At 65.3% G+C, this 112,668-nt stretch carries 107 protein-coding genes, 1 tRNA gene and 2 pseudogenes (1 of these 110 cut by a window edge); 56 read left to right on the forward strand and 54 right to left on the reverse strand.

Going from position 1 to position 112,668, the window contains the following annotated elements:
- Positions 1-58 precede the first annotated feature (58 nt).
- From E8L99_RS21715 to E8L99_RS21725, 3 genes are all read left to right on the forward strand, one after another.
- Entirely contained in the window at positions 59-1,210 is a 1,152-nt protein-coding gene (locus tag E8L99_RS21715) for a DegT/DnrJ/EryC1/StrS family aminotransferase (protein ID WP_137101515.1), read from the forward strand.
- Positions 1,211-1,287: 77 nt separating this feature from the next.
- Positions 1,288-2,310, forward strand: a complete 1,023-nt coding sequence (locus E8L99_RS21720; protein WP_137101516.1) for an MraY family glycosyltransferase — start codon at positions 1,288-1,290, stop codon at positions 2,308-2,310.
- The gene (locus E8L99_RS21725) at positions 2,307-3,242 is read left to right on the forward strand and encodes an NAD-dependent epimerase/dehydratase family protein (protein WP_168201785.1); all 936 of its coding nucleotides are present in this window, start codon (positions 2,307-2,309) and stop codon (positions 3,240-3,242) included. The genes E8L99_RS21720 and E8L99_RS21725 overlap by 4 nt, the downstream gene beginning before the upstream one ends.
- On the opposite strand, the gene E8L99_RS21730 is transcribed toward E8L99_RS21725, so the two are convergent.
- The 7 genes from E8L99_RS21730 to E8L99_RS21760 form a co-directional block, all read right to left on the reverse strand.
- Positions 3,227-4,663, reverse strand: coding sequence for a mannose-1-phosphate guanylyltransferase/mannose-6-phosphate isomerase (locus E8L99_RS21730; RefSeq protein WP_137101518.1), 1,437 nt, complete (start codon positions 4,661-4,663; stop codon positions 3,227-3,229). The genes E8L99_RS21725 and E8L99_RS21730 overlap by 16 nt on opposite strands.
- Before the next feature lie 118 nt (positions 4,664-4,781).
- Positions 4,782-6,089, reverse strand: coding sequence for an O-antigen ligase family protein (locus E8L99_RS21735; RefSeq protein WP_168201786.1), 1,308 nt, complete (start codon positions 6,087-6,089; stop codon positions 4,782-4,784).
- Positions 6,090-6,113: 24 nt separating this feature from the next.
- On the reverse strand, positions 6,114-6,863 hold the full coding sequence (locus E8L99_RS21740) for an SDR family NAD(P)-dependent oxidoreductase (RefSeq protein WP_137101520.1): 750 nt from the start codon (positions 6,861-6,863) through the stop codon (positions 6,114-6,116).
- Positions 6,863-8,140 carry a beta-ketoacyl-ACP synthase gene (locus E8L99_RS21745; RefSeq protein WP_137101521.1) on the reverse strand — a complete coding sequence of 426 codons (1,278 nt, stop codon included), beginning with the start codon at positions 8,138-8,140 and terminating at the stop codon, positions 6,863-6,865. Before E8L99_RS21745 ends, E8L99_RS21740 begins: the two co-directional genes overlap by 1 nt.
- An 11-nt stretch (positions 8,141-8,151) precedes the next feature.
- Complete coding sequence (locus E8L99_RS21750) at positions 8,152-9,354, reverse strand: beta-ketoacyl-ACP synthase (RefSeq protein ID WP_137101522.1); 1,203 nt, start codon at positions 9,352-9,354, stop codon at positions 8,152-8,154.
- Positions 9,355-9,364: 10 nt separating this feature from the next.
- Positions 9,365-9,838, reverse strand: a complete 474-nt coding sequence (locus E8L99_RS21755) for a 3-hydroxyacyl-ACP dehydratase FabZ family protein (RefSeq protein ID WP_137101523.1) — start codon at positions 9,836-9,838, stop codon at positions 9,365-9,367.
- A 70-nt stretch (positions 9,839-9,908) separates the two neighbouring features.
- Positions 9,909-10,190, reverse strand: coding sequence for an acyl carrier protein (locus E8L99_RS21760; RefSeq protein ID WP_137101524.1), 282 nt, complete (start codon positions 10,188-10,190; stop codon positions 9,909-9,911).
- Between the two features lie 401 nt (positions 10,191-10,591).
- On the opposite strand from E8L99_RS21760, the gene E8L99_RS21765 reads away from it, so the two are divergent.
- From E8L99_RS21765 to E8L99_RS21785, 5 genes are all read left to right on the forward strand, one after another.
- On the forward strand, positions 10,592-11,614 hold the full coding sequence (locus E8L99_RS21765) for a zinc-binding dehydrogenase (RefSeq protein ID WP_137101525.1): 1,023 nt from the start codon (positions 10,592-10,594) through the stop codon (positions 11,612-11,614).
- Positions 11,615-11,624: 10 nt separating this feature from the next.
- Positions 11,625-12,539, forward strand: coding sequence for a lipid A biosynthesis lauroyl acyltransferase (locus tag E8L99_RS21770; RefSeq protein WP_252511184.1), 915 nt, complete (start codon positions 11,625-11,627; stop codon positions 12,537-12,539).
- Positions 12,540-12,734: 195 nt separating this feature from the next.
- Entirely contained in the window at positions 12,735-13,376 is a 642-nt protein-coding gene (locus E8L99_RS21775) for a DNA-binding transcriptional response regulator (RefSeq protein WP_137101526.1), read from the forward strand.
- Positions 13,377-13,991, forward strand: a complete 615-nt coding sequence (locus tag E8L99_RS21780; protein ID WP_137101527.1) for a hypothetical protein — start codon at positions 13,377-13,379, stop codon at positions 13,989-13,991. It abuts the gene before it with no gap.
- Complete coding sequence (locus tag E8L99_RS21785) at positions 13,991-14,878, forward strand: hypothetical protein (protein WP_137101528.1); 888 nt, start codon at positions 13,991-13,993, stop codon at positions 14,876-14,878. The genes E8L99_RS21780 and E8L99_RS21785 overlap by 1 nt, the downstream gene beginning before the upstream one ends.
- 180 nt (positions 14,879-15,058) lie before the next feature.
- Here the strand turns inward: E8L99_RS21785 and E8L99_RS23880 are convergent, their stop codons facing one another.
- The 7 genes from E8L99_RS23880 to E8L99_RS21815 form a co-directional block, all read right to left on the reverse strand.
- Entirely contained in the window at positions 15,059-15,226 is a 168-nt protein-coding gene (locus E8L99_RS23880) for a hypothetical protein (RefSeq protein WP_168201787.1), read from the reverse strand.
- Positions 15,227-15,335: 109 nt separating this feature from the next.
- Positions 15,336-15,791 carry a hypothetical protein gene (locus E8L99_RS21790; RefSeq protein ID WP_137101529.1) on the reverse strand — a complete coding sequence of 152 codons (456 nt, stop codon included), beginning with the start codon at positions 15,789-15,791 and terminating at the stop codon, positions 15,336-15,338.
- Between the two features lie 129 nt (positions 15,792-15,920).
- A complete protein-coding gene (locus E8L99_RS21795) occupies positions 15,921-16,715 on the reverse strand; it encodes an enoyl-CoA hydratase/isomerase family protein (protein ID WP_168201788.1) in 795 nt (264 codons plus the stop codon).
- A 76-nt stretch (positions 16,716-16,791) separates the two neighbouring features.
- Entirely contained in the window at positions 16,792-18,117 is a 1,326-nt protein-coding gene (locus tag E8L99_RS21800; protein WP_137101531.1) for a glycosyltransferase family 61 protein, read from the reverse strand.
- Positions 18,118-18,223: 106 nt separating this feature from the next.
- On the reverse strand, positions 18,224-19,039 hold the full coding sequence (locus tag E8L99_RS21805) for an alpha/beta fold hydrolase (RefSeq protein WP_137101532.1): 816 nt from the start codon (positions 19,037-19,039) through the stop codon (positions 18,224-18,226).
- On the reverse strand, positions 19,039-19,827 hold the full coding sequence (locus E8L99_RS21810) for an SDR family oxidoreductase (RefSeq protein WP_137101533.1): 789 nt from the start codon (positions 19,825-19,827) through the stop codon (positions 19,039-19,041). Before E8L99_RS21810 ends, E8L99_RS21805 begins: the two co-directional genes overlap by 1 nt.
- 45 nt (positions 19,828-19,872) lie before the next feature.
- Positions 19,873-20,844 (reverse strand): Bug family tripartite tricarboxylate transporter substrate binding protein, encoded by a 972-nt coding sequence (locus E8L99_RS21815; protein WP_137101534.1) that lies wholly within the window; start codon positions 20,842-20,844, stop codon positions 19,873-19,875.
- Positions 20,845-21,238: 394 nt separating this feature from the next.
- On the opposite strand from E8L99_RS21815, the gene E8L99_RS21820 reads away from it, so the two are divergent.
- Together E8L99_RS21820 and E8L99_RS24195 are read left to right on the forward strand one after the other, a co-directional pair.
- Positions 21,239-22,444 (forward strand): MFS transporter, encoded by a 1,206-nt coding sequence (locus E8L99_RS21820; protein WP_137101535.1) that lies wholly within the window; start codon positions 21,239-21,241, stop codon positions 22,442-22,444.
- A gap of 215 nt (positions 22,445-22,659) precedes the next feature.
- Positions 22,660-23,907 (forward strand): TadE/TadG family type IV pilus assembly protein, encoded by a 1,248-nt coding sequence (locus E8L99_RS24195; RefSeq protein ID WP_137101536.1) that lies wholly within the window; start codon positions 22,660-22,662, stop codon positions 23,905-23,907.
- A 3-nt stretch (positions 23,908-23,910) separates the two neighbouring features.
- Here the strand turns inward: E8L99_RS24195 and E8L99_RS21830 are convergent, their stop codons facing one another.
- From E8L99_RS21830 to gcvA, 3 genes are all read right to left on the reverse strand, one after another.
- Positions 23,911-25,533, reverse strand: a complete 1,623-nt coding sequence (locus E8L99_RS21830; protein WP_137101537.1) for an ABC-F family ATP-binding cassette domain-containing protein — start codon at positions 25,531-25,533, stop codon at positions 23,911-23,913.
- A gap of 70 nt (positions 25,534-25,603) precedes the next feature.
- A complete protein-coding gene (locus tag E8L99_RS24015; RefSeq protein WP_252511185.1) occupies positions 25,604-27,748 on the reverse strand; it encodes a carbohydrate-binding domain-containing protein in 2,145 nt (714 codons plus the stop codon).
- Positions 27,749-27,957: 209 nt separating this feature from the next.
- Positions 27,958-28,911, reverse strand: a complete 954-nt coding sequence (gene gcvA, locus E8L99_RS21845; protein ID WP_137101538.1) for a transcriptional regulator GcvA — start codon at positions 28,909-28,911, stop codon at positions 27,958-27,960.
- A 150-nt stretch (positions 28,912-29,061) separates the two neighbouring features.
- On the opposite strand from gcvA, the gene E8L99_RS21850 reads away from it, so the two are divergent.
- The 17 genes from E8L99_RS21850 to E8L99_RS21925 all read left to right on the forward strand — a co-directional run bounded on the left by E8L99_RS21850 (position 29,062) and on the right by E8L99_RS21925 (position 44,081).
- Entirely contained in the window at positions 29,062-29,361 is a 300-nt protein-coding gene (locus E8L99_RS21850) for a DUF2917 domain-containing protein (RefSeq protein WP_168201789.1), read from the forward strand.
- A 3-nt stretch (positions 29,362-29,364) separates the two neighbouring features.
- Complete coding sequence (locus E8L99_RS21855; protein WP_137101540.1) at positions 29,365-29,934, forward strand: GNAT family N-acetyltransferase; 570 nt, start codon at positions 29,365-29,367, stop codon at positions 29,932-29,934.
- A gap of 123 nt (positions 29,935-30,057) precedes the next feature.
- Positions 30,058-31,131 (forward strand): TadE/TadG family type IV pilus assembly protein, encoded by a 1,074-nt coding sequence (locus E8L99_RS21860; RefSeq protein ID WP_137101541.1) that lies wholly within the window; start codon positions 30,058-30,060, stop codon positions 31,129-31,131.
- A gap of 134 nt (positions 31,132-31,265) precedes the next feature.
- Entirely contained in the window at positions 31,266-32,399 is a 1,134-nt protein-coding gene (locus E8L99_RS21865; protein ID WP_137101542.1) for an NAD(P)/FAD-dependent oxidoreductase, read from the forward strand.
- On the forward strand, positions 32,396-33,790 hold the full coding sequence (locus E8L99_RS21870) for an amidase (RefSeq protein ID WP_137101543.1): 1,395 nt from the start codon (positions 32,396-32,398) through the stop codon (positions 33,788-33,790). Before E8L99_RS21865 ends, E8L99_RS21870 begins: the two co-directional genes overlap by 4 nt.
- A 230-nt stretch (positions 33,791-34,020) precedes the next feature.
- Positions 34,021-35,685 (forward strand): ABC transporter substrate-binding protein, encoded by a 1,665-nt coding sequence (locus tag E8L99_RS21875; protein ID WP_137101544.1) that lies wholly within the window; start codon positions 34,021-34,023, stop codon positions 35,683-35,685.
- A gap of 65 nt (positions 35,686-35,750) precedes the next feature.
- The gene (locus E8L99_RS21880) at positions 35,751-37,376 is read left to right on the forward strand and encodes an ABC transporter substrate-binding protein (protein ID WP_137101545.1); all 1,626 of its coding nucleotides are present in this window, start codon (positions 35,751-35,753) and stop codon (positions 37,374-37,376) included.
- Between the two features lie 19 nt (positions 37,377-37,395).
- Positions 37,396-38,349, forward strand: a complete 954-nt coding sequence (locus E8L99_RS21885; protein WP_137101546.1) for an ABC transporter permease — start codon at positions 37,396-37,398, stop codon at positions 38,347-38,349.
- Positions 38,350-38,353: 4 nt separating this feature from the next.
- Positions 38,354-39,256 (forward strand): ABC transporter permease, encoded by a 903-nt coding sequence (locus E8L99_RS21890; RefSeq protein WP_137101547.1) that lies wholly within the window; start codon positions 38,354-38,356, stop codon positions 39,254-39,256.
- On the forward strand, positions 39,253-40,263 hold the full coding sequence (locus E8L99_RS21895; protein WP_137101548.1) for an ABC transporter ATP-binding protein: 1,011 nt from the start codon (positions 39,253-39,255) through the stop codon (positions 40,261-40,263). Before E8L99_RS21890 ends, E8L99_RS21895 begins: the two co-directional genes overlap by 4 nt.
- A gap of 10 nt (positions 40,264-40,273) precedes the next feature.
- Complete coding sequence (locus E8L99_RS21900; protein WP_137101549.1) at positions 40,274-41,263, forward strand: ABC transporter ATP-binding protein; 990 nt, start codon at positions 40,274-40,276, stop codon at positions 41,261-41,263.
- Between the two features lie 92 nt (positions 41,264-41,355).
- Positions 41,356-41,832 (forward strand): DUF2867 domain-containing protein, encoded by a 477-nt coding sequence (locus tag E8L99_RS21905; protein WP_137101550.1) that lies wholly within the window; start codon positions 41,356-41,358, stop codon positions 41,830-41,832.
- A 33-nt stretch (positions 41,833-41,865) separates the two neighbouring features.
- Positions 41,866-42,030: a hypothetical protein gene (locus tag E8L99_RS23885; RefSeq protein ID WP_168201790.1), complete on the forward strand. Its 165-nt coding sequence runs from the start codon at positions 41,866-41,868 to the stop codon at positions 42,028-42,030.
- 11 nt (positions 42,031-42,041) lie between these two features.
- The gene (locus tag E8L99_RS21910) at positions 42,042-42,767 is read left to right on the forward strand and encodes an aspartate/glutamate racemase family protein (protein ID WP_137101551.1); all 726 of its coding nucleotides are present in this window, start codon (positions 42,042-42,044) and stop codon (positions 42,765-42,767) included.
- 79 nt (positions 42,768-42,846) lie between these two features.
- Entirely contained in the window at positions 42,847-43,203 is a 357-nt protein-coding gene (locus E8L99_RS21915) for a PilZ domain-containing protein (protein ID WP_168201791.1), read from the forward strand.
- Positions 43,204-43,284: 81 nt separating this feature from the next.
- Positions 43,285-43,521 (forward strand): DUF2798 domain-containing protein, encoded by a 237-nt coding sequence (locus tag E8L99_RS21920; RefSeq protein ID WP_137101553.1) that lies wholly within the window; start codon positions 43,285-43,287, stop codon positions 43,519-43,521.
- Entirely contained in the window at positions 43,518-44,081 is a 564-nt protein-coding gene (locus E8L99_RS21925) for a hypothetical protein (protein WP_137101554.1), read from the forward strand. Before E8L99_RS21920 ends, E8L99_RS21925 begins: the two co-directional genes overlap by 4 nt.
- Positions 44,082-44,097: 16 nt before the next feature.
- Here E8L99_RS21925 and E8L99_RS21930 read toward each other — a convergent pair whose 3' ends face one another.
- Positions 44,098-44,544: a DUF2852 domain-containing protein gene (locus E8L99_RS21930; protein WP_137101555.1), complete on the reverse strand. Its 447-nt coding sequence runs from the start codon at positions 44,542-44,544 to the stop codon at positions 44,098-44,100.
- A gap of 98 nt (positions 44,545-44,642) precedes the next feature.
- A complete protein-coding gene (locus E8L99_RS21935; protein ID WP_137101556.1) occupies positions 44,643-45,275 on the reverse strand; it encodes a TetR/AcrR family transcriptional regulator in 633 nt (210 codons plus the stop codon).
- 123 nt (positions 45,276-45,398) lie between these two features.
- Here E8L99_RS21935 and E8L99_RS21940 point away from each other — a divergent pair, with 123 nt between their 5' ends.
- The 4 genes from E8L99_RS21940 (at position 45,399) to E8L99_RS21955 (ending at position 51,257) form a co-directional block, all read left to right on the forward strand.
- Positions 45,399-46,100 (forward strand): SDR family oxidoreductase, encoded by a 702-nt coding sequence (locus E8L99_RS21940; protein WP_137101557.1) that lies wholly within the window; start codon positions 45,399-45,401, stop codon positions 46,098-46,100.
- A gap of 552 nt (positions 46,101-46,652) precedes the next feature.
- Positions 46,653-47,609: a DUF2865 domain-containing protein gene (locus tag E8L99_RS21945; RefSeq protein ID WP_168201792.1), complete on the forward strand. Its 957-nt coding sequence runs from the start codon at positions 46,653-46,655 to the stop codon at positions 47,607-47,609.
- Between the two features lie 275 nt (positions 47,610-47,884).
- Positions 47,885-49,795, forward strand: a complete 1,911-nt coding sequence (locus E8L99_RS21950; protein ID WP_252511391.1) for a potassium transporter Kup — start codon at positions 47,885-47,887, stop codon at positions 49,793-49,795.
- Between the two features lie 7 nt (positions 49,796-49,802).
- Positions 49,803-51,257 (forward strand): hypothetical protein, encoded by a 1,455-nt coding sequence (locus E8L99_RS21955; RefSeq protein ID WP_137101560.1) that lies wholly within the window; start codon positions 49,803-49,805, stop codon positions 51,255-51,257.
- Positions 51,258-51,261: 4 nt separating this feature from the next.
- Here E8L99_RS21955 and E8L99_RS21960 read toward each other — a convergent pair whose 3' ends face one another.
- The 6 genes and pseudogenes from E8L99_RS21960 to E8L99_RS21985 all read right to left on the reverse strand — a co-directional run bounded on the left by E8L99_RS21960 (position 51,262) and on the right by E8L99_RS21985 (position 59,386).
- Complete coding sequence (locus E8L99_RS21960; RefSeq protein ID WP_168201793.1) at positions 51,262-52,800, reverse strand: glycosyltransferase family protein; 1,539 nt, start codon at positions 52,798-52,800, stop codon at positions 51,262-51,264.
- Between the two features lie 88 nt (positions 52,801-52,888).
- Positions 52,889-55,564 (reverse strand): annotated as a pseudogene (gene metH / locus E8L99_RS21965) (methionine synthase); the annotation flags it as partial.
- A 34-nt stretch (positions 55,565-55,598) separates the two neighbouring features.
- Positions 55,599-56,285, reverse strand: a complete 687-nt coding sequence (locus tag E8L99_RS21970; protein WP_137101563.1) for a class I SAM-dependent methyltransferase — start codon at positions 56,283-56,285, stop codon at positions 55,599-55,601.
- Positions 56,286-56,293: 8 nt separating this feature from the next.
- Positions 56,294-57,367: pseudogene (locus E8L99_RS21975) on the reverse strand (homocysteine S-methyltransferase family protein); the annotation flags it as partial.
- Positions 57,368-57,437: 70 nt separating this feature from the next.
- Entirely contained in the window at positions 57,438-58,355 is a 918-nt protein-coding gene (gene metF, locus E8L99_RS21980) for a methylenetetrahydrofolate reductase [NAD(P)H] (RefSeq protein ID WP_137101565.1), read from the reverse strand.
- The gene (locus E8L99_RS21985; RefSeq protein ID WP_137102236.1) at positions 58,355-59,386 is read right to left on the reverse strand and encodes an ArsR/SmtB family transcription factor; all 1,032 of its coding nucleotides are present in this window, start codon (positions 59,384-59,386) and stop codon (positions 58,355-58,357) included. The genes metF and E8L99_RS21985 overlap by 1 nt, the downstream gene beginning before the upstream one ends.
- A 136-nt stretch (positions 59,387-59,522) precedes the next feature.
- On the opposite strand from E8L99_RS21985, the gene E8L99_RS21990 reads away from it, so the two are divergent.
- The 3 genes from E8L99_RS21990 (at position 59,523) to E8L99_RS22000 (ending at position 62,017) form a co-directional block, all read left to right on the forward strand.
- On the forward strand, positions 59,523-60,731 hold the full coding sequence (locus E8L99_RS21990; protein ID WP_137101566.1) for a PA0069 family radical SAM protein: 1,209 nt from the start codon (positions 59,523-59,525) through the stop codon (positions 60,729-60,731).
- A gap of 34 nt (positions 60,732-60,765) precedes the next feature.
- Complete coding sequence (locus E8L99_RS21995) at positions 60,766-61,209, forward strand: VOC family protein (RefSeq protein WP_137101567.1); 444 nt, start codon at positions 60,766-60,768, stop codon at positions 61,207-61,209.
- 190 nt (positions 61,210-61,399) lie between these two features.
- Complete coding sequence (locus tag E8L99_RS22000; protein WP_137101568.1) at positions 61,400-62,017, forward strand: ribonuclease HII; 618 nt, start codon at positions 61,400-61,402, stop codon at positions 62,015-62,017.
- A 4-nt stretch (positions 62,018-62,021) separates the two neighbouring features.
- On the opposite strand, the gene E8L99_RS22005 is transcribed toward E8L99_RS22000, so the two are convergent.
- On the reverse strand, positions 62,022-62,870 hold the full coding sequence (locus E8L99_RS22005; protein WP_137101569.1) for a uracil-DNA glycosylase: 849 nt from the start codon (positions 62,868-62,870) through the stop codon (positions 62,022-62,024).
- A 91-nt stretch (positions 62,871-62,961) separates the two neighbouring features.
- Complete coding sequence (locus E8L99_RS22010; protein ID WP_137101570.1) at positions 62,962-63,591, reverse strand: transglutaminase-like cysteine peptidase; 630 nt, start codon at positions 63,589-63,591, stop codon at positions 62,962-62,964.
- 253 nt (positions 63,592-63,844) lie between these two features.
- Here E8L99_RS22010 and E8L99_RS22015 point away from each other — a divergent pair, with 253 nt between their 5' ends.
- Positions 63,845-65,521 carry an electron transfer flavoprotein-ubiquinone oxidoreductase gene (locus E8L99_RS22015; protein ID WP_137101571.1) on the forward strand — a complete coding sequence of 559 codons (1,677 nt, stop codon included), beginning with the start codon at positions 63,845-63,847 and terminating at the stop codon, positions 65,519-65,521.
- Between the two features lie 52 nt (positions 65,522-65,573).
- On the opposite strand, the gene E8L99_RS22020 is transcribed toward E8L99_RS22015, so the two are convergent.
- Both E8L99_RS22020 and E8L99_RS22025 read right to left on the reverse strand, forming a co-directional pair.
- Positions 65,574-65,984, reverse strand: a complete 411-nt coding sequence (locus E8L99_RS22020; protein ID WP_137101572.1) for a GFA family protein — start codon at positions 65,982-65,984, stop codon at positions 65,574-65,576.
- A 109-nt stretch (positions 65,985-66,093) separates the two neighbouring features.
- On the reverse strand, positions 66,094-66,477 hold the full coding sequence (locus E8L99_RS22025) for a hypothetical protein (RefSeq protein ID WP_137101573.1): 384 nt from the start codon (positions 66,475-66,477) through the stop codon (positions 66,094-66,096).
- A gap of 189 nt (positions 66,478-66,666) precedes the next feature.
- Here E8L99_RS22025 and E8L99_RS22030 point away from each other — a divergent pair, with 189 nt between their 5' ends.
- From E8L99_RS22030 to glyS, 6 genes are all read left to right on the forward strand, one after another.
- Positions 66,667-67,089, forward strand: coding sequence for an OsmC family protein (locus E8L99_RS22030; protein WP_137101574.1), 423 nt, complete (start codon positions 66,667-66,669; stop codon positions 67,087-67,089).
- A 133-nt stretch (positions 67,090-67,222) separates the two neighbouring features.
- Positions 67,223-67,966: a hypothetical protein gene (locus tag E8L99_RS22035; protein ID WP_137101575.1), complete on the forward strand. Its 744-nt coding sequence runs from the start codon at positions 67,223-67,225 to the stop codon at positions 67,964-67,966.
- Between the two features lie 34 nt (positions 67,967-68,000).
- The gene (locus E8L99_RS22040; RefSeq protein ID WP_137101576.1) at positions 68,001-68,201 is read left to right on the forward strand and encodes a hypothetical protein; all 201 of its coding nucleotides are present in this window, start codon (positions 68,001-68,003) and stop codon (positions 68,199-68,201) included.
- A gap of 85 nt (positions 68,202-68,286) precedes the next feature.
- Entirely contained in the window at positions 68,287-69,228 is a 942-nt protein-coding gene (locus tag E8L99_RS22045; RefSeq protein ID WP_215907029.1) for a glycine--tRNA ligase subunit alpha, read from the forward strand.
- Positions 69,225-69,701, forward strand: coding sequence for a DUF3828 domain-containing protein (locus tag E8L99_RS22050; RefSeq protein WP_137101577.1), 477 nt, complete (start codon positions 69,225-69,227; stop codon positions 69,699-69,701). The genes E8L99_RS22045 and E8L99_RS22050 overlap by 4 nt, the downstream gene beginning before the upstream one ends.
- 94 nt (positions 69,702-69,795) lie before the next feature.
- Positions 69,796-71,946 (forward strand): glycine--tRNA ligase subunit beta, encoded by a 2,151-nt coding sequence (gene glyS / locus E8L99_RS22055; RefSeq protein WP_137101578.1) that lies wholly within the window; start codon positions 69,796-69,798, stop codon positions 71,944-71,946.
- A 179-nt stretch (positions 71,947-72,125) separates the two neighbouring features.
- Here glyS and E8L99_RS22060 read toward each other — a convergent pair whose 3' ends face one another.
- Both E8L99_RS22060 and E8L99_RS22065 read right to left on the reverse strand, forming a co-directional pair.
- Positions 72,126-72,893 carry a tRNA1(Val) (adenine(37)-N6)-methyltransferase gene (locus tag E8L99_RS22060; RefSeq protein ID WP_137101579.1) on the reverse strand — a complete coding sequence of 256 codons (768 nt, stop codon included), beginning with the start codon at positions 72,891-72,893 and terminating at the stop codon, positions 72,126-72,128.
- Between the two features lie 77 nt (positions 72,894-72,970).
- Positions 72,971-73,198, reverse strand: a complete 228-nt coding sequence (locus E8L99_RS22065) for a putative signal transducing protein (protein ID WP_137101580.1) — start codon at positions 73,196-73,198, stop codon at positions 72,971-72,973.
- Between the two features lie 111 nt (positions 73,199-73,309).
- On the opposite strand from E8L99_RS22065, the gene E8L99_RS22070 reads away from it, so the two are divergent.
- Both E8L99_RS22070 and queC read left to right on the forward strand, forming a co-directional pair.
- Positions 73,310-74,317 carry a polyprenyl synthetase family protein gene (locus tag E8L99_RS22070; protein WP_137101581.1) on the forward strand — a complete coding sequence of 336 codons (1,008 nt, stop codon included), beginning with the start codon at positions 73,310-73,312 and terminating at the stop codon, positions 74,315-74,317.
- A gap of 2 nt (positions 74,318-74,319) precedes the next feature.
- Complete coding sequence (queC, locus tag E8L99_RS22075) at positions 74,320-75,030, forward strand: 7-cyano-7-deazaguanine synthase QueC (RefSeq protein ID WP_137101582.1); 711 nt, start codon at positions 74,320-74,322, stop codon at positions 75,028-75,030.
- On the opposite strand, the gene E8L99_RS22080 is transcribed toward queC, so the two are convergent.
- Both E8L99_RS22080 and E8L99_RS22085 read right to left on the reverse strand, forming a co-directional pair.
- Positions 75,027-75,923 carry a 4-(cytidine 5'-diphospho)-2-C-methyl-D-erythritol kinase gene (locus E8L99_RS22080; RefSeq protein ID WP_137101583.1) on the reverse strand — a complete coding sequence of 299 codons (897 nt, stop codon included), beginning with the start codon at positions 75,921-75,923 and terminating at the stop codon, positions 75,027-75,029. The two genes, queC and E8L99_RS22080, sit on opposite strands and share 4 nt — an antisense overlap.
- Before the next feature lie 9 nt (positions 75,924-75,932).
- Positions 75,933-77,720 (reverse strand): tetratricopeptide repeat protein, encoded by a 1,788-nt coding sequence (locus E8L99_RS22085; RefSeq protein WP_252511187.1) that lies wholly within the window; start codon positions 77,718-77,720, stop codon positions 75,933-75,935.
- Positions 77,721-77,971: 251 nt separating this feature from the next.
- Here E8L99_RS22085 and prmB point away from each other — a divergent pair, with 251 nt between their 5' ends.
- Entirely contained in the window at positions 77,972-78,898 is a 927-nt protein-coding gene (gene prmB / locus E8L99_RS22090) for a 50S ribosomal protein L3 N(5)-glutamine methyltransferase (protein ID WP_137101584.1), read from the forward strand.
- 423 nt (positions 78,899-79,321) lie between these two features.
- Here prmB and E8L99_RS22100 read toward each other — a convergent pair whose 3' ends face one another.
- Both E8L99_RS22100 and ettA read right to left on the reverse strand, forming a co-directional pair.
- The gene (locus E8L99_RS22100) at positions 79,322-79,822 is read right to left on the reverse strand and encodes a GNAT family N-acetyltransferase (RefSeq protein ID WP_137101586.1); all 501 of its coding nucleotides are present in this window, start codon (positions 79,820-79,822) and stop codon (positions 79,322-79,324) included.
- A gap of 136 nt (positions 79,823-79,958) precedes the next feature.
- The gene (gene ettA / locus E8L99_RS22105) at positions 79,959-81,611 is read right to left on the reverse strand and encodes an energy-dependent translational throttle protein EttA (RefSeq protein ID WP_137101587.1); all 1,653 of its coding nucleotides are present in this window, start codon (positions 81,609-81,611) and stop codon (positions 79,959-79,961) included.
- A 196-nt stretch (positions 81,612-81,807) separates the two neighbouring features.
- Between ettA and E8L99_RS22110 the strand changes: the two genes are divergently transcribed.
- A complete protein-coding gene (locus E8L99_RS22110) occupies positions 81,808-82,173 on the forward strand; it encodes a hypothetical protein (protein WP_137101588.1) in 366 nt (121 codons plus the stop codon).
- Here the strand turns inward: E8L99_RS22110 and E8L99_RS22115 are convergent, their stop codons facing one another.
- On the reverse strand, positions 82,174-83,142 hold the full coding sequence (locus tag E8L99_RS22115) for an alpha/beta fold hydrolase (protein ID WP_137101589.1): 969 nt from the start codon (positions 83,140-83,142) through the stop codon (positions 82,174-82,176).
- Between the two features lie 109 nt (positions 83,143-83,251).
- Positions 83,252-84,820: an MDR family MFS transporter gene (locus tag E8L99_RS22120; protein ID WP_137101590.1), complete on the reverse strand. Its 1,569-nt coding sequence runs from the start codon at positions 84,818-84,820 to the stop codon at positions 83,252-83,254.
- Positions 84,821-85,150: 330 nt separating this feature from the next.
- Here E8L99_RS22120 and E8L99_RS22125 point away from each other — a divergent pair, with 330 nt between their 5' ends.
- Positions 85,151-85,495 carry a hypothetical protein gene (locus E8L99_RS22125; protein WP_137100300.1) on the forward strand — a complete coding sequence of 115 codons (345 nt, stop codon included), beginning with the start codon at positions 85,151-85,153 and terminating at the stop codon, positions 85,493-85,495.
- Between the two features lie 132 nt (positions 85,496-85,627).
- Here E8L99_RS22125 and E8L99_RS22130 read toward each other — a convergent pair.
- Positions 85,628-85,703: transfer RNA gene (locus tag E8L99_RS22130), tRNA-Ile, on the reverse strand.
- Positions 85,704-85,834: 131 nt separating this feature from the next.
- Here E8L99_RS22130 and E8L99_RS22135 point away from each other — a divergent pair.
- Positions 85,835-86,584 carry an SIMPL domain-containing protein gene (locus E8L99_RS22135; RefSeq protein WP_137101591.1) on the forward strand — a complete coding sequence of 250 codons (750 nt, stop codon included), beginning with the start codon at positions 85,835-85,837 and terminating at the stop codon, positions 86,582-86,584.
- Here E8L99_RS22135 and E8L99_RS22140 read toward each other — a convergent pair whose 3' ends face one another.
- Positions 86,585-88,369: an ABC transporter ATP-binding protein gene (locus E8L99_RS22140; RefSeq protein ID WP_137101592.1), complete on the reverse strand. Its 1,785-nt coding sequence runs from the start codon at positions 88,367-88,369 to the stop codon at positions 86,585-86,587. It abuts the gene before it with no gap.
- 225 nt (positions 88,370-88,594) lie between these two features.
- On the opposite strand from E8L99_RS22140, the gene E8L99_RS22145 reads away from it, so the two are divergent.
- On the forward strand, positions 88,595-89,206 hold the full coding sequence (locus E8L99_RS22145; protein ID WP_137101593.1) for a TIGR02466 family protein: 612 nt from the start codon (positions 88,595-88,597) through the stop codon (positions 89,204-89,206).
- A 3-nt stretch (positions 89,207-89,209) separates the two neighbouring features.
- Here the strand turns inward: E8L99_RS22145 and E8L99_RS22150 are convergent, their stop codons facing one another.
- The 10 genes from E8L99_RS22150 to E8L99_RS22195 form a co-directional block, all read right to left on the reverse strand.
- Complete coding sequence (locus E8L99_RS22150) at positions 89,210-89,581, reverse strand: hypothetical protein (RefSeq protein WP_137101594.1); 372 nt, start codon at positions 89,579-89,581, stop codon at positions 89,210-89,212.
- Complete coding sequence (locus E8L99_RS22155; RefSeq protein ID WP_137101595.1) at positions 89,578-89,985, reverse strand: acyl-CoA thioesterase; 408 nt, start codon at positions 89,983-89,985, stop codon at positions 89,578-89,580. Before E8L99_RS22155 ends, E8L99_RS22150 begins: the two co-directional genes overlap by 4 nt.
- Before the next feature lie 131 nt (positions 89,986-90,116).
- Positions 90,117-90,398 carry an HlyU family transcriptional regulator gene (locus E8L99_RS22160; protein WP_137101596.1) on the reverse strand — a complete coding sequence of 94 codons (282 nt, stop codon included), beginning with the start codon at positions 90,396-90,398 and terminating at the stop codon, positions 90,117-90,119.
- A gap of 309 nt (positions 90,399-90,707) precedes the next feature.
- On the reverse strand, positions 90,708-91,094 hold the full coding sequence (locus tag E8L99_RS22165; RefSeq protein ID WP_137101597.1) for a ribosomal maturation YjgA family protein: 387 nt from the start codon (positions 91,092-91,094) through the stop codon (positions 90,708-90,710).
- 13 nt (positions 91,095-91,107) lie between these two features.
- Positions 91,108-91,719 (reverse strand): LysE family translocator, encoded by a 612-nt coding sequence (locus tag E8L99_RS22170; RefSeq protein WP_137101598.1) that lies wholly within the window; start codon positions 91,717-91,719, stop codon positions 91,108-91,110.
- A 106-nt stretch (positions 91,720-91,825) separates the two neighbouring features.
- Positions 91,826-92,269, reverse strand: a complete 444-nt coding sequence (locus tag E8L99_RS22175) for an SRPBCC family protein (RefSeq protein WP_137101599.1) — start codon at positions 92,267-92,269, stop codon at positions 91,826-91,828.
- 274 nt (positions 92,270-92,543) lie between these two features.
- Complete coding sequence (gene rpoD, locus E8L99_RS22180; protein WP_137101600.1) at positions 92,544-94,538, reverse strand: RNA polymerase sigma factor RpoD; 1,995 nt, start codon at positions 94,536-94,538, stop codon at positions 92,544-92,546.
- A 224-nt stretch (positions 94,539-94,762) separates the two neighbouring features.
- On the reverse strand, positions 94,763-96,685 hold the full coding sequence (gene dnaG, locus E8L99_RS22185; protein WP_137101601.1) for a DNA primase: 1,923 nt from the start codon (positions 96,683-96,685) through the stop codon (positions 94,763-94,765).
- A gap of 52 nt (positions 96,686-96,737) precedes the next feature.
- Positions 96,738-98,324, reverse strand: a complete 1,587-nt coding sequence (locus E8L99_RS22190; protein WP_252511188.1) for an ABC transporter substrate-binding protein — start codon at positions 98,322-98,324, stop codon at positions 96,738-96,740.
- 107 nt (positions 98,325-98,431) lie between these two features.
- A complete protein-coding gene (locus E8L99_RS22195) occupies positions 98,432-98,887 on the reverse strand; it encodes a molybdenum cofactor biosynthesis protein MoaE (RefSeq protein ID WP_137101603.1) in 456 nt (151 codons plus the stop codon).
- Positions 98,888-99,010: 123 nt separating this feature from the next.
- Between E8L99_RS22195 and E8L99_RS22200 the strand changes: the two genes are divergently transcribed.
- Both E8L99_RS22200 and E8L99_RS22205 read left to right on the forward strand, forming a co-directional pair.
- Entirely contained in the window at positions 99,011-100,417 is a 1,407-nt protein-coding gene (locus E8L99_RS22200) for a DUF1800 domain-containing protein (RefSeq protein WP_137101604.1), read from the forward strand.
- A gap of 5 nt (positions 100,418-100,422) precedes the next feature.
- The gene (locus E8L99_RS22205) at positions 100,423-101,646 is read left to right on the forward strand and encodes a DUF1501 domain-containing protein (RefSeq protein WP_137101605.1); all 1,224 of its coding nucleotides are present in this window, start codon (positions 100,423-100,425) and stop codon (positions 101,644-101,646) included.
- A 304-nt stretch (positions 101,647-101,950) separates the two neighbouring features.
- Here the strand turns inward: E8L99_RS22205 and E8L99_RS22210 are convergent, their stop codons facing one another.
- The 4 genes from E8L99_RS22210 to E8L99_RS22225 all read right to left on the reverse strand — a co-directional run bounded on the left by E8L99_RS22210 (position 101,951) and on the right by E8L99_RS22225 (position 107,279).
- The gene (locus E8L99_RS22210) at positions 101,951-102,565 is read right to left on the reverse strand and encodes a glutathione S-transferase family protein (RefSeq protein WP_137101606.1); all 615 of its coding nucleotides are present in this window, start codon (positions 102,563-102,565) and stop codon (positions 101,951-101,953) included.
- A gap of 69 nt (positions 102,566-102,634) precedes the next feature.
- Complete coding sequence (locus E8L99_RS22215; protein WP_168201794.1) at positions 102,635-104,722, reverse strand: O-linked N-acetylglucosamine transferase, SPINDLY family protein; 2,088 nt, start codon at positions 104,720-104,722, stop codon at positions 102,635-102,637.
- Positions 104,723-104,813: 91 nt separating this feature from the next.
- The gene (locus tag E8L99_RS22220; RefSeq protein WP_137101608.1) at positions 104,814-106,031 is read right to left on the reverse strand and encodes a glycosyltransferase family 87 protein; all 1,218 of its coding nucleotides are present in this window, start codon (positions 106,029-106,031) and stop codon (positions 104,814-104,816) included.
- A gap of 267 nt (positions 106,032-106,298) precedes the next feature.
- Complete coding sequence (locus tag E8L99_RS22225) at positions 106,299-107,279, reverse strand: Bug family tripartite tricarboxylate transporter substrate binding protein (RefSeq protein WP_168201795.1); 981 nt, start codon at positions 107,277-107,279, stop codon at positions 106,299-106,301.
- A gap of 130 nt (positions 107,280-107,409) precedes the next feature.
- Between E8L99_RS22225 and E8L99_RS22230 the strand changes: the two genes are divergently transcribed.
- The 6 genes from E8L99_RS22230 (at position 107,410) to E8L99_RS22255 (ending at position 112,495) form a co-directional block, all read left to right on the forward strand.
- A complete protein-coding gene (locus E8L99_RS22230) occupies positions 107,410-108,693 on the forward strand; it encodes a hypothetical protein (protein WP_137101610.1) in 1,284 nt (427 codons plus the stop codon).
- Between the two features lie 201 nt (positions 108,694-108,894).
- On the forward strand, positions 108,895-110,097 hold the full coding sequence (locus tag E8L99_RS22235) for a pyridoxal phosphate-dependent aminotransferase (protein WP_137101611.1): 1,203 nt from the start codon (positions 108,895-108,897) through the stop codon (positions 110,095-110,097).
- 177 nt (positions 110,098-110,274) lie between these two features.
- Positions 110,275-110,820, forward strand: a complete 546-nt coding sequence (locus tag E8L99_RS22240; RefSeq protein ID WP_168201796.1) for a PRC-barrel domain-containing protein — start codon at positions 110,275-110,277, stop codon at positions 110,818-110,820.
- Between the two features lie 308 nt (positions 110,821-111,128).
- A complete protein-coding gene (locus E8L99_RS22245) occupies positions 111,129-111,398 on the forward strand; it encodes a hypothetical protein (RefSeq protein WP_137101613.1) in 270 nt (89 codons plus the stop codon).
- A 425-nt stretch (positions 111,399-111,823) separates the two neighbouring features.
- Positions 111,824-112,096, forward strand: coding sequence for a hypothetical protein (locus E8L99_RS23890; RefSeq protein ID WP_168201797.1), 273 nt, complete (start codon positions 111,824-111,826; stop codon positions 112,094-112,096).
- Between the two features lie 90 nt (positions 112,097-112,186).
- Entirely contained in the window at positions 112,187-112,495 is a 309-nt protein-coding gene (locus E8L99_RS22255) for an ArsR/SmtB family transcription factor (protein WP_168201798.1), read from the forward strand.
- 81 nt (positions 112,496-112,576) lie between these two features.
- Here the strand turns inward: E8L99_RS22255 and E8L99_RS22260 are convergent, their stop codons facing one another.
- A protein-coding gene (locus E8L99_RS22260) for an outer membrane protein (protein WP_168201799.1) crosses the window boundary here: on the reverse strand, positions 112,577-112,668 show its end. It continues 658 nt past the right edge of the window; only the last 92 of its 750 coding nucleotides appear in the window; its start codon lies off the right edge, out of view — the gene reads right to left on this strand; its stop codon occupies positions 112,577-112,579.

Below are 112,668 nucleotides of genomic sequence, written 5' to 3' on the forward strand. Positions count from 1 at the left end.
GCCTATCAGCGGCCCGGAAATGGCCGAAGAGGCCGAATCGAACCCGGATAGTTTCTCCATGAACCAGGCCGCCCCGCTTAGCCCCATCCCGTTCATCGATCTCGGCGCCCAGCGCCGCCGCATCGGCGCACAGATGGATGAAGCCATCCTGAGGGTCGTCAATCATGGTGCCTATGTGATGGGGCCTGAGGTCCCCGCCCTAGAGAAGGCGCTCGGTGAGTTCTGTGGCGCCAAGGAGGTTGTCTCCTGCGCCAGCGGCGATGACGCGCTTCTCCTCATTCTGATGGCCAAGCAGCTGAAACCCGGCGACGCGGTCCTCTGCCCGGCCTTCACCTTTGCGTCCACCGCGTCAGTCATCGTGCGCGCTGGCGGCACGCCGGTCTTCATCGATGTCCATGCCGAAACCTTCAATGCCGATTCCCGGTCCCTGCTCCAGGGCATCAAGTCGGCCAAGGAGCTCGGCCTCAATCCTGTCGGCGTCATTCCAGTCGACCTGTTCGGCCAGGCTGCCGACTATGACGCGATCGAACCGATCTGCGCCGAGCACGGCTTGTGGATGCTGTCGGATGCAGCCCAGTCCTTTGGCGGCACCTACAAGCAGCGCAAGATCGGCACGATCGGCTTTGCCACCGCGACATCCTTCTTCCCGGCCAAGCCGCTCGGTGCCTATGGCGATGGCGGCGCGATCTTCACCGACGACGCGGACCTCGCCGTCGTCCTCCGCTCGCTGCGCATCCACGGTCAGAATGTCGAGGACAAATACAACAACCTGCGTGTCGGCATGACCGGGCGGCTGGATACGATCCAGGCGGCGGTCCTGCTACAGAAGCTCGCCATCTTCCAGGATGAGATCGAGGCCCGCAACCGCATCGCCGCCCGCTACAATGCCGGCCTGGCCGATATCGTCGACGTCCCCGTGATCCCGGATGGTCTGGTCTCAACCTGGGCGCAGTATACGATCCGCCTGCGCGGCGCCGATCGCACCGAAATTGCCGCCAAGCTGAAGGCCCAGGGCATTCCAACCGCCATCTATTATCCGAAGCCACTTCACCAGCAGACCGCCTACAAGCCCTATCCGATCGCCGGCAATGGCCTGCCGGTTTCCGATCGTCTGGCGAATGAGGTCTTGAGCCTGCCGATGCATCCCTATCTGGAGGATGCGGTCCAGGATCGCATCATCGACAGCCTGCGTTCGAGCCTTGCTGGCTGAGGCCCGCGGCTGACATGCTTGCCCAATCGGCGCGCTCTGTCTAAGCCGGAGTGAAGTCACGTAAACCGGGGTGCGCCATGTCTCCGCTCGTCCTGGCGGGGCTGTTCGCGGCTCTCGCAGCAAGCGCCGGGCTAGCCTGCTGGCTGATGACCCTGCGGCTGAGACCGTTTCTAGCCGACATAGCCGCGGCCAAGCCCGACGCACGATCCACGCATAGGGTTCCAACCCCGCAGGGCGCCGGGCTTGCCGTGATGGCAGCGGCTCTTGCAAGCGCGTTGGCCGGCACCCTGGCCTTTGGCGGACCGGATGCTGCATTTGGCTGGCTGGCAGGCGGACTGGTGATCCTGACAGCCCTCGGCCTCGTGGACGACATGATCGGCATGGCCTGGCTGCCCAAATTGGCCATCCAGGCCCTTGCCTGTGTTCTGGCCTTGCTTGGCCTGCCGGAAGCGTTCCAGATATTCGGCATCAGCGGCCTGTTCTGGGTAGAGCGGGCCGGCTTGCTGCTCTCCCTGCTGGCCATCGTGAACTTCGTCAACTTCATCGACGGCATTGACGAGATTACCGCCGCCCACGCCACACCGGGGATTGCCGCCTGCATGCTTGCGGCCTTGGCCGCTGAAATTGATGGACGGACCGGATTGTTCGCAGCCAGCCTGTTCGGCGCGCTGATCGGCTTCTGGCTTTGGAACCGGCATCCCGCCCGCATCTTTCTGGGCGATGCCGGCAGCCTGCCACTGGGCTTGGCGCTTGGCTGGCTGGGCTTGGTGCTCGCCCAGCGGTCACCCGTCGCCGGCATCCTGATCCTCGTCTATCCGCTGACCGATGCGACGTGGACGCTGGCCCGGCGCCTGTTCCGTGGCGACAGGATCACCACGCCCCATCGCGAGCACGCCTATCAGGCCGCGACCGACACTGGGCTCACCCATCGCCGGATCATTGTCACGGTCGCGGTGATCTCGAGCCTTGGCGCCGTGCTGGCTCTCGCATGCCTCACCCTGCCTGCCGTTTGGGTTCAGGCAGGCTCACTGGCCGTCGCGGCGCTCGCCACCTGGGTGCCGCTTCAGACCTGGCTAAAGCGCAGGGCAAATGCGTCATGACCATCCTGGTCACTGGTGCAACAGGCTTCGTTGGCGCGGCGATTGTCCGGGCACTGGCCTATCGGCGCCGGGCCGTCCGGGCTGCTGCCCGCAACCCGGCCCTCGTGGAGCGCCTGCCAGGGGTGGAAGTCGTCGCCTTGCCCGACCTCGCCGGCTCGCCCGATTGGCAGCCATTGCTGTCGAACGTCACGGCGGTCGTGCACGCGGCTGGCCTGGCACATCAGCCACCCACCATCTCGCTCTCGACCCTGATGCGGGTCAATGCCGAGGCCAGCGGCACGCTAGCCGATGCCGCCGTGGCAGCCGGCGTTTCGCGCTTCATCCTGATGTCATCGATCCGGGCCGTGACCGGAGCCAGCGCGACCCATCTGGTTCAACCCACTGACGAGCCTGCCCCCACCGATGACTATGGTCGCTCCAAGCTTGCCGCGGAATTCGCGGTTTGCCGTGCCTTTCCGGGAGCGATCGTCCTGCGCCCCCCGGTCGTCCATGGGGCTGGCGCCAAAGGCAATATGGCACGGCTCGCACGCCTCGCGCTCTCGCCTCTGCCGCTGCCTATCGGCGGGCTCACCGGACGACGGTCGCTGGTGTCGGAGTTCAACCTCGCATCCGCCGTGGCCCATCTTCTGGATCTGGCTGATGCCCCCTGCCCGATCATTCACGTCCAGGACGGACCGCCGCTCACCGTGCCCGACATGATCCGCGCTATGCGCCAGGCCTTCGGCCGATGGCCCATGGTGATGACCCCGCCAGCGGGCATCGACGCCGCGGCAATTCGCATGCTGGCGCCCGGGCTCGCCTCACAGCTCGTCGATGATCTCGTCATTTCCGACGACGGCCTTCGCGCCACGGGCTGGCAGCCCATCGAGCCGAGCAGCGACGGACTTGCCCGCATGGCCCGGACAGCCTTGTTCGGTCAGACGCGCTTGTAGTCGTCTTCCGAGCGGACGATGTCGTCCTCACCGAGATAGCTGCCGGACTGAACCTCGATCAACTCAAGGTCGATCTTGCCTTCGTTGGACAGGCGATGCCAGGCGCCCAGCGGGATATAGGCATTCTCGTTCTCGCGCACGATCCGGGACGCGCCATCGACCTCCACCGTCGCGGTGCCCTGGACGACAATCCAATGTTCCGAGCGGTGGAAGTGCTTCTGAAGCGACAGCCGCGCACCTGGCTTCACGACGATCCGCTTCACCTGGAAGCGCGTGCCGCGATCGACGCTCTCGTAGGACCCCCAGGGTCGCAGGACACGACGATGCTCGTCGGCCAGACGCGCCGTCTCCGGAGCGGCCCTCAGCGTGCTGACCAGAAGCTTCAACTCATTGCCGACGTCACGGCGCGCGACCAGAACGGCATCCTTGGTGGTGATGACGGCGATGTCGTCGAGACCGACAACCGCGGTATGGATGTCCTCGCTGGCAACGTAGGAGTTGCGGGTGTCGGCCAGCGAGACATTGCCGCGAACGGCATTCCCCGCCTCGTCCTTTGGCGACATGTCCCAGAGCGCGTTCCATGAGCCGAGGTCCGACCATGCATAGTCTGCCTCGATGACGGCCGCGCGGTCGGTACGCTCCATCACAGCATAGTCGACCGACTTGGCCGGCGATGCCGCGAACGCCTCGCGATCGAGCCGCTCGAAGGTGATCGTACCCGCGCGATCGACCACCACCTTGCTGGCAACAGCTTCGGCCGCCGCGGCAATCTCGGGCTCGAAGGTGCGAAGCTCGCCAAGGAATACGTCGGCGCGAAACAGGAAGTTGCCGGAGTTCCAGAGATAGCCCTCAGCGAGGAACCGTTCTGCCGTTTCGAGATCCGGCTTCTCGACGAAGGCTCCGACCATGCGGACGCGGCCATCCATGTTGGCGCCGGGCCGGATATAGCCATAGCCCGTTGCCGCATAGGCCGGCTTGATGCCGAAGGTCACGATGGCACCGGCCTCCGCTGCATCGAGGCCAGCCTTGGCGGTGGCGGCGAAAGCTGCAGCGTCGGTCACCAGGTGATCTGCCGCCAAAACCAGCATCACGCCATTGGGGTCGGAGGCACGCACAAGCTCGGCCGCGACCGCAATGGCGGGGCCTGAATCCCGGCGCATCGGCTCCAGCACGATCCGGCCGGTCATGCCGGCGCGCGTCAGCTGGTCGGCGACCAGAAACCGGAAGTCCTCGCCGGTGACGATGACGGGATCTGTGAAGATCGCCTTGTCCGATACCCGCGCCAGCGTTTCCTCGAAGGTCGACTTGGCGCCAAGCAATGGCAGGAACTGCTTCGGATAGGTCTCGCGCGACGCCGGCCAGAGCCTGGTCCCAGCGCCGCCTGACAGGATCACCGGCACGATCCGCGTTGGGTTCGACATTGTCCCTAAACCCTTCATCCTTCACTCATCATAGGTTTGAGGAGGTAGCGGGATTGAGGTTGTCGCGCCACAAGGATCGCTCGAAATGGTCAACGAGCGCGTGCTGGGCGCTGCCCGGTCAGCCAAAGGGCCGGCGGACATCCGGTGTCGCGAAGTCGGTTTCCATCACGGCGGCCTGGTAGGCTGCGGCCACCAGGACCAGGTAACAGGAGGCAAAGAACGTCGCCATCTGGTCGTGGCCGAAGATCAGGTTGGTCAGCCCGAAGGTCGCGTAACCGCCGCTGAGAAGGACAGCGAAGGCGACCCTCTCACCATATCGGTCATCGCGGGATGACTGGATGGCGGTGATCACCGGCGCGGCCAGCAGCAGGATCAGGGCCGCAAGGCCGACCAGGCCGCGGGCGACCGCCGTGTTCACGAACTCATTGTGCAGATGGGTATGCAGCGGCACCGGCATGCGCGCCTCGCGCGCGCGCCGCCGAACTTCCGCAACGGTGTGCTGCTGGCCATAGCCAAGAGCAGGCCGGTCGGCGAACGCGTCGAGGCCGTAGGTCCACAGGATGATCCGGTGGGCCGTGCTGGCGTCGCGCGTCAAGGCGGCTTCACGCGTCTCGACCGAGACCAGGAACTGGTCGACACGCTCGGGGATCTTGATCAGGGCCGCGAGTGCTCCGATCGACAGGATGAAGCCAAGGCCAACCCCCGCGGACAGGCCCGGCCGGCGGCGCACATAGGGCCACAGATTGTAGGCCGAGACGATGAGGAACAGTGGCAACGCCAGCAATGCGCCCCGTGTCTGGGTCAGCAGAGACGTGGCGATCCCTGCTCCTGAAGCCACCAGTGCGAAGGCCTTCATGCCAGCGCCAAGGCGGCTGAAGCCGACGAGTGAAAGGGCCGCCGCAAGAATGGCGATGTCTCCAGCCAGGATGGCATTGACCATCCCGGCCGTGGCGCGGGGCAGACGCCAGATGAACACCTGGCACGCAGCGATCAGCGCGGCGACGATGATGCCGGCCCGAAGGCCGTTGAGGAACAGCGACCAGACATCCACCATTCGCGCCTGGATGACGGCGCCGACCAGCGGCACCAGGAACAGGAACTGCAGGTTCGTTCCGGCATCCATCAAGCCGGCCAGCCGATCCTCGAAGAAGACTGCCGATATGAGGGTCGAGGCGAAGTAGCCGAGCGCCACCAGGCAGGCAAAGGCGGTGCTCTCGGGCCAGACCCAGCCGACCCGTCCGGTGAGCCAGATGAGGCCGACATAGACAACGCCCAGGAAGTACCAGCCGGTTGCGAAGCTGCCAGCGGTCAGCGGCAGGAACCCCAGCAAGGGCGCGAAGAAGAACACCGCGCGCCGCGGGTCGTCGAAGGTCAGGCGCCACCAGCCGAGCGTCCGGGAGAGAAGCGATGCCGGCATTCGGGTCATGCGCATCCCCTGATGGCGCGGGCCTTAGCGCTGAAGGCCCATCGACGCAGTCAGCCCACCGTCCATGGTCAGCGTCGCACCAGTCATATAGCCAGCTAAGGGTGACAGGAGATAGCTGACCAGCGCACCGATTTCCTCAGGCTTGGCAAAGCGCCCCGCCGGGATCTGGCTTTCCATCTTCTCCCGGTAATCGGCATATTTCGTCATCATATCGGTGTCGACGAAGCCGGGCGCCACCACATTGACACTGACACCGCGCTTGGCGCTCTCGATCGCCAGCGTCCGGCAATAGGCCGCCAGCGCCGCCTTCGACGCCCCATAGGCCGCATTGCCCTGGTTCGACCGCTCCGCCGTGACCGAGCCGATCGCCACGATCCGCCCCGATCGCGCCCGCATCATCGGCCGCACGAGCGCGCCCACCAGGCGGGTGAAGGCAAAGAAGTTGATCTGCATGACGGCTTCGGCCTTGGCCTGGTCCATCACGGCCGCCAGCTGATCATAGGGCTGGCCGGCATTGTGGACGAGGCCATAGAAGGGCTCGGCCTTTTCCAGTTCGCCGCAGAAGGCATCGACCGCGGCCTTGTCGGCGAGATCGAGGGTTGCGATCGCAACATCGCGGTCGGGATGGGCGGCTTTCAGATCAGCCACCAATGCCTCGGCCGCCTCGCCCGACGAGCGCACGGTGAACGTCACGTCGTGACCGCTCGCAACCAGCGCCCGAACGATCGCGGCGCCCATGCCCTTGGCACCGCCGGTAACGAGAACGCGACCCATCAGGCCTGCTCCCGCGCCAGCACCAGGCAGACATTCTGCCCACCAAAGCCGAAGGAACTGGAGATGGCCCGATCGACCTTCGCCTTGCGGGCGACATTCGGTACGACATCCATGCCAATCGCCGGGTCGGCCTCGGAATGGTTGATCGTTGGCGGGATGACGCCACGATCGATGGTCATCAGCGTGAACACTGCCTCGATGGCACCGGCAGCCGACAGGGTGTGTCCGATCATCGACTTGTTCGACGAGACCGCGATCTTCGACAGATGGTCGCCAAACACGGCGGCAAGACCGACATATTCCATCTTGTCGTTTTCAGGCGTCGAGGTGCCGTGCGCATTGACATACTGGACGTCGGCCGGCGTCACGCCGGCATCTTCCAGGGCATTGCGGATGCAGCCGATGACCGGCGCACCATCCGGGCTTGAGCGGGTGCGGTGGAACGAATCCGCCATCTCTCCGCAGCCCTCGACGACACCGAGAATCTTGGCACCGCGTGCCTTGGCATGGTCATAGGATTCCAGCACCAGCGCGCCTGCGCCCTCGGCCATGATGAAGCCGTCGCGGTCCTTGGCGAAGGGCCGCGCAGCCGCTTCCGGCTTCTCGTTGCGGGTCGACAGGGCCGACAGAAGCGAGAAGCGAACGAGCGATTCCTGATTGGCCGAGCCATCGGCACCGATCACCAGGGCCGCACCGGTCTCGCCCCGGCGGATTGCCTCGACAGCGAGCTGAATGGCGGTCGCACCCGTCGCGCAGGCGGTCGAGATCGAGATCGGAGCCCCGGTCGTACCGAAGCGATCGGCCAATTCGTCGCCGACCGATCCGAACAGGAATCGGGTCTGCATCGACGAGAAGTCCTGGGAATGCGCACCCTTGATCAGGTCCGCATAGGTGATGCCCTCGGTCTTGCCGGAAGCCTTCGCCAATTGCTGGCGCTGCGGCCATTCCATTTCAACCGGCGGCATGCCGAGGAACAGCGGGCCGGGGAACGAACCCTCCGAGCCGATCCCCGCTTCGGTGACCGCCTCGGCGCCAGCCAGTTCCGCCATCTTGGTGGTGAGGTCGGGCGCATTGTCGTGCGGCACGAAATCGACCGTTCCGGCAATGGTCGTGCGCAGCCCTTCGATCGGAAAGCGGGTGATCGTATGGATGCCCGACTGGCCGCCGGTGAGCTTCGTCCAGTTCTCTTCCTTGCCCTGCCCGAGCGAGGTGACGACGCCCATGCCGGTGACGACCACGATGGGCCGGCCGTGCCTGTCCTTCATCGACTTGGTCATGACAGCCCCCTTCAGATCGCTTCGACGAGGCCCATGCCCTCGCCGCGCCAATGGCCGACCGAGGTCACGACCGCCTGCTTGACCTTGCGGGTCATGCCAGCTTCGTTGGCCGAACCGCCGACCGGCGGGATCGCCTGCCCCTTGGAGACCATCATGGCGGCAAGCGCCACATTGGCCGGGAAGGCCGCTTCCACGCCGTGGCCGATGACCGATCCGGTCGCCCGCGTCGGCACGCGCCGCTGGTCGAGCAGATCGCGCTCAATGGCAACCGGCTCGGCAATGCCGGTCGCGCCGGAGACGACGACAGTGGCGCCAGGGATCAGGCCGGGCGAAATCAGGTTCCACTGGACGGCGAGCGAGTGCTCGGCCTGGCCAGGCTTGCGGGCAGTACGGTCGGACGTCACGGACGCGAGCCGCGCAATGGGCTTGGCGCCCCGCTTCTCGGCATGTTCGCGCGCCTCGATCACGAGGAAGGCGCCGATCGATCCCAGAATCGTGCCGCCGCCCTCGGCCGGCCGCTCCCAGACCGGGGCCCATGGCTTGGCCCAGTTCATGTGTCCGAGTTCGAAATGCATGATCCCGTCGGGACGCTCGGCGGAATAGGCGCCGCCGGCCAAAAAAAGATCGCCCTGGCCGGCATGGCAGCGGGCCAAAGCAACCCGCACCGCATCGACGCCCGCCATCTCCTCACCCATGAAGGTGCGCGAGGAACCGACCACACCGTGGACGATCGAGATATTACCGGCCAACAGGTTGGACAATTGCGCCAGGAACAGCGTCGGGCGGAGATCGTTCATCAGCCGCTCGTTGAGGAACGGCCCCGGCGTGTTGGTCGTCTCGAGCCCGCTCAGAATCTGCCCATCCACCGCATAATCGCGCTCGCCGCCGCCGGCCGCCACGATCATGTGCATGCGCTTGAGGAGATCGTCCTGGCCCTTCACGCCGGCATCGTCGAGGGCAAGGCCCGCAGCATAAGTGCCGAGCCGCTGCCAGGCTTCCATCTGCCGCCGGTCGCCGCGATCGGGGATCTGCTTGACCACGTCGAAGGCCGCCGCCGGATGCACCTGATAGGGCGCATAGGTCTGGCTATCGAGCTTCAGCCACTCGTCCTTGCCGCCATTCAGCGCCGCCCAATGGGCATCCAGCCCCTCGCCAAGAGCCGTGACCAGTCCGATTCCCGTGATCCAGGCTTCGCGTTCCGGTGCAACGGACATCAGGCACTCCTCAGGCAGTCTCGAGCTGGTCGAAGGGAAATTGCAGGCGGCCGCCCCATTCGCGGATCATCTGGGCGAATTTCGGGTCGGGGAAGGCCTTCACCGCGAAGCGGATCTCGGCCTCCGCGATCTTCTTGCCGTCCCGCGTGATGTGGGCCTTGGTCACCGCATAGCCGGAGCCATCGCCGATCAGGGTCGCATGCACCTCAAGCGGCGTCGAGGGCGGCACGAAATCGCGCATCTTGGCGTTGTTGGCGCCGACCAGGAACGGCATGGCGGTGATGCCGTTCATGCCGAGGATCAGCCAGCCCGACGTCTGGGCCATGGCTTCGATCATCAGGACGCCGGGAAGCAGCGGAAATCCCGGGAAATGACCCTCGAAGACCGGGCTTTCGGCGGGAACATCGGCCGCCGCCGACAGGGTCTTCGCCTGCGCGTCGAAGGCGATGACGCGCGTGATCATCTGGAACGTCTCGAGCCGCATGGGAGGCGGATCTCCTGCAGGCTCAGCCGAACGATTCGGACCGGCCGAAAAGAAACAAATCGCTGAGGAATCAGGCCGATTTGGCGGCGACGAGCTCGTCGATCTTGCCGCAGAGAGCGCCGAGAACGAAGTAGTCTTCGGTCTTCGCCTTGCCTTCGTTGACCTCCTGGGTCCACTTCTCGAGCGGCAGCTTGATGCCGAAGGCCTTGTCGATGGCGAAGGCGATGTCGAGGAAATCCAGCGAATCGATGCCGAGATCGTCGATTGCGTGGCTTTCCGGCGTGATCTTCTCCAGCGGGATGTCGCAGGTTTCAGAGATGATCTTCGAGACGGCATCGAAGGTTGACGACATTCTGTGTGATCTCCGTGGGTGCGGGCATCGGCCCCTGGAACAGGAGCATAAGCCAGCGTTCGCCGCCGAGGGCGCCATATGCATTCGCGCCTGCTATAGAGGACGAGGGCTGCGTCATCAACCCTTTGAGGTGCGCAGCCACAACGGCCCTGTGCGTGGGGGGAGATGGTCCGGGACAGGCTCCGGGACAAGGCACCGCCTCTCCAGCAAATCCGCCAGGATGGACCCGAGACGTCGTGGAACAGGAGCGAGGCGTCGCTCCGGCAATCCTGCCGCCCCATTGGCCGCAGCGCAAAACGTTGACGGGGACAAGCCGGGCCTTTAGGCAACCCCCCTCCTGGGGTCGCGGCGCGCCTGCGCGGCGCCCCTGCCCTTTTCCAGTCTCTTGCAAGGAGATGACCATGCGTGCGCTCCGCCTCCATGGCGACCGCGACCTCCGCATCGAGGAGATCGACGACGCGCCGGCCCCTGCCGCCGGCGAGGTCCGCATCAAGGTCGCGGCTGTCGCGCTCAACCATATCGACCTCTGGGGCTTCCGCGGCATGGCGTTTGCCAAGCGCAAGATGCCGCTGGTGGTTGGCGCCGAGGCCTCCGGCACGATCTCCGAGGTTGGCGCGGGCGTCACCCGCTTCAAGGTCGGCGATCCCGTGGTCATGTACGGCGCCAAGACCTGCGGCACCTGCCGCTTCTGTCAGCGCGGCCAGGACAACCTCTGCACCGACGTCGCCGGTGTCATGGGCTTCCATATCGACGGCTTCGCCTGCGAATATGTCACGATGGAAGACCGCCTGGTCATCCCGGTCCCGGCCGGTGTGTCGCTCCGCGATGCGGCCACCGCCCCCATCACCTATTCGACCGTCGAGCACATGCTGATCGACAATTGCAAGCTGGAGCCCGGCGAGACCGTGCTGGTCCAGGCCGGCGGCTCAGGCATCGGCACCATCGCCATCAAGCTCGCGAAATCGATGGGCTGCACCGTCATCACCACGGTCGGCGATGACGAGAAGGCTGCCAAGGCGCTGGCGATCGGCGCCGATCATGCCATCAACTACCGCACCGAGCGCTTCGAGGGCGTGGTCCGCAAGATCACCAAGAAGAAGGGCGTCGACGTCGCCTTCGAACATACCGGCGCCGATACGTTCAACCAGTCGCTGTTCTGCTTGCGGCGCGGCGGCCGTCTCGCCACCTGCGGCGCCACCTCGGGCGCCACGATCACCTTCAACCTGATGCAGCTGTTCCAGCAGCAGTACAAGATCCACGGCTCGTTCGGTGCGCCGATGCGCGCCATTGCCGATGGCCTGAAGCGCATCGAGGCCGGCGTCCTGCCGGTGATCGACACCGAACTGCCGCTGGCCGATTTCGCCCAGGCGCTGGACCGGCTGGAAGGCCGCAAGGTCTTCGGCAAGATCCTGGTCCATATCTGAGGACCGGCGCGTGGTCCGCTGGCTCCGCCACAACTACCCCTGGGCCATGCTCCCGGCCGACTGGATCGTCGGCCAGATCGTGCTGGTGGCGCTGTGGCTGGTGCGCTCGCTCGGACCTGATCGCGCCAGCAATCTCGGCGCGGCGGTCACCCCGGTCATCGGGCGGCTCCTGAAGCAGAACCGCATCGGCTACGACAATCTGAAGGCCGCCTTCCCCGAGAAATCGGAGGAGGAATTGCGCGCCATCCTGCGCGGCGTCTGGGAGAATTTGGGCCGCACCGCCTGCGAATATGCCTGCATGGACGCGCTCTGGGACTATGACGATGCCCGCCCCAACGAGGGCCGGATCGAGACCCATGACGTGCCGCTCTACGAGCGCCTGCGCGACGACGGCAAGCCCGCCATCTTCTTTGCCGCTCATCTCGCCAATTGGGAGATCCCGGCGGTCGCCGCCGCCGCCCACGGCCTCGACATGACGGCGCTGTTCCGCATGCCCAACAACCGCTTCGTCGCCCGCGCCATCCAGAAGATCCGCGGCCGCACCATGGGCAAGATGGTGCCCTCCGGCGGCGCCGGCGTGCTGCAACTGGTCCGCGAGCTGGAGCGCAACGCCCATATCGGCATGCTGGTCGACCAGCACCTTCACCGGGGCGTCGACGTCACCTTCTTCGGCCGCACGGTGAAGGCAAACCCCACCGCCGCCAAACTCGCCCGCGAGTTCGACTGCCCGGTCCACGGCGCCCGCGCGATCCGGTTGGCCAACAACCGCTTCCGGCTGGAGGCAACCGAGGCGCTCGACCTGCCCCGCGACGCCGAGGGCCGCATCGACGTCCAGGGCGCCATGCAGATGATGACGTCAGTGGTGGAGGGTTGGGTGCGCGAGCATCCCGAGCAATGGCTGTGGCTGCATAGACGGTGGCGGTGAGCGATAGTTTGCGAGCGTACCATTCTGCTCGCGCCAGCTTACGAACGCCACCAGGATCGCACCAATTGCCCGCTGCCAGCTATGACAATGCTCGCATTCGAGATGTGCGATGATGCTCTACTTTCCGAAATGCGTCGGGAGTGTTGCACAACGCTGTCTTCTTAAATACGCTGAGATAGGATAGGGTGTGCTGGCATGGAAATTAAGATCACCCAGATTTTGCCGCCGAAGGGATTTCCCTGGGAAGGCTTACTTGCGCTTGCCCCACACCTATTGTGGGTTTCTGTTGCCATTGGCCTAGTTGCGGTGATTGGTCCCGCACGAATTCGATACGCTTTTTCTCAAGCCAAGAAATTATCCTTTGGAGGGTTCGAACTTCAACTAAAGTCGGAGCTAGAACAGGCAGCGGCATCGAAAAATATCGCAATGGACAATTTTAATTTGGGGACTTTAGAGCGGCGCCTCGACCGACTTCGCGAGCTATTCGTAACCGCGCACATACTATGGATAGACGACAACCCGGCAGGCAACCTATCTGAAATGCGAATACTAAGATCCTTTGGCGCGACCATAGAGATAGCACGCTCAGATGAATCTGCTAGAACTTCCCTGCAACGATCTATATTCGATTTGGTTCTATCAGATATGAGCAGAGATGGAAATCCGCGGGCTGGCGCGCTCTTTTTGCCCGAGGTCAAAAATTCGCTCTTTTCTCCTCCGATTATTTTTTACGTAGGGAATCGCTCCTGTAGTCCAGACGGAGCGTTCGGCATGACAACTCGGCCTGACGAACTGCTTCATCTGATTTTGGATGCACTGGAGCGTAAGGTAAAATAGATGTATATTCAACATTGCGCAAAAGGAATTGCGGGATCACACAATGGTGTGGGTGGCATAACATGGAATTCCGCAAAAAGCATACTAACTAGCGGCGATGGAATACTATCAAACTGGTGGATAAAAATGGGAAGCATAACGCCAAAAATGATTGAAAACGTTCTTACCGAATCAAATCTTGATTCACATTTGCATGACTACAACAACTTTGGAAATGACACCCCATTCATTTCACTTGCCTGCGGCGCAGTTGAACGAGATACATTGCTGCAAAGCAATTTCGCATATTCTGCGATTGACACCGCACTCATGTTCGCAACCGATAATTGGAACAGGCCAGGCGCAGTATTTTACTGCTGGGTGCCAACAAGCCACTACAAAGCAGTACCTATTTCTGCAGTTGCCGAACCTGTACGGGACTTGAATATTTATCAAAGATGGTCCCCTTACCAACTGGAGGGAGAAATAACTGCGAAAATAAATATTCCGTCCAATCAAATTGAACGAGTCGAATGGTGGGACGCCTCAATCAGCACCACGGATCCGCATCATACGTTTCATAATACAAAATATATTGAGCCGAAAATATTGAGCAATTTAAGAGATATGTTCTAATGCAAAACCTGCTTCAAGATATTGAATCGCGGCAGCTCGAACATCGCATTCGATTTCTGAAAACAAGAGCATTGGCACATGAAGAAAGAGCCGAACACGAAAAGCTGATATATGGTGATTATAGGCACAGCGCTTGCGCCGCAACTTTACTTCGAGATGCAGGATGCCTTTGTTTGCTTATTGGAAACATTAAGGAAGGTCGGCAGTTAATTTTTGAATCTGGAGTGAAATTCTTAAATATTGGACTTCCATACGGCATGTTATTATTAACAATTTCGAATATAAAAGCGCCAGCCAAATCTATCGAGAAATATATTTACCTCAGTAGAATAATCATGCATCAACACAAATTTGACCGGCACACAGAGACAGCAGATGAGCGCTTACCTCTTGGCGAGGCCTCGATCAACTCACCACGTCAAATATTGTCTTTAATTCAAACGAACTGGCTAACCAAAGGGCGGACAACCAAGGATTCCGAAATCGATGAAGAAGCCTTGTATTCAACCTTACAGCATAGACAAGGTTACCAAATTGGTACCACCGGCCTATCCTATTGGACATATAAGAACATTGCCCTAAGTCTTACCAATAATGTCTCAAAATATTCTTTTCCCCAAACCGAACTTCCGACCGCGGCTAAGAACGGATTCCAGACGCTGATAGCGATACGCTCTGAAAATATTCGACGAGCGCGACAAAATTCATATCAATGGAATCTAGTCGCACGGCCCAGCGAGATTCTTGATGTCGATGCCATCGTAATCGCATTGCTGGCGATATTTGGTGAAATGAGCAAAGAGTTGTTGGGTTCCTTTGGACAGAATGATGACCCACTTGTGACTGCACCAATTGCCATCGCCTTAAGCCTTTCGACAAACCGATAGCTGGAGTGGGCATAGCGCGCGGGCTTGGGCCATAGGCGGCGTTCTCAGCGAACCTGCACGTTGGTCGGCGCGAACAGCACATTGATCATCGCCACGCCCAGGAGTCCCGCCACATTGGTCGCCCACCTGAAGTCATTGTTGACAGGCATGATGTAGCGCGGCCTCGGAAGGACGTAGACTTCACTCTCCCTGGTACCTTGGCGCCCGCTTCTCCCGGAACGAGGCCACGCCCTCGGCATAATCGGCTGACGCTTGCGCGAGCAGGGACTGGTCGCGGTCAAGCTCCGCCGCCACGGGGGCGAGCGCATTGGCATAGGCATTAATGCCGGCCTTGCACATGCGCAGCAACACTAGTCAGAGCGCCATCGCCCTGCCCACTCACGCCGTCAGACCCACGCCAGTCCCGTCGCCGCCAATGAGGCGGGCATGACGCCCGCCTCGAACGGCTGCCTGTCCGTCAGTTGTTGGACGCCCGGCAGGTGACGGCGTTGAGGCAGGTGCCATAGGCGGCGCCGCCGCCGCTTGCCGCGGTGCAGGCGTTGACCGCGCCCATCTTCGCGATGGCGGCGTCGGAGCCGCTCTGCCGGAACCGGCCGGACGCGTCCGAGCAGACGTACCAGCTCGGAGCCGCGGGCTGCGAGCAGGTGAACTGCGGGCCGGAGCACATGGCCGCGACCTGATTGGTCGGCTGGTAGGTGCGGGCGCAGTTCGACCGCACGGAGCGGAACGCCTGGTCCTGGGTATTGCCGGTTCCCGCCGGGACGCGGTTGTCGCCGTTGCGCTTGCAGGTCCATGCGGCCTGCTGGGCAACGACCTCGCCGGGTTGCATCAGGGTACCGATGGCGCCGAGCGCCAGGAGAACGAGAAGGGCCCGCGAGGGGCGCGAAAGAACAGTCTGGAGGGAGGATGCCATAGTGTGAAGGTCCGTTGCGGGAGAGTCTGGCCCGAAATCCCTATGCCGGCCCGAACGGGTCCTCGCATCCGCGCAAACCCGCATTCACATTGTCTTTTTTGAAGGGTGTGACGCGCCCGCTGGCCGGCCTCACTCCCCCCGATATTGCGGCTCCCGCTTCTCCCGGAACGAGGCCACGCCCTCGGCATAATCGGCTGACGCTTGCGCGAGCAGATACTGGTCGCGGTCGAGCGCTGCCGCCACGGGGGCGAGCGCGTTCGCATAGGCATTGATGCCGGCCTTGCACATGCGCAGCTGCACCGGCGGCATGGTGGCGGCGCGCGCGGCAAACTCCAGCGCGCGGTCGAGCGCCCCGCCGGCGGGAGCCAGCTCATCCACCAGGCCCCACTCAGCCGCTTTCGCCGCGTCGAGCTTCTCGGCCAGCATGACCAGGCGCTTGGTGCGCGCCGGCCCCATCAGGTTGACCAGGCGCGGCAGCGAGCCCCAGCTCATGTTCATGCCGCGCTCGATCTCCGGCACGTAGAACCGGGCGCCTGCGCCCGCCACCCTCAGATCGAAGCCGCCGGCGATCGCCACGCCGCCGCCGACGCACCAACCCTCAACCGCCATGATGGTGAGAGGCTCCAGCGCCTCGAAGGCGGCGCAGAGCCTCGGCCCAACGCTCAGCGCCTCGCGCCGCTCGGCCAGCGGCAGCGCGCCCATCCGGTCGCCATCGGCGAGGTTGAAGCCGAGCGTGAACAGGTCGGCCCGGCCGGTCAGCACCACGGCCGCGAGATAGGGATCGGTCGAGAGGCCGCGGGCGGCCTCCAGGAGCGCGGTCATCGCGGCTTGAGACAGCAGATTGCCGGGCGTCGGCCCGTCCAGCCTAATGATGGCGATGCGGTCGCGCCGCTCGATGCTCACCCCGTGATCCGACGCAGCCATGCCCGCCTCCCCTGCCCTCTTGTGCGTTGTCGCAACCATCGCAGGAAGGCACCGGCAGAACCATCAGCCGCGCGGCCTATCCCGCCCGTCCGTGGGTCGCCTCCAGCCAGCCGGCGAGCGCCGCCTTGTCCACCGCGAATGAGCGCAGGTGGTCGGGCCCGTGATCGGCCTCGGGCGTGCCATAGAGCGCCGCATAGGGCAGGCCGCGCATGGAGGCGAGGTCCCAGTAGAACGGCTCGTACCAGCCGCCAGGCGCGAGGTGCAGCACCCGCACGTCGGGGCCTGCGAACAGCACATTGCTCATCGCAGCCCCCATGATGCCCACCACATGGGTCGCCCGGCTGAACGTCGCCCATTGCCGGCGCAGCGTCATGGTCTCCGGCAGCACCTCGCGATAGCCGAAGGCCTGGAGCAGCGGCCGGATCTCGTCCGCATTGGTCAGCTGGCGGCGATAGCCCGCGCCGCGATTGACGAAGAGCCTTGGGGAGCGCGCGGGATCATCGGGCTCCAGCAGCCGGTATCCCAGCGCATGGGCAGCCAGCGCGATCTGCCGCAGCTTCCGGCGGAGCGTGCGGTCGATGGCCCCCTCGTCGAAGGCCTGCCGGCAGAGCGCGACGCCCGCCGCCAGCCAGTCCGGGTGCTTCAGCACGGGATGATAGGTGATCGGCGTGATGTAGCGGAGCTTGGGGAAGAGATGCGCCGCGCCCGAATGGAGGAACAAGGGTTCGAGCGGCGCCTTGCGGCCGCTCGCGGCATCCAGCCCCTCGCGGCGGATAGTGTCGATGGCCGGGGTCGTCGCCGTCATCACGACGCGCGCCGGTCCCTCGCCGCGCTCCACCTCCTGAAGCGCCGCCAGCGCGCAGAAATCGTCGATCAGCCAATGGCCGTAATTGAACGAGCCGATGGAGCCGGAGAAGAGATGGTTGCCCGCGCCGTGGACGATCATCGGGGGGAGCGCAGTGTCGCGGACCGACTGGCTATCGGCGGTGCGATAGTAGCGTTCGTTGGGACGGTTGATCTCGTAGATCGGCACGAGCGCGCCATCGCGCAAAGCCATGATCTGGTTGCGGAAGATGACGGCATTGTCGATCTCGACCAGCAGGGTTGGCGCCAGCTGGCGATGGGACCGGTTGAGATCGGCGTAATGCGCCGTCAGATTATCAAGGAAGCCGGCATCCGGGCCGCCGAGAAAGGTCGGCATCGGCCGCTCGGCCTGAAGGGCGGGGGCAAGCCGCGCGATGGTCCGGATCGACTGGCCATGGCGTTGGTGCGTGGCGCGCAACAGCGCCAGCGGCACCTCGCTGTCATAGTATCCGCCGCCCTCGTAGAGCCCATCGGGCGCGCACGACAGGAACTCTTCGGCATGCCGCAACGGGGGATGGGCAAGCGCTGCTGAACTCACACAGATACACCGGGTCACAGCCGGCCCGGAGACTGGGCCAATGCTGTCTTGTACGTGGAAACACCCGCGACGCAAAGGTACCCGGATGGGTCATCCGGCCAAGGGTTCAGCCCACCTTGTCGAAATAGGCTCGGACGATGCGGGCACAGACATCCGGATCGGTCGCGGCCACATGGTAGGAATCGCCCGGCAGCACCTCCAGCGTCGAGCCCTTGATCGTCTCCTGCCACGCCTTGACCGAGTCGACGCTGCCAAGCCCCGATCCCGTCGTGGTGATGACAACCGTAGGGCTTGTGATGCGCGGCAGGTCCGGCGTCACGTCGACCGTCGGCACCATCTGCAGGAAGGCCTCCAGTGTCGAGGCCTTGGTCTTCGACATCAAGGCGATCCACCAGTCGAGCGCCGGCTGCGGCAGCGAGGTGCCGAGGCGTCCCTGCGTCGTCTCGCGCACCCAGGGTTCCACGCCGCCTGCCGCGATCTGCTTGCGCCAGCCCGGCGCACGCTGGTCGAATGAGGTGAGGGAAGCCGGCGTGCCGACGGCCGCCACCGCGATCACCCGGTCGGGATAATGGGCTGCCAGATGCAGCGCCAGCGTGCCGCCGATCTTGCCGCCGACCAGGAAGACACGCTCGAGCTTGAGCGCGTCCAGCATGCGGATGATGTCCTCGCCGAGGCCCGCGAAGCGGTAGGTGAAATCGCCGCGCATCGGCGTCGAATCGCCATAGCCGCGGAGATCCGGCCGGACCACGAGGTGCCGGTCGGCGAAATGCGGCACCCAGCGCTTGAAGGCTTCGCCGCTTTCGGCCAGGCCATGCAGCATGACGACGGGCGGGCGGGCGTCCCAGGCATGGGTGTAGTCGTCGAGGCGCACCGCCAGCTCGCAATCGTCGCTGACGCGGATCTTCGTGAAATCTTGGCTCATCAGATGCACCTCGTGCCGCCGCCGTCGATGTTGATACAGGTTCCGGTGATGAAGGAGGCGCGATCCGAGCAAAGGAAGGCCACCATGCCGGAAACCTCGTCGGGTAGCCCCACCCGCCCCAGCGGCACGGAGGCGATCGCCGCCTTGTTGGTCTGGTCGGCGCCCTGGCCGGCAATCGCCGCGCCTTGCGCGATCAGCGTGTTCCAGCGGTCGGTCTGAACCGGGCCGGGATTGACGCCGGTGACCAGCACATTGTCCGGCGCGCATTCTTCCGCCAGCGCCAGCGTGAAATTGAGCAGCGCCGCATTCACAGCGCCGCCGGTCATATAGGCCGCGCGGGGCTGATGGCCGGATCGGCCGATGACGTTGATGATCCGGCCCCAGCGCCGCGCCCGCATGGCCGGCAGCACGTCGCGGGCCGAGCGCACATAGCCCATCAGCTTGAGATTGATCGACTTTTCCCACACCGCATCGGCCGTATCGGCGATCCGCCCCATGGGAGAGGCGCCGGCATTGTTGACCAGGATATCGATCGGCCCGAAGGCTTGGCGCGCCGCCTCCATCACGCGGGCGATGTCGGCAGGATTGGTCATGTCGCCGGCGGCCGCCACCACGCGCCGGCCGGTCTCGGCCGAGATTTCGGCGGCCACGGCTTCCAGGCGAGCGGCATCGCGGGCGGCGATGACGACATCGACGCCTTCGGCGGCGAGTTCGGCGGCAATGGCGCGGCCGATCCCCAGGCTGCCGCCGGTCACGACAGCCACTTTGCCGGTCAGTTTCAGATCCATCGGACTATCAGTTCTGCAAGAGGGTCAGGGTGCGAGAGGCCGCCGTTACATCCGCGCGCCGGAGGCCTGGATCAGCTTCGCCCATTTGGCGGTCTCTTCGGCGAGGAAGGCGCCATAGGCCGCGCCGGTGACGCTGCCAGGCTCGGCGCCAAGGTCGGTCAGCCGCTTCTGCATGTCCGGCAGCTTGAGGATGGCGGTGACCTCGGTCTCAAGGCGGGCCAGCACCTCCGGCGGCGTGCGCGCCGGCGCGACCAGCCCGAACCAGGCGGAGGCGTCGAAGCCCGGCACGCCGGATTCGTTCAGGGTCGGCACATTGGGCAGCGCGGTTGCCCGCTTGAGGCCGGCAACGCCGATCGCATTGATCCGACGGCCCTCCACCTGCGGGAGGATGGCCGGAATATTGTCGAACATCATCGGGATCGAGCCGGCGATCAGGTCGTTCATCGCAGGCCCCGCCCCGGTATAGGGGATATGGACGATGTCGATGCCGGTCATGCTCTTCAGCAATTCGCCGGAGAGGTGGTTGGTCGAGCCGTTGCCCGACGAGCCGAAATTGATCGTGCCGGGCTTCGCCTTGGCGAGCGCCACCAGCTCGGCGACATTGCGCGCCGGCACCGAGGGGTGGACCGCCAGCACGATCGGCACCGAGGCGACCAGCGCAATGGGCGCGAACGCCGTTGTCGGGTTATAGGCCAGGCTCCGATAGAGCGTGCCGTTGATGGTCAGCGGCGGCGGTGCCGTCAGCAGCAGCGTGTAACCATCGGGATCGGCAGTTGCCACCGCATTGGCGCCGATATTGCCGCCGGCGCCGCCCCGGTTCTCGATGAAGAACTGCTGGCCGGTCCGCTCGGCCAGGTACTGCGCCAGAATGCGCGCGATGATGTCGTTGGAACCGCCGGCCGGGAACGGCACGATGATCCGCACGGGGCGCGCGGGATAGGCCTGCGCCCGGGCGCCACTGCCGATCAGCGTGGCGGAGCCGGCAAGCAGAAGGGTTCGGCGATCGATGGGCGTCATGGTGCGTTTCCTCGCAAGCTTGGGGCTGGCCTGTTGTTCAGTCACGCGGACCGGCGTCCGGAGGACGCCATCGCGACGCTGAAGGCCTTATTGGCAGATTGGGTGGTCGTCCGAGGACGATGGCACCAGGTCGGGGGCGACCGGCGGTCGGCCCGTCCCATGTCCAGAAGATGATAGGGGTAGGACGCCGCGGCGCAGAAGTACATAAATCCACGCATGTGATGAATTGGATTCATCACGCAGGGCGTGCAGGGCTGAGGCAGAGCCATGGCCCGGAATTGCTGGAATGCCGGGGATCTGCCGGTCCTTCTGCGCTTCGCCCGCATGCCCGCCCCGCACCCAGCGCATCGGCACCGGATTGACCCCGCGCCTCTCCAGGCCCAAGCCTCAGTCCATGTCGTCGATCACCCTCAGCCCCGCCGCCAGCCGCCCCCTCATGCCCGTCCTGGCGGCGCTGAGCCTCGCGCACATGCTGAACGACCTGATCCAGTCGATGATCCCGGCGATCTATCCGCTGATCAAGGAAACCTATCGCCTGGATTTCGCCGAGATCGGCCTGATCACGCTGGCCTTCCAGGTGACCTCCTCGCTGCTCCAGCCCGTGCTCGGCTATGTCACCGACCGCAGGCCCTGGCCCTATGCCATGGTCGCCGGCATGGTCTCGACGCTGTGCGGCCTGATCGGGCTCGCCTTCTCGGTCAGCTACCCGATGGTGCTGGTCTCGGCGGCGCTGGTGGGCCTGGGCTCGGCGGTGTTCCACCCGGAAGCCACCCGCATGGCGCGCCACGCCTCCGCCGGCCGGCAGGGGCTGGCCCAGGGTGTGTTCCAGATCGGCGGTCATGCCGGCTATGCGGCGGGACCTCTCATTGCCGCGGCCCTTGTCGTGCCGCGCGGCCAGCAGAGCCTCGCCTGGCTGTCGATCGTCGCGCTGGCCGCCATGGTGCTGATGACCTGGACTGCAGGGCGCTATGTGGCGCTCCGCCGTGAGCAGGCAGCCGCGGAAAGCGATGAGACGCAGACCGTTCAAGGGGCTGCCTTGCCGACCCGCCACGTGCTTTTCGCGATGGCCATCCTGATCGTTCTGCTGTTCTCGAAGAACGCCTATTCGGCGGTGTTCCAGTCCTATTACACCTTCTACCTGATCGAACGCTTCGGCGTGACCCTGCAGGCGTCCCAGGTCATGCTGTTCGCCTATCTGGTGGTCGGCGCGCTGGGCGTCATCATCGGCGGCATGATCGGCGACCGGATCGGCCGCGACCGGGTGATCTGGCTGTCGATTGTCGGCGCCCTGCCCTTCGCGCTGGCGCTGCCCTATGCCGACCTGTTCTGGACCGGCGTGATCGCGGTCATGATCAGCCTGATCATGGCCAGCGCCTTTTCCGCCATCCTGATCTTCGCGATCGACCTCGTGCCGCACCGCGTGGGACTGGTCGGCGGCCTGTTCTACGGGCTCGCCTTCGGCCTTGGCGGCATCGCCGCCGCAGGTCTTGGCGCCATCGCCGACCGGGTCGGCATCATCCAGGTCTTCTCGATCTGTGCCTGGCTGCCGGCGATGGGATTGCTCACCTTCCTGCTGCCGCGGGCCAATCGCCCCGCGTGACCAAGCTCCGGTCACGCCCCCTCGCCGAGGCAACGTCCCGGCGCTGACGCCGGACGGATCCAGCGCGCAGTCAAGCAGCGTATCTCAGCATTTTGCGTCAATTTGTAATAAATTAAGGCTCCTGGCAGAAATCGCGCCGCGCCCCGCTTGCAGAAACGTTTCGCAATCAAACTTGCGTAAAGTTATCGCCAAGCAACAAACGGGGGAAATTCCTCATGCCGCTGTCCTTATCAGCCCGGCTGAGGTCGCTGTGGGTCGACCGGAAAGCCAATGTCACCGTCGTGTTCGGGCTCATGCTGACCCCGATCATGGCCATGACCGGTGCCGCCGTCGACTATTCCCAGGCCTCCCGTGTTCAGGCGAAACTGCAAAAGGCGCTTGATGCCGCAACCATCGCGGCAGGCAGCAAGGCGGCCGGCAAGACCACGACGCAGGTCGTGGCTGAAGGCCAGGTGTTCTTCCGCCAGCAGTTCACCGTCAATGGGGTCACCACACCGACGCCGACCGGCACGGCCACCGCCAATTCGCTGACCATGACGGCGACCGCCGTCGTGCCGACCGCCTTCACCGGCATGTTCGGCGTCCCCTCGATCAGCGTCAGCGCGACCGCAGCGACCACCTGGAACTTCACCCGCCTGCGCGTCGCGCTGGCCCTCGACAATACCGGCTCGATGGCCTCTGACGGCAAGATGGACGCGCTCAGGACCGCGACACAGAACCTGCTCAACCGCTTCCAGGCGTCGACCACCAGCTCCGCCGACACCTATGTCTCGATCATTCCCTTCTCCAAGGTGGTCAATGTCGGCACGGGCAATGTCAACGCCTCCTGGCTGGACATCTCCAGCGCCCAGCAATGCAATCGCTGGTACTGCTGGAACGCCTGGGATGGCTCCGTCATGGATCGCGACGAGCCCTATGACACCCGCAACACCGCGCCGACCAACAACAACACGCGCTTCCCGGCGACCACCAGCCCAGCGAACGACCCCGCACCCACGCAGCTGATCGCCCCCACCAACAATTGGACGGCATTGCAGGCGACCGTGGCGGCGATGATACCTGCCGGTGGCACCAACCAGCAGATCGGCCTTGCCTGGGCCTGGCAGTCGCTCACGCAAGGAGCCCCGCTCCATCCGCCGGCCGAGGACCCGAACTACACCTACAAGAAGGTGATCATCATCCTGTCGGATGGTCTCAACACCGAGAACCGGTTCTACGGCAACGGCTATCAGCACTCACCGGAAGTCGATGCCCGCCAGCGCATCCTGTGCGACAACATCAAGGCCACCGGCATCGAGATCTACGCGATCCAGGTCAATACCGCCAACGACCCGACCTCGACCGTGCTGCAATATTGCGCCAGCAAGCCGGACAACTTCGTCATGATGACCAATGCGTCCCAGATGGACAGCGCGCTGCAGGACATCGGCACCAAGCTGACGCGGCTGCGCCTGACCAACTGAACCTCAGCCTCTCAGACCCGGCGCCTCCTGGCCGGTGCGCGCGACATATTCGGTATAGCCGCCGCCATAGGTGTGGATGCCATCGGGGGTCAGTTCCAGCACGCGGTTGGAGAGCGCGGCCAGGAAATGCCGGTCATGGGAGACGAACAGCATCGTCCCCTCATAGCCGGCCAGCGCCTGGATCAGCATGTCCTTGGTCGCCATGTCCAGATGGTTGGTCGGCTCGTCCAGAACCAGGAAATTCGGCGGATCGAACAGCATCTTGGCCATGACGAGGCGGGCCTTCTCGCCACCTGACAGCACGCGGCAGCGCTTTTCCACGTCATCGCCCGAGAATCCGAAACAGCCGGCAAGCGCGCGCAGTGACCCCTGCCCCGCCTGCGGGAACTGGTTTTCCAGCGACTGGAACACCGTCTCCTCGCCATCGAGCAATTCCATCGCGTGCTGGGCGAAATAGCCCATCTTGACGCTGCCGCCGACGGCAACGGTGCCGGCATCGGGTTCGGCTGTGCCGGCGATCAGCTTCAGCAGCGTCGACTTGCCGGCGCCGTTCACCCCCATGACGCACCAGCGCTCGCGCCGGCGGATCTGGAAGTCGAGCCCGTCATAGATGGTGCGGCTGCCATAGGCTTTCTGGACCGCCTTGATGCTGACCACGTCCTCGCCCGAGCGGGGCGCGGGCTGGAACTCGAACATCACGGTCTGGCGGCGCTTCGGCGGTTCGACCCGGTCGATCTTCTCCAGCTTCTTCACCCGGCTCTGCACCTGCGCCGCATGGGACGCGCGCGCCTTGAACCGCTCGATGAAATTGATCTCCTTGGCGAGCATGGCCTGCTGGCGCTCGAACTGGGCCTGCTGCTGCTTGTCGGCCAGCGCGCGCTGCTGCTCGTAGAAATCGTAGTCGCCGGAATAGGTTGTCAGCGACCCGCCATCGATCTCGATGATCTTGTTGACGATCCGGTTCATGAAGGCCCGGTCATGCGAGGTCATCATCAAGGCGCCCTCATAGCCCTTGAGGAAGGCCTCGAGCCAGATCAGGCTCTCGATGTCGAGATGGTTCGACGGCTCGTCGAGCAGCATAGCATCGGGGCGCATCAGCAGGATGCGGGCAAGCGCCACGCGCATCTTCCAGCCGCCCGAGAGCTTGCCGACATCGCCGTCCATCATCTCTTCCGAGAAACCGAGGCCTGCCAGCACTTCGCGGGCCTTGCCCTCCAGCGCATAGCCGCCGAGCTCCTCGAACCGGCCCTGTACCTCGCCATAGCGCTGGATGAGATCATCCATGGCATCGGCCTGATCGGGATCGGCGAAAGCCGCTTCCAGAGCCTTCAGTTCGGCGGCAACCGCGCTCACCGGCCCTGCCCCGTCCATGACGGTTGCGGCAGCACTCTGGCCTGCCATGTCGCCGACATCCTGGCTGAAATAGCCGATCGTCACGCCGCGATCGACCGCGACCTGGCCCTCGTCCGGCTGCTCCTCGCCGGTGACCATCCGGAACAGCGTGGTCTTGCCCGCCCCATTCGGCCCGACAAGGCCGATCTTCTCGCCCTTCTGCAGCGCGGCCGAAGCCTCGATGAAGATGATCTGCCGGCCGTTCTGCTTGCCGATATTCTCAAGTCGAATCATGGATCTGCCGGCCCTTCGTGGAATGCCGCCGACTTAAAGGACGCAAGCCGCAGGCGGAAGGGCTGAACGGTCAGATGTCGATGAAGTGGAACGACTGACCGATGAGATTGCCGAGGCTGGAGCCAGAAACACTGGCGCCGTTATAGGTCGCGTTCTCCAGGTAGAGATTGCGGTCGGTATCCGGCGTGCCGTCCCACCGGTCGTTCAACATGCGGATCAGCACCGTATGGTCGCCGGCGCTCCAGTTTCCGAGCACCGTGACCAATTCGGCCTCCCCCGCCCTGTGGGACGCATGGGCGGTCAGCGTGCCGCCGATCTGCACACCATCGACATAGACCGCGAATTGGGCGTCGCCGAGATAGGCGTCCTCGCTGAGCCGCAGGACAAGGCTGTCGGTCCCGCTGCCGATCGTCGTGGTGCTCGGATCGGTTGGTGTCGGATCGGTCGGTGTCGGATCCGTGGGTGTCGGATCCGTGGGTGTCGGATCCGTGGGCGTCGGATCTGTCGGCGTCGGATCGGTCGGTGTCGGATCGGTCGGTGTCGGATCGGTCGGTGTCGGATCGGTCGGCGTGCCGGCGGTGTCGATGAAATGGAAGCTCTGGCCCACCAGATTGCCGAGCACGCCCTCGGCATCGACCACGCCGTTATAGGTGACGCCCTCCAGGTAGAGGTTTCGATCAGTATCCGGCGTGCCGTCCCACCGGTCGTTGATCATGTGGATGAACACGGTGTGCTCCCCCACGCCCCAGTCGCCGAGCACCGTGAAGAGCTCATAGGCGCCGGCCTTGTGGGACGCATGCGACGTCAGCGTGCCGCCGATCCGCACGCCATCGACATAGATGTTGAATTGCGCATCACCGAGATAGGCATCCTCGCTCATCTTCAGCAGGAGCGTGTCGGGGCCGCTGCCGATCGTCGTCGCGTTCGGCTCGGTTGGCGTCGGGTCGGGCGGCGTCGGGTCGGTTGGCGTCGGATCGGTCGGCGTCGGGTCAGTGGGGGGCGGATTGGTCGTCGTGCTGTCCACGAACTGGAACGACTGTCCGACCAGATTGCCGAGCGTGCCGGCCGGGACCACGACATCGTTATAGGTCGCGCCCTCGAGATAGAGGTTGCGATCGGTATCCGGCGTACCGTCCCAGCGGTCGTTCAGCATCCGCACGAACACCGTGTGCGGCCCCGGCCCCCAATCGCCGAGAACCGTCACCAGCTCAGATTGCCCGGTCCGGTGGGAGGCATGGGCCGTCAGCGTACCGCCGATCTGCACGCCATCGACATAGACGATGAACTGCGCGTCGCCGAGATAGGCATCCTCGCTGAGCTTCAGGACGAGCTTGTCGGCGCCAGACCCGATCGTCGTACCCGATGGCTGAGGCGTGGGCGTCGTATCACCGGCGGCCGTTGCACCATAGAGGCCTGGATCATAGCCATCGGGCGAGGACGCGGTGTCATGCGCGACCGCAACCGCATTCGGATCGGCAGAATAGACCCGGACATAGTCGATCATCGAGGAGATCGGCACGCCGGGACCATCGGCGGGCTCCTGGGTCGCAAGGTCGAGCAGAAGGTACATGGGCCCATGCATGTCGCTCGGCGTCGCCTTTGACCCGATCAGCACGCCGTCGATATAGAAACTGATCCGGTCGGCCTGCCAGTTCATCCCGTAGGTGTGATAGCCGGTCGGGTTCGCCATCTCGCTGTGGACCTGCAGATATTGCTGCCAGTCGTCGTTGGGCACGAGATCGGTGGTGTGGATGTGGCTGTAGACGGCCTGTTCCAGGACGCCATAATTCTCGACGATGTCGAGCTCCTGCCACTGCCCGCGATTGTTGGGATCGGGAATGTTCTGGTCCGGCAGCAGCCAGAAAGCGTTCCAGGCGCCCGGTGCATTCGAGAAATCGGCCCGGATCTCGAAATAGCCGTAGGTCTGCGAGAAACCTCCCTGCGTGGTCAGAAGGCCGGATTCCCAGGCCCCTGGAACGCCTGAAGTCGTGCGGTCGGGAACCGCCGTGATGGTCAGCACACCACCGCCGACCGCGAACGGGTCATAGCCGGACGAAGCGTCGACGAAGGACGAGCGGCCAAAACCGATATCGGCGGCCCCGACCCGCCATTCGCTGCGCGTGTCCGCCCATGTCGTGCCCGATCCCGTCAGCGAGATGGAACGGCTGTTGAATTCCTCGCCGAAGGTCAGTCGATAGCCGGTCAGGTCGATCATCGGGGCGCCTCACGTCGACAATACGGAACGCGGATGGGGGCGGGCTACACGGGTTCGCGCTGGCACCTTGCGTCTCGCCAGCGATCGGTCGCAGGACGGACCTGGGCAGGGCAGCAACCCAGCCCTCCGGTGACGCACGATATGGGTATGGGGTCCGCCGTCGATATGCGGCGGTGACTGCCGGCCGATGCCGACGTTACGTCAGTGTCTCACAATCCGGCGCTTGCGATCAACGGTTCCGCCACCGCATCTTCTGCAGCTTCTTCGTGCAACCAGGCACAAAAATCGGCAACCTGAGGCTTGGCAGCCCCGGTTTCCGAGCGGATCAGGTAATAGCCGTGCGGACCTGCGGCCTGCCGGTCGAACGGCGCGACAAGTGTTCCTGACCGGATCGCCTCGTTGATCAGCGGCGAGACGCCGAGCGCCACGCCCTGCCCGCTCATCGCCGCCTGGATCATCTGCTCGTAGCGCGAGACATAGAGCGCGCCTGCCGGCTTCAGGTCCTCGACCCCCAGGATGGTCAGCCAGGTGCCCCAGTCGAACAGGGTCTTGCGGGCGCCGTGATAGTCGAGATGCAGCAGCGTGTGGTGCTTCAGGTCCTCCGGACGGCGCAGCGGCGTTTCGTTGCTCTCCATCAGCGATGGATGGCAGACCGGCTGGATATCCTCGTCGAACAGCCGCTCGGCGCCGGCCGGCGCCTTGTCGGTTTTCGTGTAGCGGATAGCCAGATCGATCGAGCCACGCTCCAGGTCGAGGATCCGGTCATTGGCGATGATGTGGACATCGATCGAGGGATGGAGCCGGGTGAACCGCTTCAGCCGCGGGATCAGCCACAGCGAGGCAAACCCGGTCACCGTGGTCACAGAAAGCTGGTTCGACGCGCGCCTCGCCCGCATCTGGTTGATCGAGGATTGCAGCCGGTCGAGCACGTCGACCGCGATCTTCTGGAAGGCGCGGCCGTCATCGGTCAGCGCGAGCGCCCGGTGGCGGCGCTCGAACAGCGTGACGCCCAGATGATCCTCCAGCGTCTTGATCTGCCGGCTCACCGCCGACTGGGTGAGATTGAGCTCTGCCGCGGCGGTCGTGAACGACAGCGTGCGGGCAGCAGCCTCGAAACCCTGGATGAACCCAAGCGGCGGCAGGTCGTAGCGACGCTTTGCCATTCTCTCACCTCATGCAGCGCGTGAGAATTGATCGTTTGAATGCACCGCAGCATGCGCGCATCCTCGCCTTCTGTCGAGAGAGGTCGATCCGGACCTCTGGACAGAACCGCAAGTTCACATGCGTTTCACTCATTCCAAGAGGAGGCCGCCATGGTCTGTCTCGAAGCGTCTGCATGCCTTCTTCTCCAGCCCGGCGGCCTGATCCGCCTGACCGATGCGATCGGCACGACGGTCACCACCCTGTCCGGCGCGGTCTGGATCACCCAGCATCAGGACCGCCGCGACATCGTGATCGAGGCCGGCGAGAGCTTCACCCTCGACCGCAATGGGCTCAGCCTCATCCATGCGCTGGTGACATCGGCCGAAGTGGCGATCACCGAGCCGGCAACCGGCGAACAGGAGCCCGCTGCCAAGGCGACGGAGACTGCGCCCGGTCAGCAGGCGGCCTGAGCCATGACCATCGCCTTTCTGCCACCGATGTCGCCGCCGGCCCGCGCCTCCGGCCTCCTCGGCGCGCTGGCCGGCCTGACACTCGCCATCCGTCCCCTCGGTCCGCAGGATGCCGACCGCTACCAGACCCATGTCCGCCAGCTGTCGCCCGCATCGCGGCGCAACCGGTTTCTCGGCGGCATGAACGAACTGCCCGCGGCCGAGGTCCGCCGCCTCATGAACGCATCCCGCGGACTGGTCTTCGCCTTTGCCGCGGAGATGATCATCGGCTGTCGGCGCACCATGGTGGGGGAGACGGTCTATGCGCCGGTTCCGGCCACCGGCAGCGCCGAATTCGCGCTGTCGGTCGCCGATCCTTGGCAAGGGCTCGGGATTGGCACCCGGCTGCTCACCTTCCTCGGCGCCCGCGCGGCAGCCGACGGCAATCACCTGCTGTTCGGCGAAACCCTGCGCGACAATGAGTCCATGCTGGCGCTCGCCCGCAAGACCGGCCTGTCGCTCAAGCGCCATCCCGAGGATTCCAGGCTCGTGCGGCTGGAAGGGCCGCTCCCAGGCATCGCCGCAGCACGATGATTACATTTAGAAACAATTAGGGATCCAGACAATTTTAACATTTCGCCCCTATCCCGGAAGGCTTTGGCAACCAACCTCACCTAGCGTCAAGTTAGCATTCGCACAGGTTTGAGGAACTCGACAATGCTGCGGCGTCTCAAGCAGCGTATGGCTTCGTTCGGTCGCGACCGCAGCGGAGCCGTCGCCATCATATTTGGCATCACGATCGTACCCGTCATGGGGCTCACCGGTGGCGCCGTCGACTTCAACCAGGCCTCGCGCGACATGGCGCGGCTCCAGTCGGCCTTCGACGCGGCAGCGCTCGCAGGCGTGCGCCAGTCCGCTCTCGGCGATGCGGGAGCCAGGCTCGCCGCACAGAACTCCCTGAATGCAAATCTCAGCGCGCGATTGCGCGCCTACCCCTACACGATCACCGCGTCGAACAACGGCACCAACGTGAGGATCGCCACCAACGGCGCGACGATGGATACGACCTTCATGGCCCTCATCGGCATGAGGACCCTGAACATCGTTGCGAAATCGACGGCAATTTCCTCGACCTATTACACGGTGACCAGCGCCAAGCCGGTCATCGCCCAGCTCGACATCGAAGCTGGCGACTACAATCGGATGTATGTCTATTGCTTCGACAACAACCGTCGGAACCAGGCGGACCGCGGCCGTTCGCAGATGACGGCAATCGCCGACAATGCCGGCACGACCTACAGTTTCAACATGCCGGTGTGCAAGGAGAAGGAGACGATGTCCTATCGTCTCTACAATGTGCGCAACGCCCGCACCAAGCCCTGGCTGTGGGAAACGGCGCTGCCGGGCACGCTGATCAAGAACAATAGTGCCGACTGGGCTGATCCGTGGTCGAACAACGCGTCCTACAACTATTATTCGGATACTGAGAATGTGTCCGGCGTGCCCACGCCACGGTTTGAGAACAATGTGCCGATCCTCGAGACGGTGATCTGCGACTCGCTCGCCCAGTGCAAACCGACGAGCCAGGGCGGCATCCTGCCATCGGGCGCCAATCGCACGCCCCAGCAAGCGCAGCAGGCCTGCTCTCCCGGCAAGTTCATGTATTTCGGCTGGGAGGACCGCCCGACAGGCTATGGCTGGACCGACAGCGACTATGACGACATCCGTGTCGTCGTCGAATGCCCGAAGACCAGCACAACCACCACCACAACCGTGCGTCTGATCGAGTGACCCGGACAACGCGCTGACAGGACCGCCATTCGCGCATCGCGGGGACCAGCCTCGCGGGGCGCATGCTTGTTCGGCAGGCCCGCCGCATCCTATGAAGGAGACATGATCTCCAACACCTCGACCGGGTCTGCCGCATGAGTGCCTTCACCATCGATGCCGTGGTGATCGGCGCCGGCGTCGTCGGCCTGGCCACCGCCCGCCGTCTGGCGCTCGCTGGCCTTGAGACCCTGGTGATCGAGGCGGCCGACGCCATCGGCACCGGCACATCCTCGCGCAACAGCGAGGTGATCCACGCCGCGCTCTACTATCCGACCGGCTCGATCAAGGCGACCGCCTGCCTGGCCGGCAAACGCCTGCTCTACCGCTATTGCGACGCCCGCGGTGTCACCGCCAAGCGTTGCGGCAAGCTGATGGTCGCGACCTCGGACGACCAATTGCCGAAGCTGCAGGCGATCTGGGACCAGGCCGAACGCAATGGCGTCGAGGACATGCACTGGCTCTCCGGCGAGGCGGCGCGCGCGATCGAGCCGGAAGTCACCTGTATCAAGGCCTTCCTCTCAGGCTCCACCGGCATCGTCGACAGCCACGGCTACATGCTGGCGCTGCAGGGCGATCTGGAAAATGCCGGCGGCATGGTCGCCTTCGAGACGCCGGTTGTCGCGGCCCGCATCGAGGCCGACGGCATCGTGCTGGTGACCGGCGGTGCCGAGGCTGGCGAGATCAAGGCCCGCATCGTGGTCAATGCCGCCGGCCATTCCGCGCCGAAGCTCGCAGGCCTGATGCAGGGCTTTCCGGCAGAGCATGTGCCCGAGCAATGGTACGCCAAGGGCAATTACTTCTCGCTGGTCGGCCATCAGCCATTCTCGCGTCTGGTCTATCCGATGCCCGATACCGCCGGCCTCGGCGTCCACGCGACCGTCGATCTGCAGGGCCGCAACCGCTTCGGCCCGGATGTCCAATGGGTGGAGAGCGAGCACGATCTGATCGTCGATCCCGCCCGCTCGGAGAGCTTCTACGCGGCGATCCGCGCCTATTGGCCGGGCCTGCCCGATGGCGCGCTCTCACCCGACTATGCCGGCATCCGTCCGAAGCTCCATGGACCCGGCACGCCGATGCCCGATTTCCGCGTCGATGGGCCGGAGGTTCACGGCATTGCCGGCCTCGTCAACCTGCTCGGCATCGAGAGCCCCGGGCTCACCGCCTCGCTCGCCATTGCCGAATTGACTGCCTCCCGCCTCGGCCTGCCACCCAAGGATACGATCTCATGACGTCGCCCGCTGATCTCGCGCCGCTTGGCGCGATTGCCACCGCATCCGCCATCGCCGACGGCAAGGTCTCGGCCCGCGCCGTCATCGATCATGCGCTGGAGCGGATCGGCGCCGAGAACACGCGGCTTCACGCCTTCATCGCGGTGACATCAGACGAGGCGCGGGCCGAGGCCGACATGCTCGATGCGCTTCAGGCGAAGGGCCATCGCCGCGGCCCGTTCCACGGCGTGCCGCTGGCGGTGAAGGACATTATCGACGTCTCCGGACAGAAGACGCGAGCGGGCTCGGTCACCCGTGATCACCTCGGACCCGCCTCGGCCGACGCCTGGTGCGTGGCGCGGCTGCGAGCCGCCGGCGCCGTTGTGGTCGGCAAGACCAACACGGTCGAATATGCCTTTGGCGGCTGGGGCACCAATGTGATCGCCGGCACGCCGGTCAATCCGCATGACCGCAAGGTCCATCGCGTGCCCGGCGGCTCGTCGTCCGGCTCGGGCGTGGCGGTTGGCGCCGGCCTCGTGCCCCTCGCCTTCGGCACCGATACCGGCGGCTCGGTCCGCCTGCCCGCCGCCTGGTGCGGTCTCGTCGGCCACAAGACCTCCTATGGCCTGATCAGCCGGTCCGGCGTCGTGCCGCTGGCGCTCGCCTTCGACACGATCGGCCCGATGACCCGCACCGTGCGCGATGCCGCGGTCATGGCGCAGGTCATGCTCGGCTCCGACCCGACCGATGCCTCCACCACCGGTGCACCGGGCCTCGATCTCGTCACCGGCCTGGAAGCCGGCGTGAAGGGCCTGACCCTTGGCCTGCTCGATCTTGGCGGCCTCACCGTCGATCCCGAAGTCGCGGCAGCGATCGACGCCTCGGCCAAGGCGCTGGAGAAGGCCGGCGCGCGCATCGTCCGCGTGACGCTGCCCGAAACCGTCTCCGCCTATACCGGGCTCTGCGGCGCACTGATGATGGTGGAAGGCTATTCCCGCTACGGCAAACTGGCCGATGCCGACCCATGCCTGGTCGGGGCCCCCGTCGCCGGCCGCATGCGCGGCGGCAAGGCGATCTCTGGCCCGGCCTATTTCGACGCGGTGGAAGCCCGCATCCAGCGGATCGCCTCAGCCAATGCGGCCCTGGATGGCATCGATGCGCTCATCCTGCCGACCACGCTGTTCACGGCGATCCCCGTGTCGGAGGTCGACGAGGACGGCGCGCCCGGCGGCCTCACCCGCTTCGTCAACTATCTTGAATGGTGCGGCGTCTCCGTGCCGGTGGCGAAGAGCCGGGCAGGAATGCCGATCGGCCTGCAGGTGGTTGCCCGGCGCTACCGCGACGACCTGGCGCTTCGGATCGCGCGCGCCGCGGAGCTGGCGGCAGGCGGACCTCTCGCCCTGCCGGCCTGACAGCGCCATCCGATCCCTGCATAGAAAATCAGTCTCCTGCCAAGTCCATTGGCAGGAGGCATACACCCACCCGTCAATTGCACAAAATTTAAGCAGAACCTCCCAGCCCATAGCAGGACTGCGGGCGGCGCATGGCCTGTGGCAACGCGATCGCCGAATGATCCGCCCTGCGACCTGAGGTGGCATGTGGCTTGCGAGCCATCGCACCACTGACCTCAGGGAGACTTCGTATGTCCTTCACATTCAGACCGGCGCTCATAGCCGGCATGGCCTTCGCGCTCGCCGGAACCTTGCTCTCCACCGCCTCGGCGATTGCCCAGGAAAAGGTGCTGCGCATCGGCATGACCGCCGCCGACATTCCGCGCACCCACGGCCAACCCGATCAGGGCTTCGAGGGCAACCGCTTCACCGGCATCCCGATGTATGACGCGCTGGTCCACTGGGACCTGTCGAAGGCCGACGCCGCCTCCGTCATCATGCCGGGCCTGGCTCTCTCCTGGGAGGTCGATGCCACCGACCGGAACAAGTGGACCTTCAAGCTGCGCCCCGGCGTGAAGTTCCATGACGGCTCGGCCTTCAATGCCGCGGCTGTCGTCTGGAACGTCCAGAAGGTTCTGGATCAGGCCGCTCCCCATTTCGACCAGAGCCAGGTCGGCGTCACCGTCTCGCGCATGCCGAACCTCGCCTCGGCCCGCGTCATCGACGACCTGACGGTGGAACTGATCACCAAGGCGCCGGACTCGTTCCTGCCGATCAACCTCACCAACCTGTTCATGGCCTCGCCCGCCCATTGGCAGAAGCTGCTCGCCGACGTGCCGGCAAGCGTCGCCGATCCGAAGGCGCGCGCTGCCGCCGCCTGGGTCGCCTTCGCGGCCACCCCGTCGGGCACCGGCCCGTTCCGCGGCGTCCGCCTCGTGCCGCGCGAGCGTTTCGAGATGGTCGCCAACAAGGGCTATTGGGATCCGGCGCGCACGCCCAAGGTCGACCGCGTCGTGCTGCTGCCGCTGCCCGAGGCCAATGCCCGCACCGCAGCCCTCCTCGCCGGTCAGGTCGACTGGATCGAGGCTCCGGCCCCGGACGCCGTCGCGCAGATCACCTCGCGCGGCTTCAAGATGTACACCAATGCCCAGCCGCATGTCTGGCCCTGGCAGTTCTCGTTCCGCGAGGGCTCGCCCTGGCTCGATCGCCGCGTCCGCCACGCCGCCAACCTCTGCATCAACCGCGATGAGCTGAAGACGCTGCTCAACGGCCTCATGGAAGTGCCGCGCGGCACCTATCCGCCCGGCCATCCGTGGTGGGGCAACCCGACCTTCGAGATCAAGTATGACCTCGCAGCAGCTCGCCGCCTGATGACCGAAGCCGGCTTCTCGGCCCAGCGTCCGCTGTCGGTGAAGGTGCTGACCTCGGCCTCGGGCTCCGGCCAGATGCAGCCGATCGTCATGAACGAGTGGCTGCAGCAGGCGCTGAAGGAGTGCTTCTTCAACGTCGATCTGGAAGTCGCCGAATGGAACTCGGTGTTCAACAACTGGCGCGAGGGCGCAGGCTCGCCCGGCTCGCGTGGGGCGAATGCCACCAACGTCACATATGCGGCCATGGACCCGTTCTTTGGCATGCTGCGCTTCGTGACCCGGCAGACCAATCCGCCGGCCTCGAACAATTGGGGCTTCTTCAACTCCGATGAGTTCGACCAGCTCGCGGCCAAGGCCCGCTCGACCTTCGACAATGCCGGTCGCGACGCGGCATTGGCTGCCCTCCACAAGCGCATCGTCGAGGAAGCGCCGTTCCTGTGGGTCGCCCACGATGTCGGCCCGCGCGCCATCTCGGCCAAGGTGACCGGCGTCGTCCAGCCGCGCTCCTGGTTCATCGACATCGCGCCGATGGACATTGCCCGCTGATGAAAACCCGACCGGGCGGCAGTGTTGCCGCCCGGTCCTACTTCCCCCGTCGGACCGGAGCACCGATGACGAACCCCGCATTCAGCCGCCGCCAGATGCTCGCCGGATCCGCCCTTCTCGGCGCCGCCCCGTTCCTCGATCTGTCCGCGATCCACGCCCAGGGCGCCAGCGTCCTGCGCATCGCCATGACCGCCTCCGATATTCCGCTGCCCAACGGGCAGACCGATCAGGGCGCCGAGGGCATGCGCTTCGTCGGCTACAATGTCTTCGACAGCCTCATCCTCTGGGATCTCTCCAAGGCCAATGAGCCCGGCGGCCTCGTTCCGGGCCTCGCGACCTCGTGGTCCGTGGATGCAGCAGACCCGACGCGCTGGACCTTCGTGCTGCGCCCTGGCGTCACCTTCCATGACGGCTCGCCCTTCAATGCCGAGACGGTCGTCTGGAACTTCGACAAGATCCTCAAGAAGGATTCCCCCCAGTTCGACCAGCGCCAGGCGGCGCAAGGCCTCACTCGCATCCCCTCGGTGAAGGCCTATCGGGTCGTCGACGCGATGACGGTCGAGTTCACCACCCAAACGGCGAATGCGCTGTTCCCCTACGAAATGGCGTGGATCCTCATGTCCTCGCCGGCGCAATGGGAGAAAGTCGGCCGCAGCTGGGACAATTTCCTGAAAAGCCCGTCCGGCACCGGCCCCTGGAAGGTTGACCGCTACACGCCGCGCGAGCGGCTCGAACTGGTCAAGAACGACGCCTACTGGAACCCGGCGCGCCGGCCCAAAGTGGACCGCGTCGTGCTGGTGCCCATGCCCGAGGCGACCACCCGCACCGCGGCCCTGCTCGCTGGCCAGGTCGACTGGATCGAGGCGCCGCCGACCGACAATATCGCGCAGCTGAAATCGCGCGGCATGCAGATCACCTCCAATGTCTATCCGCACAACTGGACCTGGCATTTCTCGCGCGCCGAGGGCTCGCCCTGGAACGATATCCGCATCCGCAAGGCGGCCAATCTGGCAGTCGACCGCGCCGGCATGGTGGAACTGCTCGGCGGCATGATGCTGCCGGCCAAGGGCATGGTGCCGCCGTCGAGCCCCTGGTTCGGCAGGCCGTCCTTTGACGTGAAGACCGATATTCCCGCGGCCCTGAAGCTGATGGCGGAGGCCGGTTTCTCGCCGCAGAAGCCGGTCTCGGTGAAGGCGATCATCTCGCCCTCGGGTTCGGGCCAGATGCAGCCGCAGGTGATGAACGAGCTCATCCAGCAGAACCTCGCCGATATCGGCATCAAGGTCGATTTCGAGGTGATGGACTGGAACGCGCTGACGGCCTCCTGGCGCGCCGGCGCCCGCGATCCCTCCTCGCGCGGCGCCCATTCCACCAACTCATCCTACTTCAGCCAGGACCCGTTCACGGCCCTGATCCGCCACCTGGATTCAGGCCTCATGCCGCCGCGTGGCACCAATTGGGGCTATTATTCCGATCCCGCCATGGACGCGCTGTTCGCCGAGATGCGCTCGTCCTTCGACCCGGCGAAGCAGCTCGCCGCGATCCGCAAGGCGCACGAGAAATTCGTCGACGACGCGCTCTTCCTGTTCGTCGCCCATGACGTCGCGCCGCGCGCTTTGTCGCCGCGCGTCAAGGGCTTCGTCCAGGCACAGAACTGGTACCAGGACCTCTGTCCGGTATCGATGGCATGACCGCCCAGGGGACCATTGCATGCTGACCTATCTGGGCAAGCGCCTTGTCTACACGATCCCGATCGTGCTGGGCGTCTCCATCGTCTGCTTCGCGCTGGTGCATATCGCGCCGGGTGACCCGCTGGTCTCGGTGCTGCCGCCGGACGCTTCCGAGCAGCTGAAGCAGCAGATGATGGTCGCCTACGGCTTCGACCGTCCCTATTACGAGCAGTTCTTCAAATGGTGCCTCAGGGCGCTGCAGGGCGATCTCGGTACCTCCATCGCCAGCGGCCGCTCGGTGACCACCGAAGTGCTGAACGCGGTGCGCAACACGCTGCTGCTCTCCTTCGTCGCCACCCTGATCGGCTTCTTCTTCGGCCTGCTGTTCGGCTTTGTCGCCGGCTATTTCCGCGACAGCGCGGTCGACAAGTTTGCCTCCTTCCTGTCGGTTGTCGGCGTGTCCGTCCCGCATTACTGGCTCGGCATGGTGCTGGTCATCATCTTCGCCGCCCAGCTGAACTGGCTGCCACCCACCGGGGCCGGCCCCGGCGGGTCCGCCGAATGGAAGCCCAACTGGGAGCACATCCGCCATCTCATCCTGCCGGCGATAACCATGAGCGTGATCCCCATGGGCATCGTCTCGCGCACCATCCGTGCGCTGGTCGCCGACATCCTCAGCCAGGATTTCGTGCCGGCGCTCCGCGCCAAGGGCCTCTCGGAATTCGGCATTTTCGGCCATGTGGTGAAGAACGCCGCCCCCACCGCGCTTGCCGTCATGGGCCTGCAGCTCGGCTATCTGCTGGGCGGTTCGATCCTGATCGAGACCGTGTTCTCCTGGCCCGGCACCGGCTTCCTGCTCAACGCCGCGATCTTCCAGCGCGACCTGCCGCTGCTCCAGGGCACGATCCTCGTGCTCGCCCTGTTCTTCGTCATGCTCAATCTCATCGTCGACGTCATCCAGACGGCGATCGACCCACGCATCCAGCGGAGCTGAACCCATGAGTTCCGTTGCATCCCTGCTGCCGCAGGATCCCGCCAAGACCATTGCGCCGATCGAGCGTTCGCCCGGCTACTGGGCCGGCGTCATCACCCGCTTCAAGAAGGACAAGGTTGCCATCATCGCGGGCTCGCTCGTGCTGATCCTCGTGCTGATCGCCGTCTTCGCACCCTGGATCGCACCGGCCGATCCCTATGCCGGGCGCACCATCCGCCGCCTCCGCCCCGTCGGCACGACCGGGTTCCCGCTCGGCACCGACGAGCTCGGCCGCGACATGCTCTCACGCCTGATCTTCGGCGCGCGCTATTCCCTGATGATGGGCGTGACGCCGGTGCTCATGGCCTTCGGCATCGGCACGCTGATCGGCGTCATTGCCGGCTATGTCGGCGGCAAGACCAACACCGTCATCATGCGCACCATCGACGTGTTCTACGCTTTCCCGTCCGTGCTGCTGGCGGTCGCCCTGTCGGGCGCGCTCGGCGCCGGCATCCAGAACGCGCTGGTATCGCTGACGGTTGTGTTCATTCCGCCGATCGCCCGCGTCGCCGAGGCCGTCACCACCCAGGTGCGCAACCGCGACTATGTCGAAGCCGCCCGCGCCTCCGGCGCCAATGCGCTCACCATCATCCGCGTCCACGTGCTGGGCAATGTGTTGGGGCCGATCTTCGTCTATGCGACCGGCCTCATCTCGGTCTCGATGATCCTGGCCTCCGGCCTTTCGTTCCTCGGCCTTGGCGTCCGCCCGCCCGAGCCGGAATGGGGCCTGATGCTCAACACGCTGCGCACCGCGATCTACACCCAGCCAATCGTCGCGGCGCTGCCCGGCGCGATGATCTTCATCACCTCGATCTCCTTCAACATGCTGGCCGACGGCCTGCGCAACGCGATGGACGTGAAGGTATGAGCATCCAGCCGCTCCTCACCGTCCGCGGGCTCGTCAAGCATTTCCCGATCGCCGGTGGCCTGTTCGGGCCGAAGAAGGTGGTACGCGCGGTCGATGGCGTCGAATTCGACGTGCTCGACGGCGAGACGCTCGGCATTGTCGGCGAATCCGGCTGCGGCAAGTCGACCACCGCCCGCCTGCTCATGCACCTGATGGACCCGACCGCCGGCGAGATCCTGTTCGACGCCGCCAAGGTCGGCTCGCCCGATCTCTCGCTGTCGGAATACCGCCGCCAGGTGCAGATGGTGTTCCAGGACTCATACGCGTCCCTCAATCCGCGCCTGACCATCGAGGCCTCCGTCGCCTTCGGGCCGCAGGTGCACGGTGTGCCGACAAACGAGGCCATCGAGCGCGCGCGCGACCTGCTCGGCCGCGTCGGCCTCGACCCCACCCGCTTTGCCGGCCGCTATCCGCACGAGCTCTCCGGCGGCCAGCGCCAGCGCGTCAACATTGCCCGAGCGCTTGCCCTTCAGCCCAAGGTCGTGATCCTCGACGAGGCGGTCTCGGCGCTCGACAAGTCGGTGGAGGCGCAGGTCCTGAACCTGCTCCTCGACCTCAAGGACGAGTTCAAGCTGACCTATATCTTCATCTCCCACGACCTCAACGTCGTCCGCTACATGTCGGACCGGGTCATGGTCATGTATCTCGGCAAGGTCGCGGAGATCGGTCCCTCGGATGCGATCTTCGGCAAGGCGGCGCATCCCTATTCGGGCGCGCTCACCCGCTCCATGCCGACCATGGACCCCGACAACCGCACCATGCAGGCGCCGATCTCGGGCGATCCGCCGAACCCGATCGACCCGCCATCCGGCTGCCGCTTCCACACCCGCTGCACCTTCGTGGAGGCCTCCTGTTCGGGCCGTGAGCCGGTGCTGACGCCGGTCGGCGAGCATCACCAGGTGGCCTGCCTGATGTCGGAACCGGGCTCGGGCCATTCCAAGGCGCCGGCCGTGCAGGTGGCCGCGTGAGGACATCATCATGCTGACCACGCCGCCCATTGTCGACATCCAGAACCTCAAGGTCACCTTCACCGGCGGCGCGAAGCCCATCTCGGCCATCAACGGCGTCGACCTCTCGCTGGAGCGCGGCGAGACGCTGGCGATCCTCGGCGAGTCCGGTTCCGGCAAGTCGGTCACGCTGCGCGCCATGCTCCGCCTCAACCCGGAGAAGCGCACCCGCATCGAGGGCACGATCCAGGTCGCTGGCGAGGATGTTCTGGCGCTGAAGCCGAAAGAACTCCAGGCCTTCCGCGGCCGTACCGTCTCCATGATCTTCCAGGAGCCGGCCCTCGCCCTCGATCCCGTCTACACGCTGGGCGAGCAGATCGCGGAGACCATCGTCAAGCACGAGGGCGGCTCGAAGGACCAGGCGATGAAACGCGCGCTCGACCTGTTCGAGCGGGTCCGCATTCCCTCGCCCGAACGGCGCCTCGGCAATTACCCGCACGAAATGTCCGGCGGCATGCGCCAGCGTGCCATGATCGCGCTGGCGCTCGCCTGCAATCCGAAAGTCCTGCTCGCCGACGAGCCGACGACTGCGCTCGACGCCACCGTGCAGATCCAGATCCTGCTGCTGATCCGCGAATTGCAGCGTGAATTCGGCATCGCCGTGATGTTCGTCACCCACGATATCGGCGTGGCCGTCGAGGTCGCCGACCGCGTGGCGGTGATGTATGGCGGCCGCATCGTCGAGATGGGGCCGATCCGCGATATCATCCGGTCGCCCCGCCACCCCTACACGATCGGCCTGATGAAGAGCCGCGCCCATGACGCGCTCGCCAAGGGCACCAGGCTCGAGGTGATCCCCGGATCGCCGCCCGATCTCGCCAATCTGCCGCCGGGCTGCGCCTTCGCGCCGCGCTGCAAGCTCGCCCTGCCATCCTGCTCGGAGGGACAGCCCGACCCGGTCGCTGTCGGCGACGGCCACGAGGCCCGCTGCTTCCGCACGGACCAGACGATTGCGGCGTGATTGTTGCGGGCGGAGCCTCGTCTCTCCCGCGGAAGCTTGCTAAGGATCGCTCGCAACCCGCCGAGGCGTTGCGTCGACCAGGGACAGCGACCATGCAGGCCCGCGCCGTTACTCCCGACATCGATCCCGGCAGCCTGCTGGCCGGCGCCGGGTTCATCGACGCCTTTCGCATCGTGGTCACCGATAGCGCGATCGACGCGCCAACGGCGGCGGAGCGCATGATGGGGCGAAGCCCACGCTGGGTGACCGCGCTCCTGAAGCTCCGCAATGTCATCGTCAGGCCCCTCGGGCTCAAGGGGCCTGTCGAACAGGCGTTGCCTTCGACCGAGCGCATTGGCATCTTCCCGGTGATCAGCCGCTCGCCGGAGCGGGTGGTTGTCGGCCTGGATGACAGGCATCTGGATTTCCGAGCCGTTATCGACGTGACGATCCTCGGCAACTCCCGTCAGATTACTGCCAGCACGATCGTCAAGACCCACAATTGGCTCGGCCGCACCTATCTTGCGACCATCATGCCGTTTCACCGCGTCATCGTGCGCACCATGCTGGAGCAGGTGAAGGCGCCCTAGGGCCTCACCGCATCGCGAGAAGGAGTCTGGCCCATGGACCCGCAATTCAAGAAGAACCCGCCGCGCAAGAAGGAGCCGGTTCGCGGCGTGTCGCTGACGCCCGAGGCCAAGAAGGCCTACGAGGACATGATCCGCGAGAAGGACGAGCGCGCCAAGAGCTACGAGACCCATCTCGCGCCGCCAATCCCGCGCAAATAGGCTCCTCCTCCATGCACGTGACGGTGATCAATCCGAACACCACGGCCTCGATGACCCGCGCCATCGGGGAGGCCGCCCGCGCCGCGGCCGCCGCCGGCACAACCATCGTCGCCACCAATCCCGACAGCGGTCCTGCCTCCATCGAGGGCTATTACGACGAGGTCTTCTCGATTCCCGGCCTGATCGCCGAGATGAAGAAGGCTCGCGGCACCGACGCCTTCGTCATCGCCTGTTTCGACGATACCGGCCTCGATGGCGCCCGCTCGCTGGCGGATGTGCCGGTCATCGGCATCGGTGAGGCCGCGATGCACATGGCAACGCTGGTCGCGACCCGATTCTCGGTGATCACCACGCTCAAGGTCTCGGTCCCGGCGCTGGAACACAATGTCCGCAAATATGGCTTCGACGCCCGCTGCGGCCGGGTCCGGGCCTGCGAGGTGCCGGTTCTGGCGCTCGAGGATCCGGCTTCCGGCGCGCGCGCCAAGATCTCGTCCGAGATTGTCAGGGCCAAGGACGAGGATGGCGCCGAGGCCATTGTTCTTGGCTGCGCGGGGATGGCGGAACTTGCGGCATCCCTCACCCGCGAGCACGGGCTGCCGGTGATCGACGGGGTAGCGTCCGCGGTGAAGCTCGCCGAGGCGATGATCGGGCTCGGCCTCAAGACCTCGAAGGTCGGCGGCTATGCCCCGCCGAGGGCGAAGGCCTATGCCGGGACTTTCGCCTGGGCAGCTCCTTGAGAGCATTCCAGACCGTCAACACACGCTTAAGCCGGCTATGCTATCCTCACGGGGTATGCGGTTAGGATTGCCTTCGGCCATGGAAGAGCGCCGCGCGGCCTTGCGTTCGAGAACGTTCTGGAAAGGCACAGTGCTGTTTCCGGGCGGCCTCCGCTCGACCGAATGCACGGTGCGCAACTTCTCGGAAACCGGTGCTCGACTGGACTGCGGCGGCGTCAGCGACATTCCCGATCATTTTCAGCTGAAGATTCCACAGAAGGGCAGCGCGCTTTTCAGGTGCAAGGTCGCCTGGCGGCGCGTCGGCGAGATCGGCGTCCATTTCGAGACGGACGACGTCGCAATCAGCGAAAACTCGCTGGTCCGCAAGATCGAGGCCCTGGAAGGTCAGAACCGGGCGCTGCTGCGCCGATTGCGCAACGACGACAGCGGTTACTGAGGGCACCTCCCCGCATGCGGCAGTTCCCGCACGGCGACCCGCCGTGATAGCAGTGGCGCATCAATCGCCCGGAGTTGCCTGATGCCCTCGAAAGCCGCCGTGATCCAGCCCATCCTGATGGCCGGCGTCATGGCCTTCCTGATGACCGCCCTGATCACCTATCTGAACCTCGGCATTCCCCCCGATTATCTCGGCCGCTGGATGCATGCCTTCGTCATTGCCTGGCCGGCGGCAGCCCTGGCAGCCTATGTCGCCATTCCGATCGCCAAGCGCGTCACGGGCCGGATCGTCACGTTCCTGGAAAGCCGCGGCCTTTGAACCTGATCGGGCGCATCGGCAGCATGGCCCAGGCGGCGGGACCTTTCCATCTGGCGCTGGCGCTGGTTGCAACCCTTGCCGCCTTCGGCCTCAACGTGCTCGCCAACCTTGACGTCGAGGCGGCCTTGCGCATCCAGGCCTGCGACGGGCTGGACTGTCTGAAGTCTCTTCGGCCCGATACCCGCTATGGCGGCTATTCCGCCGATGAATTCCGAACCTTCCTGGCAACGCTCGGCCCGCTCCGCTGGACCGCGCTCAAGGCTCTGGCCGCCGACCTGCCATTGATCCTGGCCGTGACCGCGACCCTGTTGATCGCAGGCGGATTGGCCACGCGCGGCGCGGCCTTTCTCAACGAGAGGACCCGGATACTGGCCGTGGTCCTGCCGTTGGCCTATGCGGCGGCCGATCTCGTGGAAGATGCAGCACTCGCCCTTGTCTATGCGGGCCTCGCCGACACCAGCCTCGTCCTGCCCTGGATCAGCGCGCTCAAGTTCGGGCTTGCCGCCGCGAGCGCGCTGATCAGCCTGTTCCTCGGCCTCACCCGCTCCAGCCTGGGCTGAAGGGGCACGCCATCGATCACGCGGCGGGCCTCGGCGACTGGTCCGTGGCGCGCTCGCCCATGAACCGGTCGAATTCCTCGCGGTCACGGGCCTGCTTCAAGCGCTCGAGATAGACCCCGAAATCCGCCTGCGCCTGATGAAGCTTCAGCCGCTCGGCCTCGAGCCGCTCCAGTTCGGCCTGCTTGAACGCCTCGAAGGCGCTGTTGCCGGTATCGCCGCCGAGGTCTCGCGCAAAATTGGTCGAGCTGCGGCCATCGCGGGGCGACTTGGGCGCGCCGGTCCACTTCTTCCAGCCGAGGATCGCCAGACCGATCGGCCAGAACAGCACGAAGCCGACGATCATCGAGGCGAGTTCCATCGGGTGCCAGCGGCGGTCGAGCGCGCCGCGCCAGCCTCCGGCGAATGGCGGGGTGCGGTCGGCCGGGGCCGAAGCGAAGGTCATGGAGGAATGGGCATGATGCATGATGTAGCTCCTTGTTTGCTTAGTGTGAATGTAAGTTACATTATCATTCTAACGCCTGCTGTCAAGACGACGGATCGCCTACACGCCGATGTGATCGATCAGGAACTGGGGCCGAGAACCTGCGGCAAACCCTTCAGGAGAGCGCTGACGCCAATCTCAAGGGCCTTTTCCGGATCGGCCACGCCTCCAGGCGCAGCAATGGATCCGGGAGCGGATAGCGAGGCGAGCCCATGTGTCAGGGCAAAGACCAGCAAGGCGGCTGGCCGGGTCTTGGCGGGATCGGTCGTTCCGAGCATGCGCGCCACAGCCGCCTGCAGGATCGCGAAGCCTGGATCGTCCTGCCCGGACGAGGGTTCTTCCGGCTGGCCGGTATTGAACATGGCCGCGTAATAGGCCGGCTCCTCGCGCGCGAAAGCGAGATAGGCCTTGCCCATGGCGAAGAAGCCCTCGCCGCCGGCACCGGCTTGCAGGGCCGTTGCCTTCAGCCGGGCCCCAAGCGCTTCGAAACCTTGCTTGGCCACTTCGCGCAAGAGGGCCTGGCGATCCTTGAAATGGCGATAGGGGGCGGCCGGGGAGACACCGGCAATCTTGGCGGCATCCGACAGCGTGAAGCCCGCGGGGCCGCGCTCGGCGATCAATCGCTTTGCGCCCTCGATCAACGCCTCGCGCAGATTGCCGTGATGGTAGCCGCGCCGGTCGGCGAGATTTCCGGCCTTGGATGATATCGTCATGTAATGTCGTATTACATCCTGCAGTGATGCGGTCAAGCGAACGGGGCCGGGCGCCCATGCGCAAAGCTCCCCTTGCCATTCGCCCCGGTATTGCGACCTCTAGGCAGCATCAAGGAGAGTTCCATGCGCACCTATCTGATCACCGGCGCCAATCGCGGCATCGGCCTTGCCATCACGGAACAATTGCTCGCTCGCGGCGACAAGGTGGTGGCGACCGCTCGCCAGCCCGCCGAGGCGCAGGCCCTGGCCAAGCTTGCGGCCTCCGCCTCCGGGCGGCTGGTGGTGGTCGAGCTGGACGTGGCAAGTCCGGCCTCCATCGCCACCCTGCCCGCCCAGCTCGCCAAGGCGGACATCACGGCGCTCGACGTGCTGATCAACAATGCCGGCATGATTGGCCCCAAGCGGCAATCGACGCTCGACATGGATTTCGACGGATTTGCCGAGACCCTGGCCGTCAACACGCTGGCGCCTCTGCGTGTGGCACAGGTGGCGCTGCCCCTGCTCAAGGCGGCCAAGGGCTCGAAGATCCTCACCATCACCAGCCGCATGGGCTCGCTCAGCCACATGACGTCCGACCGCATCGCCTATCGCACGTCGAAAGCCGCCGTGAACAAGGTGATGCAGGGCCTCTCGACCGATCTCGCCCCGGAGGGCATCGTCGTTGCCGTCGCCCATCCTGGCTGGGTCAAGACCGACATGGGCGGTCAGGCCGCCGCCATCGAGCCGGCAGAAAGCGCCCGCGGACTGATCGCCGTGGTCGACGGCATGACGTCAGGCGATGTCTGCACCTTCTATGATTATTCTGGCCAGATCATCCCCTGGTAGGACGGCGGAATGATCGGACAGCCGGCCAGACAGGTCAGCAGGGTTCACCTATTGCGCCGATCTTTTTGCTGGTCGGTTTCATCTGATCGATCAAGGGCATCGCTCGGCGGTATCGCCGCGCGGACGCCGCCCGGGGCCTGTGGACAACCAAATTCCGCTTCACAAGACTGTCACGAGCCGCTTAGCTTCCGGTCCCGGTTCCTGAATAAGGAGGCCAGCCGTGGAGCTCGCTCGACACGTGAATGTCTTCGCACTCTGTGCCGCGTTTGCATTCGTTGGCGCCATTCTGCTCGGCGCCTTCTGAATCCGAAGTTCCTGACGGCCGATGGTCCGTCTGCCGACATCATATGGACCGCTCCGGTTTGACCGCCGGGGCGGTCGATGTCGTTAGCGATACCGCGATTGTTTCGCTCGACGTCGGGTTTCCAGACGATTCGCACCCGCTCCGACACAAGATTGCAATCTGAACGCGTCATGCGTGTCGGCGGGAACAGACGTCGTCCAGCCGGGTTGCTGGACGTGTTCCTCGCCAGTCCATGGAGCCTGTCCACAATGCAAGCGGCCCGATACGGCCTGATGATTCTTGCCGCGGCGATGCTCGTGCCCATGGCCGGCATGAGCCCGGCCGCCGCGCAGGATGCCGACGAGATCTACGCCATCAACCGCAGGGACGCCGAACAGCGGGCCGCCCGGCGTGGCGAGGCTCCGCAGAGCCGCGCATCGATCTTTCCGGGCTTCAACCTGTTCGGCCAAGCCCGGCGCGATGTTCCCGAGATCACCGTCCGCCCTGGCCCCGCCGGCAATGGACGCCATCCCCCGGCCGATTCCAACGCCGAGGCAGCGACCGACAGTTCCGAAAATCCCGGCGGACCGCGCGCCTTCTGCGTTCGGCTCTGCGACGGCTTCTTCTTCCCGGCCGGCTCGACGACCGGCGGCGCGGGCCGCAATGCCCAGCAGGCAACGTGCAACAGCCTGTGCCCCGGCACTGAAATGGCCCTCTATTCGGTCGCCTCGCGCGGCACGATCGCGGACGCGACATCCAGTCGCGGACAGACCTATGCGAGCCTGCGCACCGCCTTCCTGTTCCGCCAGCGGGTCGAGAATGCCTGCACCTGCCATGGCGGCGCGACCAATGGCCTCGCCCGCCTGCCGATCACCCATGATCACACGCTGCGCGCTGGCGACATCGTGGTGACCGAAGCCGGTGTCCGGGTCTTTTCGGGCGGGCCGCGCTTTCCCTATCGTGCCCAGGATTTCGTGGCAGCCCGCGCCTATGGCCGCCTGCCGGTCGATGTCCAGCGCCGCGTGGCCGAGATCGAAGCCGGGCTCCATGCCCGTGATGCCGGTTCCCAGGCGCCCGTCGCCCGCCTGGGCGGTACAGCCGCGCGCCGTGCCGGCATTGGCCAGACGGCGGTGCAGGCATCGCTTCCTGTCACCAGCGGCTCGGTCACCCAGGAGGGGGTGCGCGTCCTCGACCTGACCCGCGCCACGGAGACCACGATCCGCTGATTGACATCGGTTAAGGACTGTGGCGGCTTGGTGGCGACCAACCTGTTGATCACATGGGCCGGGATGCTGTATGACGCGGCCCGACATCCAGACTAAGCGGCAAGCGGTCGGCAGGGTTGCCGAAGGGATCCGAAGGTGGATCGGCTTGCCGGGAGCCTGCATCAAAAGGGGCCGGATCATCTCATCCGGAAGTCCTCGAGGTCCTGAACCCAATGACAAAAGATGCGGCGCAAGCCGGTAGCGTGGCCCCGGTCGATGCCGGCGACCCGGCCAAAATGGCCGGCGGCGCCAATGGCGCACCCGGCGCAGACCATTCCCAGCCCCACGCGAGCTTTGCCGCGTTGTTCGTGGGCTCGATCGGCGTTGTCTATGGCGACATCGGCACAAGCCCGCTCTATGCCTTCCGCGAGGCGCTGGTGGCGGCCATGGGGCACAATGCCCAGGGCATCCCCTCCCGCGACATGGTGCTCGGCGTCATCTCGCTGATCCTCTGGTCGCTGATCCTGATCATCACGATCAAATATGTGCTGCTGCTGCTGCGCGCCGACGACAAGGGCGAAGGCGGCATCCTGACACTGGTGACGCTGAGCCAGCGCGCGGTTGGCCGCCCGACCTACATCATCGCCCTCCTCGGCATGGCGGGAGCTGCCCTGTTCTATGGCGATGCGGCGATCACGCCGGCCATTTCCGTGCTGTCGGCGGTGGAGGGCCTCAAGCTCGTCACACCGGTCTTCGAGCCCTATATCCTGCCGATCACCGTCGTGATCATCGTCGCGCTGTTTGCGGTCCAGAGCCACGGCACCGCCAGCGTCGCCCGCTATTTCGGGCCGATCTGCATCGTCTGGTTCGTTGTGATGGGCGTGAGCGGCCTCAGCCACATCTGGGACGACCTGACCATCTTCTATGCCTTCAACCCGGTCTACGGCGTCAGGTTCGTCGCCAACCATGGCACGGTCGGGCTTCTGGCACTGGGCGCGGTGTTCCTGGCGGTCACGGGTGGCGAGGCGCTCTATACCGACCTCGGCCATTTCGGCCGCAAGCCGATCCAGTGGGCCTGGTTCACACTGATCTTCCCGGCCCTGACACTGAACTATCTTGGCCAGGGCGCCATGATCCTCGCCGATCCTTCCAAGCTGCAGAACCCGTTCTTCCTGCTGTTCCCCAGCTGGGCGCTGCTGCCGACCGTGATTCTCGCGACGCTTGCCACCATCATCGCCAGCCAGGCCGTGATCACCGGCGCCTTCTCTCTGTCACGCCAGGCCATCCAGCTCGGCCTGCTGCCGCGCATGGCGATCCGCCATACCTCGGAAGAGCATTCCGGCCAGATCTACATGCCGGCCGTCAACTGGGGCATCCTGATCGGCGTCCTCGTGCTGGTCCTGGTGTTCAAGAATTCCTCGGCACTCGCCTCTGCCTATGGCATCGCGGTCACAGCCACGATGGCGATCACAGCAGTGCTCGCCTATGTCGTCGTCCGGCGCCTGTGGAAATGGAACATCATGCTGGCCCTGGCGATCCTCGGGCCGCTGATCGTCATCCACTTCATCTTCCTGGGCGCCAATCTGCTCAAGGTGCTTGATGGCGGCTGGGTGCCGCTGGTGATCGGCGCGGTGATCCTGTTCCTGATGATCACCTGGCGCACCGGCTCGCGCATCCTGGCGGACAAGACCCGGCGCATCGAGGTGCCGCTCGACGACCTGCTGAAGAGCTTCGAGAAGCGCCCGCCGCACCGGGTGCCGGGCACGGCGATCTTCCTGTCGTCGGACCATTCCTATGCACCGGCATCGCTCCTGCACAACCTCAAGCACAACAAGGTGCTCCACGAACACAACGTGTTCCTGGCGGTGAAGAGCGCCGACACGCCGCGCGTTCCCGACGGCGAGCGGATCTATTTCGAGAAGATCAACGACTCGTTCTCGAAGCTGATCCTGAAGTTCGGCTACATGGAGACGCCGAACCTTCCCAAGGCCCTGATCGCCTGCAAGAAGGCCGGGCTCAAGTTCGACATGATGTCGACCTCGTTCTTCCTGTCGCGGCGCCATCTGAAGGCCTCCGGCAAGCTCGGCATGCCGATGTGGCAGGACTACATCTTCATCTCGATGGCCGTGAACGCCAATTCGGCCACAGACTATTTCCATCTCCCCACCGGCCGCGTGGTCGAGGTCGGAACGCAGGTCACGATCTGACCGTCTCATGACCGATGCCGACCTGCGCGCCTGCCGTTCGGCAACTGTCCTGCTCGCCGCCGTCATGGCGGCAGCGCTCATCATCGTCTATCCGATCTGGGGCGTCGTCACCTTCGCCGACGGCAGCTTCTTCGTCCTCAGCATCCTGTCCCCCGATCCCTGGACGCTCGGCTGGGCGAGCTATCCGAACCGTCTGACGGCCTTCCTGCTGACCATCGTTCCGCCCTTCCTCGCAGCCCGCGCGACCGGAAGCGCACCCTTCGCGATCGGCCTCTATTCGGTGATCATGGCGAGCATCCCGCTCGCGGGCCTGCTGGCCACCCGCATGCTGGAGGAGAAGGGCTCCCGGCTATCGTTCTGGTGCGCGATCTCCACTATCGTTCTCGCCTTCAGCGTCACCTTCTTCCCAACCGAAATGTGGCTCGCCCACGCCATGATCTGGCCGATGCTCGCCTATGCGACCCGCCAGCGGGGCGTGCGGACCCCGATCCTGTTTGGCTTCGCCCTCGTCACCAACTTCGTCCACGAGGCCGCGGTGCCGCTCGTCGCCCTCGTGCTGGTGAATGGCTATCTCGTCCACCGCGAGAGACGGTTCCTGGCCGTGCTCGCGGCCGTCAGCTTGCCGCCACTGGTGGTCAAGGCGACCGTCGCCATCCCCAATGCCGAGATCCAGCGCTCCGTCCACGAGAATGCGCTGAATTTCCTGAGCCTCGACAATCTGCTCAACAACATCTCGCTGACCGTCCTGATCGGCCTGGTCCTGCTTCAGGGCCTGATCCTGGTTGCAGCGCCGCGAACACGCCGCTCCGCCATCACGGTCGTCGCGGCCGTCACGCTCGCCGCCGCGGTTGTTCTGATGCTCTGGCCCGGCGAGTTGCATGTCCTGCGCCGCTACATTGCCCGCACCATCGTCTTCTGCGGCCTTGCCGGCTTTCTCGGCACGATGCTGCTCTGGCGCCTCGCTGGCCTCATGCGTCCTGCCCTGGTGAACCGCGCCGAGGCTTGGATGTCCATCCATCGCACCGCGATCGCGCTGAACCTGGCCGTCATCGTCTGCGTCTCGGCGCTCGGGCACAGCGTCGAGGCTGTCCGGTTCCTCTTCCACTGGCACGCGCTCGAGACGATCATTGGCGGCCCCCCTCCTGCCGCATCGGCTCTGCCGCGTGGCGTCTCGCTGCTGTTTGCCGACGGCTCGCGGCGTGACGGTACCGGAGCGGACCAGTCGCGAGGCTGGCCCGTCGCCTGGAACTGGTCCTTGCCCTATCAGTCGGCGGTCAACGGCAGCCCGGCCGGGCGGGATTTCATCGTGGCCATGCCGGCGATCGCCTTCTCGCCGATCACCTGCGAGACGCTCGGCGCCATGGATACCGCGCAGACCCTCGCGCCGCGCGTCCGCGTGGACCTGCTCAAGCGCTACATCTGCTCGATCGAGACGGCAGCCCGCCTGCCCGCGCCGCGATAGTCCCTCAGCGCTGTCCGCCTTGCCATTGCGCCGCAGGTGGCCAGAGCGCGCGCACGCGCGGCACATCCCGGAGCTGAGGCGGGGTCGAGAGTGGCTCGACGTCCCGCACTTCGCAGGTGCCACCACGCTGGGCGACGCAGCGCTCGCCGAAGCAGCGCGCATCCGGCATCCCGACATGGTCCCTCAGGGCCTTGGGGAAGATGATCGTGTTGAACGCCGGGAGCCTGGCGGCGAAATCCTGGGGGCCGCGCGCATGATGGAAAGGCGCCCGCTGGTGCATCATCGCATAGCCGCCCGTCTCGGCCCATGTCACGCCGTAGCCGCCGATCCCGCACACCCCGCTCAGCGAAGCGACGTGAAGCGAGGCTGCGACATCGTCCTTCTTCTCGATCCAGGCCGATCCCGCGGCCGGCGTCATCATGAAGCCCGGCAGACGGCCGACGATGAACAGCCCGAGCAGCGCTCCGGCCAGGGCCGTTCGCCAGGATGGCCGGCTTGCGACAGCGGGAAGTGACGACATGAGCCCAGACCCTTCGATCCACCGGATCGAGGCGGCGATCCCGAGACCCACCAGCGCCTGCGTGATGAACAGAAGCGGATAGAGGAACCGCAACTCCTTGTGGCCGATCGGCAAATGGGTCGCCAGCACGACGAGAGCGACAGCGGCGAGCAGGGGCTGGAATACCGCTCCCACGATCCCGAACAGGACGATGGCGACCAATGCGCCGCCCCACACGATCAGCAACTGGGCGGGGTAATCGAACCACGGCTGGACGCCAAAATGCGCGGCGACGCCGTAGGTCACGTTGAAGCTGAAATTGTGCCAGTACGACAGGAACGGCACGCCCCAGGTCATCCAGTCGATGACACCTGCCCCGGCAACTGCGACCGCACCGCCCAGGACGAGCCAGAATGTCCGGGCGAAGGGCCAGCGCACCAGGGCGACAATGCCGACAAGGCCTGCCGCCGGCGCGATCTGCAGCCGGACGGCGACGGCCAGTGCCAGCAAGAGACCCGCCAGCACGAGACGGCCCCGGCTCGACACCTCGCGGCCCGGAAAGGCGAGATAGATGGCGATGACGAGCAGATGCCCGCCGACGACCTCGGTAAGCGCCTTGCCGCTGAAATGGATAAGCTCGGGTGCGAAGGCTGGAACGGCTGCGGCCGCGAGGCCAAGGGCAAGACCGAACAGCCGATGGGCCCACAGGAAGACACAGACGACGGCCGCCGCCCCAAGCGCGCCGAGCACGGCCCCGACAACCGGCAGATAGGTTTGGGGCCCCTCCCCGATCCACTGGCTGGCCCGGATGATGCCGGCGATGACCCCGGGCAGGATCCATGAGCGGACCGCGTATTCGAACTCCCACGGCACGAACCCATAGCCGAACACCACCCTATGGGCCTGTTCCAGGCTCTGGAAGATCTCGTCGGGGTGATGGATGTTCGGCACGAGAACGAGCGGCGCAACCCGGATAAGCCAGGCGGCACACAACACGGCCAGCACGGACCAGGCCGGCGGCATCTTCAGGCGATCGTCGGGCATGAACCTCAGCGGATGACCGAGTGGACAAGACCCGCTTCGATAGCTCATCGCGGCGCCGGGTGCGATGGCGCCGCGTTCCGTCTGTGGATCATTCCGCCGCCTGGCTCATCGCGCGGACCAGGCCCGGATCGTAGTTGAGCACCGGCGCGAGCCAGCGCTCGGCCTCCTCCACCGTCCAGCCCTTGCGGCGCGCATAGTCCTCGACCTGGTCAAGCTCGACCTTGCCGACGCCGAAATAGGCGCTGTCGGGATGCGACAGATAGAGCCCGGAGACCGACGAGCCCGGCCACATGGCGCGGCTCTCGGTCAGCGTCACGCCGATCGCGCGCTCGGCATCGAGCAGGCGGAACAGCGTGTCCTTCTCGGTGTGATCGGGCTGGGCCGGATAACCGGGCGCCGGCCGGATGCCGCGATATTGCTCGAGAACCAGTTCCTCGCTCGACAGCGCCTCGTCAGGCGCATAGCCCCACAGCTCCTTGCGAACCAGCTGGTGCATGCGCTCGGCAAAGGCCTCCGCCAGGCGGTCCGCCAGTGCCTTGGCGAGGATTGACGAATAATCGTCCTTCTCGGCCTCGAACTTCTTGGTGATCACATCCTCGCCGATGCCGGCGGTGACGACGAAGCCACCAATCCAGTCGGGCTTGGCGCCCTTCGGTGCGAAATAATCCGACAGCGCGATATGGGCGCGGTCGCGGCCCTCGCGCCGCGAAATCTGCTGGCGCAGCGTATGGAACGTGCCAAGGGTCTGTGTCCGCTCGGAATCGGCATAGATTTCGACATCGTCGCCGACCGCATTGGCTGGCCAGAAGCCGACGACCGCCTTGGCTGTGAACCACTTCTCGCCGACGATGCGCTGGAGCATGACCTGCGCGTCCTTGTAGAGGCCGCGCGCGGCTTCGCCGAACTTGTCGTCGTCGAGGATCGCGGGATAGCGGCCCTTCAGCTCCCAGGTCTGGAAGAACGGCGTCCAGTCGATCGCGGTGACCAGATCGGCAAGATCGAAATCCTCGTAGACCCGGGTCCCGATGAAGCTCGGCTCAGGCGGCTGGTAGCCGGTCCAGTCGAGCTTCAGCGCATTGGCGCGCGCATCGGCGAGCTTCATGCGCAGCTTGTTCTGCTCGCCACGCAAATGAGCCTCGGCGATCTTGGCATATTCGGCCCGGATGTCGGCGACATAGGCCGGCTTCTGGTCCTCTGACAACAGGGCGGACGCGACACCCACGGCGCGCGAGGCATCCAGCACATAGACCGTCTGCCCGCGCTCGTAGCTCGGATGGATCTTGACCGCCGTATGGACACGCGAGGTCGTTGCGCCACCGATCAGCAGCGGCACGGAAAAGCCCTGGCGCTCCATCTCGGCCGCCACATGCACCATCTCGTCGAGCGAGGGCGTGATGAGGCCGGAGAGACCGATGATGTCGACCTGGTGCTTGATCGCCTCGTCGAGGATGCGCTGTGCCGGCACCATGACGCCGAGATCGATGACCTCGTAATTGTTGCACTGGAGCACGACGCCGACGATGTTCTTGCCGATGTCGTGGACATCGCCCTTGACGGTCGCCATCAGGATCTTGCCGGCGGCGGGCTTGTCGACCAAGCCCATCTCGCGCTTTTCCTGTTCCAGGAACGGCTGCAGATAGGCGACCGCCTGTTTCATCACGCGGGCAGACTTCACCACCTGCGGCAGGAACATCTTGCCGGCACCGAACAGGTCGCCGACCACGTTCATGCCGCTCATCAGCGGCCCTTCGATTACGTGCAGCGGCCGGACCGATTGCTGGCGCGCCTCTTCGGTGTCCTGCTCGATATATTCGGTGATGCCCTTGACCAGCGAATGGGCGAGACGCTCGGCCACCGGCAATTCGCGCCAGGTGAGGTCCTTCTTGTTTTCCTGCTGGGCGGAGCCATCGCCCTTGAAGCGGGCGGCGGCGTCCACCATCCGCTCGGTCGAATCCGGCCGGCGGTTGAGGATCACATCCTCGCAGAGCTCGCGCAGTTCCGGGTCGATATCGTCATAGACCGGCAAGGCGCCGGCATTGACGATGCCCATGTCCATGCCGACCTTGATGGCGTGGTAGAGGAAGACCGAGTGCATGGCAGCCCGCACCGGCTCGTTGCCGCGGAAGGCGAATGACAGGTTGGAGACGCCGCCGGAGATGTGCGCGTGCGGCAGGTTCTCGCGGATCCACTTGGTCGCATTGATGAAATCGACGCCGTAATTGTTGTGCTCGTCGATGCCGGTGGCAACCGCGAACACGTTCGGATCGAAGATGATGTCCTCGGGCGGGAAGCCGACCTGCTCGGTCAGGATCTTGTAGGCGCGGGCGCAGATCTCGGTCTTGCGCTCGAACGTGTCGGCCTGGCCCTTCTCGTCGAAGGCCATGACAACGACGGCGGCGCCATAGCGGCGCACCTTCAGCGCCTGCTCTATGAACTTCTCCTCGCCCTCCTTCATGGAGATCGAGTTGACGATCGACTTGCCCTGCACGCATTTCAGGCCCGCCTCGATCACCTCCCACTTGGATGAGTCGACCATCACCGGCACGCGGGCAATGTCGGGTTCTGCCGCCATCAGGTTGAGGAAGGTGACCATCGCCTTCTCGGAATCGAGCAGGCCCTCGTCCATGTTGACGTCGATCACCTGTGCGCCGCTCTCCACCTGCTCGCGCGCGACGTCGAGCGCGGCCGTGTAGTCGCCGTTGGTGATCAGCTTCCGGAACTTCGCCGAACCGGTGACGTTCGTTCGCTCGCCGATATTGATGAAGGACGCGACGGGGGTGGTCATACCAATTTTGCTTTCAGGCACGGGCGAGCCAACCCTGGACCCAAAGGCCACGGTAGAAGGGCTCGACAAAAGTGAATCCGGCTTCGGTCAGCAGAGCGACTTCGCGCTCCGCTGACACGGTGTTGAGGCTCGTTGCGACCATGGAGGAGGCGTAGGCAATCATGTCTTCGGGGGCGCCCTTGAAGCGTCCGAACGCGGAATAACGCGCCAGGGCCGCTGCGAAGTCGGGGCCCTCTCTGTCCATGCACCCATCGATGAGCACGAAGGGCGCGCCCGACTTCAGGCGGCGATGGATTTCGCGCAACGTGGAAAGCTTGCTGCCGTCGTCGGGAACGAAATGCAGCACCAGGAAGCAGGTGGCGGCGTCGAAGGGGCCGTCGGGCGCGTCGCTCGCATAGCCTTCGATCAGCGTGATCCGCTGATCCGCGCCCATGGCCGCCAGGCGCTGGCGCGCCATGTCGAGCATCAGCGGAGCCGGGTCGACGCCGGTGAAGCGCCAGCCCGGCCCAACCTCGGCGAATTTCGCCATCTCAATGCCGCCACCGGCACCGACCACCAGCACATGGCCGTCCGCCGACATGGTCTCCATCAGCAGGACACTCGCCATGTCATGGCTGGCGTCATAGCCGGGAATGAACAGGCGCGGCCCCCGCTCATAGGCGGCGACCGCATCGGGATCCTGGAAATGGGCCTGGCTCATGCCGCGAACTCGAACGCCTCCAGCCCCGAGAGGCGGAGCTTGGCGTCGAGCACCGGCACCTTGCGGGGCGCCACGCCCTTCACCGCCTTGGCGATGGCCGCGATATGGTCCGGCGTCGAGCCGCAGCAGCCACCGACAATATTGACCATGCCGGACGTGGCGAACTCGCCGACCATCTCGGCCATCGCCTCGGGGCTCTCGTCATAGAGGCCGAACTCGTTGGGCAGGCCGGCATTCGGATAGGCGCAGACCAGCGTATCCGCGACCCGCGACAGGGTCTGGATATGGGCACGCATCTCCTTGGCGCCGAGCGCGCAGTTCAGCCCGATCGAATAGGGGCTGGCATGGCGGAGCGAGAACCAGAACGCTTCCGTCGTCTGGCCGGACAGCGTGCGGCCTGAGAGATCAGTGATCGTACCGGAGATCATGACCGGCAGGCGGACGTGTCTCTCCTGAAACACCTCCTCGATCGCCACCAGCGCCGCCTTGGCGTTGAGGGTGTCGAAGATGGTCTCGACCAGCATGATGTCGGCGCCGCCATCGATCAGGCCGCGCGCCTCCTCGGCATAGGCCTCGCGGAGCTGGTCGAAGGTGATCGCGCGGAAGCCCGGATTGTTGACGTCCGGCGAGATCGACGCGGTGCGGTTGGTTGGGCCGAAGGCACCGGCGACGAAGCGCCGGCGGCCGTCCTTGGCTTCCGCCGTGCGGGCGGCATTCTTGGCGAGACGCGCACCCTCGTAGTTCAGCTCATAGGCCAGCTCTTCCATGCCGTAATCGGCCTGGGCGATGGAGGTCGACGAGAACGTGTTGGTCTCGACCATGTCGGACCCCGCCTCGAAATATTCGAGGTGGATCGCCTCGATCACGTCCGGCTTGGTCAGGATCAGAAGGTCGTTGTTGCCCTTGAGGTCGTGGGTCCAGTGGGCGAAGCGCTCGCCCCGGAAATCAGATTCCGAAAACTTGTAGCGCTGGATCATCGTGCCCATGGCGCCGTCGAGCACCAGGATGCGCTCGGACGCGGCCTTGGTCAGGGCGGCGAGCACGTCGGCGCCATCGGAATGGCGGTGCGGGAACTGGGTCATGGCGGGCCTCCGGGAAAGGGGCTGGATGTCGAGACGGCTCTATAGATGGCTTTGCGTGAACGGCGGGTGATCAGGCCGCCTCGGCCTTGGCGGCGGCCGCTTCCGGCCGCATGCCGAGGAGATGGCAGACCGCATAGACGAGGTCGGCGCGGTTCATCGTGTAGAAGTGGAACTCGGTGATGCCGCGATCGACCAGGTCGAGCGCCTGCTCGGCGGCAACCGAGGCCGCGATCAGCTTGCGGGTCGCGGGATCGTTCTCCAGACCCTCGAACCGCTTGGCGAGCCAGTCGGGAATGCTCGCGCCGGTGCGCGCGGCAAAGCCCGCCGTCTGCTTGAAGTTCTGCACCGGCACGATGCCCGGCACGATCGGGATGTTGATGCCGGCCGCACGCACGCGGTCGAGATAGCGCAGATAGAGATCGTTATCGAAGAAGAACTGGGTGATGGCGCGGGTCGCGCCCGCATCCACCTTGCGCTTCAGCATCTCGATGTCGCGCTCCACCGAGCCGCTTTCGGGATGCATTTCCGGATAGGCCGAGACCGACACCTCGAAATCGCCGATGGCCTTGATGCCGGCGATCAGTTCGGGCGAGCCCTCATAGCCGCCGGGATGCGACGTATAGGCCGTGCCGACGCCGCCGACCGGGTCGCCACGCAGCGCCACGATGTGGCGCACGCCGGCCGCCCAATAGTCGCGGATGACCTCGTTGACCTGATCCTTGGTGGCGGCCACGCAGGTGAGATGGGCCGCAGGCTTCAGCGCCGTCTCCTTGACGATGCGCGACACGGTCGCATGGGTGCGCTCGCGGGTCGAACCGCCGGCGCCATAGGTCACCGACACGAAGGAGGGATTGAGCGGCGCCAGGCGCTCGACCGATTCCCACAGCGTCTGCTCCATCTCCTCGTTCTTCGGCGGGAAGAACTCGAAGGAGACCTTCAGGCGGGAGGCGGACACATAGCGGCTGGGCCTATAGGCAGAACTGGACATCACACGGCCTCGACTTCAGGAAGACCCGGCAGAGCGGGGGCGTCGGTCACGATGCGGGGATCGCGGCCGACCCAGATGGAAACGGTCAGGTGTTCGGCGCCCTTGGTGTCGGGCGTCAGATTGTGGAAGCCGGCAGGCTCGAGTCCCGCCGCCTGGAACCAGGCCTCGATCGCCTCGCGGGAAAAGCCCAGGCGGCGATGCGCCTGCGTCTCGCGCAGGAACTCGACCTCGTGCGGCGCGAAGTCGACCACCACCAGACGGCCGCCCGGACGCAGCACACGGGCCGCCTCGCGGATGGCGCGCTGGCCATCGTCGAGGAAGTGCAGGACCTGATGGATGATGACGGCGTCATAGGCATCGCGCGGCAGGGCCAGCGCATAAATGTCGCCGGCCCGCACCGAGCAGTGCCGGATGCCGGCCTTGTCGAGCGCGGCGCGCGCCAGTGTCAGCATCTCCGGGCTCGCATCGATGCCGAGACCGCGATCGATATCGGGCGCGAAGAGCTCCAGCATCCGGCCCGTGCCGGTGCCGAGATCGAGAAGCGTGCGCACCGGCCGGCCCGAAAGGGCCTCGCGAACGGCCTTCTCCACCCGCTCCTCGGCGACATGCAAAGCACGCAGACGGCCCCAATCGGCCGCATGGCGGGCGAAGAAGGCCTGCGCCTCCTCCGACCGCTTGGCGCGGACTTCGGCCAGGCGCTCGCGGTCGCTGGCGAGAATGGGATCGGCGGGGTCGACCAGCTTGACCAGGGTCGCGACCGCCCTGCCCGCACCGCCCTCGCTCGCCGCCCGAAAGAAGGCCCAGGACCCCTCTTTCACCCGCTCGACAAGGCCAGCCTCGAGCAGAAGCTTGAGGTGGCGCGAAATGCGGGGCTGGGACTGGCCGAGAATATCCACCATATCGGTGACCGTCAGTTCCGCTTCCACGACCAGCGCCAAGAGGCGCAGACGCGTGGGCTCGCCGACCGCGCGGAGCACCGCGACGGCGTCGTCGAAACCATGGGATCGGACGAGGGATTTGGGGGTCTTCAGCACGGGCTCAACTCACATATAAAGATATCTTTATACGCGCATTGCGATTTCCGCAAGAGCCTTGCGACCCGAAACGCGCGAACCGGCGGCCTCAATGTTCTTGTTTTGATCTCCATGCAATGCTAGCTCTTGAGGCATGGGACGCATCGCACGCCAACTGGATTCGAGCCTTGCCGATCGGCTGAATGCCGGCGGCCTGGAAGCGGCTGCGGCCGAACTGTTCGGCACCAAGACGGCCCATGCCCTCGACCTGTCCTCGGGTCCGGGCGTGGACGAAAAGCGGCGGCGCGGCCGGGGCACGCTGACCAACGCGTCCGGCCGGTTCGAAAAGCAGAGCCGCGAAGGCTTCGACGACGGCTGGAATTCGCTCGACGAACTGCCGGCCTTCGCCACCACCGTCACCGAGGAAAAGGCCAAGCGGATCATCACCCGCAACGAGAGCCCGGATCTCTCCTTCGACCGCTCGATCAATCCCTATCGGGGCTGCGAGCACGGCTGCACCTATTGTTTCGCGAGACCCAGCCACGCCTATATGGGCCTCTCCCCCGGCCTCGACTTCGAGACCAAGCTCTTCGCCAAGCCGAACGCCCCGGAGCTTCTGGAAAAGGAGTTGGCCGAAGCAGGCTACCAGCCGCGCACCATCGCGCTTGGCACCAACACCGATCCCTACCAGCCGATCGAGAAGCAATGGGGCCTGACACGCCGCATCCTCGAAGTGCTGGAACGCGCCAATCATCCGGTCGGCATCGTCACCAAGAACCATCTGGTCACGCGCGATATCGATATCCTCGCCCGCATGGCCGAGAAGGGCCTTGCCAAGGTGGCGCTCTCTGTCACCACGCTCGACCGCAAGCTCGCCCGCTCGATGGAGCCGCGGGCCTCGACGCCGCCGAAGCGCCTGGAGGCGATCCGCATGCTGTCGGAAGCCGGCATCCCGACCGCCGTGCTGGTCGCGCCGATCATTCCGGCCGTCAACGATGCCGAGATCGAGCGCATCCTCGATGCCTGCTGGCACATGGGCGCCCGCGAGGCCGGCTATGTGCTGCTGCGACTGCCGCTGGAAATCCGCGACCTGTTCCGCGAATGGCTGGTGGCCAACAAGCCGGATGCCGCTCGCCATGTGCTGTCACTCGTGCAGGGCACGCGCGGCGGCAAGGATTACGACTCCGCCTATGGTGTCCGGCAGAAAGGCACCGGCCCCTTTGCCTGGATGATCGGCCGCCGCTTCGAGATGGCGATGGAACGGATCGGCTATGGCAAGCGTCGCTTGAGACTGACGACGGACTTGTTCACACCGCCCGCCCGCAAGGGCAAGGCGCCCGCCGAGCAGCTGAACCTGTTCTGAGCTGGCGCGCCGCCTTCACCGAGAGGATCTCACCATGACGGATCGGCCTGCCGCCGCGATTGCGATCATCACCCTTGGCGTCGCCGATGTCGCCCGCGCCACCCGGTTCTACGAGGCGCTGGGTTTCGTCCTTTCCAGGGGCGCGAGCCAGGACACCATCAGCTTCTTCCGCGCGGGTGGCGTCGTGCTTGCCCTGTTCGGGCGGGATGCCCTCGCCCATGACGCGGCGATGGCAACGACCTCAGCCGGCCCCTTCGGCGGCATCACCATCGCCCGCAACCTGCCCTCGCCCGAGGCGGTCGATGCCGCCTTTGCAGAGGCTCTGGCAGCGGGCGCGACGGCCCTCAAGCACCCGGAGAAAGTGTTCTGGGGCGGCTATTCCGGCTATGTCGCTGACCTCGACGGCCACCCGATCGAACTCGCCCACAATCCGTTCTTTCCGCTTGGGCCAGACGGAACGGTCACCCTGCCGGACTGACGCTCGAAGGCCGCTTCAACATCTTGAATCATTTTGGCAACGCCTGCGGCCGAGGATTCAATCTCGCAGAGACATCACGCAAGCAACTGATCGCAAAGCGAAAACAGCTCGCTCTTGAATCAGATTTTTCAGTTGGTCCCGGCCATCGCAACGCGCTTGCAGCTCAGACCCGTTCGGGCGAGATAGCGCCATGGCGCTGATCTGTCCCACCTACATCATCGAGACGCAGGCCGTGGCCCAGGGCCTCGGCCCCGTAGCCGGCATCGACGAGGCAGGCCGCGGTCCATTGGCTGGACCGGTGGTTGCCGCAGCAGTGATCCTCGATCCAGCCGATATCCCCGCTGGCCTCGCCGATTCCAAGATGCTGACGGAAGAACGACGGGAAGAGCTTTACGCTGAGATCATGCAGTCGGCGCTCGCGGTCGCCTGCGCCTCGTCATCACCAGCCCGGATCGACCGGATCAATATCCGTCAGGCGACGCTCTTCGCCATGAGTGCCTGCGTCTCGGCGCTGGCGATCAGGCCCCGCCACGTCCTGGTCGATGGCAAGGATGTGCCGCCGCTGCCGCTCGGCCTGTCCGGCGAGGCGATCGTTGCGGGCGATGCCAAGGTCGTGTCGATCGCAGCCGCCTCGATCATCGCCAAGGTCCACCGCGACCGGCTGATGCGCCGTCTGGCAGAGGCCTACCCGGCCTATGGCTTCGACATCCACAAGGGTTACGGCACCGCCCAGCATCGCGCGGCCATAGCCGAGCACGGCCCGACGCCGGACCACCGCATGACCTTCGGATCGTTGAAGGGGCTCTGAGCGATCAGAGACCGAGCATGGCCTTGATCGTCAGCATGTCGCGCCAGGCCTGCCGCTTGGCGAGTGGGCTGCGCAGCAGATAGGCCGGATGCAGGATCGGCAATGCCGGGATAGTCCTGCCACCGGTGTCGTAGTCGACCGCCCGTCCCCTCGCCCGCATGATTCCCTTGATGCCCAGCAGCGTCTCGGTCGACGGCGCACCGACGCAGACCAGCAGGTCGGGGGCCTTCAGCTCGATCTGGCGCCGGATGAACGGCTCGCAGATGGCGATCTCCTGCGGCGTCGGCGTGCGGTTGCCCGGTGGCCGCCAGGGAATGATGTTGGCGATATAGGCATTGGTCTGCCGATTGAGGCCGACCGCCGCCATCATCCGGTCGAGCAGCTGGCCGGACCGCCCGACGAAGGGCTTGCCCTCCATGTCCTCCTCGCGTCCCGGCGCCTCGCCGACGAACATGATGCGCGCATCGCGGGCACCATCCTCGAACACCGTGCGGGACGCGGTGGTCTTCAGCGCACAGCCGTCGAAGGTTTCCAGTAGCGCCTTCAACTGATCAAGATCGACTGCGGACAGGGCCAGCTCGCGGGCAGCCGACACGGCGGCTTCCGGCGCTGGCGGCGAGCCAACGGCGCTGACCGGGTTTGGCCGCGCTGGGACAGCTGGCCGGCCAGGCTCCGGCCGCTCGGCAAGACGGTCGGACACCCGCTCGGCAACCGCGGCACTGCGCTGGGCCGCATCGGCGCGAGCCTCGGCAAAGCGATCGATCGCCTCCTCGGACAGCGGCACGTCGACGCCGGCATCGCGGTAGAAGACGAGAAGCGCCTCGACGGCTTCGGGGGTGAGCGTTGCGACCATCAGGCCACCATAACGGAAAGGCCGGGACGCTGCGACTCGTCCCGGCCTGCTCTCGACCCCCTGCGACCAAGCGGGGGAGAGGATTGGATGTTCAGCGGCGCGGCATGGCGGCGAGCGCCGGGCCCGGTGTGCGGCCGCCGTCGAGCAGGACCCACTGGTTGGGATCCGTTGCCGCCTGGCGCTTGATGAAGCGGTAGCCCGTCTCGTGCCAGAGCTTCACCTCGTTGGAGAAGTTGTCGAGCACATAGTCGCCGCGATCGGTGACGACGGTCAGGATGGCGTGGCCATCGCCGTTCAGGTCGCGCACCACGGTGATCAGCAGCGATTCCCGGGGAAAACCGAGGGCGATCAGCCGGCGCTTCTTCTCCAGCACCAGATCCTCGCAGTCGCCCTTCCCGTCGACGGGATAGGTCCAGTATTCCTCGACGCCGAAATGGTCCTGGTCGGACACCTGCTCGACTTCGCGGTTGACCTGGAGATTGACGCGGGCGAGCTGGCCAAACGCAGCCGACGACAAGGTCGTCTCACGCGCCGCCGGCGAGCGCAGCCGGCAATCGGCAGCATTTTCCGCGCAGAACTGCACCCAGCCGATCGGCGGGCTGGTGGAGGCACCGGCAACCAGCGAGGCATTGCGCCGCTGCGGCTGAGCGTCAGCCGCACCGATGCCAGCGACCGATGCCGCGAAAGCGAAAACGTAAAACCAGGACGCAAAGCGACGCATGGGTGAAAACCCCTGAACCCGACGATGACTGCCCTGCGACCCGGGGCCATTAATCTCCTGTTAATCTTTCGGCTTCAAGCGCCGCGTTAAGATATCGTTAACGTCTCTTACCAAAGGGTTAATTTGACCCCTCGGTTTTGCGTGAACCTCGGTCCAAGCGACGCGTTGTCATGACGGCTCCAGCGTGCTTTAGAAGCCTGCAAAGGTAGGCGAAGCGCGCGTGGATGCGGGCGCGGGCGCGAGAGGGACTGGCATGGCTGACCATCAGGAACTGCCCGAGCGCGAGGGCATGGACTATGACGTGGTGATCGTCGGCGGCGGCCCGGCGGGCCTGTCGGCGGCCATCCGGCTGAAGCAGATCAATGCCGAACTGACCGTCGTCGTCGTCGAGAAGGGCTCCGAGGTCGGCGCCCACATTCTCTCCGGCGCGGTGATCGATCCCTCGGGCCTCGACAAGCTCTTGCCGGAATGGCGCACCGACCCGGACCGGCCGCTGAAGGTCGAGGTCACCGACGACCGGTTCTATTTCCTTGGCCCCGCCGGCGGCATGCGCCTGCCGAACATGGCCATGCCGAAACTGATGAACAACCACGGCAATTTCATCGGCTCGCTCGGCAATGTCACCAAGTGGCTGGCGGCCCAGGCCGAGGCGCTCGGCGTCGAGATCTATCCGGGCTTTGCCGCGTCCGAAGTCCTGTTCAACGACAAGGGCGAGGTCATCGGCATCGCCACCGGCGACATGGGCGTTGCCCGTGACGGCACGATCACCGACCGGTTCACGCGCGGCATGGAGCTTCGCGGCAAATACACCCTGTTCGCCGAAGGCGCGCGCGGCCACCTGAGCAAGCAGCTCATCGCGCGCTTCAAGCTCGACGAGGGCAAGGAGCCGGCGAAGTTCGGCATCGGCCTGAAGGAGATCTGGCAGGTCGCGCCGGAGAACCACAAGCCGGGCCTCGTCCAGCACTCGTTCGGCTGGCCGCTCGACATGAAGACCGGCGGCGGCTCGTTCCTCTATCACGCCGACGATGGCCTGGTTTACGTCGGCTTCGTTGTCCACCTGAACTACGAGAACCCGACGCTCTCGCCCTTCGACGAGTTCCAGCGGTTCAAGCAGCACCCGTTCATCCGCCCGACGCTGGAAGGCGGCAAGCGGCTGAGCTATGGCGCCCGCGCCATCACCGAAGGCGGCTGGCAGTCCGTGCCGAAGCTCACCTTCCCCGGCGGCGCGCTGATCGGCTGCGCGGCTGGCTTCGTCAACGTGCCGCGCATCAAGGGCTCCCACAATGCGGTGCTCTCCGGCATGCTGGCGGCAGAAAAGCTCGCCGAGGCGCTGGACGACGGCCGCGCCCATGATGAGCCGCTGGCCTACGAGCTCGCCTGGCGTTCCAGCGCCATCGGTCAGGACCTCTACAAGGTGCGCAACGTCAAGCCGCTCTGGTCGAAGCTCGGCACGATCGGCGGTGTCATGCTGGGCGGCATCGACATGTGGACCAACGAGCTGTTCGGCTTCTCGTTCTTCGGCACGCTGAAGCACGGCAAGCCGGATTCAGCCACGCTGAAGCCGATCGCCGACGTGAAGCCGATTGTCTATCCCAAGCCCGACGGCGTCATTTCCTTCGACAAGCTGTCGAGCGTCTTCGTCTCGAACACCAATCACGAGGAGGATCAGCCGATCCACCTCACGCTCAAGGACCCCTCGGTCCCGATCGCCAAGAACCTGCCGCTCTATGGCGAACCGGCCAGGCTCTATTGCCCGGCTGGCGTCTACGAGGTGGTCTATGCCGATGCGGTTGCGAAGACAGACCCGAAATTCGTGATCAACGCGCAGAACTGCGTCCACTGCAAAACCTGCGACATCAAGGACCCCGCCCAGAACATCAATTGGGTGACGCCGGAAGGCGGCGGCGGCCCGAATTATCCGGGGATGTGAACGGTCATAAAAAAGGGCGCCTCGGGCGCCCTTTTTCTTGCTCAATTCAACCTCACCGCGGCGGTGGGAACTTCTCGAAGGCCGGCACCCCCTCGGGGAACTGGTGAAACGGCTGCGCCTCCGACGTGTAGAACACGACCTGCGGGCCGCCGAACACGGACGGGTCGTCGAGCCCGCCAACCTTCAGGATCACTGCATTGGGGCGGCGCGGACTGCGGGTGGCCAGATGCGTTCCGCAGGTGGCGCAGAACTCGCGGGTCACCGGATTTTCGAGATCGGGACGGCTGAACTGAGCAGGTTCGCCCTTCACATAGCGATAGCCCTCGACCGGCACGGCCATGAAATAGTTTTCCGCGCCGCCGGCGATCTTCTGGCATTCGCGGCAATGGCATTGGCCGCGAAACATGGGTTCGCCTTCGACCTCGTAGCGTAGCGCACCGCAATAGCATCCGCCCGTCAGCATGACCGCTCTCCCTCCGCATCGGGCCGCGAGGCTAGAGCGGGTCGGATCGCGTGGCGAGAGGCCCTGACCGAAAGGCAGAGATCCGGTGGGGAACTGGCGGTGAAGGCGTCTAGCGCCCCACCCGGTGCAGCACGGCGGTGTGGCCGTTGCGGCAGGACGTCTTGATCCGGTCGCGCGTCTCCAGCGTGACGGTGCAGCGCGTATCGGAGGTCGTGCGCCCATCGGCGCAGATGCCCTGGAAGCGGATATTGGCCGTGAGGCCATTCACCTGGCCGCCGCCGCGCGTGCCGCAACTGGACGCCGTGCGGGTGGTGAACACCTCGCGCGCCTCGATCTGGTGGCCCGAGACGCGAATCTCCACCCCGGCCCGCCCGCCGGGCTGGCTTGCCCATTGGCCGGCGAAATCGGTGGAACGGCGCTCGGCTGCTCGCGGCTGCGCAAGCGCCGGTACGGTGGCGATCAGGAGGGTGGCGAGGGCGAGGCGGTACAGCATGGCGCCATCCTTCCGGGGGAGTTGCGGCGAATCCGTGGCCTTCATCTTATCAAGCTTTGACCCATGCGCGCGACGCGCCTGCCGCCGCATACCTGCGTGTCGGGCAAAGTTCCGTCTCGCGGATGTCGTCATGCGGAACCTATCTGTGTTGCCCGGCGTTCCGCTGGAAGGCCTTGAAGGAGACCCCCGATGATCCGCACCGCAAACGCCCTCTGGACCGGCACCGGCCGCGACGGCAAGGGCCAGATCTCCACCCAGTCCGGCGTCCTTGACGGCTCGCCCTACGGCTTCAACACGCGCTTCGAGAACGAGAAGGGCACCAATCCCGAGGAACTGATCGCGGCTGCCCATGCCGGCTGCTTCACCATGGCGCTCGCCTTCGCGCTGCAGGCCGCGGGCTTCACCGCCACCGAGCTGAAGACCGACTGCGCCATCACGCTCGACAAGGAAGGCTCCGGCTTCAAGGTGTCGAAATCGGCGCTCACGCTCACCGCCACCGTTCCGGGCATCGAGAAGGAGAAGTTCGGCGAGATCGCCGCCGGCGCCAAGGCCGGTTGCCCGATCTCCAAACTTCTGAATGCCGAAATCAGCCTCGACTGGACGCTCGCCTGACTGCACTTCGCGAACCCGAAGGGGCCGTGATGACAGCGGGTCAGATTATTCTGCAATAGAGGCGTTGCGTTGACCGGTCCCTTACGTTTGGTCAGATAGGGTGGCGGGATCGCAAACCGCCGCCCCGAGCGCCATGGCCGACGATTTCGCCCTCGCCTACCGCAAGAACCGCACCTCCGGCACCGCCGCGCGCAGTTCGGGGGTCTCGCTGCCTTGGCCCATCCTGGCCCTCGTCGGCCTGGTGCTGGGTGCGCTTGGCGCGGCAGCCGCCGGCTTCTCGCCTCTCGGCCTCTTCAGCCTCGGCCAGCCAGCATCACGTGGCGCCGCCGTGGCCACATCGGCAGCCGAAGGCCCGCGCGTCATCTCCATGGTCCCGGGCGTCAAGGTCACCGCGACTGGCAGCGCCTTCGGACCAAACCTGATGAGCAACCAGCAATTGCGCCAGGTCTATCTGCCGGTTGGACCGGTCCTTCTGCGGTTCGAGAGCAGCTTCATCGAGATCGACGGACCGAAGCTCTATCCGCCGCCGCTCGGCACGCAGCGCCAGGAGCGGCGCATCCTCGATCACGCGATGGTGCTCGGCAACATGCTGCGCCCGCTTGGCTATACGCCCTGCGACCTGCATCTCCGCTACGTCGCGGCCGCCAACATCAACCTGTTCATCGGCGGGTTCATGGCGCAACGCACCCCGATACAGACCGATGCTGCGCCCAACACCACCTTCTGGCAGCGGCCCGAGACAAGCAGCGTCCGGCGCGTTGTCCAGGAGCTCGCCGAGCGCGGAGCCATCGGCCTGGCCGATTTCGGCCGCGACACGTCGCCGGAAGTCAAAGGCCTGTTTCAGGGCATCCGGCAGGTCCAACCGGCCTGCGGCTGACTGCCGCGCTTTCGCCGGATTTGGCGCCGCTTATATGATGGTCGTTATCGTGAAGGCGCCGATGGAGGATTCGATGTCGCCCCTGCTGGTCGGAACTGTCATCGCCGTCGCGCTTGCGGCCTCCTATGCACTGCTGCGCCGGGCCGTGCTGCAGGCCCATCAGCCCGTGCGGGCTGAAATCCAGGTCCGCCGCCTGCGCCGCGATCCCGTCACCGGCGAATACCGCCCCATGTGACGCCGCGGTCGCCGCATCCGCGGTTGACCCCTTCACGGCCTGTCCTTATTGCTCGGCGCGCCCTAACACCCAAGGCGCCCGTCCGATGTTGCATACCGACCTGCCGGCCCACATGCGGCCAGACCGCTCGTTCCAGGGCCTGATCCTGGCGCTCCAGACCTTCTGGGCCGACAAGGGCTGCGTCATTCTCCAGCCATACGACATGGAAGTGGGCGCGGGCACGTTCCATCCCGGCACGACACTGCGCGCGCTGGGCCCCAAGCCCTGGAAGGCCGCCTATGTGCAGCCTTCCCGCCGCCCCAAGGATGGGCGCTACGGCGAGAACCCCAACCGCCTGCAGCACTATTACCAGTTCCAGGTGATCCTGAAGCCGAACCCGCCCAATCTGCAGGAGCTCTATCTCGGCTCGCTGGAGGCCATCGGCCTCGACCAGAAGGTCCACGACGTGCGCTTCGTCGAGGATGACTGGGAAAGCCCGACGCTAGGCGCCTGGGGCCTTGGCTGGGAATGCTGGTGCGACGGCATGGAAGTCTCGCAGTTCACCTACTTCCAGCAGGTGGCGGGTTTCGAATGCGCGCCGGTCGCCGGCGAACTGACCTATGGCCTGGAGCGCCTCGCCTGCTACCTGCAGGGCGTCGACAGCATCATGGAACTGAACTTCAACGGACGCGAGGGCGCCGAGAAGGTGACCTATCGCGATGTGTTCCTGCAGGCCGAGCAGGAATATTCGCGGCACAATTTCGAACATGCCGACACCGCCATGCTGTTTGAGCAGTTCAAGATGGCCGAGGGCGCATGCCGGAAATATCTGGCGGCCGGTGCACCGGCGAATGATGGCGGACGTCATCTCATGGTGCTGCCGGCCTATGACCAGTGCATCAAGGCCAGCCACACATTCAACCTGCTCGATGCCCGCGGCGTCATCTCGGTCACCGAGCGGCAGAGCTACATCCTCCGGGTGCGCGAGCTGGCCAAGGCCTGCGGCGCCGCCTGGCTGCAGACCGAAGCTGGAGGCGCTGCCGCATGACCCTTACCCGTCGCACCCTTGCCGCTGCGTTGTTTCTCGCCGCCGCACCCGCCATGGCCCAGCAGGCCGCCGGCCCCGATCCGGTCGCAGCGCTGCGCGCTTTCTACGCCAAGCCGGAACGTGCTCCGGCGGAGCCGTTCATGTCGCAGCGCCTGCGGCGTCTCTACGAAGCGCAGAAGCGCCGCAGCGCCACGGCAGAGGGACCCTTGTCCGGTCTGGACTTCGGCTTCGACTGCGGTTGTCAGGACCATGACGATAACTACCGGACCCGGAACCGCTACCGCCTCGTCTCCCGCGACGAGCGGAAAGCGAAGGTGACCGTCACCGTGAAGCTCTTTGCGGACCAACCGGAGACCCAGGACATCACCTTCGACCTCGCGCTGCAGAACGGCCGCTGGTTGATCGACGACGTCTCGGGGGCAAGCGGCGACATCTCCTGGGTCCTGTCGCGCCTGCTGCAGATGCGAGGCTGAAGGCGACGATCGCGGCGCCGGTGCCGCACTGAAATCCCGGGCCGCCCAGCGGCCTACCCGCCCTCGTAAGGGGCTGGCGAAGAGACCAAAACCCATGCCCGATCTTCTGATTGAACTCTTCGGCGAGGAAATCCCGGCCCGCATGCAGGCCGATGCCGCGGCCCACCTGCAGAAGGCCGTGACCCAGGCGCTGGTCGATCGCGGCTGCCTCTATGAGGGCGCCCGCGCGCTGGTCACCCCGCGCCGCCTGGCCCTCTCGGTCCACGGCCTGCCGGTGGCAACCCCCGACATCAAGGAAGAGCGCAAGGGCCCGCGGAACAACGCCCCGATGCCAGCCGTTCACGGCTTCTTCAAATCACTAGGAATTCCGCCCCAAGGCTTCGCTCACGCTGATACGCTTCTGCCGGGCGGTAGCGTGGTTCTCGGTGAAATCACGGTAGAGTTGCGTGGTTCCGGAGCAGACGCTGTCTTCTTTGCAATCCGCAATAAGCCGGGCCGCCCGACCGCTGAGGTCATTGCCGAGATCGTGCCGGCTGTGGTGCGCGCCTTCCCCTGGCCGAAATCCATGCGCTGGGGCGCGGCCTCGGTCTCGACGAGTTCGCTCCGCTGGGTGCGCCCGCTCCATTCCATCGTCTGCACCTTCGGCCCTGAGACCGAGGAGCCGGAGGTGATCGCCTTCGACATCGACGGCATCGTCTCGGGCAACGCAACCCGCGGCCACCGCTTCATGGCGCCGGACGCCATCCGGGTGAAGCGGATGGACGATTATATCGACAGCCTCGAGCGCGCGAAGGTCGTCGCCGACCCGGAGGAGCGCAAGCGCCGCATCCTCCACGACGCAAAGACCCTTTGCTTCGCGCAGGGGCTGGAACTGGTCGAGGACGAGGGCCTGCTGAATGAGGTCGCCGGCCTCGTCGAATGGCCGGTGGTCCTCATCGGCTCCTTCGAGGAAGCCTTCCTCGCGATCCCCGACGAGGTCATCCGCGCCACCATCCGCGCCAACCAGAAATGCTTCGTCGTCCGCGATCCGAAGACCGGGCGCCTCGCCAACCGCTTCGTGCTGACCGCCAATCTGGAAGCGGCTGACGGCGGCAAGGCGATTGTCGCCGGCAATGAGCGGGTGATCCGCGCCAGGCTCTCGGACGCGCTCTATTTCTACGAGACCGACCAGAAGCCGCTGCCGGACTTCGAGACCTTCCCGACGCCGCTCGACCAGCGCATGGCGAAGTTGCGCGCGCTCAACGTCGTGTTCCACGAGAAGCTGGGAACCCAGGGGGCCCGCGTCGACCGCATCAAGGCACTGGCGCGCCACATCGCGCCGCTCGTGGGTGCTGATCCGGATCTGGCCGAACGCGCGGCCGAGCTCGCCAAGGCCGATCTCATGACCGAGGTCGTCGGCGAATTCCCCGAGGTTCAGGGCCTGATGGGCCGGAAATATGCGGTGCTGCAGGGCGAGCCCGAGAGCGTGGCCGCCGCCATCGAGGATCACTACAAGCCGCAGGGCCCGAGCGACCGCGTGCCGACCGACAAGGTGGCGGTTGCCGTGGCGCTGGCGGACAAACTGGATGTGCTGGTTGGGTTCTGGCGTATCGATGAGAAGCCGACGGGGTCGAAGGATCCGTTCGCGCTGAGGCGTGCGGCTTTGGGCGTGATCCGCCTGCTGGTCGATAATGGCCTGACATTCCGCCTGACAGCGTTGGACGGCTTTTCGGCCGACCTCCTCTCCTTCTTCCACGACCGCCTGAAGGTCCTGCTCCGCGACCAGGGCCAGCGTCACGATCTCGTCGATGCCGTGCTCGGCTCCGGCGAGGGCAATGATGACCTGCTGCTCGTCGTCCGCCGCGTCGAGGCGCTGGCTGCCCTGCTCGCCACCGACGACGGGAAGAACCTGCTCGCCGGCACCAAGCGCGCCATGAACATCCTGCGCATCGAGGAGAAGAAGGACGGCCGCACCTATTCCGGTGCGCCGGACGCCGCCCTCATCCATGCGGGCCTGCCGGAGGAGCGCGCGCTCTACGGCCTGCTGCAATCGGCAACGGCGCATGCCCGCGATCACGTGGCGAAGGAAGATTTCGCCGGCGCGATGAAGGCGCTCGCCGAACTCCGCCCGGCCGTCGATGCCTTCTTCGACAAGGTGACGGTCAATGCCGAGGATGCGGCTGTGCGCGAGAACCGGCTGAAGCTGCTGGCCGAACTGCGCGCGGCGACGGCAACGGTGGCCGACTTCGCCAAGATCGAGGGCTAGGAAAACGTCCTTCGAGGCTCGCTTCGCTCGCACCTCAGGATGAGGTGAGGAGAGAGGCGGACAGAAACGGGGTCCGACCGCTCGCGCCGCCCTATCCGTTCCTCATCCTGAGGTGCGAGCGAAGCGAGCCTCGAAGGACCAATTTGAGGTCACCCGAACGACGGGCCAGACGGCAGCGCCTAGACGAGCGCCGCTCCGCCCCTCAGCACAGCCTCGGCCGCGTCCGTCGGCTTGCCCTCGCCGTCCTGCAGAACCAGCCCCGGCAGGATCGACACCGGCGCGCGCGAGCCCTTGGTCCCCGTGACAATGAGACGGACCGCGGCGGCACCGGGCTTCGGATGGATCGGCGTCAGCTGGATGCCGCCGAACCTTCCGCTCATGGCGGAAAGCAGCGCCTCCGGCTGGTCGGCACGGTGGATCATGGTCAGCGTGCCGCCGGGCCTGAGCACCGCCACCGCCGTGCGCAGGAAGGCACCGATCAGCCCTTCATCCGCCGAATGGGCTTCGCGCCGCCCAGCCTGCGGCGAGGCGCGGTGGCGGGCGACATCATGAAAGGGCGGGTTGGTCATCACCCGGTCGACGGCGCCGAGAAGCAGCCCGGCTCGCTCGCGCATCGGGCCACGGGCGCGTGCATCCATCACGATCACCCGCGTGCGGTTGCCCACCCCGTTCAGCCCGGCATTGCGCTCGGCAAGGGCCGCCAGCCCTGGATCGATTTCAACCAAGGTGAGATAGCCAACCGCCACCCGCGCCGCGAGACAGAAGGCCGCTGTTCCAACGCCTGCGCCGAGGTCGAGCACCCGGTCGCCAGGCACGGCTGGAACCGCTGCGGCGAGCAGCACCGCATCATGGCCGGCGCGATGGCCCTGGCGGGGCTGCAGCAGCGTGACACGGCCGCCAAGGACGGCGTCCTTCGTCGTGTCGGAAAGGGCGGTCTCCTCGTCCATGCTGAAACCATGCCACGGAACGGCCCGCGCGCCCATGCGCAGGGTCAAGCCCTGAGGCAGTTTCCGGCCAGGTGTGGCTATTGCATCGGCCGCAGCTCATCGCCGAGCCCGGCATCGATGAGCAGGCGGCGGGTGCTCTCTGCCCTGTCGTCCGGCACCAGAATGCGGATCGGGAAGGCGACGATCCCCGCCTCCAGCGCCGAGATGTGGCGGTCGGCCACCACGAAGGGAATGCCCGCGCTGGTCAGCAGCGCCTCGACGGCCGAGATCAGAACCGGGTCCGGTGTGCGGATGATTTCCCTCAAATTGCGTGGCTCCTCGCGCGAATGCGACTTTTCGTGACGCTGCAATGGCTTGAGAACCTAGCACCTTCTTTCTATGGTCCGCCCGGTAATCCCCGCTGACCGGAGCATGGTGTGGCAGTCGTCGTCCCGTTCGAAAAGGAAACCGCGTCCATCGAGGCCATGGTGCGCGCCACCAAGGCCGACATGGAACGCGTCAACGCGATGATCCTGTCGCGCACCGGCTCCGAGGTCACCATGATCCCGGAAGTGGCGAACCACCTGATCTCGTCGGGCGGCAAGCGGCTTCGCCCCATGCTGACGCTCGCGACAGCGGCGCTGGCCGGCTATCATGGCGACGGCCATGTGAAGCTCGCCGCGGCGGTTGAGTTCATGCACACCGCCACCCTCCTGCACGATGATGTGGTCGACGAGAGCGACATGCGCCGCGGCAAGCCGGCGGCCCGCATGGTCTGGGGCAACGAGGCCTCCGTGCTGGTCGGCGACTTCCTGCTCGGCCAGGCCTTCAAGATGATGGTCGAGGTCGGCTCGATGCGCGCGCTCGACATTCTCGCCACCGCCGCAGCCGTCATCGCCGAGGGCGAGGTGGCCCAGCTTGCCGCCGCCAAGAACACCGCCACCACCGAGGACGAATATCTCACCGTCATCAAGGGCAAGACGGCCGAGCTGTTCGCTGCTGCCTGCGAAGTCGGCCCGGTGATTGCCGACCGTCCCAAGGCCGAACAGGCCGCCGCCCGCGCCTATGGCATGAATCTCGGCATCGCCTTCCAGCTGGTCGACGATGCGCTCGACTATGGCGGCAAGGCGCAGAAACTCGGCAAGAATGTCGGCGACGATTTCCGCGAGGGCAAGATCACCCTGCCGGTGCTGCTGGCCTTCCGGCGCGGGACCGAACAGGAGCGCCTGTTCTGGAAGCGGACCCTGGTGGAAAGCACCATCGAGGACGGCGATCTCGAGACGGCCATCGGCCTGATGACCAAGCACAGTGCGCTGGCCGACACGGTGGAGCGCGCCCGCCACTATGGCGACAAGGCCAATGATGCGCTGGCCCTGTTCCCCGACGGCGCGATGAAACACGCGCTGATGGAAGCTGTCGCCTTCTGCATCGCCCGGGCGCACTGAGCATGGCCGAGGCTGGCGGGGCGCTGGTCCTGTTTTCTGGCGGCCAGGATTCGGCGACCTGCCTCGCCTGGGCGCTCGACCGGTTCGACCATGTGGAGACGCTGGGCTTCGACTATGGCCAGCGCCATCTGGTGGAGCTGGCCTGCCGCGCCGCGATCCGCGATGGCCTGCCGACGATCCGGCATGGCTGGGAGCAGCGGCTCGGCCCCGATCACACGCTGAACCTCGCCGCCCTCGGCGAAGTGTCGAACACCGCGCTGACCCGCGACATGGCGATCGAGATGGGCGAGAGTGGCCTGCCCAACACGTTCGTGCCCGGCCGCAATATCGTGTTCCTCACCTTCGCCGCGGCGCTCGCCTATCGGCGTGGCCTGAAGCACATCGTCGCCGGCATGTGCGAGACCGATTATTCCGGCTATCCCGACTGCCGCGACGACACGATCAAGGCGCTTCAGGTGGCGCTCAATCTCGGCATGGACAAGCGCTTCGTGCTGCACACGCCGCTGATGTGGATCGACAAGGCGGCAACCTGGCGGCTTGCCGAAGATCTCGGTGGCAAGCCGCTGGTGGACCTCATCGTCGAGCAGTCGCATTCCTGCTATCTCGGCGACCGCGCCCACCACCACGACTGGGGCTTCGGCTGTGGCACCTGCCCCGCCTGCCAGCTGCGCGCGGACGGCTGGCGGCGCTATGTGGCTGAACCCGTCGCCTAACCCAGCATGGTCGACTTGATCCACCAGTCCGGATGGACAGCACGGATCTGCTGCGCGGCCGCGGCGCTCGCCCGGCACGTGTCGAACAGCCCGAACACCGTCGCGCCCGATCCCGACATCCGCGCCAACCGGCATCCGGGCGCCTGACGCAGCAGGCCGAGCGCCTCTCCGATCACCGGAGCAAGGGCGATCGCCGGCGGTTCGAGATCGTTGCGGGTGCCGACCAGCAGCGTCACGAGGTCTGCGCGACGCCGTGCGAGGGAGGAGGATTCCAGCGCGTGGCGCTCCAGGCGCGCAGCCGGATCGGCTGGGCATTCGCGGCCCGGTTCCAAGGCCAGCTTGCGGAACACGTCCGGCGTCGGCACAGCGACCCGTGGATTGATCATCAGCGCCGGCAGGCTCGGAAGATCGATCGCCTGACCAAGGTCCGCGCCCGTGCCACGCATCATCCGGGTGCGCGGGTCGAGGCAGACAGGCACATCCGAACCGGTGAGCCGCGCGGCTTCCATGACGCGGGGATCGTCGAGGGACAGCCGTCCCGCCTCGGCGAGCAGCCGCAAGGCCGCCGCTGCATCCGAGGAACCGCCGCCAAGCCCCGCCGCAACCGGCAGCCGCTTGGTCAGCGTGAACAGGCCACGCGGCAGATCTGGCACGCGATGGGCAAGAAGATGCGCCGCCTTCAGCACGAGATTGTCGGCATCGGGCCCCGCTGCCGCGGCAGCCGGCCCCTTCACGATCAGCGCGAAGTCGGTGCCACCGGGGGCGAAGCTCAGATCGTCGCCAGTCCGGGCGAAGACGACCAGGCTTTCGAGATCATGATAGCCATCGCTCCGACGCCGCCTCACCGCCAGCGTCAGATTGACCTTGGCCGGCGCGAAGGCATCACGCAGCATCGCCTGCCGTCAGTTCGGCGATGATTGCGGCTGAGCCTGGCCCGTGGTCCGGCTGCCGGCGAGCGGCGATTCCTTCAGGCCATTGGCGATCTTGTCGAGGATGCGCGGCAGGTCGGTCGGCTCGGGCTTCAGATCGCGCGCATGGTTCCACTGGAACTGCGCATCGAGCGTGCGGCCAACGCGCCAATAGGCATCGCCGAGATGATCATTGAGCACCGGATCCTCCGGCTTGAGTTCGATCGCGCGCTCAAGCTCGGTCACCGCTTCCTCGAACCGTCCCAGCCGATAATAGGCCCAGCCGAGGCTGTCGACGATGTAGCCGTCCTCCGGCGTCAGTTCGACGGCCTTGCGCACCAGCGCCAAGCCCTCCTCGAGATTGATGCCCTGGTCGACCCACGAATAGCCGAGATAGTTCAGCACCTGGGCACGCCCGCGCGCATTGTTCTCGGGCACCAATTCCATCGCCTTCCTCAGGTCGGCTTCGGCCTTGGCCCATTGCTGCGAGCGCTCGTAGGAAATGCCGCGGAAATAGAAATAGATCCAATGCTGCCGGTCGGGATTGGGGATCAGCGCCAGCGCCTTGGTGTAGACATCGGCGGCCTCGGCGAAGATCTTGCGGCCCCGCAGGATGTTGCCGAGGGCCTGGAGCGCTTCCAGATCGTCAGGCTTGGCGGCAATCAGCGCCGTCAGGGACTTGCGGGCTTCGTCCGTCTCTTCCAGCAGGTCGAGGTTCAGCGCCCGCTGCACCTGGGCATTGCGATAGACCGGCGACGTGTTCGGGATCATGTCGAACACGGCAATGGCGCGGCGCGGCAGCTTCAGGAACTCGTAGAGATCGGCGAGCGACAGGATGGCGAGCTCGTGCTCCGGCTCGATCCAGCGGGCAAGCTGCAGATAGATGAGGGCCAGGTCCTCACCACCCTGGCGCGACAGCGCGGAGCCGAGGCCGTAGAGCACTTCGGCGACACCCTGCTGGCTGGTGCGCACCATCGGCGGCAGCGTCGCATTCGCCTCGCGCAGGCGCCGCTCGGCATCCTGGACGATCGGGTGGTTAGGAATGACCTTGCCATAGGCCGAATAGATCTTGAGGGCTTCCTCGGCGTTCTTTGCCCGCGAGGTCCAGCGGCCATAGGCATCGACAATGCGCAGGATGGTCGAATCCAGGCGATAGGCCTCCTCCAGCCGGCGGCCGGCATCGGGCCGGCGGCCGGCCGCGTCGAGGATCAGGCCGGCATGGAACTGCTTGAACAGGTTGAACCAGTCGGCGCCCACCAGACGATCGACCACTTTCACGGCCTCGGTGGAATCGCCGGACCCCATATAGGACCAGCCCAGCAGAAGGGTGGAGGTCAGGTCGGCATTGGCGCGCGGCGCCGCGTTCAGATGGGTGCGGGCCGCCTGGTACTGGCGCGTCTTCAGCGCCTTCACAGCCAGCGTCAGGCGCGCCAGGCGGTGCTGACGGTCAACCTGGATCAAGCGCTCGGCGAGCGGCGCGGCCTCGTCGATATTGCCATCGGCGAGCGTCGTGACGAAGGCGCGCTCGAGGATTTCGGCGTTGCGCGGGTCCTGACGCAAGGCAGCGCGCCAGAACACCGAGGAAGCCGCAGTGTCGCGCGCATTGGCCGCCAGACGGGCAGCCAGCACATTGCCATAGACCGATGTGCGCAGCGCATCCCGGAACAGCGGGGTCGCGCCAAGCGGCTGGTAGGTGGTCGGAGGGGCCGCGGACGCCGCCGGCATGCCACTAACCACGGCCAGGACAAGGGCTGAGGCGCGAAGGAAGGTCTTGAAGGTCACTGTCGCTCTTTCGTCATCACGACCGGAAGGCGGCCCTTCGCTGCAACCAGCGCCGGCAAGCCCAAATCATCTGACCACATTGCCCTCAGAAGGGGGTGATCCGCAAGGCGACCATGGTTTCGGAAAGCGGCGAGGACGTGGCAACGGCTGCCCAACTTGTCGGCATCTCCGGCCGGCGCAACGGTGCAAAGCTTGAATGTCGGGGCTCCAGCCGATAGGTGCAGCCAGCACCGTTTCAGGAACTGCACGCCATGGCCTCACCCGCCCCCTCGCCGGCCGACGACCTGGTCACCATCCGCGATCTCGTGCGCTACGGCGTCAGCCGCTTCAATGCGGCCAGGCTCACCTATGGCCATGGCACGGCAACCGCCGTCGACGAGGCAGCCTTCATGGTGCTGGAGAGCCTGTCGCTGCCGGTGGACGAACTGGCGCCCTGGCTCGAGGCACGGCTGACCTTCGCGGAACGCGGCAAGATCATCGACCTGTTCGAACAGCGGATCGCCACCCGCAAGCCGGCGCCCTATCTGCTCGGCAAGGCCTATATCCAGGGCATACCGTTCCGCGTCGACGAGCGTGTGATCATCCCGCGCTCCTATCTTGGCGAATTGCTGCTCGGTGGCACGCTCGGCCAGGACGGTCTCGGTCTGATCCCGGATCCCTTCGCCATCACCTCGGCGCTTGATCTCTGCACCGGCTCCGGCTGCCTAGCGATCCTCGCAGCCATGTGCTTTCCGGAAGCGGCCGTCGATGCGGTCGACCTGTCGTCCGATGCGCTCGACGTCGCGAAGCTGAACGTGGCCGATCACCACATGGAGGAGCGCGTGCGCCTCGAGCACGGCGACCTGTTCGAGCCGCTTGCCGGACGCCGCTATGACCTGATCATCGCCAACCCGCCTTATGTGGCCGCCGCCGAGGTTGCCGCCTTCCCGCCGGAATATCAGAGCGAGCCCGTGCTCGCGCACCATGGCGGGCCCGACGGCCTCGACACGGTGCGCCGCATCCTGGCCCAGGCCGGCACCTATCTGAACGCGAATGGCGGCCTGCTCTGCGAGATCGGCACGGGGCGTGATCTGATCGAGCAGGAATTCCCCAACGTGCCGTTCCTCTGGATCGATACGGAAGCCAGCGACGGCGAGGTGTTCTGGCTGAATGCGCGAGATCTCGGCCTGCAGGCCTGACGATCAGCGGCACATATAGGTCGAGCGCACCGGATTTCCGTAGGCGTCGAAGACCCAATGGCGGTGCATGCAGACCCTTGGACCGCCCCGGTCGACAACAGTCGATCCGAACCGGGCGCGGTGGCTCATAACGGCCATTGACCCATAGTCTCCAGAGCGAAGCCCGGCACCGCGGAAGCCGGTCCCATGGAAACCGCCGCCATGAAACCCGCTGCTATGAAACCCGCCGCCGTGAAACCCGCCGCCGCGACCAAAGCCGCGCGCGTCCGCGCTCGAGGCGCTGCCCAAGGCGATAGCTGCAACCGCGAGGGCCGCGAATGCGCTTGACCGGATCATGATCGTCTCCAGGGTAAGGGACGGGCCTCGTTGCCCGTTCAGCCATAGGTCGATCGATCAAGGCGCAAGGTTCAAGCCGACGAGGGCCTAAGCCTCACCGGCCAGGGCATCCAGCCTCTCGCCGTCCAGCCGGTAGAAGATCGCTGGCCGGACCTTCATGCCCATCCGCTCGTAGAAGCGCTGCGCACCCTCGTTCTGCGGTTCTGCGGTGAGGTCCAGGCGATGGATCCCGCGAGCCCGGGCATGTGCCGCCAGGAAGCGCAGAAGCGCCTCGCCGATCCCGCCGCCACGCGCTGTCTCGACGACAAACAGGTCCTTGAGAAACAAGACTCCGCCCAGCCGGCGGCCCGGGTGGATCAGCGCGAAGAAGGCGATGCCCACTGGCAGACCATCACGCCGCGCCAGCACGATCTGCGTGGCGAGATCGGGGTCGGTCTCGATGCGGCGGAGCATCGCTGTGACATCCTCGGCGCTGCTCGGCTCCAGATGCGGATTGTAGTACCGGTCCATCGCCTGGTTCATCCAGACGATGTCGGCATGGTCGGCCGGGCCGCAGAGGTGGATGTCGATGGGTGTCTGCGGGCTCATGGGCGTCCTTGATCGCGTCAGAACGACGCGACCGCCATCAAGCCCTCAAGGCACCGTCAATTCCAATTCAACGCTCTGACGCTATCCATCAGCCGGGCTGCTGGACGGCGGAGAGAGCTCTCCGCCGAGCACCCGATCAGCGCGAGAACTTCTTGTACTGGATGCGCTTCGGGATCGTTGAATCGGTGCCGAGGCGCCGCTTCTTGTCTTCTTCGTAATCAGCGAAATTGCCCTCGAACCACTCGACATGGCTGTCGCCCTCGAAGGCGAGGATGTGGGTCGCGATGCGGTCGAGGAACATGCGGTCATGGCTGATGACCACGGCGCAGCCGGCATAATCCTCAAGTGCTTCCTCGAGCGCGCGCAGCGTCTCGACGTCGAGATCGTTGGTCGGCTCGTCGAGCAGCAGGACATTGGCGCCGCGCTGCAGGATCTTGGCGAGATGGACGCGGTTGCGCTCACCGCCGGAGAGCTGGCCGACCTTCTTCTGCTGGTCGCCGCCCTTGAAGTTGAAGGCGCCGCAATAGGCGCGCGCGTTGATCTCGCGCTTGCCGAGATAGAGGATGTCGTTGCCGCCCGAGATTTCCTCATAGACCGTCTTGGTATCGGCCAGCGCGTCACGCGACTGGTCGACATAGCCAAGCTTCACCGCGTCGGCGATGACGATCTCGCCATTGTCCGGTGTCTCCTGGCCGGCGATCATCCGGAACAGCGTGGTCTTGCCGGCGCCGTTCGGGCCGATGATGCCGACAATGCCGCCCGGCGGCAGCTTGAACGACAGGTCGTCGATCAGCAGCTTGTCGCCGAACGCCTTGGACAGGCCCTTGAATTCGATGACGTTGTTACCGAGGCGCTCGGCGATCGGAATGATGATCTGCGCCGTGGTCGGGCCGGCTTCCGCCGCCTTCTTGACCAGTTCGTCATAGCGCTGGATACGCGCCTTGTTCTTCGCCTGGCGCGCCTTGGGCGAGGAGCCCATCCATTCGGCCTCGCGCTGCAGGGCCTTCAGGCGCGTCTCTTCCTCGCGGCCTTCCTGCATCAGCCGCTTCTGCTTCTGCTGCAGCCAGGACGAATAATTGCCCTCGTAGGGAATGCCCTTGCCGCGGTCGAGCTCGAGGATCCAGCCGGTCACATTGTCGAGGAAATAGCGGTCATGGGTGACGATCAGGATCGCGCCCGGATAGGTCCTCAGATGGCCTTCCAGCCAGGCGGTCGTCTCGGCGTCGAGATGGTTGGTCGGCTCGTCGAGCAGCAGGACTTCCGGCTGTTCCAGCAGCAGCTTGCACAGCGCCACGCGGCGGCGCTCACCACCCGACAGCTTGTCCACGGCCCAGTCGTCGGGCGGGCAGATCAGCGCGTCCATGGCCTGGTCGACCTGGCTGTCGAGATCCCACAGGCCCTGGGCCTCGATCTCGTCCTGGAGCTTCGCCATGTCGTCGGCGGTCTCATCCGAATAGTTCATCGCCAGTTCGTTGTAGCGATCGAGGATCGCCTTCTTCGCGGCCACGCCGAGCATGACGTTCTCGCGCACCGTCAGCGCGGGATCGAGCTGCGGCTCCTGCGAGAGGTAGCCGACGCGCACGCCCTCGCCGGCCCAGGCCTCGCCGGTAAATTCCTTGTCGATGCCCGCCATGATGCGCAGCAGGGTCGACTTACCCGAGCCGTTGACGCCGAGAACGCCGATCTTGGCTTCGGGATAGAACGACAGATGGACGTTCTCGAGAACCTTCTTGCCGTTCGGATAGGCCTTGGTGAGGCCGGTCATGTGATAGGCGAATTGGCGGGCCATGGGGTCTCGCGAAGGTCTGGGACAAAGCTGTGTTGTGGGTTGCCGGCAGATAACCGAGTGCACGACGCCGCCGCAAGGGACGTCACCGAAAAATCGGCCAAAACCCACGCCATCAGACGGCAACACTTGCACGCCAAGTTGACACCAGCCGCGTCGAGGGGCGTGTGCATGGGACCTTCAACTGGGGACAATGACTATGATCTTCAAGACCATCGCCGCCGCCGCAATCACGGTTGCCTGCCTGTCTGGCGCTTCCGCGCAGGAAATCGGTGGCCGCTACCAGGTCCAGGGCCAGAATGCCAACGGATCGACCTATCAGGGCGTCGCGGAAATCTCTGGAACCGCTGGAGGCAATTGCGCGATCCGCTGGAGCATCACCAACACGCCGCCGACGCAGGGCTTCTGCATGCGGCAGGGCAATGTGTTCTCCGCGGCCTATCGGATGGGCAATGCGATCGGCCTCGTCGTCTATCGCCTGGCCGATGGCGGTGCGCTGGAAGGCACATGGTCGATCGCCGGCCAGGAAGGCGTCGGCAAGGAGCGGCTGGTTCCCGCCCGCTGATCAGAGCCCCTTCAGGAAGGCGATGAGGAGGTCGTTGACCTCCTCGGGTCGCTCCTGCTGGATCCAGTGCCCGGCGCCATCGAGAAGATGGACGCCGCGGCATCCCGGCAGCGTCTTGGGATAGGCCTCGATCTGCGCCTTCGATGCCGGGAAATGCATGACCCCGTCATGCGATCCCGCGATGAAGAGCGACGGCTGGCGGATTGGTTCGCCGCGCCACGCCGCGCCCAGATGGAAATTGCGGACGAGATTGCGGTACCAGTTCAGCCCGCCGCGAAAGCCCGACACCCGGAACTGCTCGATCATGTAATCCATGTGGTCGGCCGGCAGCCAATCGGGCATGGCGCCGGGCTCGTCGATATTGGCCAGCAGGCCGCCGGGGCTCTTCATCCGGATCATCGACTTCTTGCGGTCCGGGCGGTTGCCGAAACCGTCGAAATAGATGCGCCGGAGGCTCTCGGCCGGATCCTTGTCGAGTTCCGCGTCCGCTATGCCGGGGGCCTGGAAATACTGGATATAGAAATCGCGGATTCCGAGCTTCTCAAGCGAGCTCAGGAGATCGGTATGGCCCGGCGGCGTCCAGGGCACGCTCATGCCAACCACCGCGCGGAACATGTCTGGCCGGAACAGCGCACAGTGCCAGGCAACCGGCGCTCCCCAGTCATGGCCGACGACCACGGCCGAGGTCTCGCCCAGCGCCTTGACCAGACAGGCCTGATCACCGACCAGATCGAGGATCGTGTAGCGGTCGATCTCGGCGGGCGCATCGGTACCGCCATAGCCCCGCATGTCCGGAGCAACGGCGCGATAGCCTGCGCGGGCCACCGCCTCGATCTGGTGGCGCCACGAGGCCCAGCCTTCCGGCCAGCCATGGCAGAACAGCACAAGCGGCCCCGAGCCTGCCTCGGCATAGCGCATGGTGATGCCATTGGCCTTGATGCTCTCAAGGCGGATCGTTGGGTCGTTCATGCCTGTCCTCCGGTCGGGCCTTGCCGGCCTCTTTGAGAAAGGCATTGGACCGGACAAGCGGCGGTCTCGGCAAGATCAAAATGGATCTGCGGCTACCGGTCTTCGCCGGTCAGTGAGCCAGCGCCGCAGGTTCGGCCGGCTCGTTGGCGGGTGCCGTTCTCAGCGGCAGGTCCCGGATGCCGAGCGCGACAACCACAGCAACGGCCATCAGAACGGCGCAGGCGAAAAAGGCCATGTGGAAGGCGCCGGCCAGCGCCACCTGCACCTGCGGCATCATCGCGGCCGGCACGCCGGCAATGGCCCCTCCGGCGTGGCGGACCTCGCCGAGATCAATCCGGGCGGCAATGCCGAGGTCCATGAGGCGGGTCGCAAAGCCGTTGGCGAGCAGGGCGCCGACCAGCGTGCTGCCGAAGGCGCCACCCATCGTGCGCAGGAACAGGACGCTGCCGGTGGCCGACCCCACATCTCGCCGATCAGCGGCATTCTGCACGCAGACCAGGCTGCTCGGCATGATCATACCGATGCAGAATCCAAGAACCACCTGATAGGCGATCATCACGATGCGTGGCGTCGAACTGTCGAGCACGGCCAGCATGAGGAAGCCGAGGACGCAGCCGCAAAGCCCCGCCACCATGATCGCCTTCATCTTGCCGCGCCGGCGCGCCAGCGTTCCCGCGCAATAGGCTCCCACGCAGCTGAAGCCGAGGAAGGGCACCAGCAGGATGCCAGAGGTTGCAGCATCGAGCCCCCAGACAAGCTGGAAGAACAGAGGCAGCAGGAAGCTCGCGGCAAACAGCCCCAGCGCCCCAAAGAAGGCGATGAGCACGCCGCGCACGAAGACCGAATTGGCGAACAGGCGGGGCGGGAGAAGCGGGTCGGCCGCACGGCGCTCCTGGAACACCAGCAGCGCGATCAATCCCACGCCGGTCGCGACCAGCGCGAGGATGGTGGTGGACAGCCAGGGCACCTCCACACCGCCCCAGCTCAGGACCAGCAGCCAGACGCTGATGGTCGCGGTCAGCAGCAGCGCACCGATCCAGTCGATCCTGGCCGAAACGGCGCGCGGCTTCAGGACCTTCAGGGAGCGATCGCAGAGGACCATGGCAATGGCGGCAAGCGGCAGGTTGACCCAGAAGATCCAGCGCCACGACAAGGCCTCCGTCACCCAGCCGCCCAGGATCGGACCGGCAACGCAGGCGACGGCCCAGGTGGAGGCCATGTAGACCTGGTAGCGGCCGCGCTCGCGCGGACTGACCACATTGGCGATCGCCACCTGCGCCATGGCCATGAGGCCGGCGCCGCCAACGCCCTGGAAGGCGCGGGCGATGATCAATTGTCCGAGGCTGCCGGCCAGCGCGCAGCAGGCCGAGGCGACGGCGAAGATGACGAGCGCGATCAGCAAGAGCTTCCGCGGGCCGTAGATGTCCGACAGCTTGCCGAAGATGGGCGTCATCGCGGTCGAGGTCAGCAGATAGGCGGAAATGATCCAGGCGAGGTGGCTGAAACCGCTGAGGTCGGCGGCGATGGCCGGCACGGCTGGAATGACCACTGTCTGGTCGATCGCGCCGAGGAAGATGCACAGCAGGATGCCGCTCAGCACCCGCAGGATCTGCTGATGGGTGAATTGGGGCTGATCCGCCTGAGGAGTGGCCGTTCCCTGCGTGTCGGAAGCCTGCATCTGGTCCACATTCGGGCTTATCGGGGGAGGGAATGCTCCGACGCATCGCCACTGAGCGAGTGGGAACACCTAACTTTCCCGCAGCGCAGCATGAGACACCACGCCCAGCATCTCAATCCAGCCGTGCATTCCTGCGCGGCATTGAGAAGATCACGATAGAGGGAGCGTGCCGAACGGGCCGGACTGGCGGCCTCCGCTCACCGTTTCGCGGTCTGCTGGCGGCTTCAAAAAAATCCGCGATCCCCGCTGAACCTTTTGTCCTGGTCGGGAGACTCATGGAGGACAGGGCGGCCGAGCCGGCAGCCCAACCCGAGCCCAAGGATCACTGCCATGACCTCCATCAAGACGCTTGCTCTCGCTGCCGCCGCCGTCGCCGGCCTCGGCCTGTTCGCCACCACCGATGCGGAAGCCCGTGGCTTCGGCGGACGCGGCGGCGGGTTCCACGGTGGCGGTTTCCGCGCCGGTGGCTTCCATGGCGGCGCCCGCCACTTCGGCGGCCATCATTTCGCGGGCCATCGTCATGGTGGCTACTGGCGCGGTGGCCGCTGGCTGCCCTACGCGGTCGGCGTGGGCGTGATCGGCACCGCGGCCGTCATCGCCGACAGCTGCTACCGCAGCCGCTGGGTCGACACCCCCTACGGTCTCGTTCGCCAGCGCGTGAACATCTGCGACTGATCACCGCCCGCCGTGCATGACCTCCCGTTCCTGACTTGGCTCCGGTCGCAAGACCGGAGCCCTTGTCGTCAGAGCAGGGTCATGGCGCTCCATGGAGAGCATCAGACGGCGTGTCCGCGAAAGCCTTGAAATTGGTGGGCCCGGCAGGACTCGAACCTGCAACCAGAGTGTTATGAGCACCCGGCTCTAACCATTGAGCTACAGGCCCACCGTCCGACAGATTGTGCTGCCGGAATGCCGCAAATCGGCTGCAAAGCAGCGGCCTGATCTGGGGTTCCATCTGATCGCATCCAAGCCCGGCGGCGTCAACGCCCCGCGCGCCTTGCAACGGAAACCGCCATGGCCTCGACCTCTCTGCTCTCGCTCACCCGCCTCTCCTTCTCCGTTGCGCCGGCATTGGCACTCGCCGGAGTGATGGCGCTCGCGGTGCCCGCCGGTGCCCAGCAGGCGCCCGTCGTCCCACCGCGCACCATCACGATGCAGGGCGAGGCGCAGGCGGTCGCAGCCCCCGATCTCGCCGTCGTCTCCGGCGGCACCCAGGTCCAGGCGCGCACCGCACGCGAGGCGATGGACGGCAATTCACGGATCATGCGCAGCGTTCAGCAGGCGCTGAAGGAACTCGGAATCGAGGATCGCGATATCTCCACATCGGGGCTGACCCTCCGCCCAACGATCGAGTACCAGCAGGGGACCAACCGGCCCCGTGTCGTCGGCTATGCCGCAGGACACCAATTGTCGGTGCGCATCCGCGACCTCGCCAAGCTTGGCGACGTGCTGGACCGCATGGTGACGGCCGGCGCCAACCAGATGGACAATCTCCAGCTCACCGTCTCCGACTGGTCGCGCAAGGTCGACGAGGCCCGCGCCACGGCGATTGCCGATGCCCGCCGCAAGGCCGACGTGCTTGCAGGCGCAGCCGGCGCCCGGATCGGCCGCGTCATGACGATCGAGGAACATGCCGATGGCGGACCAGTCGTGCTGCGCAGGGCGGCGCCGGCCATGGCGTCCCAGTCGGGACCTGCGCCGGTTGCGACCGGCGACCAGAATTTCCGCCTTCAGGTGACGGTCACCTGGGAACTGGTGGACTGATTATTCGGCAGCGTCCGAGCGGTCGCCGAACTGGATCGACACATAGTGCGCATAGAGCCCATTGCGGGCGATCAGTTCGGCATGGGTGCCGGTCTCGACGACACGGCCGGCCTCGACCACCAGGATCTTGTCGGCCCGCATCACGGTCGACAGGCGATGGGCGATCACGATGGAGGTTCGGCCGGTCATCAGTTCGTCGAGCGCGCGCTGAACCTCGAACTCGCTCTCGGAATCGAGTGCCGAGGTCGCCTCGTCCAGCAGCATGATGGGCGCATTCTTGAGGATGGCACGGGCGATCGCCACGCGCTGGCGCTGGCCACCCGACAGGCCCTGACCATGCTCGCCGACCAGCGTCTGGTAGCCCTCGGGCAGGCCAAGAATGAAGTCATGGGCATAGGCAGCGCGGGCCGCCGCCACAATATCCTCTTCGCTTGCGCCCGGACGGCCGACCGCGATGTTCTCGCGAACCGAGCCCTGGAACAGGAACACGTCCTGGCTGACGAAGGCCATCTCGCCACGCAGCGATGCGAAGGTCACATCGCGCACGTCCTGACCGTCCACGGTCACCCGGCCTGAGCCAACGTCAAAGAAGCGCTGCACCAGGGCGATCACCGTCGACTTGCCGCCGCCGGACGGTCCGACAAGCGCGGTCATCTTGCCGCCTGTTGCGACAAAGGACATGTCGCGCAGAACCGGCTCATCGCCACGATAGCTGAAGGTGACGCCCTCGAAGGCGACGGTGCCGGCCGCCATCTTCAGGCTGGCCGCATCCGGCTTTTCCGTGAGCGTCGGCTCGGTATCCAGCAATTCGTACATCAGGCGGACGCCGACCAGCCCCTTCTCGACCTCGACGCCGAGGCGCGCGAGGCGTTTGGCCGGATCATAGGCGAGCAGCAGCGCGGTCACGAAGGCGAAGAAGGCACCGGCATCGACGCCCTGGTGGATCACCCGCCAGGCGCCGTAAACGATGGCCGCCGAGATCGCGAGGCCGCCGAGCGTTTCCATCAGCGGCGCGGTCCGCGCGCCAAGGGTCGCGATCTTGTCGGCACGCTGGCGCACCGCATCGATGGTCGCGTCCATCCGGTCCTGCATCCGATCCTCAAGCCCGAATGCCTTGACGATGCGCACACCCTGCACGGTCTCCTGCACCACGCCGACCATGGAGGACAGCGAGGTGAATTCGCTCTGGGCGAGGCGCCGGACACGGCGGCGCAGCTGGTTCACGCCATAGACGGCGAACGGCATGACCAGGCCCGAGACCATGAACATCAGCGGATCGGAGATGAGCATCACGACAATCAGCCCGGCCACCGTCAGCAGGTCGCGGCCGACCGTCGTCACGATGTTCTGCAACACGTCCCGCGCGGCCTGGGCATTGTGCGTGACGCGGGTCACCAGATCGGCAGAGGCGTGCTGATGGTAGAAGTCGACGCCCTGGGCAAGCAGATGGCGGAAGATGCGCGTCTGCTGCGCTGCCACGATGGCATTGCCGATGCGCGACAGGATGACATTGGCGAAATAGGCAGCCACACCCTTGATCAGGAAGACCGAGAAGACCGTGACGCCAAACCAGACCGCCAGGGTGAAGTCGCGGTTCTGAAACACGCCATTGATAAGGTCGCGCATGACCCAGGCGGAAAAAGCCGTGCACAGGGCAACGACCGCCATGCAGATGAAAGCCAGCACGTAGCGCGCGGCATATTCACGGATGCTCTCGGCCACGAGCCGCTTGAGGGTCTCGCCGCGTTGTGGGTCGGTCTTCAGAAGGAGGTTCAGAAGCCTCATCGCGGGGCGAAACTCTGCAGGGGGATCAGCGGGCGCAATATCAGGTTTGTGAAGCAGGACCAAGGCCGCAAACGATTTCAATGCGCAGCGCCCTGCTCATATCCCTCGATAGTCGTGGAAAGCTGGCGGGAACCTGACGTTCGCGCCCTGCCGGCGCAGATCGACACACGCCGCCGATCATGGGATATCGGCCCGCACTATCTGGGTAGCGAACGGGACAACACAATGGCGGCGATCGAGCATCTTTTCGTCACGCGGCTCTATCGCGCATCCATCGACGCTGAGGGACTTCTCGAGGAAATCGATCCCCTGTGCCGGTCCCTCGCGGTTGACGATCAGGCCGGCATCCGCTGGTGCGCCAAGAACGGCTATCCCGGCTATACCAGCTATGCGTCCCTCAACGACCTTCCCTGGCGCTTCCCCACCTTCAAGGCGCTTGGCCGCCATCTCGATCGCCACGTCGCCGATTTCGCCATGGACCTCGCCCTCGACCTCGGCGGCCGCAAGCTCGTCCTGGACTCGCTATGGGTCAATGTCCTGCCGGAAGGCGGCGCCCATGCGTCGCATATCCACCCGCACAGCGTGATTTCCGGCACCTACTACGTCGCCATGCCGGCCGGTGCGCCTGCTCTGAAACTCGAAGATCCGCGCCACGGCCTGATGATGGCGCACCCGCCGCGCAAGAAATCGGCGCCGCGTGAGTTGCAGAGCTTCGTCTCGGTGCCTGCCGAAGCCGGCACCGTGCTGCTCTGGGAGAGCTTCCTGCGCCACGAAGTGCCGGTGAACCGCTCGGCCGACGAGCGGATCAGCGTCAGCTTCAACTATCGCTGGGGCTGATCCTCAATCGGCGCTGTGCTTCTCGATGTGAAACGCATGCAGCAGCCGGTGGCCGATCGGCGCCAGCACCATGCCGGTGGCCGCCACGATCACAAGACCGGAAGCCAGCGCATAGCAGCCGGCGAAGATCTTGCCGGCATTGGTCTGCAGCGGGCCAAGCGGCCCCATGCCGGACAGGATCATCGCGGCATTGGCGAAGGCGTCGATCAGCGACATGCCCTCGAAGCCCGCATAGCCGGCGATCCCGATCACCAGCATCACCGCATCGAGCACGAGGGCCAATCCGATGGCCTTGGCCAACCGAAAGCCGAAGTCCCGCCGCGACGCCAGCGGATCGTGACGAGCCTCGAACAGGATTGGCGACCCATCCTTCATGCCGGCAAGGCCGGCACCGGCCTCGGACGACCATCCTCGTCGATGGCGACGAAGGCAAAGGTCGCTTCCGTGACCTTCTCGCGCACATTCTGGCGGAACCGCTGCGCCCAGGCCTCGATATGGATCTTCATCGAGGTGCGGCCGACATGGAACACGTCCGTATAGACCTCGAGCACATCGCCGACCCGAACCGGCCGGATGAAGGTCATCGAATCCACCGCGATGGTGACCACCCTGCCCTCCGCGCGTTCGACGCCGGCAATGCCGCCCGCCTGGTCCATCCGCGCCATCACCCAGCCGCCGAAGATATCGCCGTTCGCGTTCGTATCGGCCGGCATGGCGCTGATCCTGACCGTCAGCTGGCCGCGCGGCTCGGCATCGATCGAGACAACAGTCCTGGGCATTGCGGAGGGTTCCGATCGTCTCGGCAGAAGGGGGGAGGTCGCAACCAGTGTCGTCAGGTTTCGCGTCCGGCGCAATCGGCTGCCTGGCGGATCACCCCGGGGCCTCATCCGGACGACCGTGACCGGGCAGCCTATTTGAACATCCGCTCGCCCTGCTCATCAACGATCTGCCGGCCCTTGGAGAGCGTGAACTGCACCGCATCCTCCAGCGCCGGAAACCGGTCGACCCGGATGAAGCTTGCCTCCTTCAGCGTGCCCTCCACCTCCTTCTCGATCGTACCGGCCAGCTGATATTGGCCATCGGCCTTGAAGGGCTTCGCCTTGATCAGGAAACCCTTGTGCTCGAGCGATGGCGCCTCCTGGGGCGCTTCCGGAGCAGAGCTGCGGCCAAACAGGGCTTTGAAGAACGACATGAGGCAAACCCATCCAAGCGAATGACGAGCTGCAAGCTAGCCCGATCGGGCGCCGAACGGAACGGCCCATGGCCGGCCAAAGGCAAGGCTCGCGACGCGCCGGTGCCACAGGTCATTGACGTATATCAATTTCGGCCACTTCCCCTGCCGTTAGCGTCCGCCGGTCTGGGGAGAACACGAATGACCGAAGGTCTCTTTATCACGCTGGTTCTGGCCGTTTTCGGCGCGTTCTCCGCTGTCCTTCTGTGGGTCGATTTCACCACCAAGGACAGCCGCCCGCCGATGCAAGGCCCCAAGTAGCGCGCAGGCTCAGGCCGGCCGGATCGCCCATCGGTCGAACAGCGCAGCGCATGTGATCCCGCCGAGATAGGCGGCGACATCGCCCCACGAGAAGTAGCGGCCGATCAGGATGACGCCGATCGTCGTACGGCGGATCGCGTCGAGCCAGTCCCAATGGATGAGCTGGCTGAACTCCACGCCGAGCGCGGTCACGGCCGCGAAAGCGAAGACCGCCAGCCTTGGCGCGCGGGGAATGATCAGGGCCGCGACGCAATAGACCATCGCGCCCCACAGCGTTGCGCCACCGAACTTGCCCACCACCCAGGGAAGGCCGAGCGCCGGCCAGCGCAGCGTGAAGGCGGCGATGATCAGCACGATGGCGATCGTTGCGAAGGTCAGGCGCGTGCGGGCGAGCATGACGATTGCCGTTTCAACGTTCCGTCAGCGCCAATCTTGCCCCAAGTGCCACAAACGCAGCCGCGAAGGTGCGGCGCATCCACGCCATCACGGCGGGACGGCTGATCACATGGTCGCGCATGGCGGCGGCGAACAGCCCATAGACGGCGAAGACGCCGAACGTCATGGCCATGAACACGCCCGAGAGTTCCAGCATGCGGGCCAGCGGGTGGGCGTCACCTGCATCGATGAACTGCGGCAGGAAGGCCACGAAGAAGATCGACAGCTTCGGGTTCAGCACGTTGATCAGGACGCCGTCGGCAATCACGCGCAACGACGTGCGGCTGTCGGTGGTGGCCTCGACCTTCAGGGCGCCATCCTCCCGCAAGGTCTGCCAAGCCATCCACAGGAGATAGGCGACGCCGGCATATTTCACGAGATTGAAGGCAAGCGCGCTGGTGTGCAGCAGCGCGGCAAGACCCATCATGGCGGCGATCAGATGCGGCACGATGCCGAGCGTGCAGGCGAAGGCTGCGAGCACACTGGCGCGACCACCGCGCGAGAGGCCAGCGGCCAGCGTGTAGATCACGCCGGTTCCAGGCGACGCCACGATGATGAGGGATGTGAGCAGAAATTCGAACGACATGGCCCTCGTCACCCTTTCAAGCAGCTGGCATCACCACGGGCAGTAGACTAGCGCGCATGACGACGCGCGCAATGGATGTGACGGCCCACAGCCGACGGTCGGCAGGTCATTGATTGATCTCGGGTTCGACCAGGCGGGCGAGATTGCGCAGCGATTCCTGCCAGCCGAGATAGCAGGCTTCCACCGGAATGACGTCCGGAATGCCCTCCTGCACGATGCTCACCTCGGTCCCGACCAACACCTTCTTGAGCGTCACCGTCACCTGGATTTCGCCGGGCAGATTGGGATCATCGAACCTGTCCGTGTAGCGCAGGCGCTCGGACGGCACGAGTTCCAGATATTCGCCGCCGAAGGAATGGCTGAGCCCGGTCGTGAAGTTGCGGAATGACATCTTGAAGCCGCCGCCGACCTTCGCCTCCAGATGATCAACCGTGCAGGTGAACCCGTTGGGCGGCAGCCATTTGGCGAGAGCATCGGCCTCTATGAAGGCGCGATAGATCTTGTCGGGCTTGGTGGTCAGGATGCGGTGGAGACGAACGGTGTCGGGCATGGATGTCTCCAGTCTGGGCAAGAGCCGCCGGGCCAGAAACGGCTTCAGAGCAGGTGCGCTTGACCACCGCGAGGCTACCGCGCGGCCATGAGATCGGCAATCCGCGGGTCGTCAATCCAGATGACGTCGCCTGTGGAGCGTTCGAACTACACCGATATCAGGACGGTCTCGCCTGCCTTCACCGGCAACTCTGCAAGCAACCGAACGGACCCGACAAAAGAAAACGGCGGACCAAAGCCCGCCGTTTCTGCAAATTCAAGAACTGACAGCATCCTCAATTGTCGAGGAAGCTCCTGAGCTTCCGGCTCCGCGACGGATGCTTCAGCTTCCTGAGCGCCTTCGCCTCGATCTGGCGGATACGCTCGCGGGTCACCGAGAACTGCTGGCCAACTTCTTCCAGCGTGTGATCGGTGTTCATGCCGATGCCGAAGCGCATGCGCAGCACGCGCTCCTCGCGGGGCGTGAGCGAGGCGAGCACGCGCGTCGTCGTCTCGCGCAGGTTCGACTGGATCGCCGCATCGATCGGAAGGATCGCATTCTTGTCCTCGATGAAGTCGCCGAGATGTGAATCTTCCTCGTCGCCGATCGGCGTTTCGAGAGAGATCGGCTCCTTGGCGATCTTCAGGACCTTGCGGACCTTTTCGAGCGGCATGCCGAGCTTTTCGGCAAGCTCCTCGGGCGTCGGCTCGCGGCCGATCTCGTGCAGCATCTGCCGGCTCGTGCGCACGATCTTGTTGATCGTCTCGATCATGTGCACGGGGATGCGGATGGTGCGCGCCTGGTCGGCGATCGAGCGGGTGATCGCCTGCCGGATCCACCAGGTGGCATAGGTCGAGAACTTGTAGCCGCGGCGGTACTCGAACTTGTCGACCGCCTTCATGAGACCGATGTTCCCCTCCTGGATGAGGTCGAGGAACTGCAGGCCGCGGTTGGTGTATTTCTTGGCGATCGAGATCACCAGACGGAGATTGGCTTCCACCATCTCCTTCTTGGCCTGACGGGCCTCGCGCTCGCCCTTCTGCACCATCTGGACGATCTTGCGGAACTCGCCGATCTCCAGCGCCGTCTCGGTGGCAAGCGCCTGGATCTCCGCGCGGATCTCCTTGATCGTTTCCTTCTCGTCGGCGACGAAGCCCTTCCAGCCGCGCACGCCGAGCGAGGCGACGCGCCGGATCCAGTTCGGATCGAGCTCGGAGCCCTGATATTCCTTCAGGAACGACAGACGGTCGACGCCATAGCTTTCGGCAAGGCGCAAGAGCCGGCCTTCATAGCCGACCAGACGCTTGTTGATGTCGTAAAGCTGCTCGACCAGGGCATCGATACGCGCCTGGTTGAGCGACAGCGACTTGACGTGGAGGACGAGGTCCTCGCGCAGCTTCTTGGCGCGGCGCTCCTGGCTCGGCGACAGCTTGGTGTCGTTCAGCCGGTTCTCGACGTTCTGGTCCTGAAGCTTGCGCAGCTTCTTGTATTCGTCGGCGATGGTGTCGAAGATTTCGAGCACCTTCGGCTTGAGTTCGGCCTCCATCGCGGCGAGCGACACGGAATTCTCCATGTCGTCCTCGTCGTCGAGGTCGGCTTCCGTCACGCCGGGCGGCAGACCATCGGCCTCAGCCTCGGGAACGATCGGTGCTTCGCCATCGGCCACCACCGGCGCATTCTTGCCGTCGGGGCCGGCATAGGTGGCCTCGAGGTCGATGATGTCGCGAAGGTAGATCTTTCCTTCGTTCAGCTCGTCGCGCCAGATGATGATGGCCTGGAAGGTCAGCGGGCTCTCGCAGAGGCCTGCGATCATCGCCTCGCGGCCGGCCTCGATGCGCTTGGCGATGGCGATTTCGCCCTCGCGCGACAGGAGCTCCACCGAGCCCATCTCGCGCAGGTACATGCGGACCGGATCGTCCGTGCGGTCGAGCGGCTCGGAGGCACGCTCAGACTTCACCACGGCGCGCGGGGTCGCTTCCTGCAGTTCGCTGTCCGGCTCGTCCGGCTCGGCGGCTTCCGCCTCGCGGTCGCCGTCCTCGGCGGTCTCGTCATTGTCGACGACATTGATGCCCATCTCGGAGAGCATGGAATTCATGTCTTCGATCTGGTCCGAGGTGAAGGATGCCGCCGGCATCACCTCGTTGATCTCGTCGATCGTCACATAGCCGCGCTTCTTGGCGCGCTTGATCATGGCGCGAACGCCGGCATCCGACAGATCCAGCAGCGGGCTATCGGGGGCCTCGGCCTCCTGATCAGCGCCTTCCGGTTTTTCGGTTGCCTTGGTTGCCATGTCGTCGTCCATTTCTAGCCGGGAAAGCCCGGATGGTGCATCGACTTTGGGCGGGTACCCAGCCGACGCCAAAAAGGGGGCGGCGCTCACACACGAGCGCGCCCCCCAAACTCACACGTGATTCGCTACCCTTAGGGTCTGCGTCGTTAAGCCCTCGTAAACCATGGCGCGCCGCCTTCATTTTGGCCGCGCGGTCGTCCCCCGCATACGTTTCCGGTCTGACGTCAGGCCGACCGGCCGCCTCTGCCCGACATGGCGCCAAACCCCTCGACCAGGGCTTCGGTACCAATCAGCTCGGATTCCCGATGTTTTGCATCGGCGAGCCATTGCCAGTTCGCCTCGGTGGGGTCGTCACCATAGGCTCGCTCGGCATCCCGGATTTCCTTAATTAGCGCTTGCTTCTTCCGATGCAAGGTCAAGAGCTGACCAAATGTCACTTTCACATCGTCCGGTGCCGCGCCGGGCATGGCTCCCCACACCGATTGGGAGGTCACGAGCGAGCGGACATGGCGCACCAGTTCGTCATGGCCGGCAACGATCAGGGCTTGCGCGTAGGTGTCTTCGTCCGGCTCGATGCCATGGGCATGCTGGTCGAGAAGCGCCGATTTCAGCGCTTCCGCCTGCGGATGGCGCAGATCCAGCGATGCGATCGCCTCCTCCTCCCCATCCATCAGCCAGGGATGGTTGAGCAGCGCCGTGAGGATCAGCGCCTCGCGGATCGGCATGGCGGCCCGGGGGCCCCGCACCAGCGCGCTGTTGGCGAGCGATGGCGAGGGACGGTGGTCCGGCACGGCAAACGCTGCGCGCCCGCGGAACCCGTTCTGCCCGTAGCCGGCCTGACCCTGCCCCCGTGCGGGGCCTCGCCGTTCGCCCTGGGCCGGACGGAACAGGTCTGACAGGCGGCCAAACACGTCGTCGCGGTAGTGCCGGCGCACGCTCTCGTCAGCGATGGTGGCCACGATCTCGCCGAAACGGGCCTCCAGCGCCGCGCGCTTCTCCGGCGTCGAGAACATGCCGGCTTCCGTCTCGCGCTGCCAGAGCATGGCGGCGAGCGGCTGGGCGGTGGCGAGGATCGCATCCATGGCCTCGCGGCCCGAGGTGCGGATGAGATCGTCGGGATCCTGGCCCTCGGGCAGCGCGGCAAAGCTCAGGCTGCGGCCGGGCTTCAGGAGCGGCAGGGCGATGTCGACGGCGCGATAGGCGGCGCGCCGGCCGGCCTTGTCGCCATCGAACAGCAGGATCGGTTCCGGCGCCATCCGCCACAAGAGCTCGAGCTGGCCTTCGGTCAGCGCCGTGCCGAGCGGCGCCACCGTCTCGCCGATGCCCGCCATCACCATGGCGATGACGTCGACATAGCCTTCCACCGCGATGACGCGATTGGCCTTGTGGCTCGCCTCGCGGGCGAAGAAGGCGTTGTAGAGCAGCGAACCCTTGTGGAAGAGGTCGGTTTCCGGCGAGTTCAGGTACTTCGCCGGGACATCCTTCTCCATGGCCCGGCCGCCAAAGGCGACGACCCGGCCGCGCAGATCGGTGATCGGGAACATGACGCGGTCGCGGAACCGGTCATAGGGCACCGGGATGTCGTCGCCATGGACCAGGAGGCCTGCGGCGATCATGTCCTCGACCGGCACGCCCTTGGCGCCCAAATGCTCCTTCAGCGCGAAGCGCGAGGCCGGCGCATAGCCGATGCGGAACTTGACCTGGGTCGGCGCGCCGAGGCCGCGTCCGCCGAGATAGCCGCGCGCCTTGGCGCCGTTGCGGTCCTGCAGCTGGGCCTCGAAGAACTTCGCCGCGAGCTCCATGACATCGTGGAGGGTCTTCGCCTTCTCGGCGCGCTGGACCTCTTCCACCGTCACCTTCGGCATGGGCACACCGGCCTGGCCGGCCAGCCGCTCCACGGCCTCGGGGAAGGATACGCCTTCCACCTCCATCAGGAAGCGGAACTGGTCGCCATGCTTGCCCGAGGAGAAGCAGTGATAGAAGCCCTTCTGGTCGTTGACATAGAAGGATGGGGTCTTCTCGGCATTGAACGGCGAGAGCCCTCGCCATTCCCGCCCCTGCTTCTTCAGCTTGACGCGCTGCCCCACCACCTCCGACACGGGGAGGCGTTGCCGGATCTCGTCCAGAAACGAGGGAGGGAAGCGCATGGCCCTGCTCTTAGCACCTTGTCGCCGCCCGCCGAAAGCATCCTTCTCGGCCTCAGCCCCGCTTGATGTTCCAGAATACCGGGTTGCCGTTGAGCATACCGGTGAGGTTGGAGCGGTAGGCGGTGGGGAAGAACCGCTGTCCGAGCGGCACATAGGGCACTTCCTGGAAGGCCAGCAGCTGCATCTTCCTGGCGACCTCGGCCGCGGCCGCCGCGCTCGGCGCCTTGAACCAGTCGTCGCGCATGGTCTCCAGCGCCGGAACGGTCGGCCAGCCGGGCGCGCCGTTACGGCCATTGGCGCGCAGGAAGGCGTGGCCCGCCGGGGTGAAGTGGTCCGTGCCGCTCCAGAACGTGTGGAACACGTTCCAGCCGCCCTGCTCCACCGGCTCGGTCTTGGCGCGCCGCTGAACAACGGTGCCCCAATCCATCAGCTGGTAATCGACATTGAAGCCGAGCTTCTGGAGAAGATCGGCGCCGACATCCGACAGGGCGCGCGAGGACGCGATATCGGTCGCGCCGAGGACGACGACCTTCTCGCCCTTGTAGCCGGCATCGATCACCGCCTTCTTGAGCGCAGCGAGATCGCGCGGCTTGGTCAGAACCTCCATGCCCGCATCACTCGCCATCGGCGTGCCCGGGCAGAAGATGCCGACGCCGTCCTTCCAGAGATCCCGCTCACTGGTCTGGCCCTGCATGAAGTCGGCCTGCGAGACCGCCGACAGCACGACCCGGCGCAGCGCCGCATTGTCGAAGGGCGCGACCAGGTGGTTGAGCCGCATGGTGGAGATCCAGCCGGTCGGGTCGATCACCTTGGAGGCAACCCCGTTCATCCGGCGGATCGCCGGCAAGAGGTCGGCATCGGGCGAATACCACCAGTCGATCTCGCCGGCGCGCAGCGCGCTCAACGCCGTGTTGGAATCCGGCATGATCCGCCATTCGATCCGCTCGAAATGGGCGACCTTCGGCCCGGCGGTCCAGTCCGGCGTGCCGCTGGACCGCGGCACATAGCCGTCGAACTTGGCATAGGCGATCAGCGCGCCGGGCACCCGCTCGCCCGCCAGGAACCGGTAGGGACCGGAGCCGACCATCTCGGTGATGCGCTCGGTCGGGGATGTGTTGGCGAGCCGCTCGGGCATCATCGCGCACATGTTGGGCGAGGCCTTGCCCAGCGCATCCGGCAGCAGCGGGAACGGATATTTCAGGCGGAAGCGGATGGTCTTGTCGTCGGGCGCGGAGAGCTCGTCGGTCGCCGCCATCAGGGCCTGGCCAAAGGCATCGCGGGCGCCCCAACGCTTGATCGAGGCGACGCAGTCGCGCGCGAGCACCGCCGAGCCGTCATGGAACTTGAGGCCTGCGCGCAGCGTGAGGTTCCAGACCTTGCCGTCGGCCTCGGTCGCAGCACCTTCCAGCATCTGCGGCGACATCTTGTACTGGCCGTCCATGCCGAACAGCGTGTCGAACACGAGATAGCCGTGGTCGCGGGTCGGATAGGTCGTGGTCCAGACCGGATCGAGCACCGCGACATCGGTCTGCGGCACGAACTTCAGCACATTGGCGCCCTGCGCCAGCGACAGCGACGGCGCCGTGAGGGTGGCCAGCGCGGAAGCGGTGAACGTGCGGCGGTTGATAGACCTAGCCATGACTGTTCTCTCCATAAGACAAAACCGGCGCGGATGCTGGGGTGGTCAGATGGGCCTGTAAAGCGCAAAGAATGGACCTCAAGACCGCGATTCAGACAGAAGCCGGCTCAAGAATTGGCCCAGCGCTCCGCCGCCTTGTCGTCCGTCTCCTTGGCCTCGACCCAGCCGCCGCCCTGCGGCTTGTCCTCGAATTTCCAGAACGGCGCATTGGTCTTGAGATAGTCCATCAGGAACTCGGCGGCCTCGAAGGCGGCGGCGCGGTGTTCCGACAAGGTGACCACCAGCACGATGTTGTCCCCCGGCTCCATGCGCCCGTGCCGATGGATCACCAGAGCATCCTGCAGCACCCAGCGGGCGCGGGCCTCCGCCTCGATGCGGCTGAGCTCGGCGACCGCCATGGCCTCGTAGGTCTCGAGCGTCAGCGCGCCAATTGTCTCATCACCGGTTACACCTCGGCACAGACCGGAAAAAGTGACGACCGCGCCGACATCGGTCCGCCCGCGCGTCAGGCGCGCGACCTCGGCCCCGATATCGAAATCCTCTCGCTGGACGCGCACCGCCATCGCTCTCTCCCTGGCCCTCATCCCCTAGCAACGAAGTTCGGCGAATGCGAGGCCACCCATTCACCTGTCTGACAGGTTTGCGCCTGTATCATCGGCGGATCATCCAACCCTTGCGGAGAAGCCATGGCCCGGCCGCGTCTCGATCCTGCAAGGCTGGCGCTTGCCCGGTTCGGTCTCGGGGTGTCGACAGCCCTCTCCGACGCCGATCTCGCCGCCATCGGTCGCGACCCCAAGGGCGCGCTGCTCGCCGAACTGAACGCACCCGAACGCCCGCTTGGCGCGGAACCCGTCTCGTCCAGCGAGGCCGGCGCCCAGGAACGCGCCTTCCAGCAGCAGCAGAACGCCGAACGGGCCGCCAACCGCATGCAGGGCCCGCCTGCCCCGCCGACCGGACCCCAGGTCCAGGGTCCGCCCGCGCCGCCGCCCGCCAATCCCATCCAGGGCCTCGTCCAGGCCGAGCTGATCGCTCGCTATGGCCGCGCCAGCGATCCCGTCATCGGCATCCGCGAGCGGCTGGTCTGGTTCTGGTCCAACCATTTCTGCGTCTCGATGGACAAGGGTGGCCTCGTCCGGGTGATCGCAGGCTCCTATGAGCGCGAGGCGATCCGCCGCCATGTCACCGGCTCCTTCGCCGCCATGCTGATGGCAACGACCCGCCATCCCGCCATGATCGCCTATCTCGACAATGGCCGCTCCATCGGCCCGAACTCGGTGGCCGGCCGCCGCCAGAACCGCGGGCTCAACGAGAATCTGGCGCGGGAAATCCTGGAATTGCATACACTTGGCGTCAATGGCGGGTACAGCCAGCAAGACGTCACGGCCTTCGCCACTATGCTCACCGGCTGGACCATCGGCCAGCCCAACGACCCCGACGCCGTGCCCTTCCGCTTCCGGTTCAACCCGCGCACCCACGAGCCCGGCCCGAAGACGGTGCTCGGCCGTACCTATCCCGAAGGCGAGGAAGGCGGCCTGACACTCCTCGGAGATCTCGCGCGGCATCCGGCAACGTCCCTCCACATTGCGACCAAGCTTGTCCGCCATTTTGTCGCCGATCAGCCGCCGCAGGCCCTGGTTTCGACCGTTTCCAAGGCCTTTTCGGCGTCGGCCGGCGATCTCAAGGCCACGGTGCGCGCCCTGGTTGAGGCGGAGCTTTCCTGGACAATGCCGGAGACCAAGCTCCGGCAACCCGTCGAATGGGTTGTGGCCCTGCACCGGGGCCTCGGCCTTGCCCCCGACATCGGCCGCATTCAGCGCGCGCTCAATGTGCTGGGCCAGCCGACCTGGCGCGTCACCTCGCCGAAAGGCTTCCCGGACGAGACCGCGCCCTGGCTCGACGGCCTCGCCCAGCGGGTCGATGTCGCCAACCTGTTCGCCCGCATCGTGCCGGCGGCCCAGAACCCTCTCGCGATCGCCGAGCGCTTGCTCGGCCCCTCGGCAAGCCCCGAGACCCGCCAGGCGATCCGCCGCGCCGAGAGCCCTCAACAGGCGCTGACTCTGGCGCTTCTGTCGCCCGAATTCCTGCGGAGGTGACCGGCATGTCCCAAGGCGCTGTCCCCGATTCCTGCGGCCACTGGTCTCCCTCGCGCCGCGCCATTCTCGGCACGGCCGGCATGCTGTTCGCCTGGGGCCTCGCGCCCCGCATCGCCCGCGCCGCCGGACGCGATCCGCGCCTGCTGGTCGTGGTGCTGCGCGGCGGGCTCGACGGCCTGTCCTTTGCCCCGCCCATCGGCGACCCCGCCTATCGGGACCTGCGCGGCACCATCGCGCTGGGGCTCGAGGGCGAGAAGCCGGCTCTGCCGCTCGATGGCTTCTTCGCGCTGCATCCCGCCATGCCCGGCCTGCACCGGCTCTATCAGGACAAGCAGGCGCTCATCGTCCATGCGGTGGCGACGCCCTATCGCGAGCGCTCACATTTCGACGGCCAGGACATGCTGGAAAGCGGCACCGAGCGGCCGGGCTTCCATGACAATGGCTGGCTGAACCGCGCGCTTGCCACCCTGCCCGGCGATGCCTTGCGCCGCCCGCCGCTGATCGGCGTCGGCCCCATCGTGCCGCTGGTGGCGCGCGGCGCCGCCCCGGTCATGGCCTGGCAGCCGCAGAGCCTGCCGCCCGCCGGCGACGATCTCAACCGCCGCCTGATGGATCTCTATCGCCACACCGACCTGCAACTCGCCGAAGTTCTCGCCCGCCGGGTCGATCCCGAGATCGGCCGCGCCGCGACCGAGGCCACCCGCCGGCAGAGCGCCTATGTGGTGCAGGCGCTGACCGGCGCTGTCCGGTTCCTGGCGCGTCCCGACGGCCCGCGCATCGGCGCGCTGGCGCTCGACGGCTTCGACACCCATGCCAATGAGGGTGGCGCCACCGGCCAGCTCGCCAACCGCCTGGCGGCGATCGACGAGGCCTTGGGTGAGGCCAAGACCCTGCTCGGAGACGCCTGGCGCGAGACGGCCATCGTCTTCGTCACCGAATTCGGCCGCACCGCCCGCATCAACGGCACGGAGGGCACCGACCACGGCACCGGCACGGTGACGCTCATGGTCGGCGGCGCGGTGCGTGGCGGACGGGTCATTGCCGACTGGCCGGGCCTTGCGCCATCCAATCTCCACGAGGCCCGCGACCTGAAACCGACGACCGACCTCCGCGCCGTGTTGAAGGGCGTGCTTCGCGACCATGTCGGCGCGGATGCGAGGAAGCTCGGGGAGACGGTGTTTCCGGGCAGCATCGGGGTCAAGCCGATGGATAGGCTGGTGGTGGTGTGAGGGGTCCGGCACCTCCGCGCCATAAGGTCGAAGGCGGCCCCTCACCCTAACCCTCTCCCCGCACGCGGGGAGAGGGAACGGAGCGCGCTTGTCGGTCAAGGTGGTTCCAAGGTGGTGCTAAGCGGCTCGATACGAGCTCGGCAAACGAGCGTTGGGCGGAGACATTCCCTCTCCCCGCCTGCGGGGAGAGGGTTAGGGTGAGGGGCCATGCGCGCCCTGCCCCCCTCGTTCAGCAATGACGACGTGGATACCCGCCCTCAGGGCACAATGAACGCGGCTGGCTCCGTATGAGGCCCCCGCCCCCCTACGGCCGCCAGTCCATCCCGACATGCCCCGGCAGCGCCGCCACCCGCTTGACCCATGCCTGCACCGCCGGGAAAGCCGCGAGATCTAAATCCGCCTCATTGGCCACATGGGTATTCGCATAGAGCGCGATATCGGCCAGCGTCATCGTCTCCCCCGCGATAAACGGCGTCTTCGACAATTGGCCCTGCATGCGGCCGAGCGCCGCCTCGCCGCGCTCCATCCAGTCGTCGATCAGGTCGCGCTTCAGCTCGCGGCCGCCGGGGATCAGCGTCAGCCAGAACCGCGCGGTGCCGATGGAGGGATGGTGGGCGTTCTGCTCGAAGAACATCCATTGCAGCATGCGCGCCCGCGCCGCACGATCCGTTGGCACGAGAGCGGTGCCCTCGCCGAGATAGAGCAGGATGGCATTGGACTCGACCAGCACCGTGCCATCGTCCAGCTCCAGCACCGGCAATTGCCCCTGCGGATTGAGCGTCAGGAATTCCGGCGTGCGGGTGTCACCGCGCAGGATATCGACATCCCTGAGCACGAAGGGCTGGTGCAGAGAAGCGAGCGCGAGCCGGACCTTGTAGCAATTGGCCGAGCGCTGCATGGCGTGGAGTGTCAGCGGCATGATGTTCTTTATATCGAACGATATGGCAGATGTCATCCGCCAAGACGAACGTGACAACGGACGGACGGTTCAGGCCTCGATCAGCGGCACGTCGAAGGCGCGGGGCGGCTGCCCTGCGCGCGAAATCGCGACCATGGTCTCGAAGGCCTTTTCCATGTGGCGGGTGAAGCGGGCGCCGTCGAACAGTTTCGAGGTCGGCACCGCGGCGCTGATCCGCTGGCGGAGATCCTTCAGCGCCGCCCGGTCGGAGCCGAACGCCACGGCGCGCGCGACATAATCAGCGCGGTCGGCGGCCACCAGGTCCGGGAACCCGTGCAGAGTCACCAGGCTTGCCGCCACCCGCGAGCCCATGCTCTTGCCCGGCAGCGTCAGCACCGGCAGGCCCATTGCGAGCGCGTCCGAACAGGTCGTGTGGCCGGAATAGGGATAGGTGTCGAGGAAGAGATCGGGCAGTTCCAGCCGGCGGAAATGGTCGCCGAAGCTCAGGCTCTTGGCAAAGATCACCCGCTCGGCAGCGATGCCGTCCTCAGCGAAGGCCTTGGCGATATTGGCCTCGCCGAGATCGTTGCCGACATAGAGCCACATCACGCTACCCGGCACCTTGGCGAGGATCTCGCTCCAGGTGCGGACCATCTCCCGTTCGATCTTGCGGGGATCGTTGAACGAACAGAAGACCGTCTGATCCCCGGGCAGGCCGAACTCGGCCCGCGTCATCACGCGGTCGGAGGGCACGCGCGGCGCATTGACCTGATAGGTCTCGGGCAGCCGCACCACCTTCTCGCTGAACTGCGGCAGGTGGACATTCGGCACGGTGAAGAGGTCGGCGATCGTATAGTCGAAGACCTGGCTGCCAAAGGTTCCGGGATAGCCGAGCCAGGTCACCTGGATGGGGGCGGGATAGGCAGCGATAATGTCGCCGCTGCGTCCCGCCGTATGGCCGTTGAGGTCGATCAGGATGTCGAGATCGAGCGCGCGCACGGCGGCGATCGCCTTGTCGCGATCGGCCTTGGCGAGATCGAGGAACTGGTCGAAGCCCGTCTCGTAGAAACGGCGCTGCGGCGAGCCGTCATCCTCACCGAAGGACAGGCCGAACACCTCGAACCGCGCGCGGTCGTGGCGGGCGATGAGCTCGGTCATCAGGAAGCCGACGGGGTGGCGGCGGAAATCGCTGGAGAGATAGCCGATGCGCAGGCGATCCCGGCCGGCCGCCGCGCGGCGCTGGGCGAGGCGCGGCCGGGGCGGGAATTTCCGCGTCGTCCAGTTGGCGGCGGCCAGCACCAGCGCCGGATCATCGACCAGATGGGTCATCACGAACGGGTCGTAGAGCGTGCCGCGGCGCGCCTTGTCGCGATCGAACTGGTCCCACATCCGCTGCCACTCGCAGGCGACAAGCTCCACCGCCACCGTCACCCGGTCGAACTTCTGGTAGAGCGGATCGTGCCTTGGGATCCGCCCGTGCAGTTCAAGGAACTCGGCATAATCCTTGAGATTATAGGCCGCATGGGCGGCAGCGGCGATCGCCGGCACGAAATCCGGATCCTTGGCGAGGATCGGCTGGAGCAGTTCACGCGCCCGCTTCGACTTGCCGGTCTCGGCGTCGATCGCGGCAAGCTCCACCGTGAAATCCGGGACGTCGGGGAAATTCGCCTGGCAGGTCAGCGCCAGCTGTTCGGCCTCCGGGAACAGGCTGCGGCCGTTCAGGACCTGGATCGACAGGAGCAGCAGCGCCGGATGGTTCGGATAGGCCTGGAAGCCGGTCATCAGCGTCTTCTCGACGCCCGCGAGATCGCCGACCTGCATCTCGGCGCGGGCGAGATTGACCACCAGGCCGAGATTGCGGGGATCATGGGCCAGCGCCTCGCGCAGCACCGGCAGGGCGTCGGCGTGGCGGCGGAGCCGGCCATAGGCGACGCCGAGATTGAGCGCGACATCGGGATGGCCGGGGCTGCGCTTCCAGGCTGTCTGGAGATCGGCCAGCCCCTTGTCGAGGCTGCCATGCTGCAGTTCGAGAATGCCCGCGAGGATCAGCGCATCGACCGGCGGCTTGCGCTGGGTGAGCACGGCCCGGCAGGCGCCGAGCGCTGCCTGCCAGTCGCCGGCTTGGTGGAGAGCGAAGGCCTTGTCGAGCAAGGCATTGTCGTCGCTGGGTCGGTACAAGGGGAACCTCCGGCAGGCACCGCCCTCGATGCGGCTTGGCCCCGGGGCTCTTAGCCGAAACACCGGAAACAGGAAATGCCGCAGGCCCGCGTCAGGTCCCGGCGAAGCGGATGCCGCCCGCGTCTGGCTCGGCGACAAGGGCGCGTTTCGCCAGCAAGCCGAAGAACAGCGCCATCACCAGCACGCCCAGAGGCACGCCGGTGGTCATCATCACGGCCCGCGCCAGCAGCGGCACGATCCAGACCAGGGCCAGGAGGCTCTTCTCGTAGGGCGCAAAGCCCTTCTCCACGCCGTGCGCGGCGGCAAACGCCAGCGCGACGCCGAGGATCGCCATGTCATAGTCGAGGCTGTAGGGGGTCGCGAGCAGCGCGCCGGTGGCCGTCATCGCCGCGACAAGCCGCCGGTCACAGCCGCGCCAGGCGGCGAGCGCCAGCACCGCGACGACGACAGCCGTCACCGCGAATTGCGCGCCATAGGCAAGGCCAAGCGGCGCGCCGAGCATGCGGAAGGCCGAGAAGGTCGACTGGATCTTGTGCCAGCCGGTCACGCCCTGATCGAGCACGATCTCGCGGGTGAAGGTCAGCCCCTCGTGGAAGGCGATCCAGACATCGGGGCCGAGCCAGAGCGTCACGGCTACGGCCATGGCGGCGACCGTTACTCCAGCGGCGATGGAAGCGCGGATATGGCCACCAGCCAGCATCATCACCGGCAGGACCAGCCCGAATTGCGGCTTGTAGGCGAGGAGCCCGATGAGAAGGCCGGCAAGGATCGGCCTGCGGTCGAGCAGCACCAGCCCAAGCCCCAGCAGACCGGCGGTCAGAAAGGCATTCTGCCCGTGTCCCAGCGTCACGAAGACGGCGGGAAAGCCGAGCGCCACCAGCCACCAGCCGGGCACGCGCGGCCCGATGGCCCGGATCGCGGCGAGATAGAGCGCCAGGCTCGAGGCCTGCCAGACGGCGAGCGCCGGCACATAGGGCAGGAGCGCGAGCGCTGCGGCGAGGCCCAAGAAGAACGGCGGATAGTGCCAGCCATAGACCTCGACATTGGGGTCGCCATAGGTCTGCCGCTGGTAGGCGAAATGGATCCAGGGGTCGAACGGCCCGGCGGCATTGCCCTCCAGCACCATCCGCCCAGCCGTCCAGATGCCGGAGAAATCGGTGCCGATGGGCCGGCCGAACCGGTCGGTGACCGCACCGCCGGTCATCCAGATGAACAGGAGTCCGCACGCGCCGATCACCGCGATCATCGCGGCATAGACCCTGGCACGTTCGGGCGTCAGCCAGTCACCGGATCGGATGTGGTCGAGCATGGCGGCCCCGGAATCGATTACCGGGGCAGACTGGCAGCGGGAGACGAAGAAAGGGTTAGTGGCGACGAGGGGGACAGCCCCCCACCCTATCCCTCCCCACCGCAGGCGGGGGGAGGGGACCGATGGCGCAAGCTGAACGAGCGAGCCCGCGGGTCGAACACGATGCGGACCCACTCCCCTCCCCCCGCTTGCGGTGGGGAGGGGTTAAGGGTGGGGGGAATGACCGCTCCTCCTATGAGGAAGGACAATCTTCCGCCCGCCCTCGCCTCACCCCGCTGGTTCGATCCCCGCCGCCTTGATGATCTCGGCCCAGGTCTGCATTTCCTGCAGATGGTAGGGCTTGAACGCTGCCGGATCGCGCGCCGTGATCGAGAAGCCGAGCTTGCCGATCGCTTCCACAACCGAGGGCTTGGCGAGCGAGGCCATGATCTCGCCCGACAGGCGGTCGAGCGCTGCCTGCGGCACGGCGGCCGGGGCGAAGAAGGCCGTCCAGCTCTCGGCATCGGCATTGGTCACGCCCTGCTCGCGCAGCGTCGGCAGGTTCGGCAGCTTGTCGTTGCGCTTCGGCGAGCCGATGGCGATGCCGCGCATCAGGCCGCCCTGGATCTGGGTGAACACGCTCGCCATGGTGGAATTGGCGACATCGATGCGACCGCCGACAATGTCCTGCACCAGCGGCGCCGCGCCGCGATAGGGCACATGGGTCATCTTGATGCCGGTGCGCACCATGAACAATTCGGTGGAGAGGTGCGAGCCCGAGCCGACGCCGGTCGAGCCATAGTTCAGTTCGCCGGGCTTCGACTTCGCAAGCTGGATCAGCTCCTGGATCGACTTGGCCGGCGAGTCGTTCTTCACGACGAAAATGTGCTCGAAGGCACCGGCCCCGGCCAGCGGATAGAAATCCTTCACGGCGTCATAGCCCGGTTCCTTCAGGAGGAACATGTTGTTGCCGTGGGTCTGGTTGTTGCCGAAGGTGATCAGATGGCCATCGGCCTCGCCCTTGGCGACTTGCCGTGTGCCGATGGCGCCCGACGCGCCGCCGACATTCTCCACCACCACCTGCTGTCCCAGCGCCGTGGAAATGTCCTGCGCAACGATGCGCGCGATGCCATCGGTCGGTCCGCCGGCCGGATAGGCCACCACCAGGCGGATCGGCCGCGAGGGCGCCCAGCGGGTCTGCGCATCGGCATGGCGGATGAAGGCAGGAGCCGCTAAGCCCAATCCGAACAAAACCCTCCGACTAATCATAGGCATTTCTCTCCCTCGATCGCAGCAAGCTTTCTGCTCGCTACATATTGCCAAGACCGATTGGTTGACAACCGATTTGAGACATACCAAAAAGTTGTGTAAGATTGAGCCGCTTTGGAGTTGGTCAAACGTGAGCGACCTAACAAAGGCATCGCAGTTGCTGGCAGCTCAAAAGCAGGCTCTCTCTGCGGCAGAATTTCTGGAAATAGATCGTCTGTTTCGAATAAATTATAAAAACTCGATACCAAGATTTTTTGAATCCTCGCCAAGCTCTCGACCAATATTGGTGCACCTATCCGTCTCCATTGAGGTTTTAAGGACGCGCATGCCACGCGACCTGAGCCACATGGAATCTATTAGATTTATCCCAGAAACAAATACTATCCTGGACGCTATAAAACTCTACAAAATTCAATTAACTCGCTCAAGAGCGAAATCTTCTTATATAGACAACATACCAACAATTATTAGCGCGCTGGATGAATCAGAAATAATAATCGAAAAATTACACGATAATCTTACTAAGATAAAAACAAAAAATGATTCTATATCAAGCAACATAATATCTCTTTCCAAATACATCGGAGACAAACAACAGATAGACGCCCCCCTTTCTGTCGATTTTAAAGACGGAAAGTTGATCGCGATTGACAGCGCCCGCGCAAATAGCCTTCTAGACAGAGAAGTCATTGAACAATTAAGAAACGATATAATCCATGGCATAGAACGTTACATATCATACCTGAATAATTCAACCAATATAGACCCTCGCGTAACTGATATGTTTGTATCTTTACTGGAGACGATGCAGATTTCGTCTCGAGAGAGAGTGATCGCAACAGGGCTTCAGGCCCAACTAATAAACAAAGCGCTGATCGCCAGCAGGCACGAAATACATGATCTTGTTTTTATAAACGGGAGCGAAATAGCAGGAAATACATTAAAATACTGCATGCAATTCTCTGAATGGCATTCTTTTCAAGAAAATTCAATGAAATATGTTGACGTTGACAGGGACGACCTAGTGAAAATTGCTGATAGCACCATATCGGCGCTTGATAAGAACAAAAACAACGTTGACCCCTACATAACACGCACCCTTACAAATATCAGATCGCTGATATCCTCAAGCAAAGGCAAAATCAAAGATGCAGCATTTGCCATAATACATTCTACATACAATATATTTGTTGTTCTTTCAAAATTTGTATTTGAGGTGTTTAAAAAATTTGGCACCGCAGCAATAGATGGCACGGCAGAGGGCATAAAAAAGACCTCTGCAATTGCGGTGGCAGCTTCTCTTCTCGGAATCATCACCATAAACATAACCGGAATCACTAGCTCAGCTGAGCAACTTGATTGGATGAAGGCGATTGGAAAAATTATCAAGGAATTGATGGTCGCGTCTAAATAGCTTTACCATTTTGAGTCACGGTCGCGATTTTCCCGGCAAGCGGAGGGCGTTCCACGGAGGTTGATGCCTCCCATGAACGTTTTTCGCTTGTGAGCGCTTGATCCCACGACTAAACCACCGGCGGTCCTGCGCGGGACCCTAAAAAATTCGTCATCGTCTTAGCGTCCCGCGAGAGAAATTCAAACCACACGGAGCCGACCGATGGCCTTTCTTGCCGACGCCCTGAAGCGCGTGAAGCCCTCTGCCACCATTGCCATGGCGCAGAAGGCTCGTGACCTGAATGCGCAGGGCAAGAAAGTGATCTCGCTCTCGGCCGGCGAGCCGGATTTCGACACGCCGGACAATATCAAGATGGCGGCCGTCAAGGCGATCGCCGACGGCAAGACCAAGTACACTGCTGTCTCCGGCATCACGGAACTGCGCCAGGCCATCGTCGCCAAGTTCAAGCGTGAGAACGGCCTCGACTACAAGTGGCAGCAGGCGATCGTCTGCACCGGCGGCAAGCAGGTCCTGTTCAACGCCTTCATGGCGACGCTGAATGCCGGCGACGAGGTGCTGATCCCGGCGCCCTACTGGGTCTCCTATCCGGAAATGGTGGCGCTCTGCGGCGGCACGCCGACCTTCGTCTCGGCAGGCCCCGAGACCAATTACAAGCTGACCGCTGAGGCGCTTGACCGCGCGATCACGCCGAAGACCAAGTGGTTCCTGTTCAACTCGCCGTCGAACCCGACGGGCGCCGCCTATACGCGCGCCGAGCTGAAGGCGCTGACCGACGTGCTGATGAAGCACCCGCATGTCTGGATCCTCACCGACGACATGTACGAGCATCTCGTCTATGGCGACTTCACCTTCACCACCCCGGCGCAGGTCGAGCCCGCCCTCTACGAGCGCACGCTGACCATGAACGGCCTGTCCAAGGCCTATTCGATGACCGGCTGGCGCATCGGCTATGCCGCCGGTCCCGAGCCGCTGATCAAGGCCATGGACCTCATCCAGGGCCAGCAGACGTCTGGCGCCAACACCATCGCCCAGTGGGCGGGCGTGGAAGCGCTGAACGGCACACAGGATTACATCCCGGCGCGCCGCAAGGCCTTCGAGCAGCGCCGCGACCTCGTGGTCTCGATGCTCAACCAGGCCAAGGGTCTCCAGTGCCCGACGCCGGAAGGCGCCTTCTATGTCTATCCCTCGATCAAGGACGTGATTGGCAAGACCACCTCGGCCGGCAAGGTGATCGCCACCGACGAGGACTTCGCCATGGAACTGGTGGAGAGCGAAGGCGTCGCCATCGTCCACGGCTCGGCCTTCGGCCTCGGCCCGGCCTTCCGCCTGTCCTATGCGGAATCGACCGAGACGCTGACCACCGCCTGCGAGAAGATCCAGAAGTTCTGCGCCGAGCTGCGCTGAACCTTCTTCGTTTCGAGACCATCAGGGCGCGTCGGGCAACCGGCGCGCCCTTTGTGCCTTTGGGAGCGCGGCCTTGCGGCGGCGAGCGATTTTTTAGGCCCTCGCGGCAACCCCGGCGCATCGGGCGGGTTCTTCACCCATGGGGCGACAAGCCCCGCAAAGATGAAGGAACACCCGATGACCACGAACAAGACGCTCCGCAACCTGCTCACCGCCACCGCTGCCGTCGCCTTGCTGTCGACCGGCGTGCTGGCCCAGACCGCGCCGTCGACCCAGACCACGCCGATGGCACCCACCACCCAGGCTCCGGCCACCCGTGGCGGCGCATCGACCACAATGTCGGGCAACGAGACGACGTCGTCGCGCATTGTCGGTGCCGCCATCTATGCGCCGAAGCAGGCAGGTTCGCGGACTGACGCAGCCTCCCCGATGACCACCGGCTCGGTCTCCGGCTTCCCGACCATGTCGGATGCCGACTGGAAGACCATGACCTCCAACCATGATCGCATCGGCGAGATCGACAATCTCGTCATCGGCAATGATGGCCGCGTCCACCAGGTGGTGATGGGCGTCGGCGGCTTCCTCGGCATCGGGGAGAAGTCGGTCGCGGTGAACTTCACCGATGTCCGCTGGCAGATGGACTCCAACGGCAAGGTGTTCGGCGTGATCCAGCGCACCAAGGAGCAGCTGAACCAGGCTCCGGCCTTCGTCGATCGCAGCTGACCCTCGGCCGTTTGAACGGCTCGCACTTCTGGACGCCACGGCCCTCGCGGCCGTGGCGTTCGGCTGTGTGAAGGCCGGATCAGAAATCCGAGGTATCGGCTGAACCTTTTCAGCGAACCTCGCGACCCATGGTCAAGTGAGGGGCTCAAGGGCCACTCTTCGCGACAGTCCCAGGCGATACGGCGCCTCTCGTCGGGATGTCCAACAAGGACCAACGGCCTCACGGCTCGCGGTTCGCGACGACACGCGGTTGATCCGCGACACCATGCCTGAAGGGCGGCTTGGCCGCCCCGATCCGGAGCCTTGCCATGGTCAAGACCCTGACCCGCACCGCTATCCTTGCCGGCCTCGTGATGACCGGCGGTCTCGCGCTGGCGCAGGACACGCCTGCCGGCGTCCGCGCCAATCCCGTCTATTGCACCGGCTGCCTCTGTGAGGACACGCCGCCCCAGATGACCACGCCTGGCCGCTGGGTACGCTCCGGCACCATGGGCGCCCGCATCACGCTGCGCTGGCAGCCGAGCGATCCGCCGCATGGCCAGGTCGCCATGGGCTGCCGCCCGCCCGCGCGGGGATAGATTTCGAGGCACTGGAGGGTTTTCAGGACAGCTCGCGGGCCTTCTGCGCTCACTTTGTCACCCCCGGCGAGGCCAAAGGCCGAGGGAAGGGGGGCCAGACTTCCTTCGCTCATCGCCGCTGCCGTGTCGGCTTCCACCCAGCCACAACATTTCCTGGATCCCCTTCCCTCGGCCTTTGGCCTCGCCGGGGATGACGATGGTGACGGTTGGACGTTTCTGGCTCCACCAGATGGAAACCCATGCAGGCACGCGGCGTGGTCAAGCCGCAAGGTTCGTGAGGCCTGATGGGCCTCACCACACGACCGCCCTCGCCGCCCGCTCGAAAAATTCTCTCTCCGTCGTCGAACCTTTTCTCGTCCCCATCCGACCCATGTTCAAGTGATCCACAGAGCGCCCCGAGCGGGCCACCAGTAGGAGCCAAGACCATGTTCCTCGCCGTTGCCAAGACCGCCTACGCCGCCCTCGCCCTCACCGCCGGTGCCGGCGCCATGTCGGGCGCGACCGCCCCCAACGCCGCGACCTCGGCGCGCGCCGTGACCTATTGCGGCCCCTGCCTGTGCACGGCCAACCCGCCTGCCATGAACCAGGCCGGCGACTGGGTTCCGAACGGCGCCATGCTCGGCGGCTCGCAGGTTCTCAAGTTCCGCCCGCAGGGCTCGGACGTCTCGGCCGCCACCGCCTGCGAGCGCGGCCGCTGACAACCATCCATGCTTTGTGGCAGCGCAAGGCATACGAATTTATACGTGCATAGACTGGCCCCATTCTTAAGAACGGATGGGGAAGCGTGCATGACAGATTCCTGCGCAGACAAACTGACAGAGGCGGCCAAGGCCGAATTGCTGCTGAAGCCGATGGCGCATGCGCAGCGCCTCGTGCTGCTGGCCTGCATGGGCCGGGGCGAATTGTCGAGCAGCACCATTGCCGCCCGCGCCGGCTTTCGCCTGCCGATCGTCAGCCACCATCTCGGCGTGCTGCGCAATGCCGGCGTGATCGCCTCGCGCCGCGACAGCCGCGAAGTGTTCCACCGCATCATTTCGCCCGAAGCGCAGCGGGTGATGGAAGCGCTCGGCGGCAGGCCAGCCGATCAGGCGGCCTGATGGTCCCCCTGATGGTCCCATCGACATCGCGCATGAAAAAAGCCGCCCCGAAGGGCGGCTTTCCTTTGCCAGGCAAATGGCTCAGTAGCGGGCGACGACCGCCGACGGGCCGGTCGAGAACAGATAGTTGACGCCCACCTTGACGGCATGAACGTCGCCGCGTTGCGTGACCC

Source organism: Phreatobacter aquaticus, from assembly GCF_005160265.1.
In the GTDB taxonomy this organism is placed as follows: Bacteria; Pseudomonadota; Alphaproteobacteria; order Rhizobiales; family Phreatobacteraceae; genus Phreatobacter; species Phreatobacter aquaticus.

Excerpts from the sequence above, each read along its gene's own strand:
- glyS (WP_137101578.1), top strand. The coding sequence starts at position 69,796 with ATGCCCGATCTTCTGATTGAACTCTTCGGCGAGGAAATCCCGGCCCGC.
- E8L99_RS22175 (WP_137101599.1), bottom strand. The coding sequence starts at position 92,269 with ATGCCCGACACCGTTCGTCTCCACCGCATCCTGACCACCAAGCCCGAC.
- E8L99_RS22030 (WP_137101574.1), top strand. The coding sequence starts at position 66,667 with ATGATCCGCACCGCAAACGCCCTCTGGACCGGCACCGGCCGCGACGGC.
- E8L99_RS22060 (WP_137101579.1), bottom strand. The coding sequence starts at position 72,893 with ATGGACGAGGAGACCGCCCTTTCCGACACGACGAAGGACGCCGTCCTT.
- E8L99_RS21750 (WP_137101522.1), bottom strand. The coding sequence starts at position 9,354 with ATGTCCGTTGCACCGGAACGCGAAGCCTGGATCACGGGAATCGGACTG.
- E8L99_RS21780 (WP_137101527.1), top strand. The coding sequence starts at position 13,377 with ATGTATATTCAACATTGCGCAAAAGGAATTGCGGGATCACACAATGGT.
- E8L99_RS21910 (WP_137101551.1), top strand. The coding sequence starts at position 42,042 with ATGCACGTGACGGTGATCAATCCGAACACCACGGCCTCGATGACCCGC.
- E8L99_RS22145 (WP_137101593.1), top strand. The coding sequence starts at position 88,595 with ATGGCGGCGATCGAGCATCTTTTCGTCACGCGGCTCTATCGCGCATCC.
- ettA (WP_137101587.1), bottom strand. The coding sequence starts at position 81,611 with ATGGCCCGCCAATTCGCCTATCACATGACCGGCCTCACCAAGGCCTAT.
- E8L99_RS21765 (WP_137101525.1), top strand. The coding sequence starts at position 10,592 with ATGCGTGCGCTCCGCCTCCATGGCGACCGCGACCTCCGCATCGAGGAG.
- E8L99_RS22205 (WP_137101605.1), top strand. The coding sequence starts at position 100,423 with ATGTCCCAAGGCGCTGTCCCCGATTCCTGCGGCCACTGGTCTCCCTCG.
- E8L99_RS21905 (WP_137101550.1), top strand. The coding sequence starts at position 41,356 with ATGCAGGCCCGCGCCGTTACTCCCGACATCGATCCCGGCAGCCTGCTG.
- E8L99_RS21760 (WP_137101524.1), bottom strand. The coding sequence starts at position 10,190 with ATGTCGTCAACCTTCGATGCCGTCTCGAAGATCATCTCTGAAACCTGC.
- E8L99_RS21875 (WP_137101544.1), top strand. The coding sequence starts at position 34,021 with ATGTCCTTCACATTCAGACCGGCGCTCATAGCCGGCATGGCCTTCGCG.
- E8L99_RS21940 (WP_137101557.1), top strand. The coding sequence starts at position 45,399 with ATGCGCACCTATCTGATCACCGGCGCCAATCGCGGCATCGGCCTTGCC.
- E8L99_RS21775 (WP_137101526.1), top strand. The coding sequence starts at position 12,735 with ATGGAAATTAAGATCACCCAGATTTTGCCGCCGAAGGGATTTCCCTGG.
- E8L99_RS22120 (WP_137101590.1), bottom strand. The coding sequence starts at position 84,820 with ATGCAGGCTTCCGACACGCAGGGAACGGCCACTCCTCAGGCGGATCAG.
- E8L99_RS21880 (WP_137101545.1), top strand. The coding sequence starts at position 35,751 with ATGACGAACCCCGCATTCAGCCGCCGCCAGATGCTCGCCGGATCCGCC.
- E8L99_RS22200 (WP_137101604.1), top strand. The coding sequence starts at position 99,011 with ATGGCCCGGCCGCGTCTCGATCCTGCAAGGCTGGCGCTTGCCCGGTTC.
- E8L99_RS21745 (WP_137101521.1), bottom strand. The coding sequence starts at position 8,140 with ATGACCAAGTCGATGAAGGACAGGCACGGCCGGCCCATCGTGGTCGTC.
- E8L99_RS21935 (WP_137101556.1), bottom strand. The coding sequence starts at position 45,275 with ATGACGATATCATCCAAGGCCGGAAATCTCGCCGACCGGCGCGGCTAC.
- E8L99_RS22160 (WP_137101596.1), bottom strand. The coding sequence starts at position 90,398 with ATGTCGTTCTTCAAAGCCCTGTTTGGCCGCAGCTCTGCTCCGGAAGCG.
- E8L99_RS21735 (WP_168201786.1), bottom strand. The coding sequence starts at position 6,089 with ATGACCCGAATGCCGGCATCGCTTCTCTCCCGGACGCTCGGCTGGTGG.
- E8L99_RS22050 (WP_137101577.1), top strand. The coding sequence starts at position 69,225 with ATGACCCTTACCCGTCGCACCCTTGCCGCTGCGTTGTTTCTCGCCGCC.
- E8L99_RS21785 (WP_137101528.1), top strand. The coding sequence starts at position 13,991 with ATGCAAAACCTGCTTCAAGATATTGAATCGCGGCAGCTCGAACATCGC.
- E8L99_RS22020 (WP_137101572.1), bottom strand. The coding sequence starts at position 65,984 with ATGCTGACGGGCGGATGCTATTGCGGTGCGCTACGCTACGAGGTCGAA.
- E8L99_RS21955 (WP_137101560.1), top strand. The coding sequence starts at position 49,803 with ATGACCGATGCCGACCTGCGCGCCTGCCGTTCGGCAACTGTCCTGCTC.
- E8L99_RS21810 (WP_137101533.1), bottom strand. The coding sequence starts at position 19,827 with ATGGATCTGAAACTGACCGGCAAAGTGGCTGTCGTGACCGGCGGCAGC.
- E8L99_RS23890 (WP_168201797.1), top strand. The coding sequence starts at position 111,824 with ATGTTCCTCGCCGTTGCCAAGACCGCCTACGCCGCCCTCGCCCTCACC.
- E8L99_RS21860 (WP_137101541.1), top strand. The coding sequence starts at position 30,058 with ATGCTGCGGCGTCTCAAGCAGCGTATGGCTTCGTTCGGTCGCGACCGC.
- prmB (WP_137101584.1), top strand. The coding sequence starts at position 77,972 with ATGGCCTCACCCGCCCCCTCGCCGGCCGACGACCTGGTCACCATCCGC.
- E8L99_RS22005 (WP_137101569.1), bottom strand. The coding sequence starts at position 62,870 with ATGGTCGCAACGCTCACCCCCGAAGCCGTCGAGGCGCTTCTCGTCTTC.
- E8L99_RS23885 (WP_168201790.1), top strand. The coding sequence starts at position 41,866 with ATGGACCCGCAATTCAAGAAGAACCCGCCGCGCAAGAAGGAGCCGGTT.
- E8L99_RS21900 (WP_137101549.1), top strand. The coding sequence starts at position 40,274 with ATGCTGACCACGCCGCCCATTGTCGACATCCAGAACCTCAAGGTCACC.
- E8L99_RS22045 (WP_215907029.1), top strand. The coding sequence starts at position 68,287 with ATGTTGCATACCGACCTGCCGGCCCACATGCGGCCAGACCGCTCGTTC.
- E8L99_RS21915 (WP_168201791.1), top strand. The coding sequence starts at position 42,847 with ATGGAAGAGCGCCGCGCGGCCTTGCGTTCGAGAACGTTCTGGAAAGGC.
- E8L99_RS22035 (WP_137101575.1), top strand. The coding sequence starts at position 67,223 with ATGGCCGACGATTTCGCCCTCGCCTACCGCAAGAACCGCACCTCCGGC.
- E8L99_RS21870 (WP_137101543.1), top strand. The coding sequence starts at position 32,396 with ATGACGTCGCCCGCTGATCTCGCGCCGCTTGGCGCGATTGCCACCGCA.
- E8L99_RS22040 (WP_137101576.1), top strand. The coding sequence starts at position 68,001 with ATGATGGTCGTTATCGTGAAGGCGCCGATGGAGGATTCGATGTCGCCC.
- E8L99_RS21830 (WP_137101537.1), bottom strand. The coding sequence starts at position 25,533 with ATGATTCGACTTGAGAATATCGGCAAGCAGAACGGCCGGCAGATCATC.
- E8L99_RS21715 (WP_137101515.1), top strand. The coding sequence starts at position 59 with ATGAACCAGGCCGCCCCGCTTAGCCCCATCCCGTTCATCGATCTCGGC.
- E8L99_RS22135 (WP_137101591.1), top strand. The coding sequence starts at position 85,835 with ATGGCCTCGACCTCTCTGCTCTCGCTCACCCGCCTCTCCTTCTCCGTT.
- rpoD (WP_137101600.1), bottom strand. The coding sequence starts at position 94,538 with ATGGCAACCAAGGCAACCGAAAAACCGGAAGGCGCTGATCAGGAGGCC.
- E8L99_RS22080 (WP_137101583.1), bottom strand. The coding sequence starts at position 75,923 with ATGCTGCGTGATGCCTTCGCGCCGGCCAAGGTCAATCTGACGCTGGCG.
- E8L99_RS22110 (WP_137101588.1), top strand. The coding sequence starts at position 81,808 with ATGATCTTCAAGACCATCGCCGCCGCCGCAATCACGGTTGCCTGCCTG.
- E8L99_RS22190 (WP_252511188.1), bottom strand. The coding sequence starts at position 98,324 with ATGGCTAGGTCTATCAACCGCCGCACGTTCACCGCTTCCGCGCTGGCC.
- E8L99_RS22245 (WP_137101613.1), top strand. The coding sequence starts at position 111,129 with ATGGTCAAGACCCTGACCCGCACCGCTATCCTTGCCGGCCTCGTGATG.
- E8L99_RS22115 (WP_137101589.1), bottom strand. The coding sequence starts at position 83,142 with ATGAACGACCCAACGATCCGCCTTGAGAGCATCAAGGCCAATGGCATC.
- E8L99_RS22000 (WP_137101568.1), top strand. The coding sequence starts at position 61,400 with ATGGCGCTGATCTGTCCCACCTACATCATCGAGACGCAGGCCGTGGCC.
- E8L99_RS22010 (WP_137101570.1), bottom strand. The coding sequence starts at position 63,591 with ATGCGTCGCTTTGCGTCCTGGTTTTACGTTTTCGCTTTCGCGGCATCG.
- E8L99_RS22125 (WP_137100300.1), top strand. The coding sequence starts at position 85,151 with ATGACCTCCATCAAGACGCTTGCTCTCGCTGCCGCCGCCGTCGCCGGC.
- E8L99_RS21865 (WP_137101542.1), top strand. The coding sequence starts at position 31,266 with ATGAGTGCCTTCACCATCGATGCCGTGGTGATCGGCGCCGGCGTCGTC.
- E8L99_RS21930 (WP_137101555.1), bottom strand. The coding sequence starts at position 44,544 with ATGCATCATGCCCATTCCTCCATGACCTTCGCTTCGGCCCCGGCCGAC.
- E8L99_RS21820 (WP_137101535.1), top strand. The coding sequence starts at position 21,239 with ATGTCGTCGATCACCCTCAGCCCCGCCGCCAGCCGCCCCCTCATGCCC.
- E8L99_RS21805 (WP_137101532.1), bottom strand. The coding sequence starts at position 19,039 with ATGAGCCAAGATTTCACGAAGATCCGCGTCAGCGACGATTGCGAGCTG.
- E8L99_RS22195 (WP_137101603.1), bottom strand. The coding sequence starts at position 98,887 with ATGGCGGTGCGCGTCCAGCGAGAGGATTTCGATATCGGGGCCGAGGTC.
- E8L99_RS21720 (WP_137101516.1), top strand. The coding sequence starts at position 1,288 with ATGTCTCCGCTCGTCCTGGCGGGGCTGTTCGCGGCTCTCGCAGCAAGC.
- E8L99_RS21920 (WP_137101553.1), top strand. The coding sequence starts at position 43,285 with ATGCCCTCGAAAGCCGCCGTGATCCAGCCCATCCTGATGGCCGGCGTC.
- E8L99_RS22140 (WP_137101592.1), bottom strand. The coding sequence starts at position 88,369 with ATGAGGCTTCTGAACCTCCTTCTGAAGACCGACCCACAACGCGGCGAG.
- queC (WP_137101582.1), top strand. The coding sequence starts at position 74,320 with ATGGCCGAGGCTGGCGGGGCGCTGGTCCTGTTTTCTGGCGGCCAGGAT.
- E8L99_RS22220 (WP_137101608.1), bottom strand. The coding sequence starts at position 106,031 with ATGCTCGACCACATCCGATCCGGTGACTGGCTGACGCCCGAACGTGCC.
- E8L99_RS22225 (WP_168201795.1), bottom strand. The coding sequence starts at position 107,279 with ATGATTAGTCGGAGGGTTTTGTTCGGATTGGGCTTAGCGGCTCCTGCC.
- E8L99_RS21995 (WP_137101567.1), top strand. The coding sequence starts at position 60,766 with ATGACGGATCGGCCTGCCGCCGCGATTGCGATCATCACCCTTGGCGTC.
- E8L99_RS21815 (WP_137101534.1), bottom strand. The coding sequence starts at position 20,844 with ATGACGCCCATCGATCGCCGAACCCTTCTGCTTGCCGGCTCCGCCACG.
- E8L99_RS21855 (WP_137101540.1), top strand. The coding sequence starts at position 29,365 with ATGACCATCGCCTTTCTGCCACCGATGTCGCCGCCGGCCCGCGCCTCC.
- E8L99_RS21790 (WP_137101529.1), bottom strand. The coding sequence starts at position 15,791 with ATGGCATCCTCCCTCCAGACTGTTCTTTCGCGCCCCTCGCGGGCCCTT.
- E8L99_RS22015 (WP_137101571.1), top strand. The coding sequence starts at position 63,845 with ATGGCTGACCATCAGGAACTGCCCGAGCGCGAGGGCATGGACTATGAC.
- E8L99_RS21740 (WP_137101520.1), bottom strand. The coding sequence starts at position 6,863 with ATGGGTCGCGTTCTCGTTACCGGCGGTGCCAAGGGCATGGGCGCCGCG.
- E8L99_RS22170 (WP_137101598.1), bottom strand. The coding sequence starts at position 91,719 with ATGTCGTTCGAATTTCTGCTCACATCCCTCATCATCGTGGCGTCGCCT.
- E8L99_RS21795 (WP_168201788.1), bottom strand. The coding sequence starts at position 16,715 with ATGGCTGCGTCGGATCACGGGGTGAGCATCGAGCGGCGCGACCGCATC.
- E8L99_RS21850 (WP_168201789.1), top strand. The coding sequence starts at position 29,062 with ATGGTCTGTCTCGAAGCGTCTGCATGCCTTCTTCTCCAGCCCGGCGGC.
- E8L99_RS21950 (WP_252511391.1), top strand. The coding sequence starts at position 47,885 with ATGGCCGGCGGCGCCAATGGCGCACCCGGCGCAGACCATTCCCAGCCC.
- E8L99_RS22210 (WP_137101606.1), bottom strand. The coding sequence starts at position 102,565 with ATGCCGCTGACACTCCACGCCATGCAGCGCTCGGCCAATTGCTACAAG.
- E8L99_RS22165 (WP_137101597.1), bottom strand. The coding sequence starts at position 91,094 with ATGCTCGCCCGCACGCGCCTGACCTTCGCAACGATCGCCATCGTGCTG.
- E8L99_RS21895 (WP_137101548.1), top strand. The coding sequence starts at position 39,253 with ATGAGCATCCAGCCGCTCCTCACCGTCCGCGGGCTCGTCAAGCATTTC.
- E8L99_RS21960 (WP_168201793.1), bottom strand. The coding sequence starts at position 52,800 with ATGCCCGACGATCGCCTGAAGATGCCGCCGGCCTGGTCCGTGCTGGCC.
- gcvA (WP_137101538.1), bottom strand. The coding sequence starts at position 28,911 with ATGGCAAAGCGTCGCTACGACCTGCCGCCGCTTGGGTTCATCCAGGGT.
- E8L99_RS21885 (WP_137101546.1), top strand. The coding sequence starts at position 37,396 with ATGCTGACCTATCTGGGCAAGCGCCTTGTCTACACGATCCCGATCGTG.
- E8L99_RS21890 (WP_137101547.1), top strand. The coding sequence starts at position 38,354 with ATGAGTTCCGTTGCATCCCTGCTGCCGCAGGATCCCGCCAAGACCATT.
- metF (WP_137101565.1), bottom strand. The coding sequence starts at position 58,355 with ATGTCCAGTTCTGCCTATAGGCCCAGCCGCTATGTGTCCGCCTCCCGC.
- dnaG (WP_137101601.1), bottom strand. The coding sequence starts at position 96,685 with ATGCGCTTCCCTCCCTCGTTTCTGGACGAGATCCGGCAACGCCTCCCC.
- E8L99_RS21970 (WP_137101563.1), bottom strand. The coding sequence starts at position 56,285 with ATGAGCCAGGCCCATTTCCAGGATCCCGATGCGGTCGCCGCCTATGAG.
- E8L99_RS22150 (WP_137101594.1), bottom strand. The coding sequence starts at position 89,581 with ATGAAGGATGGGTCGCCAATCCTGTTCGAGGCTCGTCACGATCCGCTG.
- E8L99_RS22240 (WP_168201796.1), top strand. The coding sequence starts at position 110,275 with ATGACCACGAACAAGACGCTCCGCAACCTGCTCACCGCCACCGCTGCC.
- E8L99_RS22025 (WP_137101573.1), bottom strand. The coding sequence starts at position 66,477 with ATGCTGTACCGCCTCGCCCTCGCCACCCTCCTGATCGCCACCGTACCG.
- E8L99_RS22235 (WP_137101611.1), top strand. The coding sequence starts at position 108,895 with ATGGCCTTTCTTGCCGACGCCCTGAAGCGCGTGAAGCCCTCTGCCACC.
- E8L99_RS24195 (WP_137101536.1), top strand. The coding sequence starts at position 22,660 with ATGCCGCTGTCCTTATCAGCCCGGCTGAGGTCGCTGTGGGTCGACCGG.
- E8L99_RS21755 (WP_137101523.1), bottom strand. The coding sequence starts at position 9,838 with ATGCGGCTCGAGACGTTCCAGATGATCACGCGCGTCATCGCCTTCGAC.
- E8L99_RS21725 (WP_168201785.1), top strand. The coding sequence starts at position 2,307 with ATGACCATCCTGGTCACTGGTGCAACAGGCTTCGTTGGCGCGGCGATT.
- E8L99_RS21730 (WP_137101518.1), bottom strand. The coding sequence starts at position 4,663 with ATGTCGAACCCAACGCGGATCGTGCCGGTGATCCTGTCAGGCGGCGCT.
- E8L99_RS21945 (WP_168201792.1), top strand. The coding sequence starts at position 46,653 with ATGCAAGCGGCCCGATACGGCCTGATGATTCTTGCCGCGGCGATGCTC.
- E8L99_RS22155 (WP_137101595.1), bottom strand. The coding sequence starts at position 89,985 with ATGCCCAGGACTGTTGTCTCGATCGATGCCGAGCCGCGCGGCCAGCTG.
- E8L99_RS21990 (WP_137101566.1), top strand. The coding sequence starts at position 59,523 with ATGGGACGCATCGCACGCCAACTGGATTCGAGCCTTGCCGATCGGCTG.
- E8L99_RS22100 (WP_137101586.1), bottom strand. The coding sequence starts at position 79,822 with ATGAGCCCGCAGACACCCATCGACATCCACCTCTGCGGCCCGGCCGAC.
- E8L99_RS22255 (WP_168201798.1), top strand. The coding sequence starts at position 112,187 with ATGACAGATTCCTGCGCAGACAAACTGACAGAGGCGGCCAAGGCCGAA.
- E8L99_RS24015 (WP_252511185.1), bottom strand. The coding sequence starts at position 27,748 with ATGATCGACCTGACCGGCTATCGACTGACCTTCGGCGAGGAATTCAAC.